Raw genomic sequence first — 113,414 nt, 5'->3', positions numbered from 1 at the left:
ACCACCGGCGCGGATCACTCTCCCGGCCCAACCCGGTGGTCACGGTGTGCGGCGCCTGGCCACTGGCCACGACCTGCCCGGTCGCCGCGTCGACGACCAGTGCCTTCGTGGACTGGGTGGACGTGTCCACCCCGACGACGAGCGGACCCTCGGCTGCTGACATCGGGCTCTCCCTCTTCCGCGGATCCGCGGGATGTGCGGTGGGCTGTCGAAGACACCTTGCTGTCGAAGACATCTTGTCTCTTCCCAGCGGTGCGCCCGCATACTAATTTGTAAAGCGCCATGACGAAATAGTCGTACGCAGCAAGGAGTCGCGGCATGAACTACCGGCCCACCCCCGAGGACAGGTTCACCTTCGGCCTTTGGACCGTCGGCTGGCAGGGAAGGGACCCGTTCGGCGACGCCACCCGCCGCGCCCTCGACCCGGTCGAGACGGTGCGGCGCCTGGCCGACCTCGGCGCCTGCGGCGTGACCTTCCACGACGACGATCTGATCCCCTTCGGCTCCTCGGACAGCGAGCGCGAGTCGCACGTCAAGCGGTTCCGCCAGGCCCTGGACGCCACCGGCATGACCGTCCCGATGGCCACCACGAACCTCTTCACGCACCCCGTCTTCAAGGACGGGGCGTTCACCGCCAACGACCGTGACGTGCGCCGTTACGCCCTGCGCAAGACGATCCGCAACATCGACCTGGCGGTCGAACTGGGTGCGGGCACATATGTCGCCTGGGGCGGCCGGGAGGGCGCCGAGTCCGGGGCCGCCAAGGACGTGCGTGTCGCCCTGGACCGCATGAAGGAGGCCTTCGACCTCCTCGGCGAGTACGTCACCACCCAGGGCTACGACCTCCGCTTCGCGATCGAGCCCAAGCCGAACGAGCCCCGCGGCGACATCCTGCTGCCCACCGTCGGCCACGCGCTGGCCTTCATCGAGCGCCTGGAGCGGCCCGAGCTGTACGGGGTGAACCCGGAGGTCGGCCACGAGCAGATGGCCGGTCTGAACTTCCCGCACGGCATCGCCCAGGCCCTGTGGGCGGGCAAGCTCTTCCACATCGACCTCAACGGCCAGTCCGGCATCAAGTACGACCAGGACCTGAGGTTCGGCGCCGGCGACCTGCGGGCCGCCTTCTGGCTCGTCGACCTCCTGGAGAGCGCCGGTTACGACGGACCCCGCCACTTCGACTTCAAGCCGCCGCGGACCGAGGATCTCGACGGCGTGTGGGCGTCGGCGGCCGGCTGCATGCGCAACTACCTCGTCCTGAAGGAGCGGTCGGCCGCCTTCCGAGCCGATCCGGAGGTGCGGGAGGCGCTTCGCGCCTCGCGTCTGGACCAGCTGGCCCAGCCGACCGCGGCCGACGGCCTGCCGGCCCTGCTCGCCGACCGCACGGCCTTCGAGGACTTCGACGTGGAGGCGGCAGCCGCGCGCGGCATGGCTTTCGAACGGCTCGACCAGCTGGCGATGGACCACTTGCTGGGGGCGCGGGACTGACGGCCACGCGCGCGTGGAGCGATGCCCGGGCGCCTGAGACGCGCGACGTCGCCCCCCGGACGTCCGCGGCGACGACGACCCGGACGGCGACCCGGAGGGCCGGGCAGGGCGGCACCTCACATGCCGCCCTGCCCTATCGGGCCCGCCGTGACGGAATCCGGCCCGGCGGGCTCCGTCACAGGCTCCTGGGCAGACGCACGTACGTCACCGTCGTCTCGACACCGCTGTCGACCAGGCGGCCCTGGGCGTCGAACGCACCCTCACCGTCGGTCATCCCGAAGTCGTTGTCGTTGACCAGCGCGAGCGTGTCGTGATCCACGCGCGCGACACCCTCGATCTTCCGGGGGACCCCGGCGACCTTCCCCAGGTCCACCACGAGCTGCTTGGACAGCACCGGCACCCCCGCGGCCGCCGGATCGTCCAGCTGCTCCAGCGACGGGGACGTCGTGTCGTCGTCCCACGGGCCGCCGAGGATGTCCGCCCCGCGCCCCAGCCGGACCAGCTGGAGCCGCGCCGCCTTGTCGGTGCGCTCCTCGACGAGCAGCCGGTCAGGGCCGACCGCCACCACCGACGAGATCTTCAGCTCGGAGGTGTCGTCCTCGCCCGGGTCGACCACGTTCACCGGGTCGAACCGGTAGGCGTACTCGGCGGTGACGGCCTTCATGCGCGGCGAGAAACGCAGCAGCCGGGTAGTGCGCGAGGCATCCCCGGCGTCACCGTCCGGCAGCGAGAGCGGGCTCTGCAGGGCCATCACCAGGTCACCGCCCGGCAGCTGCGCCAGCCCCTCGAACCCCCGGTTGCCCTTGCGGTGCAGCAGCACCGACGGCAGCGCCTCCACCACCGGGTAGTCCGCGCCGGTCAGGCCGAGGCCCTCGGGCACATAGCGGGCGAGTACCTCCCCGCGCGCGGAGACGTGGACGAGGGACGGACCGTACTCGTCCACCAGCCAGAAGGTGCCGTCCCCGGCCCGCACGATGCCCTCGGTGTCCAGGCCGTCCGGGTCGTAGGAGAGCGGCGTCCGCGCGTCGTAGGTGTACGGCGCCTCGTCCCGGCCCTTCTGGTCGGACAGGCCGGTGACGGCCTTCCCGGAGGCGGTGGTCAGCGGTATCGCGTCGATCACCTCGACGCTGTTCCCGCGGACCCGGATCTTCACGATGGCGGGGTCGAAGCCCGGCACCGGGAAGGTACGGCGCTTCTTGCCGTCCACCTTGATCTGGCCGTTGGGGCCGCGGTCGGTCACCGTCCAGTACTCGCCCTTGCGGTCGGCCGGGTAGATGTCGCTGCCGATGCCGCCGAGCTTCACCCCCCGGTCGTCGGCCACACTGCCGGGCAGCAGCGCGTTGCTGAACGTGCCGAGCGGGATCTCGCCGAGCGTCGCCGTGCGGACGACACGGGCGTCCCCGCACGGCGCCGCCGTGGCCGTCCCCGCGGCCACGAGGACGGCGGCCAGGGCCAGGGGCAGACCCGTGGCAACGGAACGGTGGGCGCGGCGCCGGCCGGCGGCATGCGGGGACATGGGTCCTCCTCGGTACAAGGTCACTGGCTGCGGACACGATCGGGCCCTTGGGGGAACGCCGCACGACCGGGGTGTGAACGTGCGGGGTCCGGCGCTCATCGGATCGTGCCCGTCGCACGGTGACCGCCTGTCAGAGTCCGTCTCTCGCACGCGCCTTCGTGCCGAGTCGCGAGGAGGCCAGCGCCGTCGCGGGGTCGGAGTCCGCCCCGCCCGCCGGAACCCGGCGCCCTGTCTCGTCGCGATACGGCCACCGGCCGCCCTCTTCCCCCGGCTGCGGCTGAAGGCCCTCGTCCGCGACGGTCCACCGGTTCCCGCCACGGTGGAACGAGGTCGGCGGAGTCGATAACGAGGGTGCAGTGCGGCGCCGGCGCTGCGGTGCGCCGAAGCCATGATGTGGATCACTTCACGATCTGTTCGATGCGGGCTGTCGCCGCGGAGCCGGGATCGAGCCAGTACGGGTGCGCTCAGGGATGTCTCAGGGGTGGGATGCGGAACCGCGGAGGGCGGGAGGCCGTTCTCAGATCAGAGAGCGGCAGTGGCCGCGAAGGAGGCGACGCTCATGTCCAAGAACGCGAAGATCGCCGCAGGGGGCGTGGCGGTCGGGCTCATCCTGTGGATATGGCTGCCCTGGTGGGTGGCGTTCCTGATCATCGTGGGGGTTCCGGTGGCCGCGTACCTCGCCCTGGACCCCTCGCAGCGGCGCAGGCTCCGCCGGGTCACCCGCAAGGAACTCGGCCGCTGAGGCGCCGGCGAGCGGCGGGAGGACACTCAGCGGTTCGCCGACGCACGGCGGGGCGTGGTCGCCGAGGCCTCGGCCCACCGCAGAGTGATGGTCGCTGAGGCGTCCACGCCCGGCGGAGGCCGGATGCCGCGCGAGTACATGGCCTCCCTGGGCCGAGGCTGGACCAGGGCCGGCCCACGGCAGGGGTTCGCTCGCCCGGCGAGGCGGCCGCGCGGTTCGGCGGACCGCCGGTGGCCGCGCCCCGTGCGAGGGCGCGGTCCCCGGGGAAGGCCGGTTCGGAAGGCACCGTCCGGGCGCCTCGGCTCACAGGGGCCGTACGGCCATCTTGTCGAGCGCCTCCAGCAGTCCCGGCAGCTCGGGGCCCCGGCCCACCGGCAGGATCTCGCCGGGCTCGTCGTCGAGCAGGACGAACGCGATGTCGTCGGTGCGGGCCACCATCGACCAACCGGGACCGTCGGCGCGCAGGGTGCGGGCCTCGCCGGGGGCGAACGACGACCGCACCCGGCCGAGCGGCGGCGGCGACTCGACGTAGCCGCGCGCCTCCGCGAGCACCCGGCGGACACCGGCGTGGCCGCCGGTGGAAGCGCCTGGCGCGCCCGGCGGCGCGGACTCCGCGGCCGCCGCCTGTCCGCGGGGCGGGGGGAAGGAGTCGTCGTCGATCTGCTCCCGCCAGGCCGCCCACTGAAGCGCTATCTCGTCGGCGCCCAGGCGGCGCTGGGCGGGCCCCCAGGAGCCGGTGTCCGGTGGGCACAGCGCCGCCCGGCCCGCCGTCTCGGCAGGAGGGTCGTGCGGTGCGGGCACGCCGGGTGCGGCGACGGCGACGGCCAGGGGCCACCCAGGCAGCGCCGTCACGACCGCGCGCTCGTCCGGTGACAGCTCGTACTCCATGCCGCAGTCCCAGGACGCGATCGCCACGGCGACCAGCGAGACGTCGTCGATGACGACCGTCCAGCGAGCACCGTCCCCGTCCTGGCCCAGCACCAGGCCGTATCCGTCGGCGAGCGGCGGGAGATCCAGCGCCGCGCATGCCTCCGGGTAATCGTCGCCCAGCACGCTCGGAAACTGTGCCGGCGTCAGCAGTACCGCCGTCAGCACATACAGCGCATCGTCCGCGGCGGCGACGGCTATCTCGTCCGTCCCGGCCATCCCTGCCTCCCGAGTGGTTCGTCCATCGGCGCGCACCCTAGTGCGAGCGCAAGCCCCTTGTCACGACTGTGCACACCACGCGGAGCTGCAGGTTTCCGCCTGGACGGGGGCGAAACGGCCACACCTGGAGAAGGAAGTTCCGCTCAGGCCGCGGGCAGCCCGAGGAGGTCGCGGGCCACCGCGCCCGGCGACTCGTCGCGCTCCCGGGCCAGCGCGACGACCGCCCGGCAGGCCAGCTCGCTCACCCCGAAGGACAGCGCCTCGGGCGACACCCAGGCCGCCGCCTCCTCTATCCGGTCCTGATCGTCCTCCGCGCGGGCCGCCACATAGACGGCCGCCGCTTCGAACAAGTTGTGTGCACGCCTCTGCCCGGTACCCGCGGGCTGCTCGCGCGTGGCGGTGCGGAGCCTGCCGGTGTACTTGCGGATCATGTCGAACACGCGGACCACCCTCTCCCCGAACGGGGTCGTCGTCGATCGCCCATCTTCTGTCCCACAACGTAGAGTCGGAGTTTCGGTCGCAGAAGGGGGACGACACGGTGAAGCGGTTCGAGAACCTGGAGCGGATCCGCCGGCTGGACCCGGTCGCGGACGCGCTGGAGATCTACCGGATCAGTGTGTCGTCGGAGTTCCCCTGGGACTACGCGCGGGCCCTCGAACTCGCTCTGTACCGCACCTACGCCGTGCCCGGCATCGGGCGTCTGCTCGCGCGGACGGCGGAGCTGACCGAGCGCACACAGAAGCGGTACGACGACACGGTGCTGCTCCTCGACACCGTCGTGGAGCACGGCTTCGCCACGGAGGAGGGGCGCACCGCGATCCGCCGCATCAACCGGATGCACCGCAGCTACGACATCAGCGACGACGACATGCGGTACGTGCTGAGCACCTTCGTGGTGGTGCCCCGGCGCTGGATCGACGCCTATGCGTGGCGGCGGCTGTCCTGGCACGAGGTCGTCGCCACCACCGAGTACTACCGCACCCTCGGCCGGCACATGGGCATTCCGGACATCCCCGAGACCTATGAGGAGTTCGAAACCCTTCTCGACTCCTACGAGGAGGCCCACTTCGGCTGGGACGAGGACGCCCGGCGCGTCTCGGACGCCACCCTCGGTCTGATGGCGTCCTGGTATCCCGGCCCCCTGGCCCCGTTGCTGCGGACCGCGACGCTCGCCCTGCTCGACGAGCCGCTGCTGCGCGCCTTCCACTACCCGAGACCCGGTGCCGTCACCACCGCGCTGGTGCGCCGCGCCGTACGGGCGCGCGGACGGCTGGTCCGGCTGCTGCCGCCGCGCCGCGACCCGCACTTCGCGCGCCAGAACCGGGAGGTCAAGGGCTACCCGAACGGATACCGTGTGGCCGATCTGGGCACCCACCCGGTCCCCGGCCTGCGCGGCTGCCCGGTGCGGCACGAGGGCACCTCAGCGGCCGGCCCCGTCGAGTGACGCCAGGGTGTCACGCAGCCAGGCCAGTTCGGCCCGGCTCGTGGCCCGTGCGATGGTGAGGACACCCCGCCGGAACGGGTCGTCCAGTTCCTCGGCGGCCAGCGGCCGGTCGCCCTCGTAGAAGAAGCTCGCCGGCTCCTCCAGGAAGGCCAGCCGGCGCCGCAGCACCACCGCCTGCGCGGCAGGGTCCGCCAGGTGCCGCAGGAACGCGAGCAGCGTGAACCAGTGGTTCTCGTCGGTGATCTCCCGCTGCGCCGGCTCGGCGAGCCGGCGCCTCAGCTCACGTCCCCCGTCCTCGGTCAGGCTCAGCACGTGGCGCGGCGCGGCCACCGCACCGGGCTCCGTCGCTCGCACCAGCAGACCCGCCTTCTCCAGCCGCTTGATCGCCGGGTAGAGCGTGCTCTCGGCGACGGGGCGCACATGGCCGGTGAGCGCCGCGATGTGACGGCGCAGGACGTAACCGTGCAGCGGGGCGTCGTAGAGGAATCCGAGGATGGCGAGTTCGAGCATGGCCGCATTCTTCCCCAGGAGTACATCGCCGCACCAATACCGCCTTGACGCTATACATCGGTGTCGAGGTATGGTCTGGCATCACACAACGCAGGGAGGGGCACGTGCAGCAGGCCACATTCGACAGCAGGGGAAGCCGCATCCGGTGGACCGAGGCGCCCGGGGCGGAGCCCGCCCGGGTGTTCCTGCACGGACTCGGATCGATGTCCGCCGTCTACCACGCGCACATCGCGGCCCGCCCCGAACTCGCGGGACGGCGCAGCCTCTTCGTCGACCTCCCCGGTCACGGCACGAGCGACCGCCCCCGGGACTTCGGCTACACGCTGGAGGACCACGCCGGCGCGGTCGCGGCCGCACTGGACGCGGCCGGTGTCGCCGGCGCCGAACTGATCGCGCACAGCATGGGCGGCGCCGTGGCCGTCGTCCTCGCCCACCGGCGTCCCGACCTCGTATCCCGGCTGGTCCTGACGGAGGCCAACCTGGACGCCTTTCCGCCGTCGACCGCCGCCAGCAGCAACATCGCCGCCTACGACGAGGACGAGTTCGTGGAGAAGGAGTATGCGCGCGTGCTGGAGGCCGTGGGACCGCTGTGGGCGGCCACCATGCGGTTGGCCGACCCGCGCGCCCTGCACCGCAGCGCCGTCGGGCTGCGCCAGGGCTCGGATCCGGTGATGCGAACGCTCCTGGAGGGACTGCCCGTCGGCCGTGTCTACCTCCAGGGCGAGCACAGCGGCGAACTCACGGGCGTGAAGGGCCTGGAAGCCGCCGGGGTGCGCGTCGTGACGGTGCCCGGCGCCGGGCACAACGTCATGTTCGACGCCCCCGACGCCTTCGTGGCGGCCGTCGCCGGAACGGACTGACCGCCGCGGCCGTCAGTCGTCAGTTCCTCAGTCTTCGCGCACCGCGAGTGCGAGGAAACGGGCGTCCTCGTCGACGTACGACGTCATACGCCAGCCCGAACGGGACAGCAGCGGCCGGAGATTGTCCTCGGCCCGCAGGTCGCCGGGCGTGATCCGGCGGCCCTGGCGCGCCGCCAGGGCCGCTCGGCCGATGGGGTGGAAGAGGGCGAGCGTGCCGCCCCGCCGCACGCCACGGGCCAGTTCCCGCAGGTTGTCCACCGGATGCGGCAGGTGGGCGATCAGGCCGGCCGCGAACACGGCGTCGAGACTGCCCGAGCGCAGCGGCAGCGCGGCGACGTCCGCGAGCAGCAGCCGCCCGTGGCGGTCCCGGCCGGCCTGCACGGCGGTCTGGAGCATCGCCGGGGTCAGGTCGGCGCCCAGAACCACCCCGGAGGGGCCCACGGCGGCCCGCAGGGGCGGCAGCGCCCGCCCCGTGCCGCAGCCCGCGTCCAGCACGCGATCCCCCTCGCGCAGTCCGAGGCCGGACACGGCGGCCGCGTAGGCCGGGCCGTCGTCCGGGAACCTGCTGTCCCAGTCGGCGGCCCGGGCGGTGAAGAACTCCTGGACATGTGTGTGGTCGTCGCTCATGCTCCGCATGATTCCTCACCGCCACGAGGGATGTCTCTGCGCGCACGTTCGAGCGGGACGCGATCGCTTCGTCGCAACTGTGCGCATATTCCAGCACCTTTCGAAATGCGCCCCCGTTGTGCGCCCCTGCCCCCGCTAGCGTCCCGGGGCCATGGGACACCTGGACCACGCCGCCTTCGGCTGGCTGACCCCCGCGCTGTCGTACGTGATGGCCTGCATAGGCGCCGCACTGGGACTGCGCTGCACCGTGCGCGCGCTGGCCGCCACCGGCCGTGCGCGCCGCAACTGGCTCGTCACCGCTGCCTCCGCGATCGGGACGGGCATCTGGACCATGCACTTCGTGGCCATGCTCGGCTTCCGGGTCAGCGGCACCGACATCCGCTACGACGTGCCGCTGACGATCCTCAGCCTCCTCGTCGCCATGGTCGTCGTCTGCGCCGGCGTCTTCGCCGTCGGCCACGGCCGCGACCGCACCCGCGCGCTCCTCCTCGGCGGCCTCACCACCGGACTGGGCGTCGCCAGCATGCACTACCTGGGCATGGCGGCGGTGCGGTTGCACGGACACGTCGAGTACGACCCCGTCCTCGTCGGACTGTCGGTACTGATCGCCGTCGTCGCGGCCACCGCCGCCCTGTGGGCCGCACTCAACATCACGTCACCCCTGGCGGTCACCGTCGCCTCCCTCGTCATGGGGGCAGCCGTCAGCAGCATGCACTACACCGGGATGTTCGCGGTGAGCGTGCGTGTGGAACCTTCCGGCGACGCTCTTCCCGGCGCCACGGCGATGCAGTTCATCTTCCCCCTGGCCGTCGGCCTCGGGTCGTACCTGTTCATCACCTCGGCCTTCGTCGCCCTCTCTCCCACGGCCGGCGAGCGCGAGGCGTCCGCCTCCGCCCAGCGGCCCGTCGAGAGTGCCGCCCGCTAGCGGGACCTCGGCCCGAGCGCCCCCGACCACGTCCCGAGCGAGGAGGCCATGCGCCCACCCCGTACTCCTGAAAAGGCCGTCGACCCCGTGCACCGTCCGCGCGGACGCCGCGCACACGCCGGACCGCCCGCCGACGAGGGCGACGACCGCCCGCTCGGCACGCCGCCCGCCACGGCACGGGCGCGCGGGAGCCGCCTTTACCCGCGGCCCCGGACCGTGCGCGCCAAGGTGGTCAGCCTCCTGATGGTGCCCGTCGTCTCCCTGCTCGCCCTCTGGGCGTACGCCGCCGTCACCACCGCCCAGGACGTCGCCCGCCTGCGCCAGTCCCAGCGGGTCGACGCCGAACTGCGCACCCCGGTGGCCGCGGCCGTCACCGCGTTGCAGGCCGAGCGCACCGCTGCCGTCCGCTACGCCACGGCCCCGAGCGCCCGGAACGGCGGCGATCTCGAGGACCTGGCGGCCCGCACCGACCGGGCCGTGGCCAGGCTGCGGCTCGGCCGTGGCAGCACGGTCGCCGACAGCCAGGAACTGCCCGCCGGCATCTCGGGGCGCCTGGATGCCTTCGTCACCGGTGCCGAGCACCTCGGCACACTGCGGACGGCGGTACTGGGCCACAGGGCGGCCTGGGACGACGCGTACACGCGATACACGAAGACCATCGGCGCGGCCTTCGCCGTGGACGGTGCCCTCACCGGCGTCCAGCAGGCCGACGTCGCCTCCGACGCGCGCGTGCTGCTCGAATTCTCCCGCGCCGCCGAGGCACTGGCCCAGGAGGACGCCCTGCTGGGCAGTGCACGGACCGAGGGCACCCTGCGGGGGGAGCGCCTGAGGCTCTTCGGCGCCGCCGTCGCCACCCGCCGTGCCCTCACCGAGACCGCCGTGACCGACCTGCCTTCCGCGCAACGCACCGCATGGCGGGAGTTGGCGGGGAACGGCTCGTACACCGCCCTGGGCGCCACGGAGGACAGGCTGCTCGCCGCCGGGCCGGGTGCCGGTCCGGCCGACGCGGCACCGCAAGCCGCCTGGAGTGCCGCTCACGCGCGCGTGCAGGACGGCATGCGGACCATCGCGGCGGCCACGGGACGCGCCGTCGCCGGCCGAGCCGACCCCGTCGCCCGCGGCCTGCTCAGCCCCGCCGGCGCCGTCGTGCTCCTCGGGCTCGCCGCCGTCGCCGCCTCCCTCCTCATCTCCGTCCGCATCGGCCGGGCCCTCGTGGTCGAACTCGTCAGCCTGCGCAACGATGCGCTGGAGATCGCCCGCCGCAAACTCCCCGAGGCGATGCGGAGACTGCGCGCCGGCGAGGAGATCGATGTCCAGGCCGAGGCGCCCGCCGGGCCACTCGCCGAGGACGAGACCGGGCAGGTCGCCGAAGCCCTCACCACCGTCCACCGCGCCGCGCTCAGCGCCGCCGTCGAGCGCGCCGAACTCGCCGGCGGCATCTCCGGGGTCTTCGTCAACCTGGCCCGCCGCAGCCAGGTCCTGGTCCACCGCCAGCTCAGCCTCCTCGACAGCATGGAGCGGCGCTCCGACGACCCCGACGAACTCAGCGACCTGTTCCGCCTGGACCACCTCACCACCCGGATGCGGCGCCATGCCGAGAGCCTGATCATCCTCTCCGGAGCCGCACCCGGCCGGGCCTGGCGCATGCCGGTGTCCCTGACCGACGTCGTGCGCGCCGCCGTGTCCGAAATCGAGGACTACGCGCGCGTGGAGGTGCGCCAGTTCCCCGAGGCCCATGTCGTCGGCACGGCGGTCGCCGACCTCACCCACCTCCTCGCCGAGCTCGTCGAGAACGCCGCGCAGTTCTCACCGCCCCACACACGCGTGCGGGTCACCGGCGAACCCGTCGGCAACGGCTACGCCCTGGAGATCGAGGACCGGGGACTGGGCATGGGCGCCGACACCCTCGCGGAGGCCAACCGGCGCATCGAACAGTCGGAGGCGCTCGACCTCTTTGACAGCGACCGCCTCGGGCTCTTCGTGGTCAGCAGGCTCGCCTCCCGGCACGAGATCAAGGTGCACCTGCGGACCTCCCCGTACGGAGGCACCACCGCCGTGGTCCTGCTGCCGACGGCACTGCTCCACAGCGGCCCGGCGGAGCGCTCCTTCCCACAGGACGGACAGGCCCGCGCCGGCCTGGACGGCGCCCACGCGCGCGTACCCGGAACGACCGCACCCCAGGAGGCGGCCGTCACCGCTCGCCCGGACCGGCCCGCCCTGGCGACCGGGCCCGGCGCGCACGGCACCGTGCAGCCGCCGGGGCCCGGCACGGCCCGGCCTGCCCCCGGCCCGGACGCGACCGCGCCGGCGTCGAGCCCCTCCGGCACCCAACCGGCATCCGGCTCCCACGGCACCGCGGCGGCTCCCGGTCCCCACGGGCTCGGGGAGGCTCCAGGCCCCCACGGCACCGTGGCGGCTCCCAGTCCCCGCGGCACCGTGGCGGCTCCCGGCTCCTCCGGCACCAAAAGGGCGTCCGACTCCTCCGGCACAGCCCACGAGCCCCCACCTCCCGTAGTCACCGCCTTGAGGCCGCACCGTCCGCAGGACGACTGCGAGGCCAGCGACGACCTCCCGCGCCGTGTGCGCCAGGCGAGCCTCGCCCCCCAACTGCGCCACCAGCGCCCCGAAGAACCGGACGCGCGGCCCGACCGGCACGGTGACGACAGGCGCACCCCCGAACTCGTACGGGACCGCATGGCGGCATACCGCGACGGCTGGACACGCGGTGGTGGCGGACAGCCCGGCCGCGGTGCCGCTCACCGCCCCGAATCGGGCAGTCCCAGCAGCGAAGGAGACCCGGAATGATCCAGGACCCGAACCCGAGGACCGGCCGGCGGTCCGGCGAACTGGACTGGCTGCTCGACGACCTGGTGATGCGCGTCGGCGAGGTACGGCACGCCGTCGTGCTGTCCAACGACGGCCTCGCGGTCGGCGCCTCCACCGGCCTGGCACGGGAGGACGCCGAGCATCTCGCCGCCGTGGCCTCCGGCTTCAACAGTCTCGCCAAGGGCGCGGGACGGCACTTCGGAGCGGGCGGAGTCCGCCAGACCATGGTCGAGATGGACGACGCGTTCCTCTTCGTGGCCGCCGCCGGTGACGGCTCCTGTCTCGCCCTGCTCACCGCGGTCACGGCCGACATCGGACTGGTCGCCTACGAGATGGCCCGCCTGGTCAAGCGTGTCGGAGAGCATCTCCACACGGCGCCGCGCGTCACGGCGCAGCCACCCGCCGCCGGATGAGCCGGAGAGGCTGGACCCATGACGGAGACTCCGGTCGACGGGCCCCTGGAGCCGGGCAGCCAGTGGTACGACGGCGAGGCCGGGCCCCTGGTCCGCCCGTACGCCATGACCGGGGGACGCACCCAGTCCGGGCCCACCGGTGTGCGCTTCGACCTGATCGCACTCGTCGTCCTCGACCCTGCCGCACCGGCGCTCGACGACTCCGTACTCGGTCCCGAGCACCGGACCCTGATCGGCCTGTGCCGGGCGGAGACGCAGTCCGTTGCCGAACTCGCGGCGGACGCGGACCTGCCGGTCGGCGTGATCAGGGTGCTCCTCGGAGACCTCCTGGAACTCGGCTGCGTGGCCGTCAGCCGCCCCGTGCCCCCGGCACACCTGCCCGACGAACGGATCCTGCGCGAGGTCATCGAAGGATTGCGAGCGCTGTAGATGAACTTCCGAGGACCGCCGCACGCCTCGCTGCGGCTGCGGCTGCGGCTGCGGGTGGGGATGCGAGTGCCGACGTGGGGACCGGTGGGGCGGGCCGGCCGCTGCCGCAGCTGTACGCCTGGCAGGATCCCGACCCGTCCGATCCGGGCGTGTTGCGTCAACGATCGTGCGCAAGCCGGTCATATCGGGGCCGGTTCGGTACAACCCCTCCGACACGCAACCCCGTTGTCATGATGCTGACTTCACCACCGGAGCATGTGGACGCCGGCCGCGGCCGGCCCTCCCGAGAGAAGTGATCATGGTCTCCGAGCACTCCGCCGGCGGCGACACCTCCGCCCTGGCGCTGAAGATACTGGTCGCCGGCGGCTTCGGCGTCGGCAAGACGACCCTGGTCGGGGCCGTCAGCGAGATCCGGCCGCTGCGCACCGAGGAACTGCTGAGCGAAGCCGGTCAGCTGGTGGACGACACCGACGGGGTGGACCAGAAGGCCACCACGACCGTGGCCATGGACTTCGGGCGGATCACGATCCGTTCCGGCCTGTCGCTCTACCTCTTCGGTACACCGGGACAGGACCGCTTCTGGTTCCTGTGGGACGAACTGGCCCAAGGAGCCCTCGGCGCCGTGGTCCTCGCGGACACCAGGCGGCTGGAGGACTGCTTCCCCGCCGTCGACTACTTCGAGCACCGGCGCATCCCGTTCGTGGTCGCCGTCAACTGCTTCGCGGGAGCCCGTGCCTACGGCGCCCACGACGTCTGCCGGGCCCTCGACCTGGACCACGGCACGCCCGTGGTCCTGTGCGACGCACGCGACCGCGCCTCCGGCAAGGAAGTGCTGATCCGGCTCGTCGAGTACGCCGGGCGGATGCACACCGCCCGGCTCCTGGACTCGGTCGGCTGAGCCGACCGCTCAGGCCGCGAGGTCCCGTACGGCCACCACGTTGTCGATGCTGACGCGGACGAGGAGTTCCCCCGGCACGCCGTTGCGGGCGCCGTACTCCTCGGCACGGTCCTCGCCCATGTACCGGGCGGCGATCCGGGTGGCCCACCGGCGCACCTCGGCCAGGTCCTCCGACAGTCGGGCGCGGCCGCCCAGCACCACGAAGTGGAACGGCGGACGATCGTCGTCCACGCACAGGGCGATCCGGCCGTCACGGGCCAGGTTGCGCCCCTTGACCGTGTCCTTGCCGGTGTTGAACACCACATCGTCGCCGTCCAGGAGGAACCAGATCGGAGCCACGTGCGGGCTGCCGTCGGCGCGGACGGTGGACAGCTTGCCGGTGCGGGTGCCGTCCGAGACGAACGCCCGCCATTCCTCATCGGTCATCTTCTCTGCCATGGCCCCATCCTGCTTGCTCGCGGGCCGGTCGTGGGGAAGGCTGGCGGGGAGTACCTCCAGCCAGGGGGAGACATCACACGGGGAGATGGACATGGTGCAGAACCAGGGCCTCGGCTGGCTCCTGGACGATCTGACCGAGCGGGTGGACCACGTCCGCCACGCGCTCGTCCTGTCGAACGACGGGCTGGTCACCGCAGCGAGCACGGGCCTACGCCGCGAGGACTCCGAGCATCTGGCCGCCGTGGCATCCGGGCTGCACAGCCTGGCCAAGGGCTCGGGGCGGCACTTCGGCGCGGGCAAGGTGCGCCAGACGATGATCGAGTACGACGACGCCGTGCTGTTCGTGACCGCGGCAGGCACCGGCAGCTGTCTGTGCCTGCTCAGCGGGGCGGAAGCCGACATCGGTCAGATCGCCTACGAGATGACCCTGCTCGTCAACCGGGTCGGCGAACACCTCGGCGTCGACGCGAGGCAACCCGAGCGGACTCGTATAGCGGACGTCTGACCTGGGGCTTCTCCGGTTTCGCGGAGTTATCCACAGGTTCGCCACGACATGCGAGGGTCCGGTTACGGTGGGTGCACGGCGAACGCGCAGGGCGTGAGCCAAGAACTCCACGGGGGAGTACGACCATGGCGGCGAACACTATCGACCCACCCCGCCCCGGCACCTGCACACCGAGCCGTGCCGCTCGCGAACTGGGACTCAGGCGAAGCGAGTTCGACCTCGCCGTGCATCTCGGCCGCATCCGGACCGTGCCCGACGAGGGCGGGGGAGGGGGCCGCCGGGTGGAACACGCGGAGATCGACCGCCTCCGCGCACAGGACGGCTTCCCCGAGTCCCTTCGCGAGCGGGTGCGGGCCGTGGGCACGGCGGAGGGAGCCGCCCTCATGGACATCCCGGCCGGCCGGTTCATCCGGCTCGCCCGGCTGGGCCTGCTCGTGCCGGTCGCCTTCTACCTGAACCGTTACCGGGCCGTGGTCTGGCTCTATCTGGCGGAGGAACTGCGGGAGTTCGTGTCGGCCCCGGAGAACAGGCACCTGCTCAAGGGGCGGACACCCGAGACCTTGCGGGGCCAGCTGGCGACGGGAGTGGACCTGCGGGCACGCAACTGGCGCGGACGCCATCTGGGCTTCCTGCTGCGGCAGGCCGAGGACCCCTGGGCCCGGGCCGGCGCCGTGGCCGCCTTCCTGGCCCCAGTCGAGGTCGCCGAGGTCATCAAGGACCCCTACGAGCGCGCCGTCCTGAACCGGTTCCGGCCCGGACCGCCCGGGCACGGAGTTCCCGGTTCCCCCGCCGCGGCCGTCGCCGAGCGGATCATGACGGCGCAGGACGCGGACGAGATCGGCTGGCTGCGCAGCGATCTGGCGCGCTCGGTCGGGGAGGCCCGCACCGTCTCGCCCGCCCCGCGTCCCGCCACCCGTCGTGACCCGACGGCGGTCCGCGCGGCCGCACGGCCGATTCCGCCGATGGCCCGGACGGTCACCGCACCCAGAAAAGAGGCGACGCACTCCTCTGATGCGACCGGGCGGCCCCCCGAACTGCCGGTGCGCCTCCCGGGGTTGCATGTGCCGCCTCCGGAGCCGGCGGCACGAGGGGCCGTGCCGCCCGTCCGCCGGGGCCACGGACCGGTGCAACCCGCCGCGCCGCGGCCGCCCCGCGGCCTGCGGGCCTGGCTGCGACGGAGAAGTCCACGGCCCGCGGGCCCCGTCAGGGTCTGAACACCCGGACGGTTCCGAACCCCGCGTCAAGTGCCGACGCCCCGCCGCGGCCCCTGCCGCCGGGTGCTACAGGGACGGCCCTTGTCGACGGGTGCTACAGGGCCCGGAAAAGGCCCTCCTGGACGACCGACACGAGCAGCCGTCCCTGGAGGTCGTAGATACGCCCGCGGGCCAGCCCGCGCCCGCCCGTGATGATCGGGGACTCCTGGTCGTACAGGAACCACTCGTCGGCGCGGAACGGCCGGTGGAACCACATGGCGTGGTCCAGGGAGGCCATGTCGAAGTTCCGCGGACCCCACAGGGGCTCCACCGGAATGCGGACCGCGTCCAGAAGGGTCATGTCACTGGCGTAGGTCAGCGCGCACGTGTGGACCCAAGGGTCGTCGCCCAGCGGTCCCACCGCGCGCATCCACACGGCGCTGCGCGGCTCGGCCCCCTTGATCTCCTCGGCGTTCCAGCGCAGCCGGTCGACGTAACGGATGTCGAAGGGCTGGCGGCGCGCCATCCGCTCCAACTGCTCCGGCAGCGCTCCCAGTTGCTTGCGGATCTCCTCGGTGACCGTCGGCAGCGACTCGGGGTCGGGCACCTCCCGGGCCGGCGGCAGCTGGTGCTCGAACGGTCCTTCCTCAGGCTTGTGAAAGGAGGCGGTCAGATTGAAGATCGTGCGTCCCTGCTGCACGGCCGTGACCCGGCGCGTCGTGAAGGAGCGTCCGTCGCGGACCCGCTCCACCTGGTACACGATGGGCACGCCCGGCCGGCCCGGGCGCAGGAAGTACGCGTGCAGCGAGTGCACCGGGCGTTCGCCGTCCGTGGTGCGTCCGGCGGCGACCAGCGCCTGGCCCGCCACCTGGCCGCCGAACACCCGCTGGAGGGATTCCTGCGGGCTGCGGCCACGGAAGATGTTGACCTCGATCTGTTCCAGGTCGAGCAGGTCGACCAGCCTCTCGGCCGGATTCGTCATCGGTGGAGTTCTCCTTGGCTTACCAGTGGCCGGGAACGGCTCACAGCTGGCCGACGTCGGTGACGCGGACGACGGCACGCCCCTCGGCGTCGGAGGCCGCGAGGTCGATCTCCGCGCTGATACCCCAGTCGTGGTCGTCGTTCGGGTCGTCGAAGATCTGCCGGACGCGCCAGAGGCAGTTCTCCGGCTCCTCCTTGATCACGAGGAGCTTCGGGCCACGGGCGTCGGGACCGGTGCCCAGGTCGTCGTACTCGTCCCAGTACGCGTCCATCGCCTCGCCCCACGCGTCGGCGTCCCAGCCGGAGTCGGCGTCCATCTCGCCCAGTTCCTCGACCTGGTCCAGGGCGGCCAGCTCCACGCGGCGGAACAGGGCGTTGCGGACCAGCACGCGGAAGGCGCGGGCGTTGGCGGTGACCGGCTTGACCTCGTCGGCCTTCTCCTGGGCCTCCTCGGCGGTCATCTCCTCCGGGTTGGCGAGCTGCTCCCACTCGTCCAGCAGACTGGAGTCCACCTGGCGCACCATCTCGCCCAGCCACTCGATCAGGTCTTGCAGGTCCTCGGACTTCAGGTCGTCCGGGATGGTGTGGTCGAGGGTCTTGTAGGCGCTGGCGAGGTAGCGCAGCACGATGCCCTCGGTGCGGGCCAGCTCGTAGAAGGACACCAGCTCCGTGAAGGACATGGCCCGTTCGTACATGTCCCGGATCACCGACTTCGGCGACAGCGGGTGGTCGCCGACCCACGGGTGGCTCTTGCGGTAGGTGTTGTAGGCGTGGAAGAGCAGCTCTTCCAGCGGCTTCGGGTACGTGATGTCCTGGAGGCGCTCCATGCGCTCCTCGTACTCGACCCCGTCCGCCTTCATCGCGGCGACGGCCTCGCCGCGTGCCTTGTTCTGCTGGGCGACGAGGATCTGCCGAGGGTCGTCCAGGGTGGACTCGACCACGGAGACCATGTCGAGGGCGTAGGACGGCGACTCGGGGTCGAGGAGTTCGAACGAGGCCAGGGCGAACGTGGACAGCGGCTGGTTCAGCGCGAAGTCCTGCTGGAGGTCGACCGTGAGCCGGACGATGCGGCCCTCTGCGTCCGGCCTGTCGAGCTTCTCCACGATCCCGCCGTCCAGCAGCGAGCGGTAGATCGCGATGGCCCTGCGGATGTGCCTCAGCTGCTGCCTGCGCGGCTCGTGGTTGTCCTCCAGCAGGTGGCGCATCGCCTCGAACGCGTTGCCCGGGCGGGCGATCACCGAGAGCAGCATCGTGTGCGTCACCCGGAAGCGAGAGGTCAGCGGCTCCGGGTCCGACTCGATCAGCTTCTGGAAGGTGTTCTCCGTCCAGCCGACGAAACCCTCCGGCGCCTTCTTGCGGACGACCTTGCGCCGCTTCTTCGGGTCGTCGCCCGCCTTCGCCAGCGCCTTCTCGTTCTCGATGACGTGCTCCGGCGCCTGCGCGACCACGAGCCCCGCCGTGTCGAAGCCGGCCCGGCCGGCCCGGCCCGCGATCTGGTGGAACTCACGGGCCCGCAGGGTGCGCACCCGGTTGCCGTCGTACTTGGTCAGCGCCGTGAACAGCACCGTGCGAATGGGCACGTTGACGCCCACACCGAGCGTGTCCGTGCCGCAGATGACCTTCAGCAGGCCGGCCTGGGCGAGCTTCTCCACCAGACGCCGGTACTTGGGCAGCATGCCGGCGTGGTGCACACCGATGCCGTGCCGGACGTAACGGGAGAGGTTGCGGCCGAACTTGGTGGTGAAGCGGAAGTTGCCGATCAGCTCGGCGATCTGGTCCTTCTCCTCACGCGAGCACATGTTGATGCTCATCAGCGCCTGCGCCCGCTCCACGGCCTGCGCCTGCGTGAAGTGCACGATGTACACCGGGGCCTGCTTGCTCTCCAGCAGGTCGGTGAGCGTCTCGGTGAGCGGGGTCAGCTGGTACTCGTAGGAGAGGGGCACCGGGCGGGTCGCCGAGCGGACCACCGAGGTGGGCCGGCCGGTGCGGCGGGTGAGGTCCTTCTCGAAGAAGGACACGTCACCCAGGGTGGCGGACATCAGGATGAACTGCGCCTGCGGGAGTTCCAGCAGCGGGATCTGCCATGCCCAGCCGCGGTCGCCTTCCGCGTAGAAGTGGAACTCGTCCATGACGACCTGGCCGACGTCCGCGTTCTTGCCGTCACGCAGCGCGATCGAAGCGAGCACCTCGGCGGTGCAGCAGATGACGGGCGCGTCGGCGTTCACGGAGGCGTCGCCGGTGAGCATGCCGACGTTCTCGGTGCCGAAGAGCTTGCACAGCTCGAAGAACTTCTCCGAGACCAGCGCCTTGATCGGTGCCGTGTAGAAGGTGACCTCGTCCCGGGCCAGCGCGGCGAAGTGCGCGCCCGCAGCGATCATGCTCTTGCCGGAGCCGGTGGGCGTCGAGACGATCACGTTCGCCCCGGAGACCACCTCGATCAGAGCCTCCTCCTGGTGGGGATAGAGGGTGAGGCCACGCTCCTGCGCCCACGACTCGAAGGCTTCGTACAGGGCGTCGGGGTCGGCAGTCGGCGGCAGCTGATCGATGAGGGTCACGACCCCATCTTGCCTGGCCCACCGCCCGAGCGGGGAATCGGCTGCGAGCAGGAAGATCACGGCCGCTACGCTGTGTCGCCGACGCAGCGTCAGCGCACCAGGTCAACTGGACAGCGGCACACGAGGAATGGGGCGGAAAGCGGCCATGATGGGACCAGCACACTCACTGTCGGGGGCCGCGGCCTGGCTGGGCGTCGGAGCCGCCGCGGCGGCGGCCGGGCACGCGATGCCCTGGCCGGTGCTCCTGTCCGGCGCCCTGATCTGCGCCGGCGCCGCCCTCGCCCCGGACCTCGATCACAAGGCGGCCACGATCTCGCGGGCCTTCGGGCCGATCTCGCGCTGGATCTGCGAGATCGTGGACAAGCTGTCGTACGCCGTCTACAAGGCGACCAGGAAGCAGGGCGACCCGCGCCGCTCCGGCGGGCACCGCACGCTGACGCACACCTGGGTGTGGGCGGTCCTGATCGGCGCCGGCTCCTCCGCGGCGGCGATCGCCGGAGGCCGCTGGGCCGTGCTGGCGATCCTGTTCGTGCACATGGTGCTCGCGATCGAGGGTCTGCTGTGGCGGGCGGCGCGCGGCTCCAGCAGCGACGTCCTGGTCTGGCTGCTGGCGGCGACCAGCGCGTGGATCCTCGCGGGAGTGCTCGACAAACCGGGCAATGGCTCCGACTGGCTGTTCACCGCACCCGGGCAGGAGTACCTCTGGCTGGGGCTGCCGATCGTGCTGGGCGCGCTCGTGCACGACATCGGGGACGCGCTGACGGTGTCCGGCTGCCCGGTCCTGTGGCCGATCCCGGTCGGGCGCAAGCGCTGGTACCCGATCGGTCCGCCGAAGGCGATGCGGTTCCGGGCGGGCAGCTGGGTCGAGCTGAAGGTGCTGATGCCGGTGTTCATGCTGCTCGGCGGCGTGGGCTGCGCCGCGGCCCTCAACGTGATCTGAGGACCCTGCTCGGCCGGAGACCTTCAGCCGGGGCACTCCCGGCCGAAGATCCGTCAATGGGGGACCTCTCAGCCGGGGACCTCTCGGCCGGGCACCTTTCAGCTGGATCGGTCGGGCACCTCTCAGCCGGAGAAGGAGTCCTCGTCGACGATGTGCATCGCGGCCTCCTCGGCGGAGGCGGCCGCCCCGTCGATGCCGACGTCGGTGGCGACGAGGGCGGCCTCCTCGTCCTCGTGCGCCCCCTCGTCGGGGGCCACCAGCCGGCCGGAGCGGAAGTTGCCGACCTCGTTGTCCAGAAGCTCCCCGTCCGTGCCGTCGCAGTCGCCGATGCCGTCGCCGTCCGGCGCGGCGAGATCGGGCTGCTCCTCCGCGAGCCGCTGGTCGAGGGTCTCGCCCGCCTGGCGTTCGGCTGCGGTCACGCCGCGGTGTTCGACCGCCCACGGTCGCTCGGGAGGGGACCAGCCGCGGTCGAGGGGGTCTGCGACGCCGTCGAAGTCCAGTGTGTCCTCGACGTCGAGCACCCCCGAATCCTCCCGGATCTCCGAGGGATCGGGCTGGTAGACGTCGTCCCCCCAGCCGTCGGCGCTGTCCACGAGTACCTCCAGGTGGTGAGGACGGCCGGATGCCGCCCCAGCGGGTGGCGGACCGTCGGCACACACGGCACGGGGGTCACACACCGTGCACCAGGCGGTTCCCGGGTGCGTCCCGAGCCTGTGCCGCCGCTTTCCAGCCTTCCACCCCTGCTCGGCACCGCGCAACGGCACACATCCAGGAAGGGGCACCCGGCCCCGCACCGGGGCGTAAGGGGCCCCGCCGGGCACCGGTGCCGGACGGCACCCGCATGCCACGGCAGGCGCTCGGCTCACCCGTGCCAGGACCGCCACAGCGCGGCGTACGGCCCCTCCGCCGCGACCAGATCGTCGTGGCTGCCCAGCTCGCTGATCCGGCCGTTCTCCACGACGGCGATCACGTCGGCGTCATGGGCGGTGTGCAGACGGTGGGCGATGGCCACCACGGTGCGGCCGTCGAGCACCCGTCCCAGGGAGCGTTCCAGATGACGGGCCGCGCGCGGGTCGAGCAGCGAGGTCGCCTCGTCCAGGACGAGCGTGTGGGGATCGGCCAGCACCAGCCGGGCCAGCGCGATCTGCTGGGCCTGTGCCGGGGTCAGCGCGAGGCCGCCGGAGCCGACCTCGGTGTCAAGGCCGTCGTCCAGCGCCCGCGCCCACCCGTCCGCGTCGACCGCGCCCAGGGCCGCCCACAGCTCGGCGTCGTGGCTGCCGGCCGGGCCTTCCCCGGTCGTGGGAAGCCGCGAGTGGGGGAGGGCCAGCAGGAGGTTGTCGCGCAGGGAGCCCACGAAGACGTGGTGCTCCTGGTTGACGAGGGCGACGTGCGAGCGAACGCGTTCCGCTGGCATCCGGGACAGCTCCGCCCCGCCCAGGGTGATCCGGCCGTCCCGGGGCGCGTAGATCCCGGCGAGCAGCCGGCCCAGGGTGGACTTGCCCGCGCCGGACGGGCCGACCAGGGCGAGCCGGGTGCCCGGCGCAACCTCGAGGGAGACGCTGCGCAGCACGTCGACGCCCTCCCGGTAGCCGAAGTGCACCCGGTCGGCGTGTACGGCCCGGCCGTCGGGGTTCAGAGAGGCGTCCCCGGCGTCCGGCTCGATGTCCCGCACCCCGACCAGGCGGGCCAGCGACACCTGGGCGACCTGCACCTCGTCGTACCAGCGCAGGATCAGGTTCACCGGATCGACGAGCATCTGCGCGATGAGCGCCCCGGTGGTCAGCTGCCCCACACCGATCCAGCCCCGCAGGACGAACACGCCGCCGACCATCAGAACCGAGCCGAGCACGAGGAGGTGGACGGCGTTGATGACCGGGAACAGCACGGAGCGGAGCCAGAGCGTGTAGCGCTCCCAGGCCGTCCATTCCTTGATCCGCCGCTCCGACAGCTCCACGCGGCGGGCGCCGAGGCGGTGCGCCTCGACCGTGTGCCCTGCGTCCACGGTCTCGGCGAGCGCGGCGGCGACGGCCGCGTACCCGGCGGATTCCGAGCGGTAGCCGGACGGCGCCCGCCTGAAGTACCAGCGGCAGCCGATCACCAGGACCGGCACGGCGAGCAGCACCGCGGCGGCCAGCGGTGGAGCCGTCACGACCAGCCCGCCGAGCAGCAGCAGGGCCCATACGACGCCGATGGCCAGCTGCGGCACGGCCTCGCGCATGGCGTTGGCCAACCGGTCGATGTCGGTGGTGATGCGGGACAGCAGGTCACCGGTGCCCGCCCGCTCCAGCACGCCCGGCGGCAGCCCGACGGACCGGACCAGGAAGTCCTCGCGCAGGTCGGCCAGCATCCGCTCGCCGAGCACCGCGCCCCGCAGGCGCACCTGCCGGACGAAGACGGCCTGCACGGCGAGAGCGAGCACGAACAGCCCGGCGGTCAGGCCCAGGTGCAGTTCCGCGGCCTTGTCCGACACCCGCTCGACCAGGCCGCCGAGCAGGTACGGGCCCGCCATGGAGGCGATCACGGCCACCGTGTTGACGGCGATGAGCAGCAGGAAGGCCCGGCGGTGCCGGCGGAACAGCTCGGCGACGTAGGCGCGCACGGTCGCGGTCGCGCCCACGGGCAGGGTGGTGGCGGTCGTCGGGGCCGCCGGGTCGTACGCCGGCGGCGCAACGCCGATCATGCGCTCTCCTCGATCTCTTCCAGCTCCTGGAGCGCGTCCAGCAGCATGCCTTCGTCGGCCGCGGCCAGTTCCTCGTCGGTCTCCCGGGTCACCACGGCCCGGTACCGCGGCTCGGCGTCGACCAGTTCGCGGTGCTCGCCGACCGCCACGACCTCGCCCTCGTGCACCAGGGCGACCCGGTCCGCGCGGTCCAGCAGCAGTGGCGAGGAGGTGAACACCACCGTCGTCCGCCCCGACCGCAGCCTGCGCAGCCCGTCCGCGATCCGGGCCTCGGTGTGCGAGTCGACCGCGGACGTCGGCTCGTCCAGTACCAGTACCTCCGGATCGGTGATCAGGGACCTGGCGAGGGCCAGCCGCTGGCGCTGGCCGCCGGACAGGGAGCGTCCGCGCTCGGTGATGCGGGCGTCCATCGGATCGGCGGCGTCCAGCGAACCCTGCACGAGCGCGTCCAGGACGTCCTCGCACTGTGCCGCCGCCAGCGCGTCCGCGGCCCGTACGGCACCGGACGAGGGCACGTCGAGCAGCTCACGCAGGGTGCCCGACAGCAGCACCGGCTCCTTGTCCTGGACGAGGACGGCGGTCCGGGCGCTGTCGAGGGGGAGTTCGTCCAGGGGCACCCCGCCGAGCAGCACCGACCGGTCGGGCTCCGTGGGGTGCCCGCCCAGCCGCTCGGCGAGCCTGCCCGCGGCGTCCGGGTCGCCGCACACCACGGCGGTGAGGCGGCCGGCGGGAGCGAGGAGTCCGGTCACGGGGTCGTGCAGGTCGCCGCCCGGCGCCACGGCCTCGCGGATGCCGTCGGTGGCCGTGGACCGCTCCAGCGACAGCACGCGCGCGGCGCGTCTGGCCGAAGGGCGGGAGAAGGAGTACGCCATGGCGATCTCCTCGAAGTGCCGCAGCGGGTAGTTGAGGACCATGACGGCGCTGTAGACGGTGACGAGCTCGCCGACCGTGATCCGGCCCTGCCGGGCCAGGCCGATGCCGTGCCAGACGACCGCGATCAGCAGCAGCCCGGGCAGCAGCACCTGGACGGCGGAGATCAGCGACCACATCCGGGCGCTGCGCACGGCGGCGTGCCGCACCTCCTGGGAGGCCCGGCGGTAGCGGTCGAGGAACAGCTCCTCGCCGCCGATGCCGCGCAGCACCCGCAGTCCGGCGACGGTGTCCGAGGCCAGCTCGGTGGCCCGGCCCGCCTTCTCACGCTGCACGTCGGCGCGGCGCGTCGCCCGGGGCAGCAGCGGCAGCACCGCGAGCGCCACGACGGGCAGGCCCACGGCGACGACCACGCCGAGAGCGGGCTGGTAGACGACCAGGCCGGCACCGACGACCACGACGGTCAGCGCGGCGGCCGTGAACCGGGAGAGGGCCTCGACGAACCAGCCGATCTTCTCCACGTCGCCGGTGGACACGGACACCACCTCGCCGGCGGCCACCCGACGGGTCAGGGCCGAGCCCAGCCGGGCGGCCTTGCGGGCCAGCAGTTGCTGGACGCGGGCGGCGGCGGTGATCCAGTTGGTGACGGCGGTCCGGTGCAGAAAGGTGTCGCCGACGGCGACGCCGATCCCGCAGAGCAGCATCAGAGCACCCGTCAGGGCGAGCCGGGTGCCCGAGCCGTCGACGGCCGCCTGCACGGCGAGGCCGACGCAGAAGGGCAGGGCGGAGACGGAGACGAAGTGGAGCAGGCCCCAGGCGAGCGACTTCAGCTGCCCGCCCAGCTGATTGCGCCAGAGCCACCACAGGAATCGGGGACCCGAACGCGCGTCGGGCACGCCCGGATCGGGATACGGAAGGTCTTGAATCTGCATGACGTCCCAGTGGCTCGTGTCAGGGGAGGGCGAGGAGCGGACAGCCGCGGGAGCGGCAACAAGCCGTGAAAGGTTCGCGTCGCGGAGTGGTGAATTTCAAACAGTTTTTCTCGATGCCCCACGAAATCCGCCGGCTTCCGGCCATGGCCCCGTCGCCCCGTCAAGTACCGGGCATACACGTCCCCCGGAGCGGTGATGACGTGAAAGACCCCCCGATCGGCCGGTCCGCGGTGACAGCCTGGTCGGGTGCAGCAAGACAGCGTGCGGCGCACCACGGTCGCGGCGGCGGCCTGCGGCGCCCTCCTCCTCGTGCTCTCCGCCTGCGTCACCATCGCCCCCGGCCCGGCCCGTGCGGCGCACGGCCCGCGGGATGCCCGCGGCCAGGACGCGCCGACGCCCACCGAGCCGTCGGCCCCCACGGCCGACCCGGCCCGCATCCCGGGGGTCGGCGACCGCCTGTACCGGCGTGTCCCCGCGGGCTCCCGCCAGGTCGTGGCCGTCTACGGGGAGGGCCGTGACTCGGCCGCCTCACGGGTCGTGCTGTACACCCGCAGGGACGGCCGCTGGCACCCGGTGGGCAGTTGGCCCGCCCACAACGGGCGCGCCGGCTGGACCACGCACCACCACGAGGGCGACCGGCGCAGCCCGGTCGGTGTGTTCACCCTCTCCGACGCGGGCGGGGTGCTCGCCGATCCGGGCACGCGGCTGCCGTACGACCGGAACGAGGCTGCCTATGCGCCCCCGGCCGGCTGGGACGAGGCCCACCAGCACGATTTCGACTACGTCATCGCCATCGACTACAACCGCATCAGGGGCACCCCGCCGCGCGATGCCACGCGCCCCTGGGGCGCGGGCAGGGGCGGCGGCATCTGGCTGCACATGGACCACGGCAGCGGCACCTCGGCCTGCGTCAGCGTCTCCGAGGACGCCATGCGGCTCCTGCTGCGCACGCTGGACCCGGCTCGCGAGCCGGTGGTGGTGATGGGGGACAGGGCGACGCTGACGGAATAGCGCGGTCCTGCCGGAACCGGCGCCCGGGCAGGGCCCGGGACCGGTCCCGGCCGCCGCGGTCCCGTCAGGGGGCCGGCGGAGCCCCTTCCTCCTGCGGTCCTGCCGTGGTGGCGGTCGCGTCCAGCACGTCCACGTCGCTCGCCCGGACGTACCCGAGCCGGTGGCCGATCTGGATCTCGTAGTACTTCTCCCGGCCCCACACCACCGGGTTGGGCGTGTCGCCGAACGACTTGGCGGTGTAGGAACTGCCGACGCCGGACTGCGTCACGTACCGCTGGCCCGCCTGGAGGCTGTAGGGCAGCGGCGACTCGTCCGGCTCGTCCATGTCGTCCGGGTAGGCCTCCTCCTCCGGCAGCGCGCGCCCGAACACCGGCACCTCGTCCAGACCCTCCTTCGGCGTGACCATGTGCCCGGCCGCTCCGACGGCGGTCGGGTGTGCCTTGGGGTTCTTGAACCAGGCCTTCCGCCCCTGGAACCAGATCGCCGTCCAGTCGCCGCTGCGGTCAGCGACGGCGAAGGTCTGCCCGGCGGAGACGCGCGATCCCAGGTCGTTGACGTCCTCGGTGGAGTCGTCTCCGTCCGGCTTCCGGCCCGGGTCCTGGATCAGCGGCGCGTTCTCGCGCGGTTCGGTGTAGAGCCGGACGGCGCTGGAGCCGTGCGGCCGACACGGTGAACCACTGCGGGTGCAGCCCGTGAACCGCGGCTGGTTCGTGTTGTAGTCCGGCAGGATGGTCACCATGTCGCTGTCCGGTCCCGCGGTGGCCCGCAGCGGTGCGCCGAGGAGGTCGAAGTAGTGCCGCCAGTCCCAGAAGGGGCCGGGGTCGTCGTGCATGTCGGGGATGGAGTCGGCGGTCGGGGCCGGCACGTTGTCGTGGCCGAAGATGTGCTGCCGGTCGAGCGGGATGTCGTACTTCTTCGCCAGGTACCGCACCAGGCGTGCGGACGCCTGGTACATCTGCTCCGTGTACCAGGTTCCGGGCTGCGTGAGGAAGGCCTCGTGCTCGATGCCGATCGAGCGGGCGTTGACGAACTGGCTGCCGGAGTGCCAGGCCTCGTCCTTGGTCCTGACGTGCTGGGTGACATGGCCGTCGGTGGAGCGGACCGAGTAGTGCCAGGAGGCCTCCGACGGGTCCTGCACCGTCTGGAACATGCTCGCCAGCGACGCCTCGGTGTCGTGGATGACGATGTATTCGATCGGCTGGTCCCTGGGCCGGTCGGCCAGGTCGTGGTTGCCGTAGGCGCTGTCGTCGATCTCCTCGTACGGCGCGCCGAGCCAGTCACAGGCGAGTTCGGCGGGGCACTCGACCTCCTCCGACCGCTGGGGACCCTGCGGGACGGGGGTGCGGTGGTGGGGCCGCACACCGGGCGTGGCGGGGAGGGTGACGTCCTGGCCCTCGGCGGTGGTGCGGTGCGCGCCCTGCCGGATCACGGTGAAGACGTCGGCGGCGTACGTCGCGGCCGACGCGACGTCACGGGTGCCGGGGAAGCGCGCCACCGCGTCCCACCAGTCCGCGGGATCGCTGCTGAGGGGCTTGCCGAGCTGGGTCTGGGTGGCCGCCAGAAGGGCCGCGCCGCCGCGTACGTTGGCGACGGTGTCCGTCCGCAGCCGTCCGGCCGTGGCCTGGATCAGCCGTGCCGCGTGCTGAAGATCCGCCGGCTGCACGGCGTGGCGGCCCGTGACGCCCACGGCTTCCTCGGCGGACGGCCCCGCCGCTTCCTTGGTGGACGGCCCCGCGGCCCCCGCACTCGGCCGGGCGTGGGGGCCGTCCCCGGCCTTCGGTTCGGGCGACAGCGCCGGGGCCTTGACGAGGTCGGTGTCCAGCAGGTGCATCGGACCGAAGCCGCCCGAGACGCTCGGAGCCCCGGGGTGGGCGTCCCAGCGCGACTGCATGTACGCCACGCTCATGAGCACACTGCGCGGCACCTGGAACTCGCGCGCGGCGTCCGTGAAGGCGTTCTGCAGCCGTCGGTCGGACGGATCGTCACCGCCGGACATCGGGAGGATCAGCAGAGGTGGCAGCAGAGCCGCCCCCGCGATCACACAAGCCGTACGGCGGCATCTCCGAATGGCCGCGGGGACATGTGCAGAAACATTTCTTCTCATCGCAGAGGCTCTCCCAACCACGCTCGTTCGCAACCAGGGCAAAGGAGCTGCCCGCCGTGCCACCCCTCGTACGTTTCCGTGCCCCGGGCGCCGTGTCGTGGCGAGAGTCACCGGGGTGGACCAGCCGTCCCGCAGAGGCCACCCGGTCGGCCGCAGTGACTCCGCTGCCCGGGGCAACCAACGCGGCCGGGTGCGGGCTCAGTCCTCGACCGGGTCCACCTGCCAGTCGGGGTGACCCGGCATGGGCGGGGTGTGCGCGCCGTACAACCACGGCGTCAGAAACGGCTTCAGGTCCTCGCCCGCGACCCGGGACGCGAGCGCGACGAAGTCCGCGGTACCGGCCGCACGGCCCCGGAAGGTGGTCGCCCAGGCCCGTTCGATCCTGCCGAACTTCTCCTCGCCGACCTTCTCCCGCAGCGCGAACAGCACCAGCGCCGAACCGTCGTACCGCATCACCTTGAACAGCGTCGCCTCGGTGGGCTCGGCGGGTGCTCCCTCGTCGTGCCGCCACTGGTCGTGCTGCTCGTACGCCGCCCGCATGGCGGATTCCATGCTCACGCCGCCGTGCTCGCCGGAGTACAGGCGTTCGTAGAAACGGGCGTGACCCTCGCTCAGCCACAGGTCGGACCAGCGCCGGATGGCGACGCTGTCGCCCGTCCAATGGTGTGTCAGCTCGTGGACGAGATTGCGTTCGGCGTCGACCCGGTCGCCCAGCAGGTCGTCGCGCGGTACGACGGAGAGCGACTGGGTCTCCAGCGCCACCGGCAGGTCCGTGTCCCCGACCAGCACCCCGTAGCGGTGGAACGGGTAGGGGCCGAGCCGCTGTTCCAGCCACTCCAGGTGCTCCGGGGTGAGCGAGCGGTACGCCTCGGTGTCCGCGACCAGACCGTCCGCGACCACGTCCCGTACGGGCAGCCCGTGCGGGCCCCGGCTGTCGACGAACGTGAACTTCCCGATCGCCAGCTGGACGAGCTGTGGCGCGATCGGCTGTTCGGAGTCGTACGTCCACCGGACGCGGCCGTCGGGCCGCCGTGTGGTGCCGACGAGCCGGCCGTTGGCCACCGCGCTCAGGCCCGCGGGGGTGGTGATCCGGAAGGTGACGGGCGCCCGCAGGCTCGGATGGTCGTCCGCCGGGAAGATCATTCTGGCGCCGTCGGGCTGTGCGCAGACCACGGTGCCGTCCGCTGTCGGCACCCATCCGTAGTCCTGGATCGCGTCGTCACGGTGCCGTCCCTGTGTCGGGTCGGCGGTGTAGGCGACGCGGACGGTGAACGTGCGGCCGCGCGGGATCGGCTTCGCGGGAGTGACGACGAGTTCGTCGCCGTCGCGTTCGGCGGTGGCCGGTGCGCCGTCGACGGTGACGTGGTGCAGCGCGTTGCCCGCGAAGTCGAGGTCGAAGCGGGACAGGGCCTGCGTCGCGGTGGCGCTGATGGTGGCGCCGGCCTCGAAGGGTGTCCGCGGTGCCCGCCAGTCGAAGTCGAGCGTGTACCGGCGGACCCTGTAACCGCCGTTGCCGGCGAGCGGCATGAGCGGGTCGCCGATGCCCGGTGCGCCGGGGGACGGGTCCGGGCCGGCCGGGGCGGCGGAGGCGCCGGGGGCGGGGGTGCCGCGACCCGGGCCCGGGCCTGCGCCGGGGAAGAGGGCGTCACCGGTGAGGACGGCGGCCGCGGTGACCGCGACGGCGCCGGTGAGCGCGACGGCTCCGGTGGCCGTGAGGAAGAGCGCGGTGCGGCGGGTGCCGAGGACGGGACGGTGAGGCCGCCGCGGGGGCTCCGAACCCGTGGGTGACGCCGTCACCGGAGGGGTCCGCGGGGGTCGAGGGATCGGTGGACCGGGCTTGCGGCCGTGCGCCCCGCTGGGCTGCCGGCGGTCATGATCTCCATGACGGCACTATGCCAGGAAGGTGTGTTTATCTCACTAAATGTTCCTTCGTTGGAAGGTCGCGCGGGGCCGTGCGACGGCCGTCCTCATCGCGCCGATCTGCCGAGGCGTCATTGCGGGGGCCGCTCGTCTCCCCGTAGAACACGGGCCATGAGAAGACGGTTAGTCATGTCCATGCTCGCCGGAGCGACCCTTGTGGTGAGCACGCTGTTCGGCACGGGGACCGCGACCGCCCAAGCGGTCGACGCGCCCGCCGAGTTCGGCACCGACTGGCACGACCCGGTGACCGCGGCCCCGCCCGTCGACCGGCCGCACACCCGCTCGTGCCAGGTCACCCTCGCCGACGCGCAGTTCCGCGACTTCACCCCCTACCGCGGCGGCTACACGCCTCCCGAGGGCTGCGGCGACCGCTGGAGCAAGGTCGTGCTGCGCCTCGACGGCAAGGTGAAGGGCCGTCAGTACGACCGGCTCGGCTACCTCCACGTCGGTGGCGTCGAGATCCTGCGCACCTCCACTCCGGAGCCCTCGCCCGACGGCATCGAGTGGCACGTCGAAAAGGACGTCACCCGCTACAGCGACACCTTCCGCAGCGCCCAGGACGTCGAGATGCTGATCGGCAACGTGGTGGACGACACCTACACCGGCGTCATCGACGTGCACGTCACCCTGACCTTCTACGCGGGACGCCCGCAGGCGCCCGTCCCCGACCGCGTCCTCACCCTCGCCGACACGTCCGCCGGCCCGACGCTCACCACCCCGCGCAACAGCGAGCGGATCGTCGCGGAGGTGTACGCGACCGGCTCGGGCGGCGGCTGCGAGGAGTTCTGGTACCTGACCGTGGCCGACCCGGCGCCGTACTCGTGCAAGGCCGACCGCGGACCCTACCGCGAGGTGCAGATCAGCGTCGACGGCAAACTCGCGGGTATCGCCGCGCCGTTCCCCAACGTCTGGACGGGCGGCTGGTCCAACCCCTTCCTCTGGTACGTCCTCCCGGCCCCGCGCGCCTTCGACGTCCGGCCCATCGAGTACGACCTCACGCCCTTCGCCGGCCTCCTCAACGACGGCCGCCCGCACCGCGTCGAGGTGTCCGTCGTGGGCGTGCCCGCGGGACAGCCGGGCTGGAGTGCCCCGGTGAACGTGCTCGTCTGGCGGGACGCGCACCGCGCCCACGTACCCGGCGCGCTCACCGGGGAGAAGGCGGGCGACGTGACCGACTCCTCGGTCTACACACCCGGCTCGGATAACCGGGTGCACACCGAGGCCGGGCACCGGCTCACCGTCTCCGGGTACCTGGACACCTCGCACGGGCGCGTGACCACCACCGTCACCCGGACGCTCGCCAACACCTCCGTCCACCGCTGGACGGCCGGCGAGACCACGGACGGGCTCGACGCGGTCTGGACCGACGACGAGACCGTCATCGTCGGCGGGCCCGGGCGCGGTGACGGCCCCGCGCGGACGACGCACACGCACCGGCGCTACACCGTGAACGGCGCCATCACCCTCGGTCCGGACAACCGGCTGCGCACCGTACTCACCCTCGGCGACCGGGCGTCGGTGGAGACGCGTGAGGGCGGCCGGCGCACCGCGTGGTCCCTGCTGGACGACACCTACAGCGGCGACGCCGCCTACACGGCCGACGTCCCGCGGGACCAGCGGCACGCGGTCGGCACGTCGACCGAGCGCTATCGCGTCCTCGGCCCGGACCGCTGTCACGACCGGTCGCTGACCACGGTCCAGGGGGCGCTGACGGAGGACCGCAGCCGCTGCTGACGGCGGCGGTACGGCCGGCTGCCGTCCGCGGCGTGGGTGTCCGGCCGGGTGCCGTCCGCGGCGTCAGGGCCGGCCGGCCGGGCCGGTGGCACGCGGCGCCCACGCGTGGCGCGGGCGGTGGTCCCGGTCGGGCGGCGGCCCCGCTCCGTCCTCAAGAGCGGGGCCGTGGCCGTTCAGCAGCGCTGGGCGGTGTCCCCGTCGATCAGTGTGTCCAGCAGCACGCCGAGCACCTGGCGCTCCTTCTCCGTCAGCGGGGCCAGGATCTCCTCGGCCGCCGAGCGCCGGGCCCCGCGCAGTTCGCGCAGGGTCGCGCGCCCCTCGTCCGTCAGCTCGATCCGGGTCACGCGCCGGTTCGCCGGGTCCGCTGCCCGTCGCACCTTGCCGCTGCTCTCCAGCCCGTCGACCAGCGTCGTCACGGCGCGGGGCACGACCTCCAGGCGCTCGGCGAGGTCGGCCATGCGCGGCGGTGAGGCGTAGTGCGCGAGGGTGCGCAGCAGCCGGGACTGGGCCGGGGTCACGCCCAGGTCGCGCAGTTCCAGATGACGTTTCTGGATGCGGTGCACCCGGCGGGTGAGCCGTAGCAACTGCTCGGCGAGCAGTCCGTCGGGATCGGGGGTGGTCATGCGGGAACAATATCAGGATGCCGTTCATTGTGAGTATAGGTAACAATGAGCTACGATCCGTCAGGCATCGTCGGCCGCTTCCGGCCGGCACCCGTTCCCCTCCGTAGGAGCCCATGCACCCCGACCGTGAACCCTCCTGGACCCCACCTGCCGACGCCGGCGAACAGCCCCGGCAGGTGCGCCGCATCCTGCGGCTCTTCCGTCCCTACCGCGGGCGGCTCGCCGTCGTCGGCCTGCTCGTCGGCGCCTCGTCGCTGGTGTCGGTGGCCACGCCGTTCCTGCTGAAGGAGACGCTCGACGTCGCGATCCCCCAGGGCCGCACCGGCCTGCTGAGCCTGCTCGCGCTCGGCATGATCCTCAGCGCCGTCCTGGCCGGCGTCTTCGGCGTGCTCCAGACGCTGATCTCGACCACCGTCGGTCAGCGGGTCATGCACGACCTGCGCACGGCGGTCTACGGCCGGCTCCAGCGCATGTCGCTCGCCTTCTTCACCCGCACCCGCACCGGCGAGGTGCAGTCCCGCATCGCCAACGACATCGGCGGCATGCAGGCCACCGTCACCTCCACCGCCACCTCCCTGGTCTCCAACGCCACCAGCGTGATCGCCACGATCGTCGCGATGATCGCCCTGGACTGGCGGCTGACGATCGTCTCCCTGCTCCTGCTGCCGGTGTTCGTGTGGATCAGCCGCCGCGTCGGCAACGAGCGCAAGAAGATCACCACCCAGCGGCAGAAGCAGATGGCCACGATGGCGGCCACCGTCACCGAGTCCCTCTCGGTCAGCGGCATCCTGCTCGGCCGCACCATGGGCCGCTCCGACTCGCTGACCGCCTCCTTCGCCGAGGAGTCCGAGCGCCTGGTCGACCTGGAGGTCAGGTCGAACATGGCCGGGCGCTGGCGCATGGCGGTGATCACGATCGTCATGGCCGCGATGCCCGCGGTCATCTACTGGACGGCCGGTCTCGCCCTGCAGTTCGGCGGCCCCGACGTCTCCCTGGGCACCATCGTCGCCTTCGTCTCACTCCAGCAGGGCCTGTTCCGCCCGGCCGTGAGCCTGCTCGCGACCGGCGTCCAGATCCAGACCTCGCTGGCGCTCTTCCAGCGCATCTTCGAGTACCTGGACCTGCCCATCGACATCACCGAGCGCGAGCGGCCGGTCCGTCTCGACCAGATCAAGGGTGAAGTCCGCTTCGAGGACGTGGAGTTCCGGTACGACGACAAGGGAGGCCCCATCCTCGACGGCGTCGACGTCACCGTGCCGGCCGGCGGCAGCCTCGCGCTCGTCGGGCCGACGGGTGCCGGCAAGTCCACGCTCGGCTATCTGGTGCCCCGTCTGTACGACGTCACCGGTGGCCGTGTCACGCTGGACGGGGTGGACGTCCGTGACCTCGATCTCGACACCCTCGCCCGCGCGGTCGGCGTCGTCTCGCAGGAGACTTACCTCTTCCACGCCTCGGTCGCCGACAACCTGCGCTTCGCCAAACCGGACGCCACCGACGAGGAACTGCACGCGGCCGCCGAGGCGGCGCAGATCCACGACCACATAGCCGCGCTCCCCGACGGCTACGACACGGTCGTCGGCGAACGCGGCCACCGCTTCTCCGGCGGTGAGAAGCAGCGCCTGGCGATAGCCCGCACCATCCTGCGCGATCCGCCGGTCCTCATCCTGGACGAGGCGACCAGCGCCCTCGACACCCGCACCGAAGCGGCCGTCCAGCAGGCGATCGACGCACTGTCGGCCGACCGCACGACGATCACCATCGCCCACCGACTGTCCACGGTCCGCGGCGCCGACCAGATCGTGGTGCTGGACTCCGGACGCGTCGCCGAACGCGGTACACACGACGAACTCCTGGAGCGGGACGGCCGGTACGCGGCCCTGGTGCGCAGAGATGCGCGACTGCAACCGACAAACTGAACATATGCCGGGTTTAAGACGGTATGCGTATTACCGTGCCCGCATGCAGACGAAGACTCCGTCACGGAGCAGGATCCGACTGACACGCCGGGGCAGACTCGCCGTCGTCGTGGCTGGTGCCGTCGTGGCCGGCACCGCTGTGGCGGTGCCGCTGCTGACGCTCGCGGCCGACCACGAACAGGCGAAGACCGCCATGCTGGTCATCCCGGAGGGCTGGCGGGCGAGCCAGGTCTACGCCGCGATCGACAAGGCGCTGGAGCTGCCCCCCGGCAGCACCCGCAAGTCCCTCGGCAAGGCCGCCCTGCAACTGCCGAGCCAGGCAGGAGGCAACCCGGAGGGCTACCTCCGCCCGGCGACGTATCCGGTCCGGCAGGGCGCGACCCCCGAGTCGCTGCTGCGGACCATGGTCGAGACCGCCAACCGGAGGTACAGCGCCGCGCCGGTCGCGGCCGGGGCCCAGCGCGAGGCGATGAACGTCTACCAGACCGTCACCATCGCCAGCATCGTCCAGGCCGAGGCCGACACGAAGGTGGACATGGGCAAGGTCGCCCGGGTCATCCTCAACCGGCTTCAGCGTGGCATGCCGCTGCAGATGGACGCGACCATCAACTACGCGCTGAACCGCAACACCGTCGGCACCGGCCAGGACGACACACAGATCGCGAGCCCGTACAACTCCTACCAGCGCGTGGGGCTGCCGCCGACACCGATCGACAATCCCGGTGAGCAGGCGATGCGCGCCGTCCTCAACCCGACGCCGGGCGACTGGCTGTACTTCGTCACGGTGAAGCCCGGGGACACACGCTTCACCGCGGACTACGACGAGCACCTGCGCAACGTGGCAGAGTTCAGCGCCGCGCACCAGAGCGCGGCGGCCCAGCCCTCGGGCGGCGGCCCGCCGGGACCCCCGTACAACCCGGCCAGCTGAGCCGGCCGGACCTCACGCGGCGACCTGCTCCTCCGCCGGCAGCCGCCTGATGTCCCGTACGGCCGCCCGGCCTGCCCGGTTGGCCCCGATGGTGCTGGCCGAGGGGCCGTAGCCGACGAGGTGGACCCGCGGATCGGTGACCGCGCGGGTGCCCTCCACCCGGATGCCGCCGCCCGGCTCGCGCAGCCGCAGCGGAGCGAGATGGTCGAGCGCGGCCCGGAAACCGGTCGCCCACAGGATCACGTCGACGGCCGCCCTCCGGCCGTCCCGCCACTCCACGCCTTCCGGGGTGATCCGGTCGAACATCGGCTGCCGGTCCAGGACCCCGTCCGCAAGGCCCTGGCGGATGGCGTCGTTGAGGGGCAGCCCGGTGACCGAGACCACACTGCGCGGGGGCAGTCCCTGCCGCACCCGGTCCTCCACCAGCGCCACCGCCGCGCGGCCCGCCTCCTGGTCGAACGGTCCCTCGCGGAAGACCGGGGGCCGCCGGGTGACCCAGACGGTCCCGGCCGCATACGGGGCGAGCTCCAGCAGATGCTGGGTGCCCGAGGCGCCGCCACCGACGACGAGGACCCGCTGCCCCGCGAACTCCTCGGGGCCGGCGTACTGCGCGGTGTGCAACTGCCGCCCGCGAAAGGTCTCCTGACCGGGCAGGCGCGGCCAGAACGGGCGGTCCCAGGTCCCGGTCGCGTTGATCAGCGCCCGCGTCGACCAGTCGCCGGCCGACGTCTCCACGAGCAACCGCCCCCCGACGCCCTCGCGCACCGCGCGCACATCCACGGGACGCCGTACCCGCAGGTCGAAGGCGCGCTCGTAACGGTCGAAGTACTCCCGGACGACCTCGGCCGAGGGCCGCGCCGGGTCGGCGTCCGTCAGCTCCATGCCGGGGAGCGCGTGCATCCCGTGCACCTTGCCGAACGTCAGCGAAGGCCACCGGAACTGCCAGGCGCCGCCCGGCCCGGGGGAGTGGTCGAGGACCACGAAGTCGCGGTCCGGCTCGAAACCGGTCCGCCGCAGGTGATAGGCGGCGGCCAGACCGGCCTGACCCGCGCCGATGACGACGACCTCGACTTCGCGTGCTCCGTTCACGTCCCTCCCAACAGGCAGCCGCGCGCGGATCTTCCCGGCAGCTCGCCGGCCCGGCGCTTGCCCACGGCGGCGGAGTCCGTGACGCGAGGGACCGAGGGAGGACCAACAGGCCGCAGTGCACGGTCGGGTGCACGCAGACCGACGACGTCCGGCCGGGACGGGTCACACGGACCGGGAATGGTGGCGCCGCCGGGTGTGAAAACCGGCGTATGGGTCAGGATGGGGGCATGTCCGATGCCTTCACCACGCGCATGCTGCACGTCTCCACCGGCTCCCGGGAGCGGGTCGTCGACCTGACCGCCGACTGCGAGGAGTTCCTGCGAGAGGCGGCGGCCGGCCGAGACGGCCTGCTCAACGTCTTCGTCCCGCACGCCACCGCCGGGATCGCGATCATCGAGACGGGTTCGGGCAGCGACGACGACCTGCTCGCGACCCTGCACACCCTGCTGCCCGCCGACGACCGCTGGCAGCACCGGCACGGCAGTCCCGGCCACGGCCGCGACCACGTCCTGCCCGCCGTCGTCCCGCCGCACGCGACGCTCCCCGTGATCGGCGGACGTCTGGAGCTGGGCACCTGGCAGTCGGTGTGCCTGGTGGACACCAACAAGGACAACCCCGACCGCCGGGTACGCCTGAGCTTCCTCGGCTGAACCGTCCCGCGCCCCGCCGGTCTCTCCCGGCCGGGCGCGCCGGGCGGGAAAGTCAGGCGGGGTGCGGATGGTCGGCCGGGCGCACCGGGCGGTGAGCCGGGACGAGAGGAAGTCGGCCGGGCGCACCGGGCGGGTATCCGGGACGGGCGGAAGGGTCAGCCGCGCGTGGCGCCGCCCTCCTCCTTCTCCTTCTTCAGGTTCTTCAGCCGCACGGCCTCCTTGCGGACCTCGGCCTGGGTGGCGCGCTCCTTCTCCAGCCACTCGGGCCGCTCCTGCTTGAGCGCCTCGATCTGCTCCGTGGTCAGCGCCTCGGTGACGCCGCCCCGGGCGAGACCCGCGATGGACACGCCCAGCTTGGCGGCCACCACCGGACGCGGGTGGGGGCCCTTGCTCCGCAGCTCGCGCAGCCACTCCGGCGGGTTGGCCTGGAGCTCGTTGAGCTCGGCGCGCGTGACCGCACCCTCCTGGAAGGAGGCGGGAGTGGCGGGGAGGTACACACCCAGCTTCTTCGCCGCGGTCGCGGGCTTCATCGTCTGGGTGCTCTGCTGCGACTTCATGACGCCAAGGGTATCGGCCGAGTGCGGGGGCGCCGACCACCGCCGGTGCGGGCGGCCTGCCCGCTGCCGGTAATCTGGCCTGGTGACAGGCTCGGAGGAATCACCGTCGTTCCGGCTCGCGTACGTTCCCGGCGTGACGCCCGCCAAGTGGGTGAAGATCTGGAACGAGCGTCTGCCGGACGTCCCGCTCACCCTCGTCCAGGTCCCGGCCACCGAGGCGCCCGAGGTGCTGCGGGCGGGCGAGGCCGACGCGGGCATCGTCCGGCTGCCGGTCGACCGCACGTTCTTCAGCGCGATCCCGCTGTACACCGAGACCTCGGTGGTGGTGGTCCCCAAGGACCACCTGATCACGGCCGCGGACGAGGTGACCCTGGCCGACCTCGCCGACGAGGTGCTCTTCCACCCCCTGGACGACGTCTTCGACTGGGACGCCCCGCCGGGCGAAGCGGCCTTCGAGCGCCCCGTGACGACGCCGGACGCCATCGAGCTGGTGGCGGCGAACGTCGGCCTGCTGGTCGTACCGCAGTCGCTGGCCCGCCTCTACCACCGCCGGGACCTCACCTACCGCCCGGTAGTCGACGCACCGCAGTCGAGCGTCGCCCTGTCCTGGCCGGAGGAGGCCACCACCGACCTGGTGGAGGACTTCATCGGCATCGTCCGCGGACGCACCGTCAACAGCACCCGGGGCCGTACGGCGGCGAAGCCCGCGGCCGACGACAAGGGCAGGCGCTCCGACCGGGGCGGCACCCGGCAGACACCGGCCGGCAAGTCGCAGGGCAGGTCGTCGACGAGGTCCTCCGCGAAACCGGGGAGCCGCACGGGCGGCGGCAAGCCGGCCAAGCGGGGGAAGCCGCGCCGGCGGTCGTGAGCCGAGCGGCCGGGCGAGGTGAGTCGCGCCGGCGGTCGTGAGGCGATGGTCGGGCGAGGGAAGCCGCGCCCGCGGGCGTGAGGCGAGCGGCCAGGCGGGGGAGCCGCGCCGGTGGGCGTGGGGGCGAGTGGCCGGCCGGCTCTCACGGGCCGGGCCGCACTCCTTCCGGCGCGCCGTCCTCTTCCCGGCCCCGCCCGAGCGGCTCTCCCGCCGTCTCCGGTTCGGGCCGCACCTCGCGGTCCCGCAGATCGGCGACCGCCAGCGCGAGCGCGACCAGGATGATGCCCACCGAGGAGAGCAGCCCGTACTGCATCGCCGTATCGGTGCTTCCGTGATTGGCGAGGTGGGCGAAGTACACCGAGCCCACCACCGCGATCCCGGCGGCCGAGCCGACGCGCTGACCCGTCTGAAGGACGCCCCCGGCCGCTCCCGCACGGTTCACGGGCACCCGGGTGAGGGTGAGGGTGGTGTTCGGGGAGACCGTCATGCCGGATCCGATGCCTCCGACGAGCAGCGGCAGCGCCGACGCCCAGCCGAGATTCGGCCCGGGCGCCAGTTCCACGGCCGCCACCACCCCGAGCAGTCCCAGGGCCACGCCGCCCAGCCCGATGACGACGAGCTTGCGGCCGAACCGCACCACCAGGCGGCCCCCCACGGCGGCCCCGATCGCGGAGGCCACCGCGAAGGGCAGCACCGTGAGCCCGGAGGCCAGCGCGCTGTACCCCAAGCCGTTCTGCAGGTACAGGGCGTAGAGGAAGAAGACGGTGGTGAAGCCCGCGAAGTAGGTGAGGCTGATCAGCGCGCCGAGCGTGAAGGAGCGCAGGGAGAACAGCGCCAGGTCCACCAGCGGAGCGCGTCCCAGCGCCGCCTGCCGTTTCTCCCAGGCCCAGAACGCGCCCAGCAGCACCAGGGCCACCGGCAGCAGCGCCCACTTCTCGCGGCCGGTCCACTGCTGCTCCTGCACCAGGGGGAGCATGAGCGCGAACACGCCCGAGCCGAGGAGCAGCACCCCGAACAGGTCGAACTCCTCGTGCCTGCCCGCCGCGGGCAGACGCGGCAGCAGCCGGAGCCCCGCGATGAAGGCGGCCACCCCGATCGGCAGATTGACGAAGAACACCCAGCGCCAGCCGTCGTCGGTGCCGACCGCGTCGATCAGCAGGCCCCCCACCAGCGGGCCCGCCGCCGTCGAGACGCCGATGACCGTTCCGAGCACACCGAAGGCCTTGGCACGTTCGGCGCCCTGGAACATCTGCTGGATCAGCCCCGAGGTCTGCGGGGCGACCAGGCCCGCCGCCGTGCCCTGGATCAGCCGGAACAGCACCAGCCAGGTGGGGCTCGCCGCCAGCCCGCAGGCCAACGAGGCCACCGTGAACAGGGCGAGACCGATCAGGAAGGCCTGCCGCCGACCGCGCATGTCGCCCAGCCGGCCCGCCGGGACCAGCGCGAGCCCGAAGGTCAGGGCGTATCCGGAGACGACCCACGACTGGACCGCATCCGAGGCCCCCAGCCCGTGTTCCAGGGAGGGCAGCGCCACGTTCACGATCGAGGTGTCGAGGAGCGAGATGAAACCCGCTGCCAGACAGACCCCGAGCGCCTTCCACCGCCGCTCGTCGGGGGCGGTCCGGGCCTGTTCTGTGCTCATGGGGTCACGCTATGCAGCCGTCGCCCGTCGCGCACCCGGAGCCACCGCGAGTCACGCCGGGGCGCGCCGCCTCGTCAGCCCGTGGCACTCAGGCCGCGCGTACCTCTTCCGCGCCGTGCCGGTCGCGCCGTACGGGGCCTCTTCCGTGCCTTGGCTCACGCAGCACGGGACGTCTTCCGTGCCGTGGCGCTCACGCAGCGCGGGACGTCTTCCGCACCGTGGCACTCACGCGCGCAGGACTTTCTCGGCGCCGTGACGCTCAGACCACGCAGGACGCCGCTTGGTGCCCTGGTGCTCAGGCCGCGCGGCACCAGTTCTGTACGCTCACTCCGCGCGGCAAGTCTTCGGTGGCGTTCGCACCACCACGGCGCCGTTCTCCCGCACGAGCCGTCCTTCGGCCATCCAGGTGTCCACGGCGTCGCGCACCCGGCACCGGAGTGGTTCAGCGGGCCGTGTCCCGCAGCCAGGCGTACGCCGACCGGGCCGTGAACTCCGTCTGTCCGCCCCGCAGCAGCAGGTCGGCGGTGGCGAAGCCGGGAGCGTCGGCCTGGGCGGGGACGTAGGGGACGGCGATGCAGCGCATCCCGGCGGCATGGGCCGCGGCCGCGCCGGGGGCCGCGTCCTCCAGGACCACGCAGTCGGCCGGGGCCGCGCCGAGCCTGCGGGCCGCCTCCAGGAAGACGTCCGGGGCGGGCTTGCCCCGGGACACCTCGTCGGACGAGACCACCGTGCGCAGGAAGGCGTCCAGGCCGGTGCCTCCCAGGATCACCTCGATGGCCTGCGGGGAGGAGCCCGAGGCCACCGCCATCGGCACGTGCTCGGCGGCCAGCAGCTCCACGAACGCGCGCATCTCCGGGTACGCGGGCGTGTGGGCGCGGGCCAGGTCGAGGTAGCGGCGGTTCGTCGCCGCCAGCAGCTCGGTCACCGGGGCGCGCAGACCGTAGCGCTCCCGCCAGATCGTCACCGTCTCCCGGGTGCTGACCCCGACGTAGCTCTCGTGGTCCGCCCAGGTGAAGTCGGGGACGCCGTGCTCGGCCAGGGTCCGCCGGCTCGCCTCGTAGTAGTTCGGCTCGCTGTCCACCAGCGTTCCGTCGAGATCGAAGACGACCGCGAGGGTGCCAAGATCGCTCATGGCGTCCAGGATGCGTCAGGCGCGGGCCGACCGGCCGACCGACTCCACCAGGGGCAGCAGCCGGTGCGGGACGCGCTCGCGCAGCGCCACCTCGGTGCGGGTGCGCACCACGCCCGGGAGGCTGATCAGCTTCTGGATCACGTCCTCCAGGTGCGCGTTGTCCCGGCCCACCACCCGGGCGAGCAGATCCCCGCCACCGGTGATCGAGAAGGCCTCCACGATCTCCGGTACGGCGGCCAGCGCGTCCCCCACGTCGTCCAGGTGGCCCTGTGTGACCTCGATGTGCACGAAGGCGAGGACCGGGTGTCCCAGCGCGGCGGGGGAGAGGGAGGGGCCGGTGCCGGTGATCACCCCGTCCCGTTCCATCCGGTCCAGCCGTGCCTGGAGCGTGCCGCGGGCCACGCCGAGGATGCGGGCGTACTCGCGCACGCTGGTGCGCGGCTGCTCCAGGAGCAGCCGCAGGATGCGGGTGTCGAGTTCGTCCACGGTCATGATGTCCGACTGTACCAATGGCCCAGGCCTCCCGCCCCTGCTCGTGCCGTCCGACCTGGACCGTTGGCATTCCGGTGGATCTGCGGAAGCGGAGGATCATGAACCAATGGCTCAGTGAATCGGGCTCGACTTGAGCCACTGCCCCCGGTGATGCTCTCATGGACGTGTCGATGGCGCTGCGGATCCCGCGGCGCCTTTTCTGTGCCGGTTTTTCCCAGGGGAGGGCAGCAGTGCTGAAGAGGATGTTCGTGGCTCCGGACCCGGGCCGGGCGCGGTTGCGCTTCGCCGCGCGGGCCGTCCTCGGCATCGGGCTGGCGGTCGTGGTGTGCGGACTCGCCGGTCACTCCCTCGCCGGTGCGGTCACCGGCGGTCTCGCCGCCCTGCTCGCCCTGTTCACCGTGACCGATCCGACCGTGCGCGGCCAGGCGGTCACCACCGCCCTGCTGCCCGTCGTGGGCGTGCCGGTGCTCGCCGTCGCGGCCGAGCTGCACGACGTCCCCGTCGCCCGTGACTTCGCCTTCCTGGCCGTCGTCGGAGCCGGCGTGTACGCCCGGCGGTGGGGTCCGCGCGGGCACAGCCTCGGCGTGTTCGCCTTCATGACCTTCTTCGTGGCCCAGTTCCTGCACGCCACTGCGGCCCAGCTGCCCGAGCTGTATGCCGCCGTCCTGCTGTCCGTGCTCACCGCGGCCGCCGTGCGGTTCGGCGTCTGGTGCTACGAGCGCCGGCTGCCCCCGGCCGCCGCACCCGCCCCGCCCGCCGGGACCGGACTGGCCCGGGTGACCACGCGGCAGGCCGTCCAGGCGACCTCGGGCGCGGCCTTCGCGCTCGTCGTGGGCCAGCTGGTGTCGGGGCAGCGCTGGTACTGGGCCGTCGGCGCCACCTGGTGGATCTTCGTCAACACCACCTCGCGGGGCGAGACGCTGGTCCGCGGCTTCCGCCGGGTCCTCGGCACGGTGATCGGCGTCTGCCTGGGCTTCCTCGTCGCCGTGCCCGTGGACGGTGCCCCGGTCCCGACGGCCGTCCTCGTCGCGGCCGCCGTCTTCGGCATCTTCTACACGGCCGCCGTCTCCTACACGTGGATGATGCTCTGGGTGACCGTCCTCGCCGAGTCCCTCTACGGCCTCCTCGGCGTGCTCAGCCCCGGGCTGCTCGCCCTGCGCCTCGCGGAGACCGGCGTCGGCGCGCTGGGCGCCGCGCTCGCCGTCGCGGTCGTGCTGCCGGTCACCACGCACGCCACCACCGACGCCTGGATCCAGCGGGCCCTGCGCTGCGTGCACGAGTGCACCGCCGAGGCCGCGGCCCGCCTCGCCGGCTCCGCCACGGCCGACCCCGCACCCCGCGTCGCGGAACTGGAGCAGCTGCTCGGCCGGGTACGGCTGTCCGTGGCCCCGCTGGTGCACCCGCTGAACCCCAGGCCGGCACGGAAGGCGCGGGCCCGCCGGGTCCTGGCGCTCCTCGACGACTGCGCCCGCGAGATCCGGGGACTGGTCACGGTCGCCGCCGACCCCGAGGCCTCCCACGACGCCCGGCTCGCCGCCGCCTGCTGGCGTGTGGAGGCCGCCGTGGAGGCCCTCACCGCCGGCCGCGCGGAACCCGTCCAGCGCCCCGCCGAATCGCCCGCCGAACCCGCTCTGGCCCATCTGCACGGTCTGGAGCGCGCCCTCGCCGACCTGGCGGAGCCCCTGCGCACGCCGTCCGGCTCGCGGCTGGTCGGCGCCTGAGCGGCCACGGGACGCCCCGCGTCCTCGCCGACCTGGCGGAGCCCCTGCGCAGGCCGTCCGGCTCGCGGTTGGCCGGTGCCTGAGCGGCCACGGGACACCACGGGGCGCCCCGCGCGAACCGGCCTCTCACCCTGCCCTCTTGGTCTAGACCGGAGCTGATCGACTGCTACCGTCAGCCCCGGACCGGCTCGGCCGGCTCGACTGGCTCGACCGAGAGGGGACAGCGGTGGCACAGGACGGCACGGCGGGCAGGCACCGGGCGTTCATCGGATCGTTCACGGCGGCGGGCGGCCCCGGGCTGGTGACCGCGGAGGTCGCACCGGGCAGTGGGGCCCTCACCCTCGTGTCCGCCGTCAAGGACGTCCCCGACCCCTCCTACCTGGCCCTCTCGTCGGACGGGCGCACGCTCTACGCGGTCAGCGAGACGGCCGAGGGTGCCGTCGCCGCCTACCGCGTCACCGGCGACCGGCCGGAACCCGCCGGCGCGCCGGTACCGGTGGACGGCAGCGGCCCCACCCACCTCAGCCTGCACGACGGACACCTCCTCACCGCCAACTACGGCTGCGGCAGCGTCACCGCCGTACCCCTGCGCCCCGACGGCACGCTCGCCGGCGCGCCCTCAGGCAGGCTCCAGCACAACGGCTCCGGACCCCACGACCGGCGCCAGCGCGGCCCGCACGCCCACCAGGTACAGCCCGACCCCAGCGGCCGCTGGGCCGTCAGCGTCGACCTCGGGACGGACTCGGTCCGCGTCTGCACCCTCGCCGGCGGCACCCCCGCCGTGCACCGCGAGATCGCCCTGCGCCCCGGCTCCGGCCCGCGCCACCTGGCCTTCCACCCGGACGGCGAGCACGCCTACGTGGTCAACGAGCTGACCCCCACGGTGACGGTGTGCCGCTGGGACGCCGCGGGCGGCTCGCTGAAGCCGCTGACCGAGGTCCCCGTGCTGCGGGACGCACCCGCAGGCGACGCCTACCCCTCGGGGATCGTGGTCTCGCCCGACGGCCGTTTCGTGTGGACGGCGACCCGCGGCGAGGACGTCCTGTCGGCCCTCGCCGTCGAGGCGGACGGGCTCCGGCTGACCGCCACGGTGCCCTGCGGCGGACGCTGGCCCCGCGCCCTGGCCGAGCACAGCGGCTTCCTCTACGCGGCCAACGAGCGCTCCGGCGACGTGACCTGGTTCGCCGTGGACGAGACGACGGGCACTCCCCGCTACGACGGCTCCGTGCGGGTCACCGCAGCCTCCTGCATCGTCTTCGGCTGAGCGCCCCGGCCCCGGAGACGGCGAAGGGCCCGCCCCCGGGAAGGGGCGGGCCCTGTGGCGTGCGGATGCCGGACGCCGGCGGTCGCGTGCGTCAGCGGACCGGAGTGCCCTGCGGCTGCTGCGGGGAGATGCCCAGCGCCGTCGTGTACTTGGCGAGCGCGAGCTTGCCGATCGCCGGGTACGCGCCGAGCGCCTCGGCCGTGGCGCAGCCCGCCTCCTCGGCCGCGGCGGCCAGCAGCCCCGCGTCGATCTCCGGGCCGATCAGGTACGGCGCCAGGGCCAGCTGCTGCGAGCCGGAGGAGCGCAGCTGCTCGGCCACGGAGGTGATGGAACCCTCCTGGTCCAGGGCCGCCGCCATCACCGGCACGGCGAGACGCGCGGCGAGCAGCATGCCGGTGATCCCGGCCGCCTGCACGGCCTCGTCACCGCCCACGGAGGCCAGGATGATGCCGTCGGCGGCGGTGGCCACGGTGAACAGCCGGGCGCGGTCGGCACGGGCCAGGCCGGCCTCGGACAGCCGCACGTGCAGCGCCTCGGCGAGCAGCGGGTGCGGGCCCAGGGCGTCGGTCAGATCGGCGGCGACCCGGCTGTCCATCACGGACTGGCGGATCTGACGCAGCAGCGCGCTGTCCGGACCGGCCAGCAGCGGGACGACGACGGCGACCGGGCCGTCGGGCTCCTTGATGCCCTCGATCCCGGCGGCGACGGCCTGCTCATAGCGGGCGGTGCGCTCCTCGGCGGTGCGGGCCAGCACGGAGCGGAGCGTGGGGAACTCGGAGTCGTCCCCGTCCAGGTACCCGATCCGGGCGTCCAGGCCGGGCAGCTCGGAGCGGGCGATGCTCACGACCTCCTCGGCGAGGCTGCGCGTGGCGGCGCTGGGCGCGCCGGGCACCGCGAGGACGAGCGCGGGCGCGCCCTCGGGAGCCACCAGCGGTTCCGGGCGGCGGTGCCGTCCGGGCTGGCGGGGTCGCGGCATTCGTACGGGCAGGCCGGACGCGGGTCCAGTGGGGGAGCTCATGGCGCCGCATGTTACTGGTTTCCTGGGTTCCTCCGTTCGGGGAGGGTGCAGGTGAGCGGTATCCGTCCGGTTTTGTCTGATGAGTTACGCACGCATGACACGCGTTTCGGGCACATGCCGGACGCATGGGTCGACACCGCTACAGAACCGCCCTCGGCGCGGGACCCTCAATCGCCCTTCGGACGGCTCACGCACAGCAGCACCGGATCGCTCGGCAGGGTGAGCCGCCCCGCCGCCAGATCCGTCGCGATCCGCACCGAGCCGTGCAGCGGATCCCCTTCCGCGGGCACCTGCCGGGCGTGCGGCAGCCTGCGCGCCAGCTCCTCCCACAGCGGTACGAGGAGCGGGTCGCCCATCTTGAACAGGCCGCCGGTGAGCGCCACTTCGCACGCGCCCCGGGCCGGGCACACGGCCGCGGCGGAGTCGGCCATGTGCCCGGCCGCCGCACGCAGGATGTCCGCGGCCACCGGGTCGTGTGCGGCGCAGGAGGCCACCCGGGGCGCGAAGGAGGCCAGCACGGCGGCCCGGTCGGTCCGCGGGTACAACAGGCCGGGCAGGCCGCGCACCGGGCCGAACTGCTCCTCGGCGCAGGCCAGCAGCGATGCCGAGGCACCGTCCCGGCCGTCGTGGGCGCGCAGCGCGGCCTCCAGGCCGGCCCGCCCGATCCAGGCACCGCTGCCGCAGTCGCCGAGCAGATGCCCCCAGCCGTCGGCCCGCCGCCAGCCCGTCAGGTCCGTGCCGATCGCGATCAGTCCGGTGCCCGCGGCGAGAACGGCGCCCGGCCGCGGCCCGAGGGCGCCGGCGTAGGCGGTGACGGCGTCGGCGGCGAGCGCCACGGTACGCACGCCCAGCTCCCGGGCGAGGGCGCCGGGCAGTTCGGCCCGCAGGGCGTCGCCCATGCTGGCGAACCCGGCGGCACCTACGACGGCCGTGCCCAGACCGTCCACTCCGGCCTGGGCGGCCAGGGCGCGGGCCACCGGGACGAGTTGTGCCGTCAGATGGGCGGGGTCGATGCCCCGCGCACCCGTGCGGACCGGTTCCCGGGTCTCGTGCCGGGCCGAGGGCTCCCGCCCGGGGACGCCGACGGCGACCCGGAGGCCGGAACCGCCGGAGTCCACGGCGAGATACCCCGGAACGGTCATGGCAGACGCCAGTCCACCGGTTGTCCGCCCTGCTGGATCAGCAGGTCGTTGGCCTGACTGAAGGGGCGCGAGCCGAAGAAGCCGCGGTCGGCCGACATGGGCGAGGGGTGTGCGGACTCCACTGCCGGCAGCCGGCCCAGCAGCGGACGGAGGTTGCGGGCGTCACGGCCCCACAGGATGGACACCAGCGGCTTGCCGCGCGCGGCGAGGGCTCGTATCGCCTGCTCGGTGACCTCTTCCCAGCCCTTGCCGCGATGCGCGCCGGGGCTGCGCGGCGCGGTGGTGAGCGCCCTGTTGAGCAGCAGCACGCCCTGCTGCGTCCACGGCGTGAGGTCTCCGGTGGACGGCTGGGGCAGCCCGAGGTCGCCGTGCAGCTCGCGGAAGATGTTGATCAGGCTGGGCGGCAGCGGGCGCACCTCGGGAGCCACGGAGAACGACAGGCCCACCGCGTGCCCCGGAGTCGGATACGGGTCCTGACCGACGATCAGGACCCGTACCTCGTCGAAGGGTTGCTGGAAGGCCCGCAGGACGTTCGGTCCGGCCGGCAGGTAGGTGCGTCCCGCGGCGATCTCCGTGCGCAGGAAGTCGCCCATCTCGGCGATCCGTCCGGCGACGGGTTCCAGGGCCTTCGCCCAGCCCGGTTCGACGATCTCATGCAAAGGTCGTGGTGCCACGGGCGTCACCCTACTGCCGTACACCCGTCGGCGATCAACCGATGGCCGGAGCACGACCGGGAGCAGCCTCGCGGTCAGCCCGCCCGTCTCCGCCCGCCCGTCTCCGTCCCTGCGCCCGTCTCCGTCCGTCCGCCCGTCCGTGCGCCCGTCCCTTCGCCCGCGCCCGCGGTCAGCCGATCACCGCCGCCCGTACGCACAGCACGTCGGGCAGGTGCGTGACCAGCGACTGCCAGCTGTCGCCGTCGTCGGCCGAGGCGAACACCTCGCCGTTGCGGTTGCCGAAGTACACCCCGGCGGGGTCGTTGTCGTCCGTGCACAGGGCGTCCCGCAGGACCGTGCCGTAGTGGTCCTCCGCCGGCAGGCCGTCGGCAAGGGGCTCCCAGGTCGTGCCCGCGTCCGAGGTGCGGAAGACCCGGCAGCGGCGCTCGGCCGGCACCCGGTCGGCATCGGCGTTGATCGGGAAGACGTACGCCGTGTCGCCGCGGTGGGGATGCGCGGCCACCGCGAAGCCGAACGTGGTCGGCAGATCCGCGCCGATGTCGGTCCACCGCCCGCCCGCGTCGTCGCTGCGGTACACCCCCCAGTGGTTCTGCAGGTACAGCCGGTCCGGGTCGCCCGCGTCCCGGGCGACCTTGTGCACGCACTGGCCGAACTCCGGGTTCGGATCCGGCAGGAACACCGCGGACACCCCCGAGTTGGACGGCGACCAGCTCGTGCCGCCGTCCGTCGTGCGGTACACCCCCGCCGCGGAGACGGCCACCGTCACGGCCCGCGGATCGCGCGCGTCGGTGAGCACCGTGTGCAGGCCCTCGCCGCCACCGCCCGGCACCCACTGTGCGCGGGTCGGGTGCTCCCACAGCGGCCGGATCAGCTCGAAGCTCTCGCCGCGGTCCTCCGAGCGGTACAGCGCGGCGGGTTCCGTGCCCGCGTACACCACGTCGGGTTCGGCGGCGGCCGGGTGCAGCTGCCAGACGCGCTCCAGGGAGGCGCCGGTGTCCTTCGGGAACTTCACGGCCGGTCGGGCCGGTTCGGTCCAGGTGCGGCCGAGGTCGTCGGAGTGGAACACCGACGGGCCCCAGTGCGCGCTGTCACCGCCCGCCAGCAGCCGGGGCCGGGCGCCCCGGGTGTCGATCGCCACGGAGTAGACCGCCTGCGCGTTGAAATACGGACTCTCGTCGAACTCCCAGGGGCCGCCGCCCCGCCGCCGCCCGATGAACAGGCCCTTGCGGGTGCCCACCGTGAGCAGTACCTCGGCCATGCCGATCACCTCCGGGACGCCTTTGTCCAGGTAGTCGTCAGATATCGGCCAGTCTGCACCCCACCACTGACACTCTCCCGCGCGGCGCTCGTCCGCGCAGGTCACGGGCTGTGTCGCCGGCCGGCGACGAAGATCGGCCGGTTCCGTTCCGGCATGCGCCTGCGCGAGAGGGGTGTCTCGTGCGACCGTCGGGGTGACGGCTCGTCGTGAGCAACGGAGCGATCTCTCCCGTATGGGAGGGCGGTCCGGCCGGTCGGTGCGCTCGTGAGGAGGAAGCCTTTGAAGGCGTTCCGTGGTCCGAAGGTGTGGCTGTGGCGCTGGCGGCGCAACCCGCTCAAACGTCGGGCCGACGTGGTGGAGGCCTGGGTGGTGCTCGGCGCCTGCCTGCTGACCGTCGTGGCCGGCGTGCTGGCGGGCCTCGTCGCGGCCGGCTCGGTGGAGCACGGACTCGCCCGGGAGCGGGCCGAACGGCGGGTCACGGTGGCCCGGGTCGTCACCCAGGTCCCGGGGTCGAACCCAGCCCAGAGCAGCGATGCCTCCGCCGGTGAACGGGTCTGGACCAAGGTGCGCTGGACGGCCGCCGACGGCTCCGCGCACACCGGCCAGGTCCGGGTGGAGCCCGGCAGCAGGCCCGGCACGCCGGTCACCGTCTGGACCGACCCGCAGGGCCGGCTCCTGTCCCGCCCCACCACCGTCTCCGAGGCCGCGTTCCGGGCCACCCTGATCGGCCTCCTGGTCGGTGTGAGCGCCGCCGCCGTCCCGTTCGTCGGCGGGCTGGCCGTGCGGGGCCGACTGGAACGCCGACGCATGGACGCCTGGGACACGGAATGGTCCCGCCTCGGCCCGCAGTGGGGGCGCATGGTCTGACCCACCCGCACGTTTCCGCCCGCCCGCCTCCCCGTGCGCACCCGCTCGCCCGCACGCCCCGCACGTTTCCGTCCGCCTCCCTGTACGCGCCCGCACGCCCCGCACGATTCCACCCGCCTGCCTGTACGCGCCCGCTCGCCCGCACGCCCGGCGCCTGCCCGCGCCCGCACGCTCACCCGCGCCCGCCGGGACCTCCTCCCGCGCCGCTCCGGCCCCGCCCTCCCGCGCCACCGTTCCGCGACCGGTGCCGTCCCGCCGTCCGCGCCTCCGCCCCGCAGTCGGTCCCGCGCATCCTCGTCCGGAATCCGCCCCTACGGCCCCGCCAGTACCTCCCGGCACGTGCGCAGCAGTTCCTCGTCGTCGGGGATGTCCCGGCTGCCGTACGCCCCCTCGTGGGACGTGTGGCGACGGGGGTGGGTCAGTTCCTCGCCGATCAGGTCGTGGAACGGCTCCGCGGCGGGCCCCATGGTGCTCAGGCAGCGGGCGACGGCGACGCGGGTGCGCGGGTCCGCCGTCCACGCGGACCGGAACACCGGCCGGACCAGGTCAAGATCCCCGGTGATGCGCCACAGCACGCGCGCGGCCTGTATCCGGTCCCGGGCCGGTCCGGACCGGAGGAGCCGGCGCAGGCCGGGCAGCGCGGGGCGGGCGGCCGGGCCCAGCCTGCCGAGCTCCCGGACGGCGCTGCGGCGCAGGCCCACGTCGGCGCTCCCCAACTCCCGCAGCAGGACGGGGAGTACGGCGGAGGCGTCCGCGCCCGCCGACCACAGCGCGCCCGCCGCGGTGGCCGCGTGGCGGGTGTGGAGGAGGGGGCGCAGGAGCGGTGCCGCTTGAGCGGCGGCGCCCAGCTCCGCCAAGGTCCCGATCACCTGGTCGACCACCTCCTCGCGCGGGCCCAGGTCGTCGGGGGTGCCCCAGAGCAGCCGCAGCACTTCGGGAACCGCCTCCCGGTCGCCGACGGCCCTGACCGCCGTCAGCAGCGGGGCGGCGAGCCGGACGGCGAGGGGCGAGTCGAGCGGGACCCGGCCGAGGCGGTGACGCAGCGCGGCGGCCAACGGCGCCGCGGCCCGGCCCAGATGAGCGACCTCGTAGCCCAGCCCGGCCGGTGCCGCGGGGCCCGCAAGCAGCTGGGCCAGGGCCGGAACCGCGCGCGGATCGCCGCTCCTGGCCAGCGCCTTGAGCGGGCCGCCCAGCGTGGGCGAGGAGCGTTCCCAGCGGTGGGTCCACAGGTCGGGCCGGGCGGTCACGAGCGCGTGCAGCTGGTCGGCGGCGGGCGTGGCCAGGGCGTACAGCTCCGCAAGCACCGACACGGCGGCGTCCCGTAACCGGTCCTGATCCGTGTCGAGTTGGGCGCCGAGCAGCCGCACCGGCCCGTCGTACGCGCCGCGCCAGCCGCGGAACAGCACCCCCGACATCCATACGGCATTGCACCGGTCCACCGGGTCCGGACTCGTCAACTGCCCGGTGAGCAGGGCGATCCGGTCGTCCACCCGGTCACCGAGCGCGTCGTGCAGGGTGCGCAGGAGCGCGGCGCCCTGTTCGTCGGAGGGGCGCAGCCGCCGTATCCGGCGCACCAGGGTGTCCGTGCCGGAGTGGTCCCGGGCCGGGAGGCGCTGCGCGGACCGCTGGTGGAGCAACCGCACCGCCGCCGGCACCAGGTCGGCGGGGAGCCGGCCGGGCGCGCGCAGGGCCAGTTGGCCGAGTGCCGCGAGCCGCTGCCCCGGCGCGTAGGGCGGCGCGCTCTGTTCGACCAGCAGGTCCACCGCGCCGTCGGCGTACGCGGGGTACCGGTGCGCGAGCCGGCCGAGCGCCTCCGTGAGGGCCGGCAGGACGGAGTCGTCCCGCTCGGCCCGCAGCCGCTGCCGCAGCAGTTCCAGCACCCGCCGGGGCTCGTCCAGGAAGCGCACCAGGGCCCCGGCCGCCGCCTGGCGCACGGCGGGATCAGGGTCCCCGGCGAGCGCCGCGAAGGTCTCGGCGCCCGCGCGCACCGCCTCCCACGCCCGGCGGTCCCGCCCCGCGCCCTCGGCGCTCTCCCCGCCGATGCTGACCAGGAGTTCCACTATGCAGCCCCGCTCCGGCACCTCCTCGCGGGCCGCCAGCGCGAACAGGAAGGGGACGCAGGCCAGCGTCGAGTCGTACACCCTTCCCTGGTGGTGCACCGCGCCGTACATCCCGTCGAGCGCGGTCGCCCGCTCGGCGGTGTCCGCGGACGCCAGGGCCCGCAACCATCCGGGCACGTCCTCCGCGCTGCCGTACGCGTGCCGCAGCGAAGCCCAGTCGACCTCGTCGATCCCCGTGAACACGTTGTCCTCCCCAGACGAGTGCCACCTGATCGCGAGTGTGCACCACGGCACCGACAACGGTCCGAATCCGCGTGCTGACTGTGTGCGATCCGTCGGCGGTCACCGGCCACGGGGAGGCGGTCGTGGCCACACGCGCGAGGAGGGGTCAGTTCCGGCCTGGGAGGGCGCGCTCCAGGATGCCGTCGAGGCCGGTCCCCGCGGGCAGGGTGCCGAACGCGTGGCCCCAGTCGCCGCCCAGCCGGCTCGCGCAGAAGGCGTCCGCGACCGGGTGCGGAGCGTGCCGCACGAGCAGCGACGCCTGAAGCGCGAGCGCCATCCGCTCGACCAGCCGGCGGGCGCCCACCTGATCGGTTTCGGCCAATTGGTCCTTGAGCGCGGCCACGGCCGTGTCGAGGCGGGCGTCGGCCCCGCGCGCGAGGGCGAGTTCGGCGAACAGGGCCTCGGCGCTGTCCGGTTCACGACCGAGGGCGCGCAGCACGTCGAGCGCGTTGACGTTCCCGGACCCCTCCCAGATCGACAGCAGCGGGGCCTCCCGGTAGTGCCGGGGCATGCCGGAGTCCTCGACGTACCCGTTGCCGCCCAGGCACTCCAGGGCCTCGGCGGTGAAGGCCGGGCCCCGCTTGGTGACCCAGTACTTGCCGACGGCGGTGGCGATGCGCCGGAAGGCCCGCTCCCCGGCGTCCCCGCGCACCGCGCGGTCCGCCGCGCCGGCCAGCCGCAGCGTGAGCGTGGTGGCCGCCTCCGACTCCAGCGCGAGATCGGCCAGGACGTTGCGCATCAGCGGCTGGTCGATCAGCCGGGCGCCGAACGCGCTGCGGTGCCGTGCGTGGTGGCCCGCCTCTACCAGCGTCTTGCGCATCAGGGCCGCCGAGGACATCACGCAGTCCAGCCGGGTGCAGTTGACCATCTCGATGATGGTCTTCACGCCGCGCCCCTCCGGGCCCACCAGCCAGGCCACGGTCCGGTCGAACTCCGGCTCCGAGGAGGCGTTGGACCGGTTGCCCAGCTTGTCCTTCAGCCGCTGGATGCGGAAGGTGTTGCGGGTGCCGTCCGGCAGGATCCGCGGCACCAGGAAGCACGACAACCCGCCCGGGGCCTGCGCGAGGACCAGGAAGACGTCGCACATCGGCGCCGACGTGAACCACTTGTGGCCGCGCAGCGTGTACACGCCCGGCTCACCGGTGGGCGTGGCCGTGGTGGTGTTCGTCCGGACGTCGGAGCCGCCCTGCTTCTCCGTCATGCCCATCCCGGCGAGCAGCCCGGGCTTCTCGGTGGGGACGCGCAGGCCGGGGTCGTACTCCCGGCTGGTGAGGAGCGGCTCGTAGACCTTGGCGAGATCCGGCTGGGCGCGCAGGGCGGGCACGGCGGCGTAGGTCATGGACGTCGGGCAGCCGTGGCCCGCCTCCGTGTGCCCCCACACCAGACCGCCCGCGCTCCGTGCCACGTGCGCGCCGGGGCGGTCGTCGGCCCACGGAGCGCCGGCCAGGCCCTCGGCGACCGCCGTCCGCATCAGGTGGTGCCAGCTGGGGTGGAAGTCCACCTCGTCGACGCGGTGGCCGTAGCGGTCGTGGGTGCGCAGCACCGGCTCGTGCCGGTTGGCCTGCTCGCTCCACTCCTGGGCCTCCGCGCTGCCGGCGCGCGCCCCCAGCCGCCGGATTCCGTCCTCGGCCCACCCGGCGCCCTCCCGGCGCAGCCCCTCCAGCAGGGCCGGGTCGTCGGAGGCGTCGTACGGGGCGAGCGGCGGGGCCTGGTTGGTGACGTCGTGCGTGGCGTACGGCTGCTGGGGCTGCGACGGCAGCTGCGACTGCGCGGGAATCGAGACCATACGAGCATGTTGCACTCTTCCTGCGACTGTAGCAATGATGCAACAAGAAGGCGCACGTACAGTACGGGACCATGCGCATGAACGTCCCCGCGGAGTCGGATCCGGCTGGTCTGCGACCCCTGTCCGCCCGGTCGGTCGTGCTGAGTCTGCTCCTCGGCGTGCATCCGCCCCAGCTGCCGGTGAAGGACCTGGTCCGGCTCGTGGAGCCGTTCGGCGTCGGCGGCTCCACCCTGCGGGCCGCGCTGAGCCGGATGGTCTCCGTCGGGGATCTCCGGCGTGCGGACGCCGTCTACCGGCTCAGCGACCGGCTGCTGGCCCGGCAGCGCCGCCAGGACGACGCCGTGCACCCGCGTACGCGCGCGTGGGACGGCGACTGGGAGATGGTGGTGATCACGGCGACCGGGCGCGGCCCCGCCGAACGCGCCGACCTGCGTGCCCGGCTGCTCGCCCTGCGCCTGGCCGAACTGCGTGAGGGCGTGTGGCTGCGCCCGGCCAACCTCGACCGTCCGCTGCCGCCCGCTCTGCACCGGGTGGCCCTGACGTGCACGGCCCGCCCCGACGAGCCGCCGCGCGAGCTGGCCGCCCGGCTCTGGGCGCCGGCCGACTGGGCGGCCGGCGCCCGCTCGCTGCTCGACCGGGCGGCCGCGGCCGAGCACCCGGCCGCCCGGCTCGCCGTGTACGCCGCGGCCGTCCGCCACCTGCTCGCCGATCCGGTACTGCCGGACCCGCTGCTGCCGCCCGACTGGCCGGGGGAGGCCCTGCGGGCGGCGTACGCCGGATTCCGGCGGGAACTGGCGGGGGCGCTCGGTGCGTCGGAGGAAGAGTACGGACCGCGGAATGATCCCTTCGAAGACGTCAACACCGCAGGCTGACAGCGCTGTTGGAAGGAACGTGCTCGGTCTGGAAGTCACGCCGTGTCACAGTGGCGTTGTCGCGACGAACGACTGGGGGATACAGCGATACACGGGGGACGGGGGAAAGAAGTCCCTTCTGCGTAGCGCACGTTGAAAGTTGCGCTCGCTGCGCGTCGCCCGGCACTGTCAACTCTTCCTCCGTGCAGCGTCGTTGGGTGGCGTGGAAAGTCTCATCGAACACGGCCATACCCTCGAGGGGCCGGGCAGCACCGCGCCGAAGGACAGGGTCCGCCTCTCCATCGGCCCGGAGAGCCCGGCCGATCTCGTAGCCGATCTTGAACAGGCCCTGGAAAGGGCTGCGAAGGAAGACAGTTGAGCCCCGAGTCCCCCGACACAGACACCACCGCGGGCGCGGTGCACACCGCCGCGCCGGCCTCCTCCCCCGGCCGCTCCGCACCGGAGCGGTCCGGGGGACCGGAGCCGGCCGGCGGACCGGCTCCGGCGGACCGGCCCCGGCTGCTGCGCGACGCGTCGCTGTCCGCCGTGCTGGCGGGCTTCGTGGCCGTCGTCGTGTCCTACTCCGGTCCGCTGGTCATCGTGCTCTCGGCGGCCTCGGCCGGACACCTCGACACCGCGCAGACCAGTTCCTGGGTGTGGGCCATCTCCATCGGAAGCGGTCTGACCTGCATCGGGCTGAGCCTGCGCACCCGAATGCCGGTCATCACCGCCTGGTCGACGCCGGGAGCGGCCCTGCTGGTCACGAGCCTCGGCGCGTACTCCTACGCCGAGGCCATCGGCGCGTTCCTCATCACCGGTGCCGTCATCACGCTGATCGGGCTGACCGGCGTGTTCGGGTGGCTGATGCGGCAGGTGCCGACGGCGGTCGTCTCGGCGATGCTGGCGGGCATCCTGTTCGGCTTCGGCACCCATGTCTTCACCTCGCTGGAGACGGCACCGCTCATCGCCGGATCCGTGCTGCCGGCCTATCTCCTGGCCAAGCGTCTGCTGCCGCGGTACGCGGTGCTGATCGCCCTGGCCGTGGGCGTCGCCGCCAGCGCGGCCACCTCGCGGCTGCACGTGCACGTGGACAAGATCGAGCTGGCCCGGCCGGTGCTCACCACGCCGGAGTTCTCCGTCGCCTCCCTCGTCGGCATCGCCGTGCCGATGATCCTGGCCACCCTCGCCTCGCAGAACGCCCCCGGCATGGCGGTGCTCTCCGCCTCCGGCTATCAGGGCGAGGACCGTCTGCTCATCGGCACCACCGGTCTTGCGTCCACCGCGCTGGCCCCCTTCGGGTCGCACGCGATCAACCTGGCCGCGATCACCGCCGCGATCTGCACCGGCCCCGAGGCGCACCACGATCCGCGGCGGCGCTATGTCGCCGGTGTCTCCTGCGGCGCCTTCTACCTGCTGATCGGCGCCTTCGGATCCACGCTGGTGGCCTTCTTCGCCGGGCTTCCCGAGGAACTGGTCGCCGCCATCGCCGGTGTCGCCCTGTTCGGGGCGCTCGCCGGTGGCATCACCGGCGCGGTCAAGGAGGAGAAGGACCGCGAGGCCGCGCTGATCACGTTCCTGGCCACGGCGTCCGGCGTCACCCTCTTCGGCATCGGCTCCGCCTTCTGGGGCCTGGTCTTCGGCGTCGCCGCCCACCTCGTCCTGTCCGGGCAGTGGCGCAGGGGGACCAACGAGGCGTGACCGGGGGCCGGGCGGCCGCCGGCGGCCCGGCCAGGCGATGTCCCCGGCCCCGGCCGGGGCTCACTCATGCCCGAGCCGGGGTACGCGCAGTACATGCCCTCCGCGCCCGAGGACAGATGCGTCGCGCCCCTGAGCCGGCCCACGTGGCGCCACCCGGGGGCGGGTGGCGCCACCGGGAGCCGTGACGTTTCCTGGTAGATACGGGCGTTCCCTGGAAAAGAGGGGATGACCAGCGCGGTCGCGGGCACTCGGTGGGCCGGATAGGCGATCTCGTCCGAGGAGAGTCATGGCTGAGCAGAAGTCGTCGTCGGCCCTCACGGCGCCCCTGCGCGGCGCGGCCTCGGTACTGCGCAGGGTGCCCGGCGCCGGAACGGTGAGCAGGGCCGCGGAGGAAACACTGGACAAGGTCGGCGCGGTCTCGCCCCGGGGCCGGCGCATGGCGGTGTACGCCGGAGCCGGGGTGCTCGGCGCGGCAGGGGTGGTGGAGTGGCCCGTGGCGCTCACCGGCGCGGCGGTCGCCTGGCTCACCCAGCCCCGGCCCGGCCGGCCGGCGGACGCGGGCGCCATCGAGCCCGCACACGATCTCGGCACCGCGGCCCTCAGGTCCGGCGCCGGGGGCCACGGGCACGGCCGGACGGCCGGGCCGGCGTCCGCCGGGCCCGGGACTCCCGCGGGCACCCGGGCCTCCGGACACCTCGCGGGGTCGAGCGCCAAGGGGTGGTCCGGTCACGCGCGGGCATCCGGTCCGCCCGAATCCGCCCACGGTGCGAGGGCATCGACGGCCAGAACGTCGTCCGGTCCCCTCGGCCCGACCGCGCGGCCCGACCGCACCACGCTCTGAGGAGGTCATGTTGCCCGGTTTGCTGACGGTGCCGTTCGCCGCCGCTCGTCTGCTGCCCGCGGCACCGCGGCTGCTCGCACGGGCGGCGGCACCGGCGGTCGGAATGGCCGCCGGTGCCGCCGCCGGTACGGCCCGCGCCGGCGTGCGCGGCGCGGACGCCGCAGCGCGGGTTGCCCGGGTGGCCCGCAACGCGCTGCCCGGGTCAGGTGAGCACTGGCGCTCGGGCGCCCGCGCCCACCTGGTGGTGCGCCCCATGGAGGGGGACCCGGCGCGCCGCGCGGGGGGCACGGGACAGCTCGCCCGCCGGGTGGCCGAGGCGCTGGAGGAGCATCCCGACGTGCTCCTCGCCTACTGGGACCAAGGACTCGCCCGGCTGGTGGTGACCGCGACCGGCGAGGAGGCCGCCGACCGGGTCCTGGACCACGCGGCCGACCTGGCCGAACGGCACGGCCTCGTCCTGGCCGGCGGGGACGTGGAGGAGACCACCCACCCGGCCGACCCGGCCGGGGTACGCGCCGCCGCGGCCACGCTCGCCGCCGACGGCGTCGGGATCGCCGCCGCCCTGACCGCGTACTCGCTGCGGCTGCCACCCTCACCCCGGATGGTGACCGCGGTCGTCACCCTGCTGCGGGAGAACCCGCGCTTCCGCGCCTGGCTGCGCTCCCGGCTCGGCGACACCCGGATGGATCTCGTGCTGGCCTGCGCGAACGCGGCCGCGCACGGCGCCGGCCAGAGCCCCAGCTCCCTGCTGCTCGACGGCGCTCTGCGGGCCTGCCAGGTCGCCGAGACGGTGGCCCGCTCGGCCGCCTTCGACTCGGTGCACGACCAGTTGTGCGGTCCGGACCGGGTCAGCCTTGCCGCGGCCGGCCCACCGCGCCCGCCGCTGCACGTCTCGCCGGCCCAGGAGTACGCGGCCCACGCCTCCGCCGGCAGTGTCCTGGGCGCGGCGGCCACCCTGCTGGTCAAGCACGACGGCGCCGAGGCGGCGGAAGCGGTGCTGGCCGGCTCCCCGAAGGCCGCCCGGTACGGTCCCGCCGCGTTCCACGCCGTGCTCAGCGCCGCGCTGGCCCGCACGGGCGTCCTGGTCCGCGCCCCGGAGCGGCTGCGCCAGCTGGAGATGACCGGCACGGTCGTCCTGCACCCCGCAGCGCTGCGCACCGCGGACGGCGAGGCAGACCCGTGGACCGAGCCGGTGCTCGACGCGGCCCGCCGCGCCGGGCTGCGGGTCGTCCTCGTCGACGACCCGGCCCTGGAGGACTTCACCGGCCTCGCCGACCAGGTCGTCGACGCCCGCCGGCCGCTGGACGACGTCGTGCACGAGGCACGCGGCGAGGAGGGCGCCGTGCTGGTGGTCGCCCGGGTGCGCGGGGACGACGACCACGCGGCGCAGGCCGCACTGCGCGCCGCCGACGTCGCGGTCGCCCTGACCGACCGGGACGGCGCCGTCGTCTGGGGCGCCGACATCCTGGCCCTGCACGGCCTGCCCGACGTGTGGCGGGTACTGACCGCCGTCCCGGCCGCCCGCGCGGTCGGACACCGGTCCCAGACGCTGGCCCGCTCCGGCGCCGCGCTGTCCGGACTGCTCGTCGCCGTCGGCGAGTCCGGCCGCGGGGGCGGCCGCCGGGCCGTGCTGCCCGGCCTCCGCCACGCGCCGGTCGACGCCGGCGCCGCGGCGGCGCTGCTGTCCGGGATCCGGGCGGCGGTCGGCGTGGCGGCGGCCCACACACCGCACCCGCGCCCCCGGGTCCACTGGCACGAGCTGGACCCGGACCAGACCCGGGAGCGCCTCGCACACGAACCGGCCGCCGACACGTTCGACACGCTGACCGCCAGGCTGCGCAGGGCGACCGAGGGCGTCACCCGGCACCCGGCCGCCGCACCCGCACGCTGGACCTACCGGCTCGGCCGGGCCGTCAGCGGCGAACTCCATGATCCGCTCACCCCGGTGCTGGCGGTCGGCTCGGCGGCGTCGGCGATCCTCGGCTCCATGGTGGACGCGCTGCTCGTCGTCGGCGCCCTCGACCTGAACGCGCTGGTCGGCGGCGTCCAGCGGCTGCGGGCCGAACGGGCGCTGTCCGGGCTGGTCGCGGAGCAGAAGCAGAAGGCGCGTCTGATCCCGTCCGAGGACGAGGCCCCGGCCGGCGGCACCCGCACCGTGGAGGCGGGCGGGCTCCGGCCGGGTCATGTGATCCACCTCAAGGGGGACGACGTGGTGCCCGCCGACGCCCGGCTGCTGTGGCAGGACGGCCTGGAGGTGGACGAGTCCGCGCTGACCGGCGAGTCGCTGCCGGTGGAGAAGCAGACGGACCCCACGCCGCACGCCGCGGTGGCCGACCGGCGCTGCATGGTCTTCGAGGGGACGACCGTGGTGGCGGGAGAGGGCCGGGCCGTCGTGGTCGACATCGGAGACCGCACCGAGGCCGCCCGCGCCGTGCACCTCGCCGCCCGCACGCCCCCGGCCGGCGGTGTGCAGGCCAGGCTCCAGGAACTCACCCGCAAGGCGCTGCCGTTGACCCTGGCGGGCGGCGCCTCGGTGACCGGCCTGGCGCTGCTGCGCGGCACACCGATCCGTGAGGCGGTCAGCGGCGGTGTGGCGGTGGCCGTGGCGGCCGTACCGGAAGGCCTGCCGCTGGTGGCGACCGTCGCCCAGCTGGCGGCTGCCCGGCGGCTGAGCCGGGGCGGTGTCCTGGTGCGCACCCCGCGCACGCTGGAGGCGCTGGGCCGCATGGACACCATCTGCTTCGACAAGACCGGCACGCTCACCGAGAACCGGCTGCGGCTGGTGCGCGCGACCGACGCCGACGGCACGCTCCACGGGGTGGACGACGCCGGCGCCGAGGAGACGATCCGGGCCGCCGCACGGGCCTGCCCGCGGCTGAACGGCGGCACGGAGCAGCCGGTGCACGCCACCGACGAGGCCGTGCTGACCGCCGCGGGCCAGGACCCGGACTGGAACCAGCTGGCGGGTCTGCCGTTCGAGGCCGCGCGCGGGTACGCGGCGGCCGTCGGCCGCGGCGGGGACGGCCCGGCCGTGCTCGTGGTCAAGGGCGCCCCGGAGACCGTGCTGCCCGCCTGCTCCGTGCTGCCGGAGCACGCCTCCGCCGCCGCGCAGGCGCTGGCCGCGGACGGCCTGCGGGTGCTGGCGGTGGCCGCGCGGCGGCTCGGCGAGGGCGAGCAGGAGTCCGAGGCCCTCGACCGGCCGCTGGAGGGCCTGGAGTACACGGGGCTGCTGGCCCTGTCCGACGTACCGCGCGAGACGTCCACGGCGCTGGTGAACGGGCTGAACGGGGCAGGCGTACGGCCGGTCATGCTCACCGGTGACCATCCGCAGACGGCGCGGTCCATCGCCGCCGACCTGGGCTGGCCCGCGGACACCGTGGTGGTCACCGGCGACGAGCTGGCCGCGGCGGACCGCGGGGCCCGGGCCCGGATGCTGCGCGACGCGGGTGTGGTGGCCCGGGTGGCACCGGAGCAGAAGCTCCAGGTCGTGGAGGCGCTGCGGGACGCGGGCCGGGTGGTCGGCATGGTCGGCGACGGCGCCAACGACGCCGCCGCCATCCGTGCCGCCGACATCGGCGTCGGCATCAACGCGCGGGGCTCGGCCGCCGCGCGCAACGCCGCCGACATCGTGCTGACCGCCGACGACCTGACGGTGCTGATCGACGCGGTCGGCGAGGGCCGCGCCCTGTGGCACAGCGTGGCCGACGCGATCGCCATCCTGATCGGCGGCAACGCGGGCGAGGTCGGGTTCGGCATCCTCGGGACGCTGCTGTCCGGCCGGGCGCCGCTGTCCACCCGGCAGATGCTCATGGTGAACCTGTTCACCGACCTGTTCCCGTCGATGGCGGTGGCGGTGACGGAGAAGGAGGGCGAGGCGGACCTCGCCAACGTGGAGGAGGCCGCCGGCGTGCTGGGGGAGCCCCTGCTGCGCAAGATCCGGCACCGGGCCGTCACCACCTGCCTCGGCGCGGTCGCGGCCTGGCTGATCGGCCGCTTCACCCCCGGCACCGCGCGCCGCTCCAGCACCATGGCGCTGTGCGGGGTGGTCGGCACCCAGCTCGTGCAGACCCTGCTGGACCGGCGCGACAGCCGTCTGGTGCAGATCACGTCCCTGGGCTCGGCCCTCGCCCTGGTCGCCGCGGTGCAGACGCCGGGCGTCAGCCGTCTGTTCGGATGCACCCCGCTCGGTCCGGTCGCCTGGGCCGGCGTCGTGGTCGCGATCGCGCTGGCCCTGGCGGGGCAGCGGACCCTGCCCCGGCTGGAACAGACCATCGGCCGCCTGCTGCCGACGTGACCGGATGACCGGGGTGGGTGACCGGGGCGAAGGATCAGACGGATCGGTGGTACTGCTCCGGGACCCGGACCTCCCCGCCCAGCTCCCGTGCGGCCTGCCGGGCCCAGGAGGGGTTGCGCAGCAACTCCCGGCCGAGCAGCACCACGTCGGCCTCGCCGTTCGCCAGGATCTTCTGCGCCTGCCCGGCCTCGGTGATCAGTCCGACGGCGCCGACCGGCAGCGGCGTCTCGGCCTTCACCCGGGCGGCGAACGGGACCTGGTAGCCCGGACCGGTCGGAATGCTGACGCCGGCCGCGTTCCCGCCGGTGGAGACGTCGAGCAGGTCGACGCCGTGGGCGTGCAGATCGCGGGCGAAGCGGACGGTGTCGTCCGGGGTCCAGCCGCCCTCCTGGAGCCATTCGGTCGCGGAGACGCGGAAGAACACCGGCTTTCCCTCGGGCCAGACCTCGCGTACGGCGTCCACGACCTCCAGGGCGAACCGGGTGCGGTTCTCGTACGAGCCGCCGTAGGCGTCCGTGCGGTGGTTGGAGTGCGGGGAGAGGAACTCGTTGATCAGGTAGCCGTGGGCGCCGTGGATCTCGACGACCTCGAAGCCCGCGGCGAGCGCCCGGCGTGCGGCGGCGGCGAACCGGCCGACGGTCTCGGTTATCTGATCGGTCGTCAACTCCGTGGGCACGGGGTGGCGTTCGTCGAACGCGACCGAGCTGGGGGCGAGCGGCTGCCAGCCGTGCGCATCCGGCCCGAGGGGCGCGCCGCCCTTCCACGGCTGGTCGGTCGACGCCTTGCGGCCGCCGTGGCCGAGCTGGATCCCCGGCACGGTGCCCTGGGCGGCGAGGAAGCGGGTGATCCGGCGGAAGGCCTCCACCTGGGTGTCGTTCCACAGGCCCAGGTCGTACGGGGAGATCCGGCCCTCGGGCGCGACCGCGGTGGCCTCCACGACGATCAGGCCGGTGCCGCCGGCGGCGCGCGCCGCGTAGTGCGCGAAGTGCCAGTCGTGCGGGGCACCGGCCAGCGGGCCCTCCGGTTCGGCCGAGTACTGGCACATGGGGGCCATCCACACCCGGTTCGGGATGGTCACTTCGCGCAGGGTGATGGGCTCGAAGAGCGCGCTCACGACGGACTCCATTCGTCACGGACCGCTGGTGGGTTCGTACGGTACTCCTCGTACTACGAGAGATGTCAAACTACGATGCCTCTCGTACAATGGTGCCACCGGAGGATTTCCGCGACGAAGGGCAGGCGCCGTGACCGAGACCGCCACCACCGGCCGTGCGCTGCCGCACCCGGAGCGGGAGCAGATCCGGCTGGAGTCCGTGCTGCACGCGCTCTCCGACCCGATGCGGCTACAGATCGTGCGCGAACTCGCCGCCAAGGAAGCGGAGTTGTCCTGTTCGCAGTTCGAGCTGCCGGTGACCAAGTCCACCACCACGCACCACTTCCGGGTGCTGCGGGAGAGCGGGGTCATCCGTCAGGTCTACCGGGGCACGGCCAAGATGAACGGCCTGCGGCGGGACGACCTGGAAGGTCTTTTCCCGGGGCTCCTCGACAGCCTCCTCGCCGCCGCGGACCGGCAGGCCGGCCGACTCGGCGACGAGGGCTGAAGCACCAGCGGCGCCCGGACCGCCTTCGGTGCCCGGGCCGCTCTCGGCGGCCGATCCCACTCGGCGGCCGATCCCACTCGGTGGCCGATCCCGCGCGGTGGCCGACCCCGCTCGGCGGCTGAAGGAACGGCTACGGCACCCGCGCCGCGCCGAGCAGTGTGTCCCAGTCGGACAGCTTGACCACGCCCCGGCCCAGCCGCGCCCCCAGTTCGGCCTCGGCCCGCTCGATCGCCAGCCAGCCGTTCCAGGGCACGGGTTCGACGCCGGTGGCCCGCAGGGCCGCGACCGGATCCGTGGGCACGTCCCCCCGGCCGAGTGCGGGAGCGTCCGCGAGCAGGGAGGTCACCGTCTCCTTGGCGCAGGGCCGGTTGGTGCCGATGACCCCGGTCGGGCCGCGCTTGATCCAGCCGGCGACGTACTCGCCGGGGGAGGGCGTGCCGTCGCGCAGGACGCGGCCCTCCTGGTGCGGGATCGTGCCGCTCACCGGGTCGAACGGCAGCCCGGGCAGGGGGACTCCGCGATAGCCCACCGAGCGCAGCACCAACTGCGCGGGCACGTCCTCGTAGCGGCCGGTGCCGGTCACACCGCCCCGGTCGTCCGGTTCCGTCCGCTCGAAGCGGACCGCGCCCACCCGGCCCGCGACCTCGAGCAGTTCCACCGGGCGCAGGAAGAACCGCAGCCGGATCCGGCGCGCGGCCGTAGCGGCCGGCTCCGCCGCCCAGCCGCGCAGCACCTCCACATTGCGGCGCTGCCCGGACGGCAGTGCACCGGGATCGGCCGTGTCGAGCGCCAACTCCGCCTTGTCCACGACCACTTCGCAGCCGGGCAGGCCACCCAGCTCACGCAGCTCCTTCGTGGTGAAACGGGCCTGCGCGGGGCCGCGCCGGCCCACCATGTGCACCTCGCTGAGACCGCTCGCCGCCAGCGTGTCCAGCGCGGCCTGCGGGATGTCGGTGGGACGCAGCTCCGCCGCCCCGCGGACCAGCATCCGGGAGACGTCCACCGCCACGTTGCCCACTCCGATGACCACCGCCGACCGCACCCCGCGCAGGAAGCCCGCGTCTGCCGCGTCCGGGTGCGCGCTGTACCAGGACACGAACTCGGTCGCCGACCAGCTGCCCGGCAGCTCCTCACCGGGGATCCCGAGCCGCCGGTCGGTGGCGGCGCCCACGCAGTACACGACCGCGTGGTACAGCTCCCGCAGCCGCTCCACGGGCAGTCCGCCGGGGCCGCCCACCCGGACCCCGCCGAGGAACCGCACCCGCTCGTGCTCCAGCACGGACCGCAGACTGCCCTGGAGGGACTTGATCTTCTCGTGGTCGGGGGCGACACCGTAGCGGACCAGCCCGTACGGGCACGGCAGCCGGTCCAGGACGTCCACGTGGACTCCGGGGTCACGCTGGACCAGGTTCTGGGCGGTGTAACACCCGCTCGGCCCCGAACCGACGACGGCGACACGCAGCACAGCGGTACTCCTTGCCCGAAGGAGGGGCGTGCGGACGCTTCCAGCATGGCACCGGCGGGGGCCGGTGGGCAGGGGCCGGTGGAGTGATCCGGATGCGCGGCTTTCCACAGCGGGTGTGATCATGCGGTTACGTTGCGTGTGTGCTTGAAGCGTCCTTTCTCAGTCTCTCCGAACGGAACGCGGAGGACGGCGCGGTCTCCGTGTGGCCCGCGTGGGAGGTGCGGGAGCACGGCGGCGCCACGGCGTGGTTCCATGTCCGGCTGGCCTTCCCCGACGGCGCCGGGGTCGACGCCCTGGCGGTCCTGAGCGGGGGACGACTCTCCATCGAGGACGTCAGGGCGCAGCCGGCCCTGTCCCTCGCCGACCTGACGGTGCTCGCCGACTGGATCGAGGGGCCGCTGTCCGAGGCGTGCGGTGTGGCGCCGGAGAAGAACCCCGCGGGCGGCACCGGCACCGGGACCGGCACCGAGGGCGAGGCGCGCGTCGAGCGCGGCGGCCACGCGGCGGACGCGGCGGGAGCGGAACCGGGCGCCGGCTGCCCGGCGATGTTCGCCGGGACCGAGGCGGGCGCCGGCTGTCCCGCGATGGCGGTCGGAGCCGACCCCGGCGCCGGCTGTCCCGCGGTGGCGGACGGGGTCGAGTGGGGCGCCGGTCGTGTGGCGGTGGCCGGCGGGGCTGAACCGGGTGGCGGCCGTCTCGCTCCGGCGGGCGTAACCGGACCGGTCCCCGGCCATGTGGCGGAGGCCGGCCGTGTGGCGGAGGCCGGCGGCGATGGGTCGGAGGCCGGCTGTGCGGGCTCGCGCCGCGCCCGGCGGGCCTGGCCGCGCGGCGTGGAGGGCCGCCGGCTCGTCGCGGAGCAGTACCGCGCGGCGCGGGACGAGGGCGCGGATCCGGTGCTCGCCGTGATGGACGCGACCGGGCACAGCCGCCGACGCTCCCTCCGGCTCATCGCCCAGGCGCGGGACGCGGGCCTGCTGGCGCCCCGTCACGCCCGGCGCTGACCGGACGGCCCGGCTGACCGAACGGCCCGGCTGATCGGACGGCCCGGCGGCCTCAGCGGGTGTTCGGCCGCTCCTCGGTGGCGAAGAACCGGGACAGGTCCTCGTCCTCGGTCTTCGTGTCCGGCTCGCTCTCCGGGGGCACCCCCATCTCCCAGTCGAGCCCGTACCGCTGGAACAGCTCGGCCCGCAGCACCGGTACCGGCATCGGCACGCCCGGCACCAGCGCCGCGAACACCGCGCCCATCAACAGGGCACGCAGCATCGGGTAGTCGGCCGAGACGTCCTGCGCGCCGTACCGGGCGACGGTGTCGCCCAGCAACTCCGCCAGCCGGCGCTGCTCCGGACACTGCACGAAGCCCTCGGCCTGGAGCAGGCCCGCCATGTGCTGGCGCATCAGCACGGTCCGGTCCCGGGCCAGGCCCAGGATCGCGTCGATGGCCCGGGCCAGCCGCTCCCGGCCGTCCTCGGTGCACGGCTCCCGCTCCAGAGCCTCTTCCAGGGTGCGGTGCATCAGCCGGTGTACGGCGGACTGCACCAACTGGCGTTTGCCGGGGAAGTAGTACGACACCAGTCCGCGCGCCGAACCGGCCCGGTCCGCGATGTCGCCCAGCGTCGTCGCCTCGAACCCGCGCTCGCCGACGAGTTCGACCGCGGCCTGGAGGAGCCGTTCCCGGGAACGCCGCCGCAATTCTTCATTGACCGAGGCGCTGCGCGGGGACATTCTGAAACTCCTGCGTTGACTGGCTGCCAGCCAACTATACTCAACGCAGCGGGTTCGCCCTGTGTTTGGGGCTTGCCCGATGCAGCCGTCCGTCTGAGGCGACGCGGGGGATCGTCTCAGACGGACGGCACGCCGACTACTTCCAGGGTCTGGATCCGGCGCTGCGCCGCCCCGGGCACCGTGCGCCCGTCCGGCGGACGGTCAGCGCATCAGCTCCAGTACCGGGAGCAGCGCGTCGGGGCGTTTGGCCACCGGCAGGTGGTCCACGAAGTGCACGCGGCAGCCGAGGGCCGTGGCGCCCCCGTCCGCCGGCCTGCTGTCGCCGACCATCAGCACCTGCCGCGGATCCGCGCCGAGCGCCTCGCAGGCGACCGAGAACAGCCGCGGGTCCGGCTTCTGCACCCCGTGCTCGTACGACAGCACGTACGTGTCCACGTACGGGTCGAGCCCGTGCTCGCGGAAGACCGGGCGCAGGTCCCAGCCGATGTTGCTGACCACGCCGACGCCGATCCCGCGTTCGCGCAGGGCGCGCAGCACCTCCGCGGCGTCGGGGTACGGGGTCCACGCGGCGGGTGACATGTGCCGTTCGTACAAGGCGTCGTGCAGCCCCGGATCCGGCAGCGGCACCCGCCGGGAAAGGGCCGTGTACGCGGCCCGGTGCAGTTCCGCGCTCTCGTCCCGGACCGCCCAGAGGTCCGTGAGGTCCGGCGGCAGTTCCACCGGCACCGCGCCGCCGGGAAGCGCACCCGCCTCCTCCAAAGCCTGCGCGGTGCTGATCAGTTCGGTTTCGGACAGGACCCGACCCGTCTCGGCCAGTACCGCGCGCAGCCAGGACTCGGTGGTCTCGACGCGGAACAGCGTCCCGGAGAAGTCGAACAACACGGCAGCCATGTGCGGGACTCTACCCGCGCCGGCGCACGGGGAGTTCCGGCCTGCGGTTGCGCGGCCACTCGTACACCATCACCGCCAGTGCCGTCAGCAGTGCTCCGAACAGCCATCCGCCGAGCACGTCGGAAGGCCAGTGCACACCGAGCCACACCCGGGTCACGCCCACCCCGGCGACGGAGACGAGCGCCGCCGCCACGGCCGTACGCCACAGGGCGCGGGCCGGGCCGCAGCGGTGCAGCAGCCACAGCAGCAGACCGCAGACCACGGTGGCGGTCATCGCGTGCCCGGACGGGAAGGCCGCGTAGTGCGCGGAGTCGACGGGGTCCGCCCAGACCGGGCGGGGACGGTCGACGGCGGCCTTCACCGCCTGCTGCACGATCGTGGCCAGCGCGCAGGTGACCGCCAGCCACAGCGCCGTCCACCAGGCCGCGAGGCGCCAGATCAGCCACACCGCGGCCGCCCCGCACACCAGGCGCATGGTCAGCGGGTCCCACACCCAGTCCGTCAGCACCCGGAAGATCCGGGTCACCTCGTGGTCGTGGACCGCCCAGCGGTGGGTGGTGCGGGAGATGTCGCCGTCCAGGGTGAGCAGTGGGTGCCAGCGCACCGCGACGAGGCAGAGCAGCAGGACCGAGCAGACTGTGAGGGCGGCGGCGACGCGGGCGGCCGTGCGGGGCGGCGCCGGCGGTCGGGAGGGCGGTGACGACGGGGGAGCGGCAGGGCGACGGTGCATGCCGCGATCCTTGTTGATCGGGAGGCCACGGCCAAGACCGGCATGACCGGGATCCCCCCCGTAGCCCGCCGCCTTGGGACCCGGCAGCCGGCCACCGGCTCCGGCACCGTGGGACCCGGCAGCCCGCCACCGGCTCCGGCACCGTGGGACCCGGCAGCCCGCCACCGGCTCCGGCACCGTGGGACCCGGCAGCCGGCCACCGGCTCTGGCTCCCCTGGAAGGGCTCACCTGACTCGGGATCGCCCACCCGCAGCCCGCCGCCGTGTGGCCGTCAGCCCACCACCGGCTCCGGCACCGTGGGACCGGCGCAGCCCACCACCGGCTCACCTTCCTCGGCTCACCCGCTCCGGCTCTCCTGTGAGGGCTCACCTGACCCGGGATCAGCGGCTGCGGGCTCGACCCGGGTTCACCTGCTCCGGCTGCTCCGCCCCGGCGTCAGCCCAGTGCCCGCAGTCCGGGCACCAGTGCCACCAGTACCGGGAGTGCCGGGACGAGCGCGGCCGTTGCCGTCAGGCGCAGGCGGTGCAGTGCCGGCAGGCGGTCCGGAGCGGTCAGCAGCCGGTGCACGCGCTGCGGCACGTGCGCCTGCGGCATCGGTCCGGGGCCGAACACGCCCCGTTCCTCGTTGAGTTCGACCAGGGCCAGGGCCGTCGTCAGCCGGCCGAAGCGCCGGGACGCCATGTCGTCGGCGGCCAGCTCGACCAGCCGGTGCATCTCGTCGCGGAACGCGGCGAACACCGGGACCTGCGGGAACCCGCCCGCCAGCGCTGCCGAACAGTGCAGCAGCCAGTCGTGCCGGGCCTGCGCGTGCCCCTGCTCGTGCGCGAGGAGCGCGTCCAGCTGCCGCCCCTTCAGCCGGCGCAGCGCGGCCGTGGTGACGACCAGCCGGGGTGCGGTGCCGGGCAGCCACCACGCGTCGGGACGGTCGCCCTCCAGCACCACCAGCCGTCCGCCCGTCGGCTCCTCGCCCGGCAACAGCGGTGCCCGCACGAGCAGTTCGGTCCGCCGTCCACGCCGCCGTGCCCGGGCCCGTACGACCTCGCGGACGAGCATCGCCAGGCTCCACAGGCCGCCGCAGGCGAGCAGCACGGCGGTGGGCGCCGCCCAGGGGCCGGCCGTGCCGAGGGCGTACGCGTCCACGACCGTGCGCGGCGCGCTGGCGAACACCGGCCCGCGCACGGCCTGCCAGGCCGCCGCCGCGCTGAGCGTCATCGACAGGGCACAGCACAGCAGGACGGCCGCCACCACGCACTGCCACACCCACAGGGCGACGACCGGCTCGCGGTCGGGCCAGTCGGCCCGGGCGAGCAGCCGCGGGGCGACGACGGCGGTCAGGGCGCCGAGCAGCAGCAGGGCCACGGGGACCATCATGGTCAGCACCCTATGAGCGCCGCACCGCCCAGCGGTACGGTCCACGGCGCCGAAGTGACGCACACAACGCGTGCGCCGCGGAGCCTGTCCCACCCCGTCGTCGGGGCCGGGCGCTCACATCGCCAGCAGCATGGCCACCATGCCGATCCCCATCGACAGCCGGCAGGCCCGCGCCACCTCCGGGCGGTCGCCCCAGCCGGCCGCCACCGGCCCGCCCGCCGAGGCGGCGGCGGGCACCAGGCGGGCGCCGGAGAGCAGCACATAGCCCACGAAGTACAGCAGGAGCACGCCGGTCAGCAGGGGCACGCCGGTGCCGCCGTGCGCATGGTGGTCGGCCTGCGGGGTGACGGCCATCGCCACCGCCATGTAGACCATCGCGGCGCTGCCCACCAGGTGGTGCAGGTGGTACGGGCCGCCGCGCGCGGTCCACAAGGCGCGCAGGGCCGCCGCGCCGAACACGGCCGCGTACACCGGCCACGCCCATCTCGGCGGTGTGAACACCGCCGCCGGCACGGCCATCGCCGCCATGCCGAAGCCCATCAGCGCCTCGCCGCCCGCGGCCCGGCGCTGCTCCTCGACGCCGCTGCGCATCCGCAGCAGGCAGTAGGCCCCGGTCGCCGCGCACAGCGCGACCAGCAGCCAGGCTGTCGACACCGGTCCGGGCACGCGGCACCTCCCCGCTCGACGGTCGTCGAGGGATGCGATGCCCAGGCGCGGCGGAGCGCACGCGAGCGCAAGGGGGTACGCGGGGAGCATACGGGGGAGCACGGACGGTGAGCGCGGGGGCGGCGCGGCACCGGAGTAACTGTTTTACCAGTAAAACACATGTTAAATTGATGGTATGAGCAGTGCGACCCCCCACCGTCTCCCCCTCGCCGCAGCCCTCCGCCTCGGACGCCCCTCCGACATCTGGTTCAAGCCCGCGCTGAGCGCGGTCGCCGCGATCGCCCCGCCCAACCTCACGCTGCTCGCGCTCGGCCGCCTCGATCTAGCCATGTACACGATGGCCGGATCGTTGTGCGCCCTCTACGGCCACAACCGGCCCTACGCCGCCCGGGCCCGCGCCCTGGCCTGGGTGGTGCTCGGTATGGTCGGCGGCCTCGCGCTCGCCCTGCTCGCCGCGGCGCTCACCACGAACGCCGTCGTCCTCGTCACCGTCGGCGCCGCCCTCGCGGCCGTGCAGAAGACGGTGAGCGACGCCACCCGCACCGGGCCGCCCGGCAACGTGGTCCTCACCTTCGTCAGCTCCGCCTCCCTCTTCGCGCCGCAGACCCTCGGACAGGTTCCGGAACACATCGGGCTGGCCCTGGCCGCGGGAGTCTGGGCCTGGCTGGTCGGCATGGCACCCGGGCTGCTCCGCCCCCACGGTCCCGAACGCCGCGCCACCGCCCAGGCGCTGAACGCCACCGCCGGATACGCGGACACGCGCGGCACCGGCGACGGTCACGCCCGGGCCCGCGCCGTGAGCGCCGCGGCGATCCACGCCGCCTGGCAGTCGCTGCTCGCATCCGGTGCCCGCCCCGACCCCACCCGGCGCGCCCTCGAACGACTCCTCGTCCGCGCCGAGGTCGCGCTCGCCGCGCCCGCCGACACCGACCCCGCGCGGCTGCGCGCGTGGGCCCGCGGGCTGCACGGCACCGGCCCGGTCCCGCGTGCCGGGCAGCCGCGCGAGTCCGCCGACGAACTCCTCGGCGTGGCCGCCGAACGCGGCCTGCCGCCCGGCTCGCCGTGGCACCGCCTCACCCCCTTCGCGCCGATCGCCGCCCGCACCGCGCTCGGCTGCGCCCTCGCCGGATACGCCGCCCTCGCCCTCGGCGTCGGCCGCCCCTACTGGGCGCTGGTGACCGCGGCCTCCCTCTACCAGGCCAACGTCACGCTCACCTGGAGCCGGGGCGTCCAGCGGGTCGTGGGCAACCTCCTCGGCGTCCTCGCCTTCGCCGTCCTGGCGCCGCTGGCCCACCTGCACCCCGCCGCCCTGGTGCTGTGCTGTGTCGCCCTCAACTTCGGCGCGGAGGCCCTCATCGGCCGCAACTACTGGCTGGGCAGCGTCTGCGTCACCCCGATGGCCCTGCTCATCACCGAGTTCGCCCGCACCCAGGACCCGGCCGAGCTGATCACCGACCGGGTCGCGGACACCCTCGTCGGCGCGCTGGCCGGCTTCGTCGCCGCCGTCGCCGTCACCAACCGGCGCGCGGGCGACCGCCTGGGCACGCGCTGACCGCGGCCGAGCGCGCCCGGGAGACCGCCGCCCGCCTGCTCGCCGAGCCGCACCCGGCGCCTCGCGCCCTGGAGTCCGCCGGCCGCGCTCTCGCCGCCGCCCTGGTCGATCTGCGGACCACGGCCGACGCCGCAGCCGGCGAGTGGTGGCAGCGCGCACTGCCGGCGGAGCGGGTCGTGCTCGCCGAGCAGGCCGGACACCGTACGCTCGCGGCGACGGTACGACGTCAGGGGCTCGTACCGCAGGACCGATCCCGGGACCAGGGCCCGGGCAGGACGACGGAGGACATGCGGCCATGACGGCGACGAACGGCGGGCCGACGCCCGCGGGAGACACGACCGGTGCCCGGCCCGGGGGCGACACCGGCCCCGGGCGGAGCGACACCGTCTCCGCCGTCGTCCGCCAGTGGCAGACCGTCCATCCTCAGCTGGACACCGGCCCCATGGAGATCATCGGCCGGATCAACCGCTGCGCCGCCCTGCTCCAGCAGGCCGAGGACGCGCCGCTGCGCCGGGCCGGCCTGAGCCGCGCCGAGTTCGACCTGCTCGGCGCGCTCCGCCGCACCGGCCACGAACTGACCCCGGGCGAGCTGGTCCGGGAGACCTTCTCCTCCGGGGCCGCCGTCACCAAGCGGCTCAAGCAGCTGGCCGAGCGCGGCCTCGTGGAGCGGCGCGGCGACACCCGCGACCGCCGCGTCGCCCACGTCCGTCTCACCGACGCCGGCCGTGAACTGGTCGACGGCATCCTCCCCGAGCAACTCGCCTACGAGACGGCCGTCCTGGCCGTCCTGGAGCCGGACGGACAGGGTGAACTCGCCGGTCTGCTCGCCGAGTTGCTGGGACGCTTGGAGGGCCTGGGGGGCGCGCCGCGCGCTTGAGGCCGCCCGGGGCCGCACTCCGCCGACCAGCGGCCGACGACCGTATCCGTGGCTTGCACATATGACTAAGGGTTGAATACCGCCGGACCGGCCTGCCATATTCATGACCGCCTGACAGCCCGTATCGGTCGGGTTCGTTCCACACCGTCCGGCACCGCTCCGGATCGCCCACCTGCCCACCTTGCTCGGCCACGTCCAGCACAGGGGGCGGGCCGGAGCGCAATGGACGGAGACCTGTGGCATGACCACGCACCAGACCACCGCACTCCTGGTCGGCCTCGCCGCCATGGTCGTCCTGGCGCGCCTGCTCGGCGCACTGGCCCGGCGCCTGGGCCAGCCGGCGGTGATCGGCGAAGTCCTGGCCGGCATCGCGCTCGGACCGACCCTCTTCCACGGGGCGATCTCCGACACCCTGTTACCCGCCGACATACGGCCCCTGCTCAGCGCGCTGGCCGCGGTCGGTGTCGCCGTCTTCATGTTCATCGTCGGACTGGAGTGGGACGCGGCCCTGATCCGGGGGAGCGGAGCGATCGCCCCCAGCGTCTCGTTGAGCTCCATCCTGCTGCCGTTCGGCCTCGGCGCCGCCCTCGGGCTCTACCTGATGGACGACTACGGCACCGACGACAAGACGGCGTTCCTGCTCTTCCTGGGCATCGCCATGTCGATCACCGCGTTCCCGGTGCTGGCCAGGATCCTCACCGACCGGAACATGGCCGGCACCCCGCTGGGCGTGGTCGCGTTGGCCTGCGCCGCCATCGACGACGTCCTCGCCTGGGCCCTGCTCGCCGCCGTCGTCGCGATCAGTGGTTCGGCAGGTCCCGACCAGTGGCGGATGCTGCTCGCCATCCCCTACCTGCTGGGCATGCTGTTCCTGGTGCGCCCCGCCCTGCGCCGCCTGGCGGACCGCCTGCCGTCGCCCCGGCTCACCCCGACCGTCTTCGCCGGCATCCTCGCCGGCCTGCTCCTGTCCGCCGCCGCCACCGAATGGCTGGGCCTGCACTACATCTTCGGCGCGTTCCTCTTCGGCGTCGTGCTGCCGCGCTCCGGCACCGAGCGGCTCCGTCGTGACGTGCACGAGCGCCTCGGTCAGATGAGCGGCACCCTGCTCCTGCCGGTGTTCTTCCTGGTCGCCGGTCTCAAGGTCGACCTGTCCGGACTCGACGCGAGCGGGCTCGGGGACCTCGGGCTCATCCTGCTGGTGGCCGTCGGCGGAAAGTTCGTCGGCGCGTTCGCCGCCGCCCGCGTCAACCGCATGCCGCTACGGCAGTCGGCCGCGCTGGCCACCTTGATGAACACGCGTGGCCTGACCGAACTCATCGTCCTCAACGTGGGTCTGCAACTGGGCTACCTCGATCAGGAGCTCTACTCGCTCATGGTCGTCATGGCCGTGGTGACCACCGCGATGGCGGGTCCGCTGCTGACCTGGCTGCTGGGCCGCCCCACCGGTCACGACGGCGCCACGGCCGAAGCCGCCGGGGACACCGACCACACCGAAGCACCCGAACGCGCGACCGGCCCCGCCGTATAGGCCCGCCCCGACCCGACCGCCCCCGACACGACGTGGGGCGGTCGGTCTAGATACCGGGCCGGTAGCGCAGCGGGTGGTCCGACGGGATCTCCACCAGGACGATCGGGGTGCCGTCCGGGTCGGCGATCCACATCTCGACCAGGCCCCACGGCTCCTTCAGCGCGGGCCGGACGATCTCGACGCCCCGGGCCCGAAGTTCCTCGCCCGCCGCCGTCACGTCCTCGACCTGGAGCCACAGCCGCACCGCCGGCGAGGGCGGGCCGTCGGACCGGCCGGAGACCTCCAGGAAACCGCCGCCGAGGAAGTACACCGTGCCGCGCTCGGGACCGGTACCGAACTCGCGGTAGACGGACAGCCCGAGCTGCTCGCCGTAGAACGTGCGGGAGCGCTCGGGATCGGAGGGCCGGAGCAGGGTCCGGCTGCTGAGTACATGCACCATGCGGGGGGAGCCTAGCGGCAGCGATACCCTCATCGGTGGCTCAGCACGCCCGAGATCGGAGACCACCGTCATGGACAACCCCGCCGCCGCCCTCGTCTTCCGCGATGCCACCGACGCCGACGTCGACGCCCTCGTCGAGCTGATCGAGTCCGCCTACCGCGGGGACAGCAGCCGGGCCGGGTGGACCACCGAGGCGGACATCCTGGAGGGGCAGCGGACCGACCCCGAAGGCGTACGCCAGGTGATCAAGGCGCCGGACAGCCGGCTGCTCACCGTCGAGCAGGGCGGCCGGATCGTCGCCTGCTGCCAGCTGGAACACCGCGGGGTCCACGCCTACTTCGGCATGTTCGCGGTGAGCCCCACCCTCCAGGGCGCGGGCCTGGGCAAGGTCGTCATAGCGGAGGCGGAGCGGGTCTCGCGCGAGACCTGGGGCGTCACGGAGATGCACATGACGGTGATCTCCGTGCGCGACGACCTGATCGCCTGGTACGAGCGGCGCGGCTACCGCCGTACGGGAAAGATGACCCCGTTCCCGTACGGCGACGAACGCTTCGGCATCCCGCAGCGCGACGACCTGCAGTTCGAGCTGCTGGTCAAGGAACTCGCGTGAGCGTGACGGCGTGACGGCGTGACGGCGTGACGGCGTGACAGCGTAGCTCCCACGGCATGGCGCGATCCCCGGACCATGCCGCGACGCCTGCATTGTGCGGCGGCGCCTGCACCGTGCCCCGGCGTGGGCGCCGACGCCGTGATGGGGTGGCGTGCCTGTGCCGTGGCGCCGCGTCGCCTACGCCGTGAAACGCCCGGTGCGTTTGATCTCCGGGAAGTCGGTCGTCGCCCCGTCCAGCTCCAGCGCACGCACCAGCCGCAGATGCTCCTGCGTGTTGACCACCCAGCCGATGATCCGCAGCCCGGACGCGCGCGCGTGCTCGACGACCTCCAGGGTCAGCCGGCGGATGTCGAGGCACACGGTCGCGGCACCCACGGCGACGGCGCGGTCCACGACATCGGTGCCGTACCGGCTCGCGATCAGCGCGGTGCGCACGCCCGGCACCTGGCGCGCGATCTCGGCGACCGCGGCGTCGTCGAACGAGGAGACCTCCACCCGCGCGGTCAGGTCCTGCGCGCGCATCACCTCCGCCAGCGCCCGCGCCGCGGCCACATCCTTGATCTCGGCCTGAAGCGGCGTGCGCACCGCCTCCAGGACCTCCTCGAACACCGGCACCCGCTCCCCGCGGCCCGCGTCCAGGGCGCGCAGCTCGGCGAGGGTCTTCTCGGCGATCGGTCCGGAGCCGTCGGTCGTACGGTCCACCTCTGCGTCGTGCATGACGACCAGGGCACCGTCCTTGCTCAGGTGCAGATCGAGTTCGATCAGGTCGAGGCCGGCCTGCTGCGCGGCGACGAAGGAACGGAGGGTGTTCTCGGGCTCGACGCCCATGACCCCGCGGTGACCGATGGTAAGGAAGTTCAAGGTTCAACTCGCTTCCGTCGACGGCGGCTCGGCGATGCGCGGACCGACGGAGGCGTCCCGGACGTCGTCGTCCACGCGGCAAGGTCGCAGCCTAATGGCCGGGCCGGGCGTTGAACCCGCAGCTGCGCGGGGCATTCGGGACTCGGGGCAGGCGCCAGTTGGCCGGTATCCGCCCTGGCCGTCACCCGCCCGTGGGCGAGTCCCCCGTGCCCTTGACCGACCGGACGGCGGCCGCCGCGGCGCCGCTCAGCGCCGACGGAAGTGAGCGCCGTCACGGTTTAGGGCAGGAAAAATGTCGGCGACCAGGGGGTCGCACAGAATAATTTCCCGCCCACGGTCTTGCTGAGAGAAACAGGGTATGCATACGGTGTCCATACGCGAGGTTCTCCTGTGAGGGATGGGACATGACGGAAATTCTTGTGCAGTCGGGTGCGGAGGGGCAGGCTTCTCCGCTGACCAGGGTGATTGAGCACCCGGCTTGGCCCGTGCTCAAGGATGCCGTGGAGCAGATCCGGCCATGGCAGTCGAAGGACGGATCGATCGACTTCGAGGCCGAGGGCGCCCCGCAGCGGGCCGACGCCGTGGCGGCCGTCGAGCGTGTCGCCGACGCCGTCGAGCAGCTCTCCCCGCTGGTCCCGCACGACGCGGCCTACCACGAGGCCCTCGTGAAGGACCTGCGCCGCTGGGCCGAGGGCGGCTTCGAGGTGCCGGACTTCCTGGACTCCCTGCTGGCCTTCCAGCCCGCCGCGAACCGTCAGGACGGCCTTCAGCACCTGGTCGTCTTCCCGATGTACACGCAGAACGGCAACCTGGACCGCAACCTCGAGGCGGTCGTGCTGCGCATGGTCTGGCCGGACTGGCTGTCCGAGCTGGAGCGCACCCGCTACGACAACCCGCTGTTCTGCGGCATCACCTTCGAGGACTTCACGCCGGGCTACGACACCCACTCGGCCGTGCTCTTCCCGGAGACCATCGCCGTCCGCGAGGCGCCGGAACGTTTCTCCTGGGGTGGCATCTTCTGCGACCGCGAGGCCGCGCGCTTCCGCCGCGTGACCGACGCCGCCGTCGGCATCCTCGGCCTGGAGCTGCCCGAGGACATCGCCGCGATGGTCCACGACCAGAAGCGCTGCGAAGAGGCCTTCGTGCTCTGGGACATGGTCCACGACCGCACCCACAGCCACGGCGACCTGCCGTTCGACCCGTTCATGATCAAGCAGCGCCAGCCGTTCTGGATGTACGGCCTGGAGGAGCTGCGCTGCGACCTCACCGCCTTCAAGGAGGCCGTGAAGCTCCAGGCGGACGGCGTCGCCCAGGCCCGTGACGTCCAGTACGCGGTGCTCTTCGACCGCATGTTCCGCTTCCCGGTCAGCGGCGACCGCAACCGCAACTACGACGGCGTCGGCGGCCAGCTGCTCTTCGCCTACCTGCACAAGCACGACGTCGTCCGCTGGACCGACAACAAGCTCTCCATCGACTGGGAGCGCGCCCCGCAGGTCACCAACCAGCTGTGCGCCGAGATCGAGAAGCTCTACAAGGACGGCATCGACCGCCCGAAGCTGGTGCACTGGTTCGCCGGCTACGAACTGGTCTCCACCTACCTCGCCCCGCACCCCGGCTCCAAGTGGGCCAAGGGCCCGGACGCCCTGGACCTCACGCAGCCGCCGCGCAAGCTCGTGGACGACGTGCTTCCGGACGAGTTTCCGCTGAGCATGTTCTATGAGGCGCTGTCCAAGAAGCTGAAGAATGTGATCGCCTCCACCAAGGGCATCACGGCGGACGGCGCCGAGCGGATCGCCGCGTGAGCGACCGCCTCGGGAACACTGCTCAAGAGGGGAAGAACATGGTGGGGAACGGGTCTCTCAGTGGTGCGGTGATCGCTGTGGCCGGCGCGGGCGGACCGGCCGGGCACGCGGCTATGGTCCGGCTCGCCGAGGCGGGCGCGGTCGTCGTCGGCGCGGACAACAATCCGGAGCGACTGGCGGAGGCGGTCGACGCGGCCCGTTACGCCCGCGGCGGCGCCACGGTCACCGGCGAGACCGTCGACCTGCTCGACCTCCAGTCCACCCGCGACTGGGCCGCGCGCATCGAGAAGGACCACGGCCGCGTGGACGGTCTGGTCCACCTCGTCGGCGGCTGGCGCGGCAGTGCCAACTTCGCCGAGACCGACCTGGCCGACTGGGATCTGCTGGAGAAGCTGCTGGTCCGCACGGTTCAGCACACCTCCCTCGCCTTCTTCGACGTCCTGCAGCGCAGCGACCGCGGCCGGTACATCCTGACCAGCGCCGCCGGTGCGCAGAAGCCGACGGCCGGCAACGCGGCGTACTCCGCGGCCAAGGCGGCCGCGGAGGCGTGGACGCTCGCCATGGCCGACGGCTTCCGCAAGGCGGGGGGCGAGGAGGGGCCGCGCTCGGCGGCTGCGATCCTGGTGGTGAAGGCGCTGGTGCACGACGCCATGCGCGCCGAACGCCCCAACGCGAAGTTCGCGGGCTTCACGGACGTCAAGGACCTGGCCGAGGCCATCGAAGGCGTCTGGAGCAAGTCCGCCGCCGAAGTGAACGGAAACCGTCTGTGGCTGACCGAGAAGCCGTGAACCCTCCCAAGACCGACGCGCGTCGCCACCACGACCCGCAGGTCCGCGGTTTCGCCAGTGACAACTACGCCGGCGCCCACCCGGAGATCCTGGCCGCCATCGCCCTCGCGAACGGCGGCCACCAGGTGGCGTACGGCGAGGACGACTACACCGAGAACCTCCAGCGGATCGTCCGCAGCCACTTCGGGGCCACGGCGGAGGCCTTCCCGGTCTTCAACGGCACCGGCGCGAACGTGGTCGCGCTCCAGGCGGTCACCGACCGCTGGGGCGCGGTGATCTGCGCCGAGAGCGCGCACATCAACGTCGACGAGGGCGGCGCGCCCGAGCGCATGGGCGGCCTGAAGCTGCTCACCGTGCCCACGCCCGACGGCAAGCTCACGCCCGAGCTGATCGACCGGCAGGCCTGGGGCTGGGAGGACGAGCACCGCGCGATGCCGCAGGTCGTGTCGATCACCCAGAGCACCGAGCTGGGCACCCTCTACACGCCGGAGGAGATCCGCGCGATCTGCGAGCACGCCCACGCGCACGGCATGAAGGTGCACCTGGACGGCTCCCGGATAGCCAACGCCGCCGCCTCCCTGAACGTGCCCATGCGGACGTTCACCAACGCGGTCGGCGTCGACATCCTCTCCTTGGGCGGGACGAAGAACGGCGCGCTGTTCGGCGAGGCGGTCGTCGTCCTCAACCAGGACGCGGTGCGGCAGATGAAGCACCTGCGGAAGATGTCGATGCAGCTGGCCTCCAAGATGCGCTTCGTCTCCGTGCAGCTGGAGGCCCTGCTCGCCAAGGACCTGTGGCTGCGCAACGCCCGCCACGCCAACGAGATGGCCCAGCGGCTCGCCGAGGGCGTCCGCGCTGTGCACGGCGTGGAGATCCTCTACCCGGTCCAGGCCAACGGCGTCTTCGCCAAGCTCCCGCACGACGTGAGCGAGCGGCTGCAGAAGCGGTTCCGCTTCTACTTCTGGGACGAGGGTGCCGGGGTGGTGCGCTGGATGTGCTCCTTCGACACCACGGAGGACGACGTCGACGCCTTCGTGGCGGCCCTCAAGGAGGAGATGGCGCGCTGACCCCCGAGTATGCATAGATATGCGGTCACCTGAAAAGTCATTGACTGTCAGGTGATCGCATTCCTATGCTCTGCGGGCATGGAGCTGATCCAGAACACAGCCGACCTGTCCGCCTACTTGGCTGCCGACGAGGCCGTCGACCACCATCATCCGGTGGTCCGGGCGGTCGCCGCCCGCCTGGCCGCGGGGGCCACTGACTCGTATGAGTATGCGCGGGCCGCCTATGAATTCGTCCGCGACGCCATCCCGCACTCCTGGGACTCCGGTGACCCGCGCGTCACCTGGCGCGCCTCCGACGTGCTGGCACTGGGTACCGGCATCTGCCACGCCAAGTCCCATGCCCTGGCCGCCCTGCTCCGGGCCGAGGACATCCCGACCGCCCTGTGCTACCAGCGCCTGACCGGCGACGCGGGCGGCCACATGCTCCACGGCCTGGTCGCGGTCCGCTTCAACGGCGCCTGGCACCGGCAGGACGCCCGCGGCAACAAGGCGGGCGTCGACGCCCGCTTCTCCCTGGACGGTGAACGGCTGGCCTGGATCCCCGATCCCGCGTCCGACGAGCTGGACTACCCGGTCCTGTACGCCGCACCGCACCCGGCCGTCCTGGACGTCCTGCGAGCCGCCCCCGACCGGTCATACCTGTGGAAGACGCTCCCCGGCGCCCTCTGAGCCGGAACGGACGGCTCCCGAACGGAGGGCGGCCGGGGTCACCCGCAGAAGGACCCTGAGCGAACCCCCGGCCCGTGCCGCTCGACGCCGCGCCGCGGACACCCTGTGCCGCACCGCACGTCGTCGGCCTCGCGTCGCGGGCTCAGTGCGCCTCCGCCGCGCGCAGCTGGTCCGCAGTCGGGGCCGTGCCGCCCAGGTGGGCCGGCAGCCACCAGGAGTCCTCCGGGCCCCGGGGGCGGCCGGGGTAGGCGCGCTGGGCGGCGTCCAGGAGTTCCTGGACGCGTTCGCGCAGCCGACGCGTGATGGCGCCGGCGTACTGGTCGCGGGGTGCCTCCACCGCCTCGCCGACGCGGATGGTGACGGGCAGGTGGCTTCGCTTGAAGTTGCGGGGCTGGCCCTTCGTCCACAGCCGCTGCGTGCCCCACACCGCCATCGGGATCAGCGGGACGCCCGCCTCCTGGGCCAGCCGGGCCGCGCCGGACTTGAAGCTCTTCAGCGCGAACGACTGCGAGATCGTCGCCTCCGGGAACACCCCGATGACCTCGCCGGAGCGCAGCGAGTCCAGCGCGTGCGCGTACGCCGCCTCGCCCTGCGCGCGGTCCACCGGGATGTGCTTCATCCCGCGCATCAGCGGCCCGGAGATCCTGTGCCGGAAGACGGACTCCTTCGCCATGAACCGCACCAGGCGCTTCTGCGGCAGGGCGGCCAGGCCGTTGAAGATGAAGTCCAGATAGCTGATGTGGTTGCTCACCAGCACGGCGCCGCCCGAGCGCGGGATGTTCTCCGACCCCTGACAGTCGATCTTCAGGTCCCAGACCTTGAACATCGTCTTGGCGAATCCGATGACGGGACGGTAGACCAGCTCTGCCATGGGCGGGGTGGACCCTTTCTGCTCTGCTCGGGAAAGGGGATCCCGGCGGGAAAGTTACGCAGCCGTAGGTTTTACGGCGTCTCGCAGATCGTGCCCGAAGAACGGACGGGTAGCCAGTCCTGGTGCCCCGCGGCGGCGAGATCCTCGTCACGTCGGCCTACAGTCCACCTTGGATCTTTAAATCACCTTTACTTCGCTGGGGTCGTCGTCGGGAATCGCCGCGGTCGCCGCATGGTTGTGCCGAGGATGACCGGACCGGTGGTCCGCCCTTCGCGGGTGCCCGCCACGGCGAGCCGCGCGAGCGGCGGAACGGGAGTGCGGGTGCGCGGGCGCGACGACGGCAAGCGGCTCGGGACGGCCGAACTCGGCGGCGAACTGGGGGAGCGTGCAACGCTGGTGCAGTTCTCCAGTGCCTTCTGCGCGCCCTGCCGGGCCACCCGGCGCGTCCTCGGTGAGGTCGCCGGGATGGTGCCCGGCGTGACCCACCTCGAGATCGACGCCGAGGCCCACCTGGACCTCGTACGCGAGCTGGAGATCCTCAAGACGCCCACCGTCCTGGTCCTGGACGCCGGCGGGCGGGTGGTGCGGCGCGCCACCGGACAGCCCCGCAGGGCCGACGTCATCGCCGCCTTGGGCGAGGCCGTCTGAGCGGGGCTCAGCGGACGGTGAGACATCTTCCAGATCGCGGAACCTGCTTGACTGTGTGCCACACCTATCGTCAACCTGACCGTATGCCGACCGAACTCCTTCTCCACGGGCGGGTCCACATCGACCTCGCCCGCACCGCGAGCGCGCGTTGTCCCGGCTGCTGAGCAGCCACGGACCCGTTCCCCACCCCTCGCAGAAGGACAACTCCATGACGGCCACGCCCGGCCTCGGCACTCCCCAGCTCGCCTCCCCCGACCTGCTCCGCTCCACCTTCCGCCGGCATGCCGCCGGAGTCGCGGTGATCACGGCGCGCGGCGCCTTTGGCCCCGTCGGGTTCACCGCCACCTCCCTCACCTCCGTCTCCGCCGAGCCGCCACTGGTCTCCTTCGGCATCGGAACGGGCGCCTCCAGCTGGCCCGCCGTGGCCGAGGCGGACCACGTCGGCGTGCACATACTCGGCGAGCACCAGAGGGAGCTGGCCGCCACCTTCGCGCGCAGCGGAGCCGACCGCTTCGGCGCGCCCACCGCCTGGCGGGACGGCCCGGAGGGCGTCCCGGTGCTGGACGACGTGCTCGCCTGGCTGGTCTGCCGGATCGTGGGCCGGGTCCCGGCCGGCGATCACCGCATCGTGCTCGCCGAGGTGGTCCTCGGCGACCCCTCGGGGGCCGGCCGCCCGCTCCTCTACCACCAGGGCCGCTTCAGCGGTCTGCGGGATTGATCACGGCCCCCGCGCCCGCGGGGGCCGTCGAGTTCCGGTTACGCTGCGTTGCGAAGGTCACAGTTCAAAGCGCTTGCTTAGCGGGCAGGAACTGGGTGTACTGACGAGTAATATTTCGGTCGGAGCGCGCCCGACGCCCCGACCGGGATCGGCCGCTTGAGGCGCCTATGCTGCCTCCAAGAGGCAGCCCGGAAATAGACGATGCAGTAGGAGAGCCGGCGTGAGCTTGAGGATCGTTGTCACTGTGAAGTACGTGCCCGACGCCACTGGCGACCGGCACTTCGCCGATGACCTGACCGTCGATCGTGACGACGTGGACGGTCTGCTCTCCGAGCTGGACGAGTACGCGGTCGAGCAGGCGCTGCAGATCGCGGAGAACTCGGACGACGACGTCGAGGTCACCGTTTTGACCATCGGCCCCGAGGACGCGAAGGACGCGCTGCGCAAGGCGCTGTCGATGGGTGCCGACAAGGCCGTCCACGTCGAGGACGACGACCTGCACGGCACCGACGCCATCGGCACCTCCCTGGTGCTGGCCAAGGCCATCGAGAAGGCCGGTTACGACCTGGTCATCTCCGGCATGGCCTCCACCGACGGCACCATGGGCGTCGTCCCGGCGCTGGTCGCCGAGCGGCTGGGCGTCCCGCAGGTCACCCTGCTGTCCGAGGTCTCCGTCGAGGACGGCGTGGTCAAGGGCCGCCGCGACGGTGACGCCGCCTCGGAGCAGCTGGAGGCCCAGCTCCCGGCGATCGTCTCCGTGACCGACCAGTCCGGCGAGGCCCGTTACCCGTCCTTCAAGGGCATCATGGCGGCCAAGAAGAAGCCGGTTCAGTCCTGGGACCTGTCCGACCTGGACATCGAGGCCGAGGAGGTCGGTCTCGACGGCGCGTTCACCAAGGTCGAGGCCGCGAACGAGCGTCCGGCCCGCACGGCCGGCACCATCGTGAAGGACGAGGGCGAGGGCGGCAAGCAGCTCGCTGAGTTCCTCGCGGGCCAGAAGTTCATCTAGGGCCCGCCCCCGCTGACCGCCCCTCAACTTCTTTTCGCAGGAGAGCAATCCCATGGCTGAAGTCCTCGTCTACGTCGATCACGTGGACGGTGCCGTCCGCAAGCCCACCCTGGAGCTGCTGACCCTGGCCCGCCGCATCGGCGAGCCGGTCGCCGTCGCGCTGGGCAACGGCGCCGCCGACACCGCCGCCACGCTCGCCGAGCACGGCGCGGTGAAGGTCCTCACCCACGACGCGTCCGAGTACGCCGACTACCTGGTCGTGCCGAAGGTCGACGCGCTGCAGGCCGCCCACGAGGCCGTCTCCCCGGCCGCCGTGCTGGTCCCGTCCTCCGCCGAGGGCAAGGAGATCGCCGCCCGTCTGGCGCTGCGCATCGGCTCCGGCATCATCACCGACGCCGTCGACCTGGAGGCCGGCGACGAGGGCCCGGTGGCCACCCAGTCGGTGTTCGCCGCCTCGTTCACCACCAAGTCCCGTGTCATCAAGGGCACCCCGGTCATCACGGTCAAGCCGAACTCGGCCGCCGTCGAGGCCGCCCCGGCCGCCGGTGCGGTCGAGGCCCTGTCCGTCACCTTCTCCGACAAGGCGACCGGCACCAAGGTCACCGGCCGCACGCCGCGTGAGTCGACGGGCCGTCCGGAGCTGACCGAGGCCGCGATCGTGGTCTCCGGCGGCCGTGGTGTCAACGGCGCGGAGAACTTCTCGATCATCGAGGCGCTCGCCGATTCCCTGGGTGCGGCCGTGGGTGCCTCGCGTGCCGCGGTCGACGCCGGCTGGTACCCGCACACCAACCAGGTCGGCCAGACCGGCAAGTCGGTCTCGCCGCAGCTGTACATCGCCAACGGCATCTCCGGTGCGATCCAGCACCGTGCCGGTATGCAGACCTCCAAGACGATCGTGGCCGTCAACAAGGACGCCGAGGCCCCGATCTTCGAACTGGTCGACTTCGGCGTGGTCGGCGACCTCTTCGACGTGGTCCCGCAGCTGACCGACGAGATCAAGACCCGCAAGGGCTGAGTTCCGCCCTCGCTGTACGAGGCCCCCGCGACCGCGCAGACGGTCACGGGGGCCTCGCCTCATCCCAGCGTCAGCAAGGCCTGCACCGGCAGGTGGTCGCTGGGGAACTGGCCGTTCAGCGAGAAGGTGCCGATCGAGGCCCGGTGGACCGTGATCCCGGGGGTGGCGAGGATCCAGTCGATGCGGTCCCCGTCCGGCCTCGGCGGCCCGTATCCGTGGAAGGTCCCGTACAGGGCGCCGCGCTCGGCCGCGGTGTCCCAGGTGTCGGCCAGGCCGGTGGCCAGCATCGCGTCGTAGACCGGGCTCCTGTGCGCGGCGACGTTGAAGTCGCCGGTGACGAGGAGCGGCAGCGAGCGGTCCAGCCCGGCGATGCGCCGGATGATCAGGGCGGCGGCACGCGCGCGTGCCCTTCGGCTGCGGTCGTCGAGGTGGGTGTTCAGGACGAAGAACTCCCGGTCGCCGTCGAGCAGGTCCCGGAAGCGGACCCACGTCACCATCCGGACGGAACCGCCGCCCCAGCCGTTGGACCCGATGACGTCCGGCGTGTCCGAGAGCCAGAAGTGGTCGTACTCCTGCGGGGCGAGCCGGCGGGTGTCGTAGAAGACGGCCGTGAACTCGCCGCGGCTGCCGCCCGCGCGTCCGGTGCCGATCCAGTCGTAAGGGGCTCCGAGGTCGGCCTCGATGTCGCGCAGTTGCTGGTAGAGCCCTTCCTGGGTGCCGATGACGTGAAGGCCCTCGCGGTGCAGCAGGGCGCGCACCGCCGGTCTGCGGGCCGCCCAGCTGTTGGGCTCGGCGGTGCTCGCGTGGCGGAGGTTGAACGACATGACGTGGAGCGGGGGAGCGCCGGGCCGTCCGCCCGCCGCGGCGGGGCCGGCGGAGGGTGCTGTACTGGACGGGGGCAGGGTGACCGGGGCCGTCGGCGCGGCCTTCCGGCCCGTACGGCGTATGACTCGGCTGAGGATCGGCACGGGTGCTCCTTCTGCGACGGCTGCCGGGCGGCTCGTTGCCGAACCGCTGTGCGGGAAGGAGGGGCTCGGTCCAGGCTGCCAGATCGACGTGGACGCGCCGAGAGCGGGGAGGGGAGTGATCGCCGCGCGGTGTTGACCAGCGCGAAGGTTGGCGGATAACTTCACTATACGGATTGTTGATTCCGTAGAGCGGAAAGCTTGGAGGGTGTGGGATGGGTCAGCAGGAGAAGGTGGCGACGAGCCTCGCAGGCACCGTCAGCGAGGAGATCAGCGCCTCCCTCGCACCGGTCGACGCGGAGCTGGAGCGCCGCTACCCCGGGGACCCGGGCACCCGGCAGCCCGTCCACACCGTCTACGTCCCCGGTGACGCCTTCGCCGCCGACACCCTGCGCACCTGGGGCGACCAGGCCCTGGCCCTGCTCGACGAGCACGCTCCCGACGCCTCCTCCTTCGCGGCCGTCCTCGGCCTCGCCGACGACCTCGCCGAGCCGGTCCACTCCCGCGTCCGCGCCAAGCTGGAGCGCGAGCCGATCGAAGACCTGCGCGTCGACTTCGAGGACGGCTACGGCCCCCGCCCCGACGCCGAGGAGGACGCGGCGGCCGCCCGCGCCGCCCGTCTGATCGCCGAGGCGTACCGGAACGGCACGGCGGCGCCGTACATGGGCATCCGCATGAAGTGCATGGAGGCCCCCGTACGCGACCGGGGCATCCGCACCCTGGACGTCTTCCTCACCGGCCTGATGGAGGCCGGCGGCCTGCCCGACGGCCTCGTCCTCACCCTGCCGAAGGTGACCTACCCCGAGCAGGTCGGCGCCTTCGTCCGCCTCCTGGAGGCCTTCGAGAAGGTGCACGGCCTGGACGCCGGCCGGCTGGGCTTCGAGATCCAGATCGAGACCAGCCAGTCCATCCTCGCCACCGACGGCACCGCCACGGTCGCCCGCATGATCCAGGCCGCCGAGGGCCGCGCCACCGGCCTCCACTACGGCACCTTCGACTACAGCGCCTGCCTCGGCGTCTCCGCGGCCTACCAGGCCAGCGACCACCCCGCCGCCGACCACGCCAAGGCGATCATGCAGGTCGCGGCGGCCGGCACCGGCGTCCGCGTCTCCGACGGATCCACCAACGTCCTGCCCGTCGGCCCGACCGCCAAGGTCCACGACGCCTGGCGGCTGCACTACGGCCTCACCCGCCGCGCCCTCTCCCGCGCCTACTACCAGGGCTGGGACATGCACCCCGGCCACATCCCCACCCGGTACGCGGCCGTCTTCGCCTTCTACCGCGAGGGCTTCGAGCAGGCCGCGGGCCGCCTCGCCCGGTACGCCAACCGGGCCGGCGGCGACGTCATGGACGAGCCCGCCACCGCCAAGGCGCTCAGCGGCTACCTCCTGCGCGGCCTGGACTGCGGCGCCCTGGACATCGCCGAGGTCGCCCGCCTCAGCGGCCTGACCCGCGCCGACCTGGAGGGCTTCGCGGCACCCCGGCGCGGCGACCTCACGGCCGCCGCGCAGTAGGCGACTCCACCAGTCCGCGCCGCGGCCCGGGCCGGCACCGGCGCTGCGGCGCGGGCGTCCCGGCCCGGTCTGCTGCGACCGTCGCCCGCTCCACCAGGTCAGGTCTTCCGGCCCGGCGGCCTCGCCGGCCCCGCGGTGTGCGCCGTACTCGGTCGGCCGGCGGCGCCGCCGGCCGTGGGCGGCGCCCCGGTGTGGTGGGTTCAGTCCGCCGGCGGCAGTTCGCCCGAGCCGCGGGTGATCAGGCGGGTCGGCAGCTCGATCCGCTCCGGTGCGACGAGCGTGCCGTCCAGCTGGCGGAAGAGGCGCTCGGCGGCGGTACGGCCGAGGGCCGCGGAATCCTGGGCGACGACCGTGAGACCCGGCTGCAGCAGATCGGCCAGCTCGATGTCGTCGAAGCCGACGAGCGCGACCGGCCGGGAGTGCTCGGCGAGGACCCGGATGACGGTGACCGTCACCCGGTTGTTGCCGGTGAAGATCGCGGTGACGGGGTCGGTGCCGGACAGCATCTCCTCCGCCGCCCGCCGCACCCGGTCCGGGCTGGTCACCCCGAGGGACATCCAGTGCCCCTCGACGGTTATGCCGGCGTCCTCCATGGCCGCCCGGTACCCCCGCAGCCGCTCGGCCGCGGTGTGGATGCGGGGCATGTCGCCGATGAAACCGATCCGGCGGTGGCCGTGCGCGATGAGGTGGGCGACGCCGCCGCGGGCACCGCCGTAGTTGTCGGACAGCACCACGTCGGCGTCGATCCGCCCGGCCGGGCGGTCCACGAACACGGTGGCCACGCCGGCCCTGATCTCCGGCTCCAGATAGCGGTGGTCGTCCCCGGCCGGGATCACCACCAGGCCGTCCACCCGCCGCGCGCACAGGGCCAGCGCCAGCTCCTGCTCGCGCTCCGGGTCCTCGGCGCTGGAGCCGTTGATCAGCAGGGCGCCGTGGGCGCGGGCCACCTCTTCCACGGCGCGGCTGAGCGGCCCGTAGAACGGGTCCGCGAGGTCCTCCAGGACCAGGCCGATGCTCGCCGTGCGGCCCTTGCGCAGCACCCTGGCGCTGTCGTTGCGGCGGAAGCCGAGGGCGTCGATCGCCTCCTGGACCCGGCGCTCGGTGTCCGGGGTGACCCCGGGCTCGCCGTTGACCACCCGGGAGACCGTCTTCAGCCCGACTCCGGCACGCGCCGCCACGTCCTTCATCGTCGGGCGGTTGCCGTACCGCGTCCCGGGAAGGCGGTCCGCGCGGCGGGTGGTCTCGGGCACGATGCGCTGTCCTGTCTCTCGTCAGTCTCTCGCACCGGGGTAGTGCGCGATCCGTGGGCTTGTATGAGGATGTGGCGTCGAGCATAGAGCCTGGACAACGTTGTCAGATGCGAGAGAGACTGTCCACCGCTGTCTCCGGCCTGCGCCCCCACCGCTTGACCGGCCTGCCTCTTTTTCTCAAGCTTCAACGGGGAGACCTGACTCTGATGCACACCGATTTCGTGGCGGCCCTGGACATCGGCGGCACCAAGATCGCCGGCGCGCTGGTGGACGGCGACGGACGGATCCTGGCCCGGTCCCAGCGCGCCACGCCCGCCCAGCAGGACGGCGAAACGGTCATGCGGGCCGTCGAGGAGGTGCTCGGCGACCTCGCCGGGTCGCCCCTGTGGGGACGCGCCGGCTCGATCGGCATCGGCAGCGCCGGCCCGGTGGACGCCTCGGCTGGCACCGTGAGTCCGGTGAACGTGCCGGGCTGGCGTGACTTCCCGCTGGTCGACCGGGTGAGTGCGGCCACCGGAGGCCTGCCGGTCGAGCTGATCGGCGACGGCGTCGCGATCACGGCGGCCGAACACTGGCAGGGCGCCGCCCGCGGCCACGACAACGCGCTGTGCATGGTGGTCTCGACGGGCGTCGGCGGCGGCCTGGTCCTCGGCGGGCGGCTGCACCCCGGTCCGACGGGCAACGCCGGCCACATCGGCCACATCAGCGTCGACCTCGACGGCGATCCCTGCCCGTGCGGAGCGCGCGGCTGCGTGGAGCGCATCGCCAGCGGCCCCAACATCGCCCGCCGGGCGCGGGAGCAGGGCTGGTGCCCGGGTCCCGACGGGGACACCTCGGCCGCCGCGGTGGCCGCCGCCGCCCGCGCGGGCGACCCGGTCGCCGTGGCCTCCTTCGAGCGGGCGGCGCAGGCGCTGGCCGCCGGAATCGCGGCCACCGCGACCCTGGTCGAGATCGACATCGCGGTGATCGGCGGGGGTGTCGGCAAGGCGGGCGAGATCCTGTTCACCCCCCTGCGCAAGGCCCTCACCGACTACGCGACCCTGTCCTTCGTGCGGCGGCTGACCGTCGTACCCGCGCAGATGGGCACCGACGCGGGCCTGGTCGGCGCCGCCGCGGCGGCGTTGGCCCGCAGGCCGGACGCGACCGCGGCGAGCGTGTAGGCGTCGGTGGCCTGGCGGCCTGGCGGCCTGGCGGCCTGGTGGCCTGGTGGCCTGGTGGCCTGGTGGCCTGGTGGCCTGGTGGCCTGGCGGCCTGGTGGCTCGGTGGCCGGTGGCTCAGCAGCTCAGCCGCGCGTCCGCCCAGTCGGCGTGGTCCGAGTCGATGCCGTCCCCGCCGTCGGTGACGACGAGCCGGACCACCTGCGCGCCGGTGATGTCGGCGGTGACCGGTTCGGCGGGCATCGCGTTGGTCAGGACGCCCGTGGCCGCGGCCTTCGTGTCGTCCGCCCAGATCTCGAAGGCGACGGTGCCCTTCGTGCCCTTCTCGTCGTCCACACCGACGGAGGCGGTGACCTTCTCGCAGGCCCTGCCGGTGTAGAAGGAGATGTCGCTGAGCGCGTGGACGCCGAGTCCCTTGGCGTAGACCGTCCCGCCGACGGTGAGCGGGTGGCCGTCGCCGGGGTCGCTCTCCCCGTTGCTGGTGTCGTGCTCCACCGGCCCCCAGCCGCTGGTCGCCGACAGCCACGGCAGGTCGCCGAGGTACGACGTGCCGGAGGGCGGGGGCACGGCGACGGACGCGGTCAGCGGGAGCGTGGTGGTGACCGGCGTGCCGGACGGTGAGCGGTGACCCGTGCGCAGCGTGAGGCCGTAGGAACCGGCCGGGGTGCCGGCCGGGGCGGTCACCAGCCAGCCGGTGCGCAGTGTCCGGCCGGTGGGCAGGGTGGCGGCCGAGGTCGCCGAGGTGGCCCGTACGGTCCAGCCGGCGGGGCCGGTCAGCGTCACGGACACCCGCCGCGCGGGCGTGCGCCCCAGGTCGGTGACGGTGCTGGTCAGCGTGGCCGGCTTGGCCGCCTCCAGCAACGGGCTGCCGTCCAGGCCGAGTTCGACGGCGGGCGGTTGGTCGGCCCAGCGCGGGTCGGCCGAGACGCGCAGCAGGACCGTGCCGTGGGCCGGGACGGTGGCCGCGATGGTCCCGGCGGTGTTGTAGCCGCGGTGCTGCCACAGGTCGCGCAGGGTGTAGCCGTCGGCGTCGGGCAGGCCGACGGCGTTCGCGGTGGTGGCGATCCGCTGGGCGGTGCCGGATTCGTTGAAGAGGGCCACCGCGCGGCTGCCGTCCTTCATCTCCTTGGCGACGACCCAGCGCCCGCCCGCGGAGGAGACCACCGCGCCCTGCTTGCCGAGCGGGTCCTGGTCGACGGCGATGACCTCCTTGTTGTCCAGGATGTCGAAGGTCGCCTGGGAGGCCTTGCGCAGGTCGGTGCCGATGAGCAGCGGCGCGGCCATGACCGACCAGAGCGAGAAGTGGGAGCGGTACTCGGTGTCGGTCATACCGCCGTTGCCGACCTCCAGCATGTCGGGGTCGTTCCAGTGGCCGGGGCCCGCGTACGGCGCGAGCGGGAGGTTCTGCTTCAGGATCGACAGCATCGAGTTCCAGCCGTCGCTGATGTCCCCGGTGGTCCGCCACAGGTGGCCGACGTCCGCGGCCCACTCCCACGGCTTGTTCTCGCCCCATTCGCAGATGCTGTAGACGATGGGCCGTCCGGTCGCCTGAAGCGCGTCCCGCATGGTGCGGTAGCGCTGCTCGGCGTCCACGCCCTGGTTGTTGCAGTTGTCGTACTTCAGGTAGTCGACGCCCCAGTCGGCGAACTGCCGCGCGTCGCTGTACTCGTGGCCCAGGGCGCCCGGGAAGCCCGCGCTGTTGCAGGTCTTGGTGCCGGCGCTGGTGTAGATGCCGAGCTTGAGGCCCTTGGCGTGCACGTAGTCCGCGACCGCCTTGATGCCGCCGGGGAACCGCACGGGGTCGGGCACCAGCTTGCCGCTCGCGTCGCGGTTCGGCAGGGCCCAGCAGTCGTCCAGGTTGACGTACCGGTAGCCCGCGTCCTTCAGGCCCTTCGTCACGAAGAGATCGGCCATGCCCCTGACCATGGCCTCGTTGAACTCGGCCCGGCAGTGCGTGGAGTTCCAGTTGTTGAAGCCCATCGGCGGGGTGAGGGCGAGGCCGTCGGCCAGGGCGGGGGCGGCGGGCGCCGCGGGGGTTGCGGCGGAGGCCGCCAGGGCGGGGGCGGCGGGCTCCGCGGGGGTTGCGGCGGGGGCCGCCAGGGCGGGGGCGGCGAGTCCCGCGGCGCACAGCAGTGCTGCGGTGAGTGCTCCGGCCACTCTGCGGCGGGTGGTGCGGCTGTGAGGGTGACGCATCGTCGACGTTCCTCTCCAACTCGCGAACGGCGGGATGACGGCATGTACGCGTCATCGGTGCGCGTTTACGGTAGGACGTGTCGGAGTCTGTTGGAAGAGGTCGGAGCTGAGGGGTTCCAGTCGTTCGGATGTGTTCGCTTCCCCCTGGGCCGGGACTGCGAGATCGGTCGGCGAAACCGCGGTGATCGGCGTGACCCCGGGCGGTCCCACACAGTTGATCAGCGCATGAAGAAGCGCAGCATGCTCGCCATCGCCACCCTCGCCACCGGATTCGTGGTCGCCGCCGTCACCCCGTCCCACGCGGCGGGCGGCGCCCCCCTCGACGACCCCAAGGTCTCGACCGCCCTCGACACGGTCGGCCAGCTCGTCGACGACGGCACCCTGGCCGTCGACGAGAACCCCCTCGGGCAGGAGTAAGGCCCGCTGTCGTCGGGCGTTGTGCCGGTGCCCGGCCGCATGGGGCGCCGGCACTCTCGTGTGCGCGCGGGCAGGCGCCCTCAACGGGAGCGGGTTTCCGTGGCAGGGTGGAGCGGGCAAGCCTCAGGGGGCCAACAGAAGAGGGGGAGTCCGTGACCGTCGTCTGGATCAACGGCGCGTTCGGTGCGGGGAAGACCACCGCCGCACGTGAACTGATCGAACTGATCCCGAACAGCGCGCTCTTCGACCCCGAGGTCATCGGCGGGGCGCTCACGCACCTGCTGCCGCCCAAGCGCCTCTCCGAGGTCGGCGACCTCCAGGACCTGCCGATCTGGCGCCGGCTGGTGGTCGACACCGCCGCCGCGATGCTCGCCGAGCTGGGCGGCACCCTGGTGGTGCCCATGACCCTGCTCCGTCAGGAGTACCGCGACGAGATCTTCGGCGGCCTCGCCGCCCGCAGGATTTCCGTGCACCATCTGCTTCTCGCCCCGGCCGAAACGATCCTGCGGGAGCGGATAGCCGGGCGGGAGGTGCCGCCCGAGGCCCCCGACGGCGAGATACGGGTGCGGCAGTGGGCGTACGACCACATCGAGCCCTACCGGGCCGCCCTCGCCGCCTGGCTCACGGCCGACGCCCACCCGCTCGACACCAGCGCCCTCACTCCGTACGAGACCGCCGCCCGCATCGCCGACGCCGTCGGCAGCGGTGCCGTACCGGCCTGCGACATCGTGCAGACGCCCGAGCCGACCGCCGAGACGCTCGCCGCCGGGGTGCTGCTCTTCGACGAGCAGGACCGGGTGCTGCTCGTCGACCCCACCTACAAGCCCGGCTGGGAGTTCCCCGGCGGCGTGGTGGAGCGGGGGGAGGCGCCGGCCCGTGCCGGGATGCGCGAGGTCGCCGAGGAGACCGGGATACGGCTGCGGGAGGTACCCCGGCTCCTCGTCGTGGACTGGGAGCGGCCCGACCCGCCCCGCTTCGGCGGGCTGCGGCTGCTGTTCGACGGGGGCCGGCTGGAGTCCGGCGCGGCGTCCCGGGTGGTCCTGCCCGGCCCGGAGCTGCGCGCCTGGCGGTTCGCCTCGGAGCAGGAGGCCGCCGCGATGCTGCCCCCGGTCCGCTACGAGCGGCTGCGCTGGGCCCTGCGAGCGCGCGAGCGGGGCACGGCGCTCTACCTGGAAGCCGGCGTGCCGGTCGGCTGACCGGGGCCCGCCGAAGCGGGCGGGGCGCGCCGGGGGCCGCACCGGTCGGCCGCATCGCGCCGGGCCGGCCGGGACCCGGGCCGCGCGGCGCCGGACCCGCGGACAGGATCTAGCCGAGCGAGCGGAGCGCGGCGGCGGCGCCGGTCATGACCGGGTCGCCGTGTCCAAAACAGGCCACCTCCGCATCGAGGTCCGCCAACCGGCTCACCGAGTCCAGGAGTTGCGGGCGGTCCAGGTTGAACACGCCCGGAATCGGCGTGCCGTCGGCCGGTGCGGCCGCCACCGTGTCCCCGGTGAACAGCACGCCCTCGGCCGGCAGGAACAGCGCGATGCTGCCATCGGTGTGCCCGGGGACGTGGACCACGTGCGCGCCGCCGCCGAAGCCGAGTACGTCCCCGTCCGCCACGCCGGTCACCGCGGGCGGCGGCACCGGGGTGCCCCCGGGCAGGTGCCGGACCGCCTCGGCGTGCAGCGGCCGCTCCCACTCCTCGAACCGCGGTGCGGGACCCGGCCGTTCACCTCGTACGAACGGGGCGTCCAGATGGTGCGCGAGCACCTCGGCCCCGCTCAGCGCGGCGAACTCGCCCGCCCCGCCCGCGTGGTCCTCGTGGAAGTGGGTCAGGACGACGCGTCGCACGTCCCGGGGTGCGCGCCCCAGTGCGGTGACCGCGTCGGCGATCGTCCGCCCGGAGCCGATCGGGCCCGCGTCGATCAGGGTCGACTGGTCGCCGTCGTGCCAGAGGTAGGCCTGGCCGACGGGGAAGCGCAGCAGGTGCAGACGGGGCAGCAGTTCGATGACGTCCATGCGCCGACGGTAGGCAGGGCCCCCGCCCGGGGGCGAGGGCCCTCTGCCCCGGGCAGAAGGGTTCAGCCCGCCGCGTAGTTGCGCAGGAACAGCGCCTCGGCGACCGACAGCTGCTCCAGCTCCCGGGGGGACACGCTCTCGTTGAGGGCGTGGATCTGCGCCTCCGGCTCGCTCAGGCCGATCAGCAGGATCTCCGCCTGCGGGTACAGGGCCGCCAGGGTGTTGCACAGCGGGATGGAGCCGCCCTCACCGGCGTACTGCATGGTCTCGCCCGGGTAGGCGACCGCCATCGCGTCGGCCATCGCCTGGTAGGCCGGGCTGGTGGCGTCGGCGCGGAAGGGCTGGCCCTGGCCGATCTGCTCGGTGGTGACCCGGACGCCCCACGGGGTGTGCGCCGTGAGGTGGGCCTCCAGCAGCTTGGTCGCCTCCGTCGCGTCCATGCCCGGCGGCACCCGCAGGCTGATCAGCGCGCGTGCGCCGGAGTGCACGGACGGGGTGGCGCCGACGACCGGCGGGCAGTCGATGCCGAGGACGGTGACGGCGGGGCGGGCCCAGACGCGGTCGGCGACCGAGCCGTTGCCGATCAGCCCGACCCCGTCGAGCACCTTGGCGTCCGCGCGGAACTGCTCCTCGGGGTACTCCAGGCCGTCCCACGTCCCCGTGGAGTCCAGCCCGTCGACCGTCGTCGTGCCGTCCTCGGCCCGCAGCGAGTCCAGCACGCGGATCAGCGCTGCGAGCGCGTCCGGGGCGGCGCCGCCGAACGAACCGGAGTGCAGATTGCCCGCGAGGGTCTCCATCCGCACCCGGACCAGGGTCATGCCGCGCAGCGTGGTGGTGACCGTCGGCAGGCCGACGCGGAAGTTGCCCGCGTCGCCGATCACGATGGTGTCGGCCGCCAGCAGCTCCGGGTGCTCCTCGGCGTACCGCTCCAGGCCGCCCGTGCCCTGCTCCTCCGAGCCCTCGCAGATCACCTTGACGTTCACCGGAACCCCGCCGTTCGCCTTCAGGGCGCGCAGCGCGAGCAGGTGCATGATGACGCCGCCCTTGCAGTCGGCGGCCCCGCGGCCGTACCAGCGGCCGTCGCGCTCGGTCAGCTCGAACGGCGGGGTGGTCCAGCCGGCCTCGTCGAGCGGGGGCTGCACGTCGTAGTGCGCATAGAGGAGAACCGTTTTGGCGCCCTCCGGGCCCGGCAGGTAGCCGTACACGGACTGCGTGCCGTCCGGGGTGTCGAGCAGGGCCACGTCCGTGAATCCCTCGGCACGCAGCGCGTCGGCGATCCAGTTCGCGGCGGCCTCGCTCTCGCTCCTGGGGAACTGCGTGAAGTCCGCCACCGACTTGAAGGCGACCAGTTCGGCCAGCTCCGCCTTGGCCCGGGGCAGCAGCGAGGCGACGGTCTCGGCGACCGGATTCGACGACATGGGCACGCTCCTCGTGGGTGCGACGTTGTACGGGGTGAGTACACCGATCCTCCCACAGCGGCCTGCGCGGACGGCCGCCGTAGGATGCGACAGGACACTTGGCAGCGGCTTGATCGGAGCGGTAGACCATCGTGAGCGGCGAGAACTCTTCGGCGGACGACGTGCAGCGGGTGTGGGACGTCGTCGTGGTGGGCGCGGGCCCCGCGGGCGCCTCGGCCGCCTATGCGGCGGCGGTTGCGGGACGGCGCGTGCTGTTGCTGGAGAAGGCCGAGCTGCCCCGCTACAAGACGTGCGGCGGCGGCATCATCGGCCCCTCGCGTGACGCGCTGCCGCCCGGCTTCGAGCTGCCCTTGCGGGACCGGGTGCACGCGATCACCTTCTCCAGCAACGGACGCTTCACCCGCACCCGTCGCTCCAAGCAGATGCTGTTCGGGCTGATCAACCGCTCCGAGTTCGACCAGCAACTGGTCGAGCACGCCCAGAAGGCGGGTGCCGAGCTGCGTACGGGCGTCACGGTGCAGCGGGTCGAGCAGCACGGCTCGGCGGTGCCGGACCGGCGCACGGTCGCCGTCGTCCTTCAGGGCGGGGAGACGGTGCTGGCCCGCGCGGTGGTCGGCGCCGACGGCAGCGCCAGCCGGATAGGGGCCCACGTAGGTGTGAAGCTCGACCAGGTGGACCTCGGCCTCGAGGCGGAGATCCCGGTCCCGGAGACGGTGGCCGAGGACTGGAAGGGGCGGGTCCTCATCGACTGGGGCCCGATGCCGGGAAGTTACGGCTGGGTGTTCCCCAAGGGGGACACCCTGACGGTCGGTGTGATCTCCGCGCGCGGTGAAGGCGCCGCCACCAAGCGGTACTTGGAGGACTTCGTCGCCCGGCTGGGCCTCGCCGGGTTCGAGCCGGCGATCTCCTCCGGGCATCTGACCCGCTGCCGTGCCGACGACTCGCCGCTGTCCCGGGGCCGGGTGCTGGTGTGCGGGGACGCGGCCGGTCTGCTGGAGCCGTGGACCCGCGAGGGCATCTCCTTCGCGCTGCGCTCGGGCAGGCTGGCCGGGGAGTGGGCGGTCCGCATCGCCGAGGCGCACGACGCCGTGGACACCCGGCGCCAGGCCCTGAACTACGCGTTCGCGATCAAGGCGGGGCTCGGCGTCGAGATGAGCGTCGGCAAGGGACTGCTTGCCGTGTTCGAGAAGCGCCCGGGCCTCTTCCACGCGGCCCTCACCGGGTTCCGTCCGGCGTGGCGGGCGTTCCGGGACATCACGCAGGGCTCGACCTCGCTGGGCGAGATCGTCCGTTCCCACCCGCTCGCCCAGCGGGCGCTGACCGCGCTGGACCGGGGGCAGACGGCGCCGGCGTCGCCGGCGCAGGAGCCCGCCGGTTCCTGACGTCCCGAGGCCCCCGCCGGTTCACGGGGGACCGGCTGGTTCATGGCGGCCGGCCGGTTCGCGAGGGTCCGGCCGGTCCACGGGGGTCCGGTCGCTCAACGGGGTCCGGTCGGTTCACGGGGGGCCGGCTGGTTCGTGGCGGCCGGCCGGTTCGCGAGAGTCCGGTCGGTTCACGGGGGTCCGGTTGGCCCACTTGGGGCGGTCGGTCCAGGAGGATCCGGTCGGTTTCCGGGCACGTCAGCCGGTGACGGTGATGCGGAAGACCGGGTGGTCCGGGGCGCAGGCGATGATCTCCTCGTCGGAGGACTTGGCGGTCACGCCGTCGAAGTACTGGTTGACCTCCCAGCCCCACTTCTCCAGGTAGGTCCGCAGGACCTGGAGCTTCTCGGCGTCGGGAAGCTCCACCGCGGTGAAGCCGCGCACCTTGCGCCCGACGCGCAGCTCGCCGCCGCCGGCGGCGCGCATGTTCCGCACCCACTGCGAGTGGCCGCGCGCGGAGACCAGGTACTGCTCGCCGTCGTAGGTGTGCGGGTTGACCGGGATGCGCTGCATGCGCCCGCTCTTGCGGCCGGGCACGGACATCTCGGCGGTGCCCGCGAGGCTGACGCCGTGCCGGGCGAGCCAGCCGATCACGCTGTTCAGGCGCACGTTGAGCCGGCTGCCCTTGAGGTAGTAAGGCGAAGACGACGACATGGGGACCCCCACCGGAGAGTTTGGGAGAGCGGTGCTCTCGCTTGACTCCAGTGTGGGGCGGCCATGTCCTCCAAAGCAAGAGCGGTGCTCTCTTTTTTGTGCGGCGCTCTCCTTTGTGTGCGGTGCTCTCTCGCGTGGCACACTGCTGGCATGAGCACCCCACAGGGCGCCCGCGCACGGGCCAGGCAGGAAATCACCGCGGCCATCAAGGAGGCGGCGCGCAGACAGCTCGCGGAGGAGGGCGCGGCCAAGCTCTCCCTGCGGGCCGTCGCCCGCGAACTCGGCATGGTCTCGTCGGCCCTGTACCGCTACTTCCCCAGCCGGGACGACCTGCTCACCGCCCTGATCATCGACGCCTACGACTCCCTGGGCGAGGCGTCGGAGCGGGCGCGGGACGCCGCCTCCACCGCCCCGCCGCCGGCCCGCTGGATCGCCGTGTGCGAGGCGGTGCGGGGCTGGGCGCTCGCCCATCCGCACGAGTACGCGCTGATCTACGGCTCGCCCGTGCCCGGCTACTCCGCCCCCGAGACCACCGTCCGGGCCGCGGCCCGGGTCGGCCTGGTCCTCATCGGCATCGTCCGGGACGGCCACCGGGGCCCGGGCCTGGCCGGCCTGTCCCTGACCGCCGGCCTGCGCCCCGAGGCCGAGCGGATGGCCGCCGACCTCGCCCCCGACCTGCCGCCCGAGGCCGCGGTGGCGCTGGTGGCGGCCTGGGCCCAGCTGTTCGGACTGGTCGGGTTCGAAGTCTTCGGGCAGTTCCACCGGGTGGTGGAGGACCGCGAGGCGTTCTTCCGGCACGCGGCCGCCCGGCTCGCCGAAGGTGTGGGCCTGAACGGGTCCTGAGCCGCGTACTTCCCGGCGGAGCGGGCCTTGCCGGAACGTGAGCCGTGTGCTCCCCCGGGTGGGGCAGACCCGAACCGGACCCCGGCTGCGTACCTCCCCGGGGAGCGGCCCGACCATGTCCTGAGCCGCGTACTCCCCGGGGAGTACGCGGGATCACCCCGGGCGGCCGACGCCTTCGCGGTCCGGCGGCGTCTAGCGTGGCCCGCATGGAAGAGCAGCACCGAGGCGGCCCCTCGCACTGGTGGAGGTACGGGCCTGCGTGGTGGAACCGCCCGGACGACCCCGAGGCACACCGCGCCCGCCTGCCCTGGCGCTCCACCGTGCTGATCACGGCGGTCGTGATGATCGGCAGCACCTTCGCCGCGCACGGTCAGCACGAGCGCGTGCCGCTCGACGGCTACGCGCGCGTGCTGCTGCTCCTCGCCTCGGTCCTGCTGCTGTGGCGCAACCGCCACCCGGTGCCCGTCGTGTTCGGCACGGCGACGGCGGTCCTCGTCTACCTGGCCCTGGGCTTCCCCTACGGTCCGGTCTTCCTGACCGTCGCGGTCGCCTGCTTCAGCGCGGTCGTCGCCGGGCACCGGCGGGCCGCCTGGGCGGCCGTCGGGCTGCTGTGGGCCGGACACGTCCTGGTCGCGCTCCGGCTCTTCCGGTGGCTTCCGCCCGCCGGGGACCGCGGCGCGGGCCTGGGGCAGGAGATCGTCGTCGCCACCTGGGTGCTGGCCGTCGTCGCCCTGTCCGAGCTGGCCCGGGTGCGGCACGAGCAGTGGGCGCGGGAACGCGCGGACCGCGCCGAGGCGGCGCGGCGGCGCGCGGACGAGGAGCGGCTGCGCATCGCCCGCGAACTGCACGACGTCCTCGCGCACAGCATCTCCGTCATCAACGTCCAGGCGAGCATGGGCCTCGCGCTGCTCGACAGCGATCCGGAGCAGGCGCGGGCCGCGCTCACCACCATCAAGTCCGCCAGCAAGGAGGCGCTCGGCGAGGTGCGCCAGGTGCTCGGCACCCTGCGCGCACCGGGCGCCGCACCGCGCGCCCCCGCGCCCGGCCTGGACCGGTTGCCGGAGCTGGTGGAACAGGCCGCGGCGGCCGGCCTGACCGTCGAGACCGAGGGCGAAGTGCCACGGCTGCCGCCGGGCGCCGACCTGGCGGCCTTCCGCATCCTCCAGGAGGCCCTCACCAACGTCGTACGGCACTCCGGTTCGCGCCACGCGCGCGTGCGCTTCGGCTACGACGACGGCGTCCTGCGGCTGAGGATCGACGACGACGGACCGGCGACCGGCGCGGACGCGGGGGGCAGCGGGAACGGACTGGCCGGGATGCGGGAGCGGGCCGCCGCGCTCGGTGGCACCATCGAGGCGGGCCCGCGCCCCGACGGCGGCTTCCGCGTGCTCGCCGTGCTGCCGTCGCAGCTCAGGGAGGATCAGTGATCCGGGTACTGCTCGCCGACGACCAGTCGCTGGTGCGAGCCGGTTTCAGGGCGCTGCTCGACGCGCAGCCGGACATCGAGGTGGCCGGCGAGGCGGCCGACGGCGAGGAGGCGCTGCGCCGGGTGCGTGAACTGCGCCCGGACGTGGTCCTCATGGACATCCGCATGCCGCTGCTGGACGGCCTGGCCGCGACCCGGCGCGTCACCTCGGACGCGGAGCTGGCGGACGTGAAGGTGGTCATGCTCACCACCTTCGAACTGGACGAGTACGTCTTCGAGGCGATCCGTGCGGGCGCCTCCGGCTTCCTGGTGAAGGACACCGAGCCCGACGAACTCCTGCGCGCGGTAAGGGCGGTGGTCCAGGGTGACGCGCTGCTGTCGCCGGGCGTCACCCGACGGCTGATCGCCGAGTTCGCCGCCCGTTCCAAGGAGCCCGCGGCGGCCGGGGCCCTCGCCCGGCTCACCGAGCGGGAGCGGGAGGTGATGGCACTGGTGGGCATCGGCCTGTCCAACGAGGAGATCGCCCGCCGGCTGGTGGTCAGCCCGCTCACCGCCAAGACGCATGTGAGCCGGACCATGGTGAAGCTGGGCGCCCGGGACCGCGCCCAGCTCGTCGTACTCGCCTACGAGTCGGGGTTGGTGCGGCCCGGCTGGCTGGGCTGAGCCGAGCCCCGGAAGCGGACCAGCACGCTGATCACCCGGGCCGCGAACACGACCGGCGCGACCACCGTGCCGAGCCGCAGCAGGACCTCGGACAGCAGGCCGGGCAGATCGAAGAGCAGCGCCGGTCCGGCGACGGCCCCGAACAGCACCGCCGCCGCGAACGCGGCACTGAACAGCGCGTAGCCGATCTCGACCGTCGCCGCGTCCCGCTCCGCCCCGGTGCGGCGGCCCCCGTATGCAGACATGCCGTCAGTCTCACAGGCGTGCGCCCGGCGGGGCAGACAACTCCCGCCGGGCGCACGTGTGGAGGCGTCCCCCAGGGCTCTCGTTCGGATCTCGCCGGGCTCGCGGGCTGATCCAGGCGACAGACCCTAGTCGCGGACCGGCACGCGTTCCGCCTCCGCCTCCTTCACGGTGGACCTGGCGACCACCACGGACCGCTCCGGACGCGGCCGGCGCAGCCCGCTGAGCGACAGCAGGAGGCCCACGACGGCGATCAGCGTGACCACCACCAGCCCGGGCCGGTAGCTGTCCAGCACCGCCTGGGGAGTGGCCTTCTCGGGGGCGTGCGCGGTCACCACCGCCGTCACGACGGCCAGGAAGATCGCGCCGCCCACCTGCACCGAGGTGTTGAGCAGCCCCGAGACCATGCCCTGCTCGTGCTCGTCCACGCCGTTGGTGGCCTGGACGTTGAGGGACGGGAAGGTCAGGGCGAAGCCCGAGCCGACCAGGAGCATGGTCGGCAGGATCACGGTCGCGTAGACCGGGTCGAGGTCGATGCGCAGGAACAGGGCGTATCCGGCGGCCATCAGGACGAAGCCGAGCACGATCAGCCGTGCCGTGCCGAACCGGTCGATGACGGTGCCGACCTTGGTCGCGGAGAGCGCCACCAGCGCACCCGCCGGGAGGAACGCCAGTGCCGTGTGCAGCGCGGACCAGCCCAGCACCTGCTGCATGTAGAGCGTGACCAGGAACTGGAAGCCCATGTAGCTGCCGACGAACGTGAGCGCGCCCAGCTGTGCCCGGACCTGGGAACCGGAGCGCAGCACCCCGAGCCGGATCAGCGGGCTCGGGCTGCGCCGTTCGACGACGACGAAGACGGTCAGCATGACGGCGACGGCGATGAAGGACAGGACCGTACGGGCCGAGGCCCAGCCCGCCTCGGGTGCCTGGACGACGGTGAAGACCACCAGCAGCATCGAGGCGGTGCCGAGGACGGCGCCCGGTATGTCGTAGCCGCCCCGGCCGCGCTCGCGTTCGCCGCGCGGCAGCAGCCTCAGGCCGGCGAACAGGGCGATCAGCGCGACCGGCGCCGGCAGCAGCATCGTCAACCGCCAGCTGGCCTCGGTGAGCAGGCCGGAGAAGACGAGGCCCATGGAGTAGCCGGTGGCGCCGCAGGTGGTGTAGATCGACAGGGCCCGGTTGCGCAGCGGGCCCTCGGGGAACGTCGTGGTGATGATCGACAGGCCCGCCGGTGCCGTGAAGGCCGCGCTGAGGCCCTTGACGAAGCGGCTGGCGATCAGCAGCGGGCCCGAGTCCACGAGTCCGCCGAGCAGCGAGGCCAGCGCGAAGACGCCGAGCGCCACCAGGAACACCTGGCGTCGGCCGAGCAGGTCGGCGGTGCGGCCGCCGAGGAGCAGGAGGCCGCCGTAGCCCAGGATGTAGCCGCTGATGACCCATTGCAGGGCCGACGTGGACAGATGGAGATCGGAACCGATGGACGGCAGCGCGACGCCGACCATCGACACGTCCAGCGCGTCCAGGAACATCGCGGCGCACAGCACCAGCAGGGTGCCCCACAGCCGGGGTGTCCAGCGAACCCCCGAGGACGGGGTCGCGGTGGTGGTGAGCGGAGAGGTCATGCCGGGGAGACTACATGCGCATGCATCAGATGCAAACGCATTTAATTACGGTGCAATGAATTCGTTTCTCTGCTACGGTGCGCCCATGGCGGCGAAGAAGGCCGAGCAGGGGCTCGTGGAGCAGTGGCGGGGAATACTGGCGCTGCACGCCCGCACCCAGTGCGAACTGGACCGGGCACTGCACGGACACGGCCTGTGCGCGAGCGACTTCGAGGTTCTCGACGTGCTGGCCGAGGGCGCGGCGGCGGACGGCGGCTGCGCCTACCGGGTGCAGGAGATCTCCGACCGGGTCCACCTCAGTCAGAGCGCGCTGTCCCGGCTGATCGGCCGCCTGGAGAAGGACGGCCTCGTCGAGCGGGCGATGTGTTCGCAGGACCGGCGCGGGGTGCGGGTGGCGCTCACGGCGAAGGGCCGCACGCTGCACGGCGAGGTACGGCCGGTGCAGCGCGCGGTGCTGGCCCGAATGCTGGACGAGGCCGGCTGACCGGACCTCAGATCCCCGAACGCTCCTGCCACAGGGCCGCGAGCGAGGGATCGCCGCTCACCTCCGGCACGGCGGTCCGGTTCCACAGCGCCAGGTACAACTGATCGGCGGGACCGGACAGTTCGGTCTCGGCCGCCTCGTCCGCCGTGCGCACGGTCACCGGCGGCTCGGCCGTGAGCCGTACGGTCCACACGGCGTCCGTCTCCGCCCCGGCAACCTCGGCACGCACCCGCAGGACGCGCGGCTCCTCGCTGCGCAGCCGGCTCCGGGAGCGGGCGTGGAAGCCGCGCAGCAGTTCGTCGATGCCGTCCACCGCGAAGCCGGGCTCGACCGGCGAGGGCGTACCACCGCGCGCCGCCTCGGCGTCGTAGCGGTGCACGGTGGTCTCGTGCGCCTGGCGCCGGGTCCAGAACGCCAGGGGTGACGGGCTGGGCGCGGGATGGAAGGTCCAGCACTCCAGATCGGCGGGGGCGGCGGCCAGGGTGTCCACCAGCAGGCGGTGGCCGTCCCGGTACCAGGCCAGCAGCTCGGCGCCGTCCAGCTCCGGCGGGTCGTCGACGGGCCGGGGCGCGGTGTGTCCGCCGGCGATCAAGCCGGCGGCCCAGCGGTGCACCGTGCCGGTGTGCCGCAACAGGTCACGCACCTGCCACTCGGGGCACGTCGGCACCTTCGCATCGGGTCCCGCGGCAGCGGCGGCCGCCGCCAGCAACGTGCCCTCGCGGTCCAGGGTCTCGAGAAATTCGGCAGTTTCCATGAGCCTGAGTGTGCCGGACGGAGGGCACCCCCGGGACCGCGGCATCGAAGTCACGCTTGGCCGGTCCACGACATCCATGCCCAGGGCCCCGCTGACGAGCAGGCCGGCGTACTCGTCGAAGCCGCCCGCCCCGAAGAGGCCGACGAGGGGACCCGGTGAACATCACGCCGCTCGCATCCTGGCTCGGCCGATCACGCGAGGTGGTGCGGCACGGTGGCCAGGAGCCAGTCGGCGAGGACGGCGAAATCGTCGTCGGTGAGCCCGTCGGCCGGGTCGACGCGGTGGAGCAGGAACGGCTCCCGGCGCTGGGCGGCGACCCAGAGCCGGTCCGGGGCACCGATCTCGTCGTCGACCCAGACGAACGGCCGGCGGCCGGCCCACTCGACGAGGTGCCGGGTCTTCCAGTGCAGACCGCGCGGGCCCTCGTCGACGGGCGTGTCCGGCCACCTCACCACGGGCAGGCTCGGCAGCCCGATCCGCGGGGCGACGGCCTCGTTCGCGGCGTCCAGCCATGTCGAGGCCCACACGAGGTCGCACCGCAGAGCCGTCAGACGCGCTCCGACCGTGGGATCGAGCCGGTTCAGCAGCGGATTGCCCGGGCCGGAAGGCTGCTCGGGCGCGGCAGCGGGGCCCGCGCGACGGCGGCCGGCCGACGGTCCGAACGGGATGAGGGGTCCGTCGATGTCGAGGAAGAGCAGGGGGCGCTGCTCCGAGCCGGTCACGATGCCACGGTAGCCCGGCGCGGGCCGTGCGGAGGAGGCCGGGCGAGTCGCGGCCGGAGGTGCGCATGCCCAGGGGAGGGGAGGTCCCCGGCACGCATGGCGGCCGCGACGGTCATGCCGGCATGCGCACCCGTGTCCGCGTGTGGCGCACGTCATGACCGCACGTCGGAACTCGGCGCGTGCTCGGTCCGACTCCTACAGCGGTACGGCCGCAACAGCTCCCCGCCGTACGACGGTTCGACGCGACCAGGAAGGCCGACCATGGCCGAACCCCGACACCCGTCCCGCTCCCCGGACGTGGTCCCCCGCAAGCTGATGCCCCCGCCCGCCCTCTGCGGCTTCCTGTTGCTGCTGGCACTGGTCTTCACGGTGTCCTACGCCGTGGGATCGGCCGCCGGACCCGTGGCCCCCGGCATACACGGCACCGGGTCCGGGACCAGCGGCGACGGGGGCGACGGCACTGGCGGCGCCGGCCCGGGGGACATGCCCGGGATGCACGGAGGCGGTGGCTGATGGGCGCCGAACCGGCGTCGCCGCTCGTGGTCACGGACCTGACCGTCGGTGGGATGACCTGCGCCGCCTGCGTGCGGCGGGTGGAGAAGAAGCTCGGCAAGCTGGAAGGGGTCACGGCGACCGTCAACCTGGCCACCGGCCGGGCCCGGGTCGGTCACCCTGAGGACATCCTGCCGGAGGACCTCGTCACGGCCGTCGAACAGGCGGGCTACGAGGCATCGCTCCCCGAGTCCCCCGCGCCGGAGGCACACGGCGGGACAGCCGGTGACGACGAGGGGTCCGGGGCCGCTGCCCGGCAGGAACACGAGCGGCTGCTCGTCACGGCGCTGCTCGCCGTCCCCGTCCTGGCACTGTCGATGGCGCCGTCCCTGCAGTTCCGCAACTGGCAGTGGCTGTGTCTCGTGCTGGCGGCCCCGGTGGCGGTGTGGAGCGCCTGGCCGTTCCACGTGCGGGCGGTACGCGGACTGCGGCACTCGGCGGCCACCATGGACACACTCGTCTCGCTCGGCGTGGTGGCGTCCTTCTCGTGGTCGGCGTACGCCCTGTTCCTCGGCGGAGCCGGTGATCCCGGCATGCGGATGCCGTTCAGCCCGCTGCCGTCCGCGTCGGACGGCGCCGCCCACGTCTATCTGGAAGCCGCGGTCGGCGTGCCGCTGTTCGTGCTGGCCGGCCGGTTCCTGGAGGCACGGGCCAGGCGGGGGACCGGAGACGCCCTGCGATCGCTGGCGGAGCTCGCGGCCAAAGAGGTGTCCGTGCGCGACGAGCACGGCGAGCGTTCCCTCCCGATCGGGCAACTGCGGGTGGGGCAGGTCTTCGTGGTGCGCCCCGGCGAGCGGGTCGCCACCGACGGCCGGGTGGTGGAGGGCAATTCCGCCGTGGACCTGTCCCTCGTCACCGGGGAGAGCGAACCCTTGGCGGTCGGGCCCGGCTCGGCGCTGGTCGGCGGGGCCGTCAACGCCGACGGTCTGCTGCTCGTCCGCGCCACCGCCACCGGTGCCGACACACAACTGGCCCGGATCACCCGGCTGGTGCTCGGGGCCCAGGCGGGCAAGGCGCGGGCACAGCGGCTGGCCGACGCGGTGGCCGGGGTGTTCGTACCCGTCGTGCTGGCCGTCGCCGTCACCGTGCTGGGCTTCTGGCTCGGCGCCGGAGCCGACCCGCAGGCGGCGATCACCGCGTGCGTGGCCGTCCTCGTCGTGGCCTGCCCGTGCGCGCTCGGCCTGGCCACGCCGACCGCCCTGATGGCCGCCACCGGCCGCGGGGCCCAGCTGGGCGTACTCGTCAGCGGCCCGCAGACGCTGGAGGCGCTTCAGCACGTCGACACGGTCGTCCTGGACAAGACGGGCACCCTGACCTCCGGGCACATGACCGTCGCACGGGTGACCGCCGCGCCCGGCGGACCCGGCCGGGACGTCGTCCTGCGCCTGGCCGGTGCGGTGGAGCAGGGCTCGGAACATCCGCTGGGGCGGGCGATCACCTCGTACGCCCGACGGACGGGGGGCGGGGAACCGCTGCCGGCCGTCCGGGACTTCGCGGCCACCGCGGGGCAGGGGGTGCGCGGCCGCGTGGACGGCCGGGCGGTGGAGGTACTGGTGCCGGACGGCGAGTTGCCGGCCGCTCTGGCAGAGGCCCGCGCGGCGGCGGAGTCCGCGGCGCACACAGCGGTCGTCGTGCGCGTGGACGGGGTGGCAGAGGCGTTGATCGAGGTCGGCGACGTCGTCAGGCCCGGCAGTTACCGTGCCGTGGACCGGCTGCGCAGACTGGGCATCCGCCCGGTCCTCGCCACCGGCGACCGCGAGGCGCCCGCCAGGGCCGTGGCCGACGCACTCGGCATCGACGAGGTGCACGCCCGCTGCACCCCCGAGGACAAGGCGGCCCTGGTGCGCAGGCTTCAGGAGGAGGGCGGCCGGATCGCGGTCGTCGGCGACGGCGTGAACGACGCCGCCGCGCTCGCCGGCGCCGATCTGGGCATCGCCATGGGCAGCGGTACGGACGTGGCCATCGGGGCGGCCGACCTGACGCTGGTGCGCGGTGACATCGAGGCCCTCGGGGACGCCGTCCGCCTCGCCCGGCGCACGCTCGCCACGATCCGGGCCAACCTGGTGTGGGCCTTCGGCTACAACGTCGTCACCGTCCCGCTCGCCATGGTCGGTCTGCTGGGCCCCATGGTGGCCGCGGCCGCCATGTCGGCCAGCTCGGTGCTGGTGGTGGGCAACAGCCTGCGTCTGCGTGCCTGGAGGCCTTCTCCCGTCCCGGCGCGCGGGCGACGGCAGGGGAGGGCGGGCGACCGGTGAAGGACACACTCACCCGGCCGTCGGCCCGGCTCGCCCGTCGCCGACGGCTGACGGACACCCTTCTCGCCGTCCTCGTTCCCGTCGCCGCGTCCAGCCTGGCCCTGGCGGGCCTGACCACCTGGGTCGGCACGGGACGTGCGGGCAGTCCCGCCCGCATACGCGTCACCGAGGGACGCGTCCTCCTTCCGGGCAACGGTTCCTCCGAGACGGCGGCGTTCTTCCGCATCACCAACGAGGGCGGCTCGGCCGACCGTCTGGTGGGCGTCACCTCACCCCGCGCCCCCGGCGGAGTCGGTCTGGCCCGTCATCGGATGGGAAGCGGCGCCACGGCCTACCGGGCCCCGGTGGAGTCGGTCGAGATACCGGCGGGCGGGAGCCTCACCATGTCGCCCTACGGGGTGGATCTGACGGTGGCGGCCCCGGCCGGCGAGTGGCGGGCCGGCGACCTGGTGTCCTTCACACTGGAGTTCGGCCGCAGCGGACGGGTGACGCTGCCCGCCGTCGTGGTCCGGCCCGGGACGGTCACGTTCTAGCGGCATCCGCCTTCGAGGACATCGTGGTACAGAAGTCGCTGCCGATACCCGTGCAGTTCCCGCCCCGCCGGTGTGCCGGGTGTCACCCTCCTCTGGCTGAGTCACGGGGCGGGAGTCCGCACGTACCCCCTGACGACGACCGGACCACGGGTGCGAAGATGGGCGCGTCATGACTGTCGGAGGGTGGTGCCGCACGCTGCGGGCGGGAGTGTTCGCCGCCGTCTGCGTGCTGCTCGCCGCCCTCGGCCACGTGATGATGTCCGGTGCCCCTGTGCCCTGGTGGGCCATGGCGGCCGCCGGTGCCGGGACGGGTACAGCCGGATGGTGCCTCGCCGGCCGTGAGCGCGGACGCGCACTGATCGTCACCGTGGTGGTCGCGGTCCAGGCGGTGCTCCACGAGATCTTCGCCCTGACCCAGGCGCACGCTTGCGGTCCGAACGCGGTGTCACCGGGCACGGCATCCGACGTGGACCCCATGCACATGGGCCTCCTGCACATGGGGTCCATGCACATGGGCTCCGTGCACATGGGGTCCATGGACATGGGCTCCGTGCACATGGACGCGATGAACACGGCGGGTACGGGACACGTCGGTCACGGTATGCACGGCATGGGAGGCGGCGGCGCGTTCGGCATGTTCGCCGCCCACCTGCTCGCCGCGGTCCTGTGCGGCCTGTGGCTCGCGTACGGCGAGCGCGCGGTCTTCCGCATCCTGCGGGCCGTCGCCGCCCGCCTGGTGGCACCTCTGCGGATGCTGCTCGACCTGCCCGTGCCGCCAAGCCGTACGCCGGTGCGTCGGCGCCGCGACTCCGGTCGCCGGACCCTGGCACGACTCCTTCTCTGTCACGCGATCACCTCCCGGGGACCGCCCGTGGGTGCCGCTGTCGCCTGAGACAGCCGGAACCACCGGGGCTTCCCCTCTTCTGCTCTTTCTCGGCAAGCCGCCTGAGCCTTCCTCGGAAGAGTTCACCAGCCGTGCCGCGAACGGTTCCTGAGGAACCCGCGCGCACACGAGCCTGCGCGAGCCCCGGGCACCGCCGTACCACCCGTACGGCCGCACCCCATTCGCCGGAGAGCCATGGCCCCACCCCGGGCCGGCCCCGGATGACCTGAGAAGGACACCTCGTGATCACTTCTGTGCTGCCCGCTCCGCGAACGCGCAGGGCCTCGGCGGACGCGTCGGCGACCGCCTGGGCGCTGGCCGCCCGAGGCGGTGACCCGGACGCCGCCGAACGGTTCGTGCGCGCCCTGCACGCGGACGTGCTGCGTTACGTCGCCCACCTCGGCGCGGATCCCCAGAGCGTCGACGACCTGACCCAGGAGACGTTCCTGCGGGCCCTCGACAGCCTGCACCGCTTCGAGGGGCGCGCCTCGGCCCGTACCTGGCTGCTGTCCATCGCCCGCCGTGCGGTCGTCGACAGCTGGCGCCGTGCCGCGGTCCGGCCCCGGACGGCGGACACGCATGACTGGCAGACGGCCGTGGAGTGCGCCCAGCCGCGCGGTCTGCCGGGTTTCGACGACGGCATCGCGCTCCTCGACCTGTTGGAGACGCTCCCCGACGAACGTCGTGAGGCCTTCGTCCTGACCCAGGTGGTCGGGTTGTCCTACGAAGAGGCGGCCGGGATCGTGGGCTGCCCGCTCGGCACGGTCCGGTCCCGCGTGGCCCGGGCCCGGATGACGCTCGCGGGGCTGCTGGCCGAGGCCGACGGATCCGGCCCGGACGCGCGCGTGGAGCGGTCCGCCCGTCGAGCGGCCGCCACGGCGGCCTGAGGGCGGTGACGCCGGCGTCATCTCCGGGCGATCCCCGGAAGTGGCGCCGGCGATTTCCCCGCCGCCGCGGCACATTGACCGAAAGTCGCGGGAACTCACTCGGTCTCCCGTCCGACTACTGATGCGACGGCGCGGCACGAGCACGGTCGCGGCTTCGGTCAGGAGGGCCTCATGACACCCGAGACAGAGCACGCGTTCGCGGTGATCAGAAGCGAACACGGTGCGGAATCCCTCAGCAGGGTGGAAAGGATGCTGGAGCCAGGCGGGGGAGGGCCACGCCATCCCCTCCAGAAGGGAGCCAGATGGATCCTGCCGGGACTGTCTCCCACTCCCTGGCACGATCCCTTTGCCCACCCGGAACTCACCCCTGTCGTCAAGGCGCTGGAATCCGCCCATCCGGTCATCAAGGCCGAACTGGGCTCGGCCTGGGCGGCACGCCGGGAGGTATTTTCCGACTACGAGCACTACCTGACCCGGCAGAAGGACTGGCAGGCGCTCCACCTCTACCGCGACGGTGCGCTGGTCGAGGAATCGGCGGCAATATTCCCCACCACCCACGAGGTGCTCAAAGAGTTCGCCGTCGACCCGGAGAAGATCTGTCCCCTCCTGGAGTGCCACTTCTCCACCCTGCTGCCCGGAGCGTCGATAGCACCGCACTGCGACCTGTGGAACTTCAGCATCAACCTGCACCTCGCCGTGGACATCCCCGAGGGGTGCAGCATCACCGTCGCCGGTGAGACCCGTTCCTGGCAGGAGGGCAACTGCCTGCTCTTCGACTACTCCTTCGAGCATGCGGCGCGCAACGACGGCGATCGTCCCCGGACCTGCCTCCTCGTGGACCTGTGGCACCCGGAAACGACCATTCCCGAACGGCGGGCACTGGTGACGCTCATCTCGGAAATCAGGCGACTGATGGGGGAGATCTGACCGCCTGAAACCCCTGTGAAAAGAACCGGCAGTTCTGCACTGTCGGTTTTCGATGCTGCCCTGAAAGGCGAATGTACGGCCCCGGGGAATTGTTGGGGCTGTCATTCTCAAGTTCTTCCCGGGGTGCTATCGTGACCGAAAATGATCGAGAAATCGACGAATTCGTTTATTCGTCGTAATTTCAATCTTCTTTATAGGTGAGGGGGGACCGGACGATGCCGGCACGACTGCCTCTTCTTGTCCTGGCGCTGGCCCAGTTGGTCATCGCCCTCGACTACAACATCGTCTACGTCGCCCTCCCGGACATAGGCGCCGGCCTCGGCTTCCCGGAGCACGACCTGCAATGGGTGGTGAGCGCCTACGTCGTGACGACCGGCGGCTTCCTGCTGCTGGGCGGCCGGGCCGCGGATCTGCTCGGCCGGCGCCGGACATTCGTCGCCGCGGCACTGGTCTACGCGGGTGCCTCACTGGTGGGCGGGTTCTGCCGGACCCCGGGGGCACTGGTCGCCGTGCGGGCGGTCCAGGGCATCGGCGGGTCCCTGCTGTTCCCGGCCACCCTCTCGCTGATCAACACGATCTACGCCGAAGGACCCGACCGGAACCGGGCGTTGGCGGTGTGGGGGGCCGCGGGAGCGGGCGGACTGTGCTTCGGCTCCCTGCTCGGCGGAGTCCTGGTGGAGGCGTTCGGCTGGCCGTCGGTGTTCTTCGTCAACGTTCCCGTGGCAGTGGCGATCGCGTGGGCGGGCAGGGTCCTGTTCCCCGCGGACGTCCCACGGCCCGGAACACGGAGGTTCGACCTCGCGGGTGCGTTGACCGGCACGGGAGGCATCACCCTCCTGGTCTTCCTGCTGGTGCATGCGCCCGCGGCGGGCTGGAGCGGGGCTTCCGTGCTGGTCAGTGCGGTGCTCTCGCCGACCCTCCTGACGCTCTTCGCCGTCGTCGAGACACGTTCGCGCGATCCCCTGGTGCCCACCCGGCTGTTCAGGCATCGCAGCCTCGTCGCGGCGATGGCGGTGACGGCCGTGTACAGCGCGACCTTCGGTTCCGTTCCCTACTTCCTGACCCTGTACCTCCAGAACGTGCGCGGATACGGCGCGTTGGCGACCGGCCTCGCCTTCCTCGTCCCGGCGGTGGTGGTCGCTGCCGGAACCCGGGCGGGCGAGCGGGCCGTCGTGGCCGTCGGCGTGCGCCGCATGCTGGCCGGCGGCATGGCGCTCGGCGCGCTGGGAGCGGCCGGCCTCGGTCTCGCACTCACCGAGCACGGGTCGTACCCCTTGCTGCTGCCGGGCATCGTGCTGCTGGGCCTGGGACAAGGGGCCGCCTGGACCGGCATGTGGATCACGGCTGCCGCCGGTGTCGCCCCCGAGGACCAGGGCGTGGCGTCGGGCCTCGCCTCCACCAGCCTCCAGGTCGGCGGCGCGGTGGGTCTCGCGGGGCTGGTGGCGCTGGCCGGAGCCGTCGGGCGCCACCCGGGGAACGGTGCCCCGCCGGACGGGACAAGGGCCGCCGTGTTCGCGATAGCCGCCGCAATCGCCTGCGCCGTACCCCTGGCCCTGGCCGTGCGCACGAAGACCGAAAGCCCCTAGCCCTCTTCCGCCGTTCCCGGCTCGTCCGGGCGCCCCCCGGAACTCCCACACCTGGAGAACAGCCGTGCCCAGTCATGCTCCCGGCCCGCCTGCCGCCGTCCTGTGCGGACTGGCCGGATGGGTGCCGTCCCGCGTGGTCACCAACGACGAACTCGCCGAGCGACTCGACACCGACGACGCCTGGATCCGCACCCGGACCGGCATCCGCCGCCGTCACGTGGTCGAGCCCGGCCAGGCGACGTCGGACCTGGCCGTGGAGTCCGGGCGGCGGGCCCTGCGCCATGCCGGGGTCGGCTCCGTCGACGCGGTGATCGTCACCACGACCACCCCGGACCGCCCGTGTCCGGCCACGGCGCCGACGGTCGCAGCGCGCCTCGGTCTGGCCGGAGCGGCCGCCTTCGACGTGGGCGCGGTGTGCACCGGGTTCGTGTACGGACTGGCCACGGCCGTCGGGCTGATCACCTCGAGCGTCGCCGAACGGGTCCTGCTCATCGGCGCGGACACCTACTCCACGATCGTGGACCCGCTCGACCGGGCCAACGCGATCATCTTCGGGGACGGCGCCGGAGCCGTGGTCCTGCGCGCCGGTACCGCGCGGGAGCCGGGTGCCGTGGGTCGGTTCGACCTCGGCAGCGACGGCGCGCACGAGGATCTGATCACGGTCGCGGCGGGCGGCTCCCGCCAGCGATCGGCCGGCGGCGAAGTACGGCTCCGGGACCGGCACTTCGCGATGCGCGGCAACGAGGTCTACCGCCACGCGGTGACCCGTATGGCCGAGTCCGCGCGCGCGACCCTGCGCCGGGCCGGCTGGACGATCGACGACGTCGACCACTTCGTGCCCCACCAGGCCAACCTGCGCATCCTGCACTCGGTCGCCGACGACCTGGGACTGCCCCGCGAGCGCTGCGTGGCCAATGTCGACTGCGTCGGCAACACCGGCGCCGCCTCCATCCCGCTCGCCCTCGCCGACGCGGCCGCCCGGCAGGCGATCCGCCCCGGCGACCGGCTCCTGCTCACCGCCTTCGGCGGCGGCCTCACCTGGGGCTCCTGCCTGCTGGCCTGGCCCGAACTGCCCGTACCGGCCCACCCGTACGACCGAGGAGAAGAACCCACCCCATGAGCACGACCACCTACCACCGGTTGGTGGAGATCCTCGCGAAGCTGCACGACGCTCCGGCCGACCGCTTCACCCCCGAGGCCACCTTCGCCGGCCTGGACGTCGACTCGCTGACGATGGTCGAGATCAGCATCCGCATCGAACGCGATCTCGGCGTCACGGTGCACGACAGCGAGCTGCGGCCCACCCTCACCCTCGGCCGTACCGCCGCCCTGATCGACGCACAACGGGCGCGCTGAAACAGGCCGGTCGACCGGTTGCTCCCCTCACGAAGGAAGACGCCCATGAAGATCTCCGTACAGCCCGGTGCGGCTCTCGGCGCCACGGTCGAGGACTTCGACCACGCCACCGCCTCCGACGCGGACATCGAGACGCTCAAGCAGACCGTCTACACGAAGAAGATCGCCGTCCTGAAGGGCCAGGACCTCTCCCCCCGGCAGTTCCTGGGCCTCGGCAGGCGTCTCGGGCGGCCCGAGACGTACTACGAGCCGATGTACCACCACCCCGAGATCCGGGAGATATTCGTCTCCTCCAACGTCCCGGAGAACGGCAGGCAGGTGGGCGTGCCGAAGACCGGCAAGTTCTGGCACGCCGACTACCAGTTCATGCCCGACCCGTTCGGTATCACCCTCATCCACCCCCAGGTCGTCCCGCAGCGGGACCGCGGCACGTACTTCATCGACATGGGCAGGG

The 113,414-nt window shown here is 73.2% G+C and carries 104 protein-coding genes and 2 pseudogenes (2 of these 106 only partly in view); 60 read left to right on the top strand and 46 right to left on the bottom strand.

What is annotated here, in order from left to right:
* Positions 1-163 carry the beginning of a xylulokinase gene (xylB, locus tag JK361_RS19635; RefSeq protein WP_201819840.1) on the bottom strand. The gene continues 1,283 nt to the left of window position 1, outside the view, so the window shows 163 of its 1,446 coding nt (coding positions 1-163); the start codon lies at positions 161-163; the stop codon falls past the left edge of the window.
* 155 nt (positions 164-318) lie between these two features.
* On the opposite strand from xylB, the gene xylA reads away from it, so the two are divergent.
* Positions 319-1,485 carry a xylose isomerase gene (xylA, locus tag JK361_RS19630; protein WP_201819838.1) on the top strand — a complete coding sequence of 389 codons (1,167 nt, stop codon included), beginning with the start codon at positions 319-321 and terminating at the stop codon, positions 1,483-1,485.
* A 175-nt stretch (positions 1,486-1,660) separates the two neighbouring features.
* Here the strand turns inward: xylA and JK361_RS19625 are convergent, their stop codons facing one another.
* Entirely contained in the window at positions 1,661-3,001 is a 1,341-nt protein-coding gene (locus tag JK361_RS19625) for an esterase-like activity of phytase family protein (protein WP_201819835.1), read from the bottom strand.
* 559 nt (positions 3,002-3,560) lie between these two features.
* On the opposite strand from JK361_RS19625, the gene JK361_RS19620 reads away from it, so the two are divergent.
* Positions 3,561-3,743 carry a tail-anchor membrane protein gene (locus JK361_RS19620; RefSeq protein WP_201819832.1) on the top strand — a complete coding sequence of 61 codons (183 nt, stop codon included), beginning with the start codon at positions 3,561-3,563 and terminating at the stop codon, positions 3,741-3,743.
* Between the two features lie 303 nt (positions 3,744-4,046).
* Here JK361_RS19620 and JK361_RS19615 read toward each other — a convergent pair whose 3' ends face one another.
* Both JK361_RS19615 and JK361_RS19610 read right to left on the bottom strand, forming a co-directional pair.
* Positions 4,047-4,889: a hypothetical protein gene (locus JK361_RS19615; RefSeq protein ID WP_201819830.1), complete on the bottom strand. Its 843-nt coding sequence runs from the start codon at positions 4,887-4,889 to the stop codon at positions 4,047-4,049.
* Between the two features lie 143 nt (positions 4,890-5,032).
* Positions 5,033-5,329 (bottom strand): hypothetical protein, encoded by a 297-nt coding sequence (locus JK361_RS19610; RefSeq protein WP_201819829.1) that lies wholly within the window; start codon positions 5,327-5,329, stop codon positions 5,033-5,035.
* Positions 5,330-5,427: 98 nt separating this feature from the next.
* On the opposite strand from JK361_RS19610, the gene JK361_RS19605 reads away from it, so the two are divergent.
* On the top strand, positions 5,428-6,333 hold the full coding sequence (locus tag JK361_RS19605) for an oxygenase MpaB family protein (protein ID WP_201819828.1): 906 nt from the start codon (positions 5,428-5,430) through the stop codon (positions 6,331-6,333).
* On the opposite strand, the gene JK361_RS19600 is transcribed toward JK361_RS19605, so the two are convergent.
* Entirely contained in the window at positions 6,310-6,843 is a 534-nt protein-coding gene (locus tag JK361_RS19600; protein WP_201819827.1) for a PadR family transcriptional regulator, read from the bottom strand. The genes JK361_RS19605 and JK361_RS19600 overlap by 24 nt on opposite strands.
* 104 nt (positions 6,844-6,947) lie before the next feature.
* Here JK361_RS19600 and JK361_RS19595 point away from each other — a divergent pair, with 104 nt between their 5' ends.
* The gene (locus JK361_RS19595) at positions 6,948-7,703 is read left to right on the top strand and encodes an alpha/beta fold hydrolase (protein WP_201819826.1); all 756 of its coding nucleotides are present in this window, start codon (positions 6,948-6,950) and stop codon (positions 7,701-7,703) included.
* 27 nt (positions 7,704-7,730) lie between these two features.
* Here the strand turns inward: JK361_RS19595 and JK361_RS19590 are convergent, their stop codons facing one another.
* Positions 7,731-8,330 (bottom strand): class I SAM-dependent methyltransferase, encoded by a 600-nt coding sequence (locus tag JK361_RS19590; RefSeq protein WP_201819825.1) that lies wholly within the window; start codon positions 8,328-8,330, stop codon positions 7,731-7,733.
* 151 nt (positions 8,331-8,481) lie between these two features.
* Here JK361_RS19590 and JK361_RS19585 point away from each other — a divergent pair, with 151 nt between their 5' ends.
* The 5 genes from JK361_RS19585 to JK361_RS19565 all read left to right on the top strand — a co-directional run bounded on the left by JK361_RS19585 (position 8,482) and on the right by JK361_RS19565 (position 13,821).
* Entirely contained in the window at positions 8,482-9,255 is a 774-nt protein-coding gene (locus JK361_RS19585; RefSeq protein ID WP_201819822.1) for an MHYT domain-containing protein, read from the top strand.
* 48 nt (positions 9,256-9,303) lie between these two features.
* A complete protein-coding gene (locus tag JK361_RS19580; RefSeq protein WP_236053186.1) occupies positions 9,304-12,060 on the top strand; it encodes a sensor histidine kinase in 2,757 nt (918 codons plus the stop codon).
* Positions 12,057-12,494, top strand: coding sequence for a roadblock/LC7 domain-containing protein (locus JK361_RS19575; protein WP_201819814.1), 438 nt, complete (start codon positions 12,057-12,059; stop codon positions 12,492-12,494). The genes JK361_RS19580 and JK361_RS19575 overlap by 4 nt, the downstream gene beginning before the upstream one ends.
* Before the next feature lie 18 nt (positions 12,495-12,512).
* Positions 12,513-12,923 carry a DUF742 domain-containing protein gene (locus tag JK361_RS19570; RefSeq protein ID WP_201819812.1) on the top strand — a complete coding sequence of 137 codons (411 nt, stop codon included), beginning with the start codon at positions 12,513-12,515 and terminating at the stop codon, positions 12,921-12,923.
* Positions 12,924-13,221: 298 nt separating this feature from the next.
* Positions 13,222-13,821 (top strand): GTP-binding protein, encoded by a 600-nt coding sequence (locus JK361_RS19565; protein WP_201819810.1) that lies wholly within the window; start codon positions 13,222-13,224, stop codon positions 13,819-13,821.
* 9 nt (positions 13,822-13,830) lie between these two features.
* On the opposite strand, the gene JK361_RS19560 is transcribed toward JK361_RS19565, so the two are convergent.
* Positions 13,831-14,259 (bottom strand): PPOX class F420-dependent oxidoreductase, encoded by a 429-nt coding sequence (locus JK361_RS19560; RefSeq protein WP_201819808.1) that lies wholly within the window; start codon positions 14,257-14,259, stop codon positions 13,831-13,833.
* 91 nt (positions 14,260-14,350) lie between these two features.
* Between JK361_RS19560 and JK361_RS19555 the strand changes: the two genes are divergently transcribed.
* Both JK361_RS19555 and JK361_RS19550 read left to right on the top strand, forming a co-directional pair.
* Positions 14,351-14,764, top strand: a complete 414-nt coding sequence (locus tag JK361_RS19555) for a roadblock/LC7 domain-containing protein (RefSeq protein ID WP_201819807.1) — start codon at positions 14,351-14,353, stop codon at positions 14,762-14,764.
* 125 nt (positions 14,765-14,889) lie between these two features.
* Positions 14,890-15,978: a DUF6397 family protein gene (locus JK361_RS19550; protein ID WP_236053185.1), complete on the top strand. Its 1,089-nt coding sequence runs from the start codon at positions 14,890-14,892 to the stop codon at positions 15,976-15,978.
* Positions 15,979-16,072: 94 nt separating this feature from the next.
* Here the strand turns inward: JK361_RS19550 and JK361_RS19545 are convergent, their stop codons facing one another.
* Both JK361_RS19545 and JK361_RS19540 read right to left on the bottom strand, forming a co-directional pair.
* Positions 16,073-16,939 carry an acyl-CoA thioesterase gene (locus JK361_RS19545; protein ID WP_201819805.1) on the bottom strand — a complete coding sequence of 289 codons (867 nt, stop codon included), beginning with the start codon at positions 16,937-16,939 and terminating at the stop codon, positions 16,073-16,075.
* Between the two features lie 40 nt (positions 16,940-16,979).
* Positions 16,980-19,493, bottom strand: coding sequence for a DEAD/DEAH box helicase (locus tag JK361_RS19540; RefSeq protein WP_201819803.1), 2,514 nt, complete (start codon positions 19,491-19,493; stop codon positions 16,980-16,982).
* A 145-nt stretch (positions 19,494-19,638) separates the two neighbouring features.
* Here JK361_RS19540 and JK361_RS19535 point away from each other — a divergent pair, with 145 nt between their 5' ends.
* Positions 19,639-20,433 (top strand): metal-dependent hydrolase, encoded by a 795-nt coding sequence (locus JK361_RS19535; RefSeq protein WP_201819801.1) that lies wholly within the window; start codon positions 19,639-19,641, stop codon positions 20,431-20,433.
* A gap of 122 nt (positions 20,434-20,555) precedes the next feature.
* Here JK361_RS19535 and JK361_RS19530 read toward each other — a convergent pair whose 3' ends face one another.
* The 3 genes from JK361_RS19530 to JK361_RS19520 form a co-directional block, all read right to left on the bottom strand.
* Positions 20,556-21,026: a DUF5709 domain-containing protein gene (locus JK361_RS19530; protein WP_201819798.1), complete on the bottom strand. Its 471-nt coding sequence runs from the start codon at positions 21,024-21,026 to the stop codon at positions 20,556-20,558.
* A gap of 269 nt (positions 21,027-21,295) precedes the next feature.
* Positions 21,296-23,113 carry an ABC transporter ATP-binding protein gene (locus JK361_RS19525; protein WP_201819796.1) on the bottom strand — a complete coding sequence of 606 codons (1,818 nt, stop codon included), beginning with the start codon at positions 23,111-23,113 and terminating at the stop codon, positions 21,296-21,298.
* On the bottom strand, positions 23,110-24,915 hold the full coding sequence (locus JK361_RS19520) for an ABC transporter transmembrane domain-containing protein (protein WP_201819793.1): 1,806 nt from the start codon (positions 24,913-24,915) through the stop codon (positions 23,110-23,112). The genes JK361_RS19525 and JK361_RS19520 overlap by 4 nt, the downstream gene beginning before the upstream one ends.
* A gap of 246 nt (positions 24,916-25,161) precedes the next feature.
* Between JK361_RS19520 and JK361_RS19515 the strand changes: the two genes are divergently transcribed.
* The gene (locus JK361_RS19515) at positions 25,162-25,926 is read left to right on the top strand and encodes a L,D-transpeptidase family protein (protein WP_201819790.1); all 765 of its coding nucleotides are present in this window, start codon (positions 25,162-25,164) and stop codon (positions 25,924-25,926) included.
* 64 nt (positions 25,927-25,990) lie between these two features.
* Here the strand turns inward: JK361_RS19515 and JK361_RS19510 are convergent, their stop codons facing one another.
* A complete protein-coding gene (locus JK361_RS19510; RefSeq protein WP_236053184.1) occupies positions 25,991-27,922 on the bottom strand; it encodes an N-acetylmuramoyl-L-alanine amidase in 1,932 nt (643 codons plus the stop codon).
* 306 nt (positions 27,923-28,228) lie between these two features.
* The gene (locus JK361_RS19505) at positions 28,229-29,827 is read right to left on the bottom strand and encodes a M1 family metallopeptidase (protein WP_307787277.1); all 1,599 of its coding nucleotides are present in this window, start codon (positions 29,825-29,827) and stop codon (positions 28,229-28,231) included.
* A gap of 234 nt (positions 29,828-30,061) precedes the next feature.
* Here JK361_RS19505 and JK361_RS19500 point away from each other — a divergent pair, with 234 nt between their 5' ends.
* Complete coding sequence (locus tag JK361_RS19500) at positions 30,062-31,684, top strand: peptide-N4-asparagine amidase (protein ID WP_236053183.1); 1,623 nt, start codon at positions 30,062-30,064, stop codon at positions 31,682-31,684.
* Positions 31,685-31,857: 173 nt separating this feature from the next.
* Here the strand turns inward: JK361_RS19500 and JK361_RS19495 are convergent, their stop codons facing one another.
* Entirely contained in the window at positions 31,858-32,307 is a 450-nt protein-coding gene (locus JK361_RS19495) for a MarR family winged helix-turn-helix transcriptional regulator (RefSeq protein WP_201819784.1), read from the bottom strand.
* A 113-nt stretch (positions 32,308-32,420) separates the two neighbouring features.
* Between JK361_RS19495 and JK361_RS19490 the strand changes: the two genes are divergently transcribed.
* Both JK361_RS19490 and mltG read left to right on the top strand, forming a co-directional pair.
* Positions 32,421-34,223, top strand: a complete 1,803-nt coding sequence (locus tag JK361_RS19490) for an ABC transporter ATP-binding protein (protein WP_201819781.1) — start codon at positions 32,421-32,423, stop codon at positions 34,221-34,223.
* Positions 34,224-34,266: 43 nt separating this feature from the next.
* Positions 34,267-35,151, top strand: coding sequence for an endolytic transglycosylase MltG (gene mltG / locus JK361_RS19485; protein WP_201819778.1), 885 nt, complete (start codon positions 34,267-34,269; stop codon positions 35,149-35,151).
* Positions 35,152-35,163: 12 nt separating this feature from the next.
* On the opposite strand, the gene JK361_RS19480 is transcribed toward mltG, so the two are convergent.
* Positions 35,164-36,240, bottom strand: a complete 1,077-nt coding sequence (locus JK361_RS19480) for an NAD(P)-binding domain-containing protein (RefSeq protein WP_201819775.1) — start codon at positions 36,238-36,240, stop codon at positions 35,164-35,166.
* Positions 36,241-36,467: 227 nt separating this feature from the next.
* On the opposite strand from JK361_RS19480, the gene JK361_RS19475 reads away from it, so the two are divergent.
* Positions 36,468-36,890, top strand: coding sequence for a secondary thiamine-phosphate synthase enzyme YjbQ (locus JK361_RS19475; protein ID WP_201819773.1), 423 nt, complete (start codon positions 36,468-36,470; stop codon positions 36,888-36,890).
* Between the two features lie 155 nt (positions 36,891-37,045).
* Here the strand turns inward: JK361_RS19475 and JK361_RS19470 are convergent, their stop codons facing one another.
* Positions 37,046-37,447, bottom strand: coding sequence for a DUF5997 family protein (locus JK361_RS19470; protein ID WP_201819772.1), 402 nt, complete (start codon positions 37,445-37,447; stop codon positions 37,046-37,048).
* 82 nt (positions 37,448-37,529) lie between these two features.
* Between JK361_RS19470 and JK361_RS19465 the strand changes: the two genes are divergently transcribed.
* A complete protein-coding gene (locus tag JK361_RS19465; RefSeq protein ID WP_201819770.1) occupies positions 37,530-38,315 on the top strand; it encodes a LysR family substrate-binding domain-containing protein in 786 nt (261 codons plus the stop codon).
* Positions 38,316-38,457: 142 nt separating this feature from the next.
* Here the strand turns inward: JK361_RS19465 and JK361_RS19460 are convergent, their stop codons facing one another.
* From JK361_RS19460 to JK361_RS19450, 3 genes are all read right to left on the bottom strand, one after another.
* A complete protein-coding gene (locus tag JK361_RS19460; protein ID WP_201819768.1) occupies positions 38,458-39,957 on the bottom strand; it encodes an MFS transporter in 1,500 nt (499 codons plus the stop codon).
* Between the two features lie 442 nt (positions 39,958-40,399).
* On the bottom strand, positions 40,400-41,089 hold the full coding sequence (locus JK361_RS19455; protein WP_201819766.1) for an HAD family hydrolase: 690 nt from the start codon (positions 41,087-41,089) through the stop codon (positions 40,400-40,402).
* 15 nt (positions 41,090-41,104) lie between these two features.
* Positions 41,105-41,581 (bottom strand): Lrp/AsnC family transcriptional regulator, encoded by a 477-nt coding sequence (locus JK361_RS19450; protein ID WP_201819764.1) that lies wholly within the window; start codon positions 41,579-41,581, stop codon positions 41,105-41,107.
* A 230-nt stretch (positions 41,582-41,811) separates the two neighbouring features.
* Between JK361_RS19450 and JK361_RS19445 the strand changes: the two genes are divergently transcribed.
* Positions 41,812-43,302: an FUSC family protein gene (locus JK361_RS19445; protein WP_201819762.1), complete on the top strand. Its 1,491-nt coding sequence runs from the start codon at positions 41,812-41,814 to the stop codon at positions 43,300-43,302.
* Between the two features lie 226 nt (positions 43,303-43,528).
* On the top strand, positions 43,529-44,566 hold the full coding sequence (locus tag JK361_RS19440; protein WP_201819760.1) for a lactonase family protein: 1,038 nt from the start codon (positions 43,529-43,531) through the stop codon (positions 44,564-44,566).
* Between the two features lie 91 nt (positions 44,567-44,657).
* On the opposite strand, the gene JK361_RS19435 is transcribed toward JK361_RS19440, so the two are convergent.
* The 4 genes from JK361_RS19435 to JK361_RS19420 all read right to left on the bottom strand — a co-directional run bounded on the left by JK361_RS19435 (position 44,658) and on the right by JK361_RS19420 (position 48,658).
* A complete protein-coding gene (locus JK361_RS19435) occupies positions 44,658-45,584 on the bottom strand; it encodes a sirohydrochlorin chelatase (protein ID WP_201819758.1) in 927 nt (308 codons plus the stop codon).
* Between the two features lie 167 nt (positions 45,585-45,751).
* On the bottom strand, positions 45,752-46,726 hold the full coding sequence (locus JK361_RS19430) for an N-acetylglucosamine kinase (RefSeq protein WP_201819755.1): 975 nt from the start codon (positions 46,724-46,726) through the stop codon (positions 45,752-45,754).
* A complete protein-coding gene (locus tag JK361_RS19425; RefSeq protein ID WP_201819752.1) occupies positions 46,723-47,400 on the bottom strand; it encodes a uracil-DNA glycosylase in 678 nt (225 codons plus the stop codon). The genes JK361_RS19430 and JK361_RS19425 overlap by 4 nt, the downstream gene beginning before the upstream one ends.
* Positions 47,401-47,569: 169 nt before the next feature.
* Positions 47,570-48,658 carry a WD40/YVTN/BNR-like repeat-containing protein gene (locus JK361_RS19420; protein WP_236053256.1) on the bottom strand — a complete coding sequence of 363 codons (1,089 nt, stop codon included), beginning with the start codon at positions 48,656-48,658 and terminating at the stop codon, positions 47,570-47,572.
* 279 nt (positions 48,659-48,937) lie between these two features.
* Here JK361_RS19420 and JK361_RS19415 point away from each other — a divergent pair, with 279 nt between their 5' ends.
* On the top strand, positions 48,938-49,525 hold the full coding sequence (locus tag JK361_RS19415; protein WP_201819746.1) for an Rv1733c family protein: 588 nt from the start codon (positions 48,938-48,940) through the stop codon (positions 49,523-49,525).
* A gap of 311 nt (positions 49,526-49,836) precedes the next feature.
* Here JK361_RS19415 and JK361_RS19410 read toward each other — a convergent pair whose 3' ends face one another.
* Together JK361_RS19410 and JK361_RS19405 are read right to left on the bottom strand one after the other, a co-directional pair.
* Positions 49,837-51,828: a HEAT repeat domain-containing protein gene (locus JK361_RS19410; RefSeq protein ID WP_201819744.1), complete on the bottom strand. Its 1,992-nt coding sequence runs from the start codon at positions 51,826-51,828 to the stop codon at positions 49,837-49,839.
* 145 nt (positions 51,829-51,973) lie between these two features.
* Positions 51,974-53,653: a DNA alkylation response protein gene (locus tag JK361_RS19405; protein WP_201819741.1), complete on the bottom strand. Its 1,680-nt coding sequence runs from the start codon at positions 53,651-53,653 to the stop codon at positions 51,974-51,976.
* A 71-nt stretch (positions 53,654-53,724) separates the two neighbouring features.
* Here JK361_RS19405 and JK361_RS19400 point away from each other — a divergent pair, with 71 nt between their 5' ends.
* The 5 genes from JK361_RS19400 (at position 53,725) to JK361_RS19380 (ending at position 61,337) form a co-directional block, all read left to right on the top strand.
* Positions 53,725-54,525, top strand: a complete 801-nt coding sequence (locus JK361_RS19400; RefSeq protein WP_201819738.1) for a PaaX family transcriptional regulator C-terminal domain-containing protein — start codon at positions 53,725-53,727, stop codon at positions 54,523-54,525.
* Positions 54,526-54,664: 139 nt separating this feature from the next.
* On the top strand, positions 54,665-54,883 hold the full coding sequence (locus JK361_RS19395; RefSeq protein WP_201819736.1) for a PLP-dependent transferase: 219 nt from the start codon (positions 54,665-54,667) through the stop codon (positions 54,881-54,883).
* Positions 54,880-56,202, top strand: a complete 1,323-nt coding sequence (locus tag JK361_RS19390) for a benzoate/H(+) symporter BenE family transporter (protein ID WP_372448721.1) — start codon at positions 54,880-54,882, stop codon at positions 56,200-56,202. The genes JK361_RS19395 and JK361_RS19390 overlap by 4 nt, the downstream gene beginning before the upstream one ends.
* A gap of 286 nt (positions 56,203-56,488) precedes the next feature.
* Positions 56,489-57,043, top strand: a complete 555-nt coding sequence (locus JK361_RS19385; protein ID WP_201819734.1) for a hypothetical protein — start codon at positions 56,489-56,491, stop codon at positions 57,041-57,043.
* Between the two features lie 7 nt (positions 57,044-57,050).
* Positions 57,051-61,337, top strand: a complete 4,287-nt coding sequence (locus JK361_RS19380) for a cation-translocating P-type ATPase (RefSeq protein WP_201819732.1) — start codon at positions 57,051-57,053, stop codon at positions 61,335-61,337.
* Between the two features lie 34 nt (positions 61,338-61,371).
* Here the strand turns inward: JK361_RS19380 and JK361_RS19375 are convergent, their stop codons facing one another.
* Positions 61,372-62,451 carry an NADH:flavin oxidoreductase/NADH oxidase gene (locus tag JK361_RS19375; RefSeq protein WP_201819730.1) on the bottom strand — a complete coding sequence of 360 codons (1,080 nt, stop codon included), beginning with the start codon at positions 62,449-62,451 and terminating at the stop codon, positions 61,372-61,374.
* Positions 62,452-62,581: 130 nt separating this feature from the next.
* Between JK361_RS19375 and JK361_RS19370 the strand changes: the two genes are divergently transcribed.
* Positions 62,582-62,938, top strand: coding sequence for an ArsR/SmtB family transcription factor (locus JK361_RS19370; protein WP_201819729.1), 357 nt, complete (start codon positions 62,582-62,584; stop codon positions 62,936-62,938).
* 130 nt (positions 62,939-63,068) lie between these two features.
* On the opposite strand, the gene JK361_RS19365 is transcribed toward JK361_RS19370, so the two are convergent.
* Entirely contained in the window at positions 63,069-64,403 is a 1,335-nt protein-coding gene (locus JK361_RS19365; RefSeq protein ID WP_201819727.1) for an FAD-dependent oxidoreductase, read from the bottom strand.
* 140 nt (positions 64,404-64,543) lie between these two features.
* Here JK361_RS19365 and JK361_RS42655 point away from each other — a divergent pair.
* A pseudogene (locus tag JK361_RS42655) lies at positions 64,544-64,930 on the top strand (DUF6214 family protein); the annotation flags it as partial.
* Positions 64,931-64,948: 18 nt separating this feature from the next.
* The gene (locus JK361_RS42650; RefSeq protein WP_372448722.1) at positions 64,949-65,404 is read left to right on the top strand and encodes a DUF6214 family protein; all 456 of its coding nucleotides are present in this window, start codon (positions 64,949-64,951) and stop codon (positions 65,402-65,404) included.
* Between the two features lie 52 nt (positions 65,405-65,456).
* Here JK361_RS42650 and JK361_RS19355 read toward each other — a convergent pair whose 3' ends face one another.
* The 5 genes from JK361_RS19355 to JK361_RS19335 form a co-directional block, all read right to left on the bottom strand.
* Entirely contained in the window at positions 65,457-66,125 is a 669-nt protein-coding gene (locus JK361_RS19355) for a TetR/AcrR family transcriptional regulator (RefSeq protein ID WP_201819722.1), read from the bottom strand.
* A 201-nt stretch (positions 66,126-66,326) separates the two neighbouring features.
* Complete coding sequence (locus JK361_RS19350) at positions 66,327-67,016, bottom strand: HAD family hydrolase (RefSeq protein WP_201819719.1); 690 nt, start codon at positions 67,014-67,016, stop codon at positions 66,327-66,329.
* A gap of 10 nt (positions 67,017-67,026) precedes the next feature.
* On the bottom strand, positions 67,027-67,746 hold the full coding sequence (locus JK361_RS19345; RefSeq protein ID WP_201819716.1) for a phosphatase PAP2 family protein: 720 nt from the start codon (positions 67,744-67,746) through the stop codon (positions 67,027-67,029).
* Positions 67,747-68,181: 435 nt separating this feature from the next.
* Entirely contained in the window at positions 68,182-69,117 is a 936-nt protein-coding gene (locus tag JK361_RS19340) for a M56 family metallopeptidase (RefSeq protein ID WP_201819713.1), read from the bottom strand.
* Positions 69,118-69,231: 114 nt separating this feature from the next.
* Complete coding sequence (locus tag JK361_RS19335) at positions 69,232-69,783, bottom strand: DUF5134 domain-containing protein (protein ID WP_201819709.1); 552 nt, start codon at positions 69,781-69,783, stop codon at positions 69,232-69,234.
* A gap of 175 nt (positions 69,784-69,958) precedes the next feature.
* Between JK361_RS19335 and JK361_RS19330 the strand changes: the two are divergent.
* From JK361_RS19330 to JK361_RS19320, 3 genes and pseudogenes are all read left to right on the top strand, one after another.
* A pseudogene (locus JK361_RS19330) lies at positions 69,959-71,634 on the top strand (FUSC family protein).
* On the top strand, positions 71,631-72,212 hold the full coding sequence (locus JK361_RS19325; RefSeq protein ID WP_201819706.1) for a MarR family winged helix-turn-helix transcriptional regulator: 582 nt from the start codon (positions 71,631-71,633) through the stop codon (positions 72,210-72,212). Before JK361_RS19330 ends, JK361_RS19325 begins: the two are co-directional and overlap by 4 nt.
* Before the next feature lie 241 nt (positions 72,213-72,453).
* Positions 72,454-73,740, top strand: a complete 1,287-nt coding sequence (locus JK361_RS19320) for a cation:proton antiporter (protein WP_201819703.1) — start codon at positions 72,454-72,456, stop codon at positions 73,738-73,740.
* 46 nt (positions 73,741-73,786) lie between these two features.
* Here JK361_RS19320 and JK361_RS19315 read toward each other — a convergent pair whose 3' ends face one another.
* Complete coding sequence (locus tag JK361_RS19315) at positions 73,787-74,179, bottom strand: VOC family protein (protein WP_201819689.1); 393 nt, start codon at positions 74,177-74,179, stop codon at positions 73,787-73,789.
* 70 nt (positions 74,180-74,249) lie between these two features.
* On the opposite strand from JK361_RS19315, the gene JK361_RS19310 reads away from it, so the two are divergent.
* A complete protein-coding gene (locus tag JK361_RS19310; RefSeq protein WP_201819686.1) occupies positions 74,250-74,789 on the top strand; it encodes a GNAT family N-acetyltransferase in 540 nt (179 codons plus the stop codon).
* A 177-nt stretch (positions 74,790-74,966) separates the two neighbouring features.
* On the opposite strand, the gene JK361_RS19305 is transcribed toward JK361_RS19310, so the two are convergent.
* Positions 74,967-75,650 (bottom strand): glycerophosphodiester phosphodiesterase, encoded by a 684-nt coding sequence (locus JK361_RS19305; protein WP_201819683.1) that lies wholly within the window; start codon positions 75,648-75,650, stop codon positions 74,967-74,969.
* Between the two features lie 404 nt (positions 75,651-76,054).
* Here JK361_RS19305 and JK361_RS19300 point away from each other — a divergent pair, with 404 nt between their 5' ends.
* From JK361_RS19300 to JK361_RS19285, 4 genes are all read left to right on the top strand, one after another.
* Entirely contained in the window at positions 76,055-77,452 is a 1,398-nt protein-coding gene (locus tag JK361_RS19300) for a DUF6421 family protein (RefSeq protein ID WP_201819680.1), read from the top strand.
* 38 nt (positions 77,453-77,490) lie between these two features.
* Positions 77,491-78,240, top strand: coding sequence for an SDR family NAD(P)-dependent oxidoreductase (locus tag JK361_RS19295; protein ID WP_201819677.1), 750 nt, complete (start codon positions 77,491-77,493; stop codon positions 78,238-78,240).
* Positions 78,237-79,307: a threonine aldolase family protein gene (locus JK361_RS19290; RefSeq protein ID WP_201819674.1), complete on the top strand. Its 1,071-nt coding sequence runs from the start codon at positions 78,237-78,239 to the stop codon at positions 79,305-79,307. Before JK361_RS19295 ends, JK361_RS19290 begins: the two co-directional genes overlap by 4 nt.
* 78 nt (positions 79,308-79,385) lie before the next feature.
* Positions 79,386-79,976 (top strand): transglutaminase-like domain-containing protein, encoded by a 591-nt coding sequence (locus tag JK361_RS19285; protein WP_201819671.1) that lies wholly within the window; start codon positions 79,386-79,388, stop codon positions 79,974-79,976.
* A 142-nt stretch (positions 79,977-80,118) separates the two neighbouring features.
* On the opposite strand, the gene JK361_RS19280 is transcribed toward JK361_RS19285, so the two are convergent.
* Positions 80,119-80,847: a lysophospholipid acyltransferase family protein gene (locus JK361_RS19280; RefSeq protein ID WP_201819668.1), complete on the bottom strand. Its 729-nt coding sequence runs from the start codon at positions 80,845-80,847 to the stop codon at positions 80,119-80,121.
* A 246-nt stretch (positions 80,848-81,093) separates the two neighbouring features.
* Between JK361_RS19280 and JK361_RS19275 the strand changes: the two genes are divergently transcribed.
* From JK361_RS19275 to JK361_RS19260, 4 genes are all read left to right on the top strand, one after another.
* The gene (locus tag JK361_RS19275) at positions 81,094-81,495 is read left to right on the top strand and encodes a thioredoxin family protein (protein WP_236053181.1); all 402 of its coding nucleotides are present in this window, start codon (positions 81,094-81,096) and stop codon (positions 81,493-81,495) included.
* Between the two features lie 208 nt (positions 81,496-81,703).
* Entirely contained in the window at positions 81,704-82,213 is a 510-nt protein-coding gene (locus JK361_RS19270) for a flavin reductase family protein (RefSeq protein ID WP_201819665.1), read from the top strand.
* A gap of 220 nt (positions 82,214-82,433) precedes the next feature.
* The gene (locus JK361_RS19265) at positions 82,434-83,222 is read left to right on the top strand and encodes an electron transfer flavoprotein subunit beta/FixA family protein (RefSeq protein ID WP_201819663.1); all 789 of its coding nucleotides are present in this window, start codon (positions 82,434-82,436) and stop codon (positions 83,220-83,222) included.
* Between the two features lie 52 nt (positions 83,223-83,274).
* Positions 83,275-84,237 carry an electron transfer flavoprotein subunit alpha/FixB family protein gene (locus JK361_RS19260; protein WP_201819660.1) on the top strand — a complete coding sequence of 321 codons (963 nt, stop codon included), beginning with the start codon at positions 83,275-83,277 and terminating at the stop codon, positions 84,235-84,237.
* A gap of 59 nt (positions 84,238-84,296) precedes the next feature.
* On the opposite strand, the gene JK361_RS19255 is transcribed toward JK361_RS19260, so the two are convergent.
* The gene (locus JK361_RS19255; protein WP_201819656.1) at positions 84,297-85,205 is read right to left on the bottom strand and encodes an endonuclease/exonuclease/phosphatase family protein; all 909 of its coding nucleotides are present in this window, start codon (positions 85,203-85,205) and stop codon (positions 84,297-84,299) included.
* 212 nt (positions 85,206-85,417) lie between these two features.
* Between JK361_RS19255 and JK361_RS19250 the strand changes: the two genes are divergently transcribed.
* Positions 85,418-86,716 (top strand): DUF6986 family protein, encoded by a 1,299-nt coding sequence (locus tag JK361_RS19250; protein WP_201819653.1) that lies wholly within the window; start codon positions 85,418-85,420, stop codon positions 86,714-86,716.
* A gap of 200 nt (positions 86,717-86,916) precedes the next feature.
* Here the strand turns inward: JK361_RS19250 and JK361_RS19245 are convergent, their stop codons facing one another.
* Positions 86,917-87,966, bottom strand: a complete 1,050-nt coding sequence (locus tag JK361_RS19245) for a LacI family DNA-binding transcriptional regulator (RefSeq protein WP_201819650.1) — start codon at positions 87,964-87,966, stop codon at positions 86,917-86,919.
* Positions 87,967-88,172: 206 nt separating this feature from the next.
* Between JK361_RS19245 and JK361_RS19240 the strand changes: the two genes are divergently transcribed.
* Entirely contained in the window at positions 88,173-89,126 is a 954-nt protein-coding gene (locus JK361_RS19240) for an ROK family protein (protein ID WP_201819646.1), read from the top strand.
* A gap of 114 nt (positions 89,127-89,240) precedes the next feature.
* Here JK361_RS19240 and JK361_RS19235 read toward each other — a convergent pair whose 3' ends face one another.
* Positions 89,241-91,316 carry an NPCBM/NEW2 domain-containing protein gene (locus tag JK361_RS19235; protein WP_201819643.1) on the bottom strand — a complete coding sequence of 692 codons (2,076 nt, stop codon included), beginning with the start codon at positions 91,314-91,316 and terminating at the stop codon, positions 89,241-89,243.
* A 225-nt stretch (positions 91,317-91,541) separates the two neighbouring features.
* Here JK361_RS19235 and JK361_RS19230 point away from each other — a divergent pair, with 225 nt between their 5' ends.
* Positions 91,542-91,733: a hypothetical protein gene (locus JK361_RS19230; protein ID WP_201819642.1), complete on the top strand. Its 192-nt coding sequence runs from the start codon at positions 91,542-91,544 to the stop codon at positions 91,731-91,733.
* Positions 91,734-91,885: 152 nt separating this feature from the next.
* A complete protein-coding gene (locus JK361_RS19225) occupies positions 91,886-92,929 on the top strand; it encodes an NUDIX hydrolase (RefSeq protein WP_201819638.1) in 1,044 nt (347 codons plus the stop codon).
* A 109-nt stretch (positions 92,930-93,038) separates the two neighbouring features.
* On the opposite strand, the gene JK361_RS19220 is transcribed toward JK361_RS19225, so the two are convergent.
* Together JK361_RS19220 and JK361_RS19215 are read right to left on the bottom strand one after the other, a co-directional pair.
* The gene (locus JK361_RS19220; RefSeq protein WP_201819635.1) at positions 93,039-93,734 is read right to left on the bottom strand and encodes an MBL fold metallo-hydrolase; all 696 of its coding nucleotides are present in this window, start codon (positions 93,732-93,734) and stop codon (positions 93,039-93,041) included.
* 62 nt (positions 93,735-93,796) lie between these two features.
* Positions 93,797-95,152, bottom strand: coding sequence for a dipeptidase (locus JK361_RS19215; RefSeq protein ID WP_201819632.1), 1,356 nt, complete (start codon positions 95,150-95,152; stop codon positions 93,797-93,799).
* 131 nt (positions 95,153-95,283) lie between these two features.
* On the opposite strand from JK361_RS19215, the gene JK361_RS19210 reads away from it, so the two are divergent.
* The gene (locus tag JK361_RS19210; protein ID WP_201819629.1) at positions 95,284-96,534 is read left to right on the top strand and encodes a geranylgeranyl reductase family protein; all 1,251 of its coding nucleotides are present in this window, start codon (positions 95,284-95,286) and stop codon (positions 96,532-96,534) included.
* A gap of 237 nt (positions 96,535-96,771) precedes the next feature.
* Here JK361_RS19210 and JK361_RS19205 read toward each other — a convergent pair whose 3' ends face one another.
* Positions 96,772-97,227, bottom strand: coding sequence for a nitroreductase family deazaflavin-dependent oxidoreductase (locus JK361_RS19205; protein WP_201819626.1), 456 nt, complete (start codon positions 97,225-97,227; stop codon positions 96,772-96,774).
* A 150-nt stretch (positions 97,228-97,377) separates the two neighbouring features.
* On the opposite strand from JK361_RS19205, the gene JK361_RS19200 reads away from it, so the two are divergent.
* From JK361_RS19200 to JK361_RS19190, 3 genes are all read left to right on the top strand, one after another.
* The gene (locus JK361_RS19200) at positions 97,378-98,070 is read left to right on the top strand and encodes a TetR/AcrR family transcriptional regulator (RefSeq protein ID WP_201819611.1); all 693 of its coding nucleotides are present in this window, start codon (positions 97,378-97,380) and stop codon (positions 98,068-98,070) included.
* Between the two features lie 206 nt (positions 98,071-98,276).
* Positions 98,277-99,497: a sensor histidine kinase gene (locus JK361_RS19195; RefSeq protein ID WP_201819609.1), complete on the top strand. Its 1,221-nt coding sequence runs from the start codon at positions 98,277-98,279 to the stop codon at positions 99,495-99,497.
* Positions 99,494-100,159, top strand: coding sequence for a response regulator transcription factor (locus JK361_RS19190; RefSeq protein ID WP_201819606.1), 666 nt, complete (start codon positions 99,494-99,496; stop codon positions 100,157-100,159). Before JK361_RS19195 ends, JK361_RS19190 begins: the two co-directional genes overlap by 4 nt.
* Here JK361_RS19190 and JK361_RS19185 read toward each other — a convergent pair.
* Both JK361_RS19185 and JK361_RS19180 read right to left on the bottom strand, forming a co-directional pair.
* Positions 100,120-100,404 (bottom strand): DUF6332 family protein, encoded by a 285-nt coding sequence (locus JK361_RS19185; RefSeq protein ID WP_201819603.1) that lies wholly within the window; start codon positions 100,402-100,404, stop codon positions 100,120-100,122. The two genes, JK361_RS19190 and JK361_RS19185, sit on opposite strands and share 40 nt — an antisense overlap.
* Before the next feature lie 126 nt (positions 100,405-100,530).
* On the bottom strand, positions 100,531-102,021 hold the full coding sequence (locus JK361_RS19180) for an MFS transporter (protein WP_201819600.1): 1,491 nt from the start codon (positions 102,019-102,021) through the stop codon (positions 100,531-100,533).
* Between the two features lie 85 nt (positions 102,022-102,106).
* Here JK361_RS19180 and JK361_RS19175 point away from each other — a divergent pair, with 85 nt between their 5' ends.
* Positions 102,107-102,505: a MarR family winged helix-turn-helix transcriptional regulator gene (locus JK361_RS19175; protein ID WP_201819598.1), complete on the top strand. Its 399-nt coding sequence runs from the start codon at positions 102,107-102,109 to the stop codon at positions 102,503-102,505.
* 7 nt (positions 102,506-102,512) lie between these two features.
* Here JK361_RS19175 and JK361_RS19170 read toward each other — a convergent pair whose 3' ends face one another.
* Positions 102,513-103,259 carry a maleylpyruvate isomerase family mycothiol-dependent enzyme gene (locus JK361_RS19170; RefSeq protein ID WP_201819587.1) on the bottom strand — a complete coding sequence of 249 codons (747 nt, stop codon included), beginning with the start codon at positions 103,257-103,259 and terminating at the stop codon, positions 102,513-102,515.
* 191 nt (positions 103,260-103,450) lie between these two features.
* Complete coding sequence (locus tag JK361_RS19165) at positions 103,451-103,981, bottom strand: HAD domain-containing protein (RefSeq protein WP_201819585.1); 531 nt, start codon at positions 103,979-103,981, stop codon at positions 103,451-103,453.
* A gap of 261 nt (positions 103,982-104,242) precedes the next feature.
* Between JK361_RS19165 and JK361_RS19160 the strand changes: the two genes are divergently transcribed.
* From JK361_RS19160 to scoE, 10 genes are all read left to right on the top strand, one after another.
* A complete protein-coding gene (locus tag JK361_RS19160) occupies positions 104,243-104,494 on the top strand; it encodes a hypothetical protein (protein ID WP_201819582.1) in 252 nt (83 codons plus the stop codon).
* Positions 104,494-106,788, top strand: a complete 2,295-nt coding sequence (locus JK361_RS19155) for a heavy metal translocating P-type ATPase (RefSeq protein WP_201819579.1) — start codon at positions 104,494-104,496, stop codon at positions 106,786-106,788. The genes JK361_RS19160 and JK361_RS19155 overlap by 1 nt, the downstream gene beginning before the upstream one ends.
* Positions 106,785-107,321: a copper chaperone PCu(A)C gene (locus JK361_RS19150; protein ID WP_201819576.1), complete on the top strand. Its 537-nt coding sequence runs from the start codon at positions 106,785-106,787 to the stop codon at positions 107,319-107,321. The genes JK361_RS19155 and JK361_RS19150 overlap by 4 nt, the downstream gene beginning before the upstream one ends.
* A gap of 169 nt (positions 107,322-107,490) precedes the next feature.
* The gene (locus tag JK361_RS19145; protein ID WP_201819573.1) at positions 107,491-108,213 is read left to right on the top strand and encodes a hypothetical protein; all 723 of its coding nucleotides are present in this window, start codon (positions 107,491-107,493) and stop codon (positions 108,211-108,213) included.
* Between the two features lie 233 nt (positions 108,214-108,446).
* Positions 108,447-109,091, top strand: a complete 645-nt coding sequence (locus tag JK361_RS19140; RefSeq protein WP_201819570.1) for a sigma-70 family RNA polymerase sigma factor — start codon at positions 108,447-108,449, stop codon at positions 109,089-109,091.
* A 171-nt stretch (positions 109,092-109,262) separates the two neighbouring features.
* Positions 109,263-110,018, top strand: coding sequence for an aspartyl/asparaginyl beta-hydroxylase domain-containing protein (locus tag JK361_RS19135; protein ID WP_201819567.1), 756 nt, complete (start codon positions 109,263-109,265; stop codon positions 110,016-110,018).
* Positions 110,019-110,233: 215 nt separating this feature from the next.
* On the top strand, positions 110,234-111,604 hold the full coding sequence (locus JK361_RS19130; protein ID WP_201819564.1) for an MFS transporter: 1,371 nt from the start codon (positions 110,234-110,236) through the stop codon (positions 111,602-111,604).
* Between the two features lie 64 nt (positions 111,605-111,668).
* Entirely contained in the window at positions 111,669-112,724 is a 1,056-nt protein-coding gene (locus JK361_RS19125) for a beta-ketoacyl-ACP synthase III (protein ID WP_201819561.1), read from the top strand.
* Positions 112,721-112,960: an acyl carrier protein gene (locus JK361_RS19120; RefSeq protein WP_201819552.1), complete on the top strand. Its 240-nt coding sequence runs from the start codon at positions 112,721-112,723 to the stop codon at positions 112,958-112,960. The genes JK361_RS19125 and JK361_RS19120 overlap by 4 nt, the downstream gene beginning before the upstream one ends.
* Positions 112,961-113,005: 45 nt before the next feature.
* A protein-coding gene (gene scoE / locus JK361_RS19115; RefSeq protein ID WP_201819550.1) for a (3R)-3-[(carboxymethyl)amino]fatty acid oxygenase/decarboxylase crosses the window boundary here: on the top strand, positions 113,006-113,414 show its start. The gene runs 482 nt beyond the window's last position; only the first 409 of its 891 coding nucleotides appear in the window; its start codon is at positions 113,006-113,008; its stop codon lies off the right edge, out of view.

The sequence above is a fragment of the Streptomyces musisoli genome (assembly GCF_016741855.1).
Classification (GTDB): Bacteria; Actinomycetota; Actinomycetes; order Streptomycetales; family Streptomycetaceae; genus Streptomyces; species Streptomyces musisoli.
Note: the sequence above shows the minus strand (reverse complement) of the source record. Positions and strands in the feature narration are given on the sequence as shown.

Bases quoted from the DNA above. Each gene is read 5' to 3' on its own strand.
- xylA (WP_201819838.1), top strand. From the start codon at position 319: ATGAACTACCGGCCCACCCCCGAGGACAGGTTCACCTTCGGCCTTTGG.
- JK361_RS19625 (WP_201819835.1), bottom strand. From the start codon at position 3,001: ATGTCCCCGCATGCCGCCGGCCGGCGCCGCGCCCACCGTTCCGTTGCC.
- JK361_RS19620 (WP_201819832.1), top strand. From the start codon at position 3,561: ATGTCCAAGAACGCGAAGATCGCCGCAGGGGGCGTGGCGGTCGGGCTC.
- JK361_RS19615 (WP_201819830.1), bottom strand. From the start codon at position 4,889: ATGGCCGGGACGGACGAGATAGCCGTCGCCGCCGCGGACGATGCGCTG.
- JK361_RS19600 (WP_201819827.1), bottom strand. From the start codon at position 6,843: ATGCTCGAACTCGCCATCCTCGGATTCCTCTACGACGCCCCGCTGCAC.
- JK361_RS19590 (WP_201819825.1), bottom strand. From the start codon at position 8,330: ATGAGCGACGACCACACACATGTCCAGGAGTTCTTCACCGCCCGGGCC.
- JK361_RS19585 (WP_201819822.1), top strand. From the start codon at position 8,482: ATGGGACACCTGGACCACGCCGCCTTCGGCTGGCTGACCCCCGCGCTG.
- JK361_RS19580 (WP_236053186.1), top strand. From the start codon at position 9,304: ATGCGCCCACCCCGTACTCCTGAAAAGGCCGTCGACCCCGTGCACCGT.
- JK361_RS19575 (WP_201819814.1), top strand. From the start codon at position 12,057: ATGATCCAGGACCCGAACCCGAGGACCGGCCGGCGGTCCGGCGAACTG.
- JK361_RS19570 (WP_201819812.1), top strand. From the start codon at position 12,513: ATGACGGAGACTCCGGTCGACGGGCCCCTGGAGCCGGGCAGCCAGTGG.
- JK361_RS19565 (WP_201819810.1), top strand. From the start codon at position 13,222: ATGGTCTCCGAGCACTCCGCCGGCGGCGACACCTCCGCCCTGGCGCTG.
- JK361_RS19560 (WP_201819808.1), bottom strand. From the start codon at position 14,259: ATGGCAGAGAAGATGACCGATGAGGAATGGCGGGCGTTCGTCTCGGAC.
- JK361_RS19555 (WP_201819807.1), top strand. From the start codon at position 14,351: ATGGTGCAGAACCAGGGCCTCGGCTGGCTCCTGGACGATCTGACCGAG.
- JK361_RS19550 (WP_236053185.1), top strand. From the start codon at position 14,890: ATGGCGGCGAACACTATCGACCCACCCCGCCCCGGCACCTGCACACCG.
- JK361_RS19545 (WP_201819805.1), bottom strand. From the start codon at position 16,939: ATGACGAATCCGGCCGAGAGGCTGGTCGACCTGCTCGACCTGGAACAG.
- JK361_RS19535 (WP_201819801.1), top strand. From the start codon at position 19,639: ATGATGGGACCAGCACACTCACTGTCGGGGGCCGCGGCCTGGCTGGGC.
- JK361_RS19525 (WP_201819796.1), bottom strand. From the start codon at position 23,113: ATGATCGGCGTTGCGCCGCCGGCGTACGACCCGGCGGCCCCGACGACC.
- JK361_RS19520 (WP_201819793.1), bottom strand. From the start codon at position 24,915: ATGCAGATTCAAGACCTTCCGTATCCCGATCCGGGCGTGCCCGACGCG.
- JK361_RS19510 (WP_236053184.1), bottom strand. From the start codon at position 27,922: ATGTCCGGCGGTGACGATCCGTCCGACCGACGGCTGCAGAACGCCTTC.
- JK361_RS19500 (WP_236053183.1), top strand. From the start codon at position 30,062: ATGAGAAGACGGTTAGTCATGTCCATGCTCGCCGGAGCGACCCTTGTG.
- JK361_RS19495 (WP_201819784.1), bottom strand. From the start codon at position 32,307: ATGACCACCCCCGATCCCGACGGACTGCTCGCCGAGCAGTTGCTACGG.
- JK361_RS19490 (WP_201819781.1), top strand. From the start codon at position 32,421: ATGCACCCCGACCGTGAACCCTCCTGGACCCCACCTGCCGACGCCGGC.
- mltG (WP_201819778.1), top strand. From the start codon at position 34,267: ATGCAGACGAAGACTCCGTCACGGAGCAGGATCCGACTGACACGCCGG.
- JK361_RS19475 (WP_201819773.1), top strand. From the start codon at position 36,468: ATGTCCGATGCCTTCACCACGCGCATGCTGCACGTCTCCACCGGCTCC.
- JK361_RS19470 (WP_201819772.1), bottom strand. From the start codon at position 37,447: ATGAAGTCGCAGCAGAGCACCCAGACGATGAAGCCCGCGACCGCGGCG.
- JK361_RS19460 (WP_201819768.1), bottom strand. From the start codon at position 39,957: ATGAGCACAGAACAGGCCCGGACCGCCCCCGACGAGCGGCGGTGGAAG.
- JK361_RS19455 (WP_201819766.1), bottom strand. From the start codon at position 41,089: ATGAGCGATCTTGGCACCCTCGCGGTCGTCTTCGATCTCGACGGAACG.
- JK361_RS19450 (WP_201819764.1), bottom strand. From the start codon at position 41,581: ATGACCGTGGACGAACTCGACACCCGCATCCTGCGGCTGCTCCTGGAG.
- JK361_RS19435 (WP_201819758.1), bottom strand. From the start codon at position 45,584: ATGAGCTCCCCCACTGGACCCGCGTCCGGCCTGCCCGTACGAATGCCG.
- JK361_RS19430 (WP_201819755.1), bottom strand. From the start codon at position 46,726: ATGACCGTTCCGGGGTATCTCGCCGTGGACTCCGGCGGTTCCGGCCTC.
- JK361_RS19420 (WP_236053256.1), bottom strand. From the start codon at position 48,658: ATGGCCGAGGTACTGCTCACGGTGGGCACCCGCAAGGGCCTGTTCATC.
- JK361_RS19405 (WP_201819741.1), bottom strand. From the start codon at position 53,653: ATGGTCTCGATTCCCGCGCAGTCGCAGCTGCCGTCGCAGCCCCAGCAG.
- JK361_RS19400 (WP_201819738.1), top strand. From the start codon at position 53,725: ATGCGCATGAACGTCCCCGCGGAGTCGGATCCGGCTGGTCTGCGACCC.
- JK361_RS19385 (WP_201819734.1), top strand. From the start codon at position 56,489: ATGGCTGAGCAGAAGTCGTCGTCGGCCCTCACGGCGCCCCTGCGCGGC.
- JK361_RS19380 (WP_201819732.1), top strand. From the start codon at position 57,051: ATGTTGCCCGGTTTGCTGACGGTGCCGTTCGCCGCCGCTCGTCTGCTG.
- JK361_RS42650 (WP_372448722.1), top strand. From the start codon at position 64,949: ATGTTCGCCGGGACCGAGGCGGGCGCCGGCTGTCCCGCGATGGCGGTC.
- JK361_RS19355 (WP_201819722.1), bottom strand. From the start codon at position 66,125: ATGTCCCCGCGCAGCGCCTCGGTCAATGAAGAATTGCGGCGGCGTTCC.
- JK361_RS19350 (WP_201819719.1), bottom strand. From the start codon at position 67,016: ATGGCTGCCGTGTTGTTCGACTTCTCCGGGACGCTGTTCCGCGTCGAG.
- JK361_RS19345 (WP_201819716.1), bottom strand. From the start codon at position 67,746: ATGCACCGTCGCCCTGCCGCTCCCCCGTCGTCACCGCCCTCCCGACCG.
- JK361_RS19340 (WP_201819713.1), bottom strand. From the start codon at position 69,117: ATGATGGTCCCCGTGGCCCTGCTGCTGCTCGGCGCCCTGACCGCCGTC.
- JK361_RS19325 (WP_201819706.1), top strand. From the start codon at position 71,631: ATGACGGCGACGAACGGCGGGCCGACGCCCGCGGGAGACACGACCGGT.
- JK361_RS19320 (WP_201819703.1), top strand. From the start codon at position 72,454: ATGACCACGCACCAGACCACCGCACTCCTGGTCGGCCTCGCCGCCATG.
- JK361_RS19315 (WP_201819689.1), bottom strand. From the start codon at position 74,179: ATGGTGCATGTACTCAGCAGCCGGACCCTGCTCCGGCCCTCCGATCCC.
- JK361_RS19310 (WP_201819686.1), top strand. From the start codon at position 74,250: ATGGACAACCCCGCCGCCGCCCTCGTCTTCCGCGATGCCACCGACGCC.
- JK361_RS19300 (WP_201819680.1), top strand. From the start codon at position 76,055: ATGACGGAAATTCTTGTGCAGTCGGGTGCGGAGGGGCAGGCTTCTCCG.
- JK361_RS19295 (WP_201819677.1), top strand. From the start codon at position 77,491: ATGGTGGGGAACGGGTCTCTCAGTGGTGCGGTGATCGCTGTGGCCGGC.
- JK361_RS19285 (WP_201819671.1), top strand. From the start codon at position 79,386: ATGGAGCTGATCCAGAACACAGCCGACCTGTCCGCCTACTTGGCTGCC.
- JK361_RS19280 (WP_201819668.1), bottom strand. From the start codon at position 80,847: ATGGCAGAGCTGGTCTACCGTCCCGTCATCGGATTCGCCAAGACGATG.
- JK361_RS19275 (WP_236053181.1), top strand. From the start codon at position 81,094: ATGACCGGACCGGTGGTCCGCCCTTCGCGGGTGCCCGCCACGGCGAGC.
- JK361_RS19270 (WP_201819665.1), top strand. From the start codon at position 81,704: ATGACGGCCACGCCCGGCCTCGGCACTCCCCAGCTCGCCTCCCCCGAC.
- JK361_RS19260 (WP_201819660.1), top strand. From the start codon at position 83,275: ATGGCTGAAGTCCTCGTCTACGTCGATCACGTGGACGGTGCCGTCCGC.
- JK361_RS19250 (WP_201819653.1), top strand. From the start codon at position 85,418: ATGGGTCAGCAGGAGAAGGTGGCGACGAGCCTCGCAGGCACCGTCAGC.
- JK361_RS19240 (WP_201819646.1), top strand. From the start codon at position 88,173: ATGCACACCGATTTCGTGGCGGCCCTGGACATCGGCGGCACCAAGATC.
- JK361_RS19235 (WP_201819643.1), bottom strand. From the start codon at position 91,316: ATGCGTCACCCTCACAGCCGCACCACCCGCCGCAGAGTGGCCGGAGCA.
- JK361_RS19230 (WP_201819642.1), top strand. From the start codon at position 91,542: ATGAAGAAGCGCAGCATGCTCGCCATCGCCACCCTCGCCACCGGATTC.
- JK361_RS19220 (WP_201819635.1), bottom strand. From the start codon at position 93,734: ATGGACGTCATCGAACTGCTGCCCCGTCTGCACCTGCTGCGCTTCCCC.
- JK361_RS19215 (WP_201819632.1), bottom strand. From the start codon at position 95,152: ATGTCGTCGAATCCGGTCGCCGAGACCGTCGCCTCGCTGCTGCCCCGG.
- JK361_RS19205 (WP_201819626.1), bottom strand. From the start codon at position 97,227: ATGTCGTCGTCTTCGCCTTACTACCTCAAGGGCAGCCGGCTCAACGTG.
- JK361_RS19200 (WP_201819611.1), top strand. From the start codon at position 97,378: ATGAGCACCCCACAGGGCGCCCGCGCACGGGCCAGGCAGGAAATCACC.
- JK361_RS19195 (WP_201819609.1), top strand. From the start codon at position 98,277: ATGGAAGAGCAGCACCGAGGCGGCCCCTCGCACTGGTGGAGGTACGGG.
- JK361_RS19185 (WP_201819603.1), bottom strand. From the start codon at position 100,404: ATGTCTGCATACGGGGGCCGCCGCACCGGGGCGGAGCGGGACGCGGCG.
- JK361_RS19180 (WP_201819600.1), bottom strand. From the start codon at position 102,021: ATGACCTCTCCGCTCACCACCACCGCGACCCCGTCCTCGGGGGTTCGC.
- JK361_RS19175 (WP_201819598.1), top strand. From the start codon at position 102,107: ATGGCGGCGAAGAAGGCCGAGCAGGGGCTCGTGGAGCAGTGGCGGGGA.
- JK361_RS19170 (WP_201819587.1), bottom strand. From the start codon at position 103,259: ATGGAAACTGCCGAATTTCTCGAGACCCTGGACCGCGAGGGCACGTTG.
- JK361_RS19160 (WP_201819582.1), top strand. From the start codon at position 104,243: ATGGCCGAACCCCGACACCCGTCCCGCTCCCCGGACGTGGTCCCCCGC.
- JK361_RS19155 (WP_201819579.1), top strand. From the start codon at position 104,494: ATGGGCGCCGAACCGGCGTCGCCGCTCGTGGTCACGGACCTGACCGTC.
- JK361_RS19145 (WP_201819573.1), top strand. From the start codon at position 107,491: ATGACTGTCGGAGGGTGGTGCCGCACGCTGCGGGCGGGAGTGTTCGCC.
- JK361_RS19135 (WP_201819567.1), top strand. From the start codon at position 109,263: ATGACACCCGAGACAGAGCACGCGTTCGCGGTGATCAGAAGCGAACAC.
- JK361_RS19130 (WP_201819564.1), top strand. From the start codon at position 110,234: ATGCCGGCACGACTGCCTCTTCTTGTCCTGGCGCTGGCCCAGTTGGTC.
- JK361_RS19120 (WP_201819552.1), top strand. From the start codon at position 112,721: ATGAGCACGACCACCTACCACCGGTTGGTGGAGATCCTCGCGAAGCTG.